Annotated in this window: 122 protein-coding genes and 2 riboswitches (1 of these 124 only partly in view); of the genes, 26 read left to right on the forward strand and 96 right to left on the reverse strand. The window is 43.9% G+C overall.

The window, feature by feature from the left end; translation table 11 throughout:
• Positions 1-3882, reverse strand: the 5' portion of a protein-coding gene (locus ACY8DX_RS15300; protein ID WP_462405557.1) for an acyl-CoA dehydratase activase-related protein. It extends 375 nt beyond the left edge of the window; 3882 of the gene's 4257 nt are visible here — the first part of the coding sequence; its start codon is at positions 3880-3882; its stop codon lies off the left edge, out of view.
• Positions 3883-4164: 282 nt separating this feature from the next.
• Here ACY8DX_RS15300 and ACY8DX_RS15305 point away from each other — a divergent pair, with 282 nt between their 5' ends.
• On the forward strand, positions 4165-4998 hold the full coding sequence (locus ACY8DX_RS15305; RefSeq protein ID WP_462405558.1) for an MBL fold metallo-hydrolase: 834 nt from the start codon (positions 4165-4167) through the stop codon (positions 4996-4998).
• Positions 4999-5017: 19 nt separating this feature from the next.
• Here the strand turns inward: ACY8DX_RS15305 and ACY8DX_RS15310 are convergent, their stop codons facing one another.
• The 5 genes from ACY8DX_RS15310 to gcvT form a co-directional block, all read right to left on the reverse strand.
• Entirely contained in the window at positions 5018-5662 is a 645-nt protein-coding gene (locus tag ACY8DX_RS15310) for a LysE family transporter (protein ID WP_462405559.1), read from the reverse strand.
• A 120-nt stretch (positions 5663-5782) separates the two neighbouring features.
• Positions 5783-6145 carry a hypothetical protein gene (locus ACY8DX_RS15315; protein WP_462405560.1) on the reverse strand — a complete coding sequence of 121 codons (363 nt, stop codon included), beginning with the start codon at positions 6143-6145 and terminating at the stop codon, positions 5783-5785.
• Positions 6146-6336: 191 nt separating this feature from the next.
• Entirely contained in the window at positions 6337-7794 is a 1458-nt protein-coding gene (gene gcvPB / locus ACY8DX_RS15320) for an aminomethyl-transferring glycine dehydrogenase subunit GcvPB (RefSeq protein ID WP_462405561.1), read from the reverse strand.
• Positions 7787-9133: an aminomethyl-transferring glycine dehydrogenase subunit GcvPA gene (gcvPA, locus tag ACY8DX_RS15325; RefSeq protein ID WP_462405562.1), complete on the reverse strand. Its 1347-nt coding sequence runs from the start codon at positions 9131-9133 to the stop codon at positions 7787-7789. Before gcvPA ends, gcvPB begins: the two co-directional genes overlap by 8 nt.
• Complete coding sequence (gene gcvT, locus ACY8DX_RS15330) at positions 9130-10248, reverse strand: glycine cleavage system aminomethyltransferase GcvT (RefSeq protein ID WP_049670162.1); 1119 nt, start codon at positions 10246-10248, stop codon at positions 9130-9132. Before gcvT ends, gcvPA begins: the two co-directional genes overlap by 4 nt.
• Positions 10249-10330: 82 nt before the next feature.
• A riboswitch (glycine riboswitch) is annotated at positions 10331-10422 on the reverse strand.
• Between the two features lie 3 nt (positions 10423-10425).
• Positions 10426-10518, reverse strand: a riboswitch (glycine riboswitch).
• Between the two features lie 179 nt (positions 10519-10697).
• Between gcvT and ACY8DX_RS15335 the strand changes: the two genes are divergently transcribed.
• Together ACY8DX_RS15335 and ACY8DX_RS15340 are read left to right on the forward strand one after the other, a co-directional pair.
• Positions 10698-12392 carry a DEAD/DEAH box helicase gene (locus ACY8DX_RS15335; RefSeq protein WP_462405563.1) on the forward strand — a complete coding sequence of 565 codons (1695 nt, stop codon included), beginning with the start codon at positions 10698-10700 and terminating at the stop codon, positions 12390-12392.
• Positions 12370-13164, forward strand: coding sequence for a YqhG family protein (locus ACY8DX_RS15340; RefSeq protein WP_049670160.1), 795 nt, complete (start codon positions 12370-12372; stop codon positions 13162-13164). The genes ACY8DX_RS15335 and ACY8DX_RS15340 overlap by 23 nt, the downstream gene beginning before the upstream one ends.
• 54 nt (positions 13165-13218) lie before the next feature.
• On the opposite strand, the gene ACY8DX_RS15345 is transcribed toward ACY8DX_RS15340, so the two are convergent.
• The 9 genes from ACY8DX_RS15345 to comGA are packed head-to-tail and all read right to left on the reverse strand — an operon-like array spanning position 13219 to position 17952.
• Positions 13219-13395, reverse strand: a complete 177-nt coding sequence (locus ACY8DX_RS15345; RefSeq protein ID WP_082197035.1) for a YqzE family protein — start codon at positions 13393-13395, stop codon at positions 13219-13221.
• 42 nt (positions 13396-13437) lie between these two features.
• On the reverse strand, positions 13438-13950 hold the full coding sequence (locus tag ACY8DX_RS15350; protein ID WP_049670159.1) for a shikimate kinase: 513 nt from the start codon (positions 13948-13950) through the stop codon (positions 13438-13440).
• A gap of 12 nt (positions 13951-13962) precedes the next feature.
• Entirely contained in the window at positions 13963-14349 is a 387-nt protein-coding gene (gene comGG, locus ACY8DX_RS15355; RefSeq protein WP_462405564.1) for a competence type IV pilus minor pilin ComGG, read from the reverse strand.
• Positions 14333-14782, reverse strand: a complete 450-nt coding sequence (gene comGF, locus ACY8DX_RS15360; RefSeq protein WP_462405565.1) for a competence type IV pilus minor pilin ComGF — start codon at positions 14780-14782, stop codon at positions 14333-14335. The genes comGG and comGF overlap by 17 nt, the downstream gene beginning before the upstream one ends.
• Positions 14760-15056: a hypothetical protein gene (locus tag ACY8DX_RS15365; protein WP_049670156.1), complete on the reverse strand. Its 297-nt coding sequence runs from the start codon at positions 15054-15056 to the stop codon at positions 14760-14762. Before ACY8DX_RS15365 ends, comGF begins: the two co-directional genes overlap by 23 nt.
• Positions 15057-15072: 16 nt before the next feature.
• Positions 15073-15513 (reverse strand): competence type IV pilus minor pilin ComGD, encoded by a 441-nt coding sequence (gene comGD / locus ACY8DX_RS15370; protein WP_462405566.1) that lies wholly within the window; start codon positions 15511-15513, stop codon positions 15073-15075.
• Between the two features lie 2 nt (positions 15514-15515).
• A complete protein-coding gene (comGC, locus tag ACY8DX_RS15375) occupies positions 15516-15836 on the reverse strand; it encodes a competence type IV pilus major pilin ComGC (RefSeq protein ID WP_049670154.1) in 321 nt (106 codons plus the stop codon).
• A gap of 12 nt (positions 15837-15848) precedes the next feature.
• Entirely contained in the window at positions 15849-16889 is a 1041-nt protein-coding gene (gene comGB / locus ACY8DX_RS15380) for a competence type IV pilus assembly protein ComGB (protein ID WP_439802236.1), read from the reverse strand.
• Positions 16879-17952, reverse strand: coding sequence for a competence type IV pilus ATPase ComGA (comGA, locus tag ACY8DX_RS15385; protein WP_269431775.1), 1074 nt, complete (start codon positions 17950-17952; stop codon positions 16879-16881). The genes comGB and comGA overlap by 11 nt, the downstream gene beginning before the upstream one ends.
• Positions 17953-18159: 207 nt before the next feature.
• Between comGA and ACY8DX_RS15390 the strand changes: the two genes are divergently transcribed.
• Complete coding sequence (locus ACY8DX_RS15390; RefSeq protein ID WP_049670151.1) at positions 18160-18861, forward strand: helix-turn-helix transcriptional regulator; 702 nt, start codon at positions 18160-18162, stop codon at positions 18859-18861.
• Positions 18862-18962: 101 nt separating this feature from the next.
• Positions 18963-19205, forward strand: coding sequence for a DUF2626 domain-containing protein (locus tag ACY8DX_RS15395; RefSeq protein ID WP_462405567.1), 243 nt, complete (start codon positions 18963-18965; stop codon positions 19203-19205).
• Between the two features lie 32 nt (positions 19206-19237).
• Here the strand turns inward: ACY8DX_RS15395 and ACY8DX_RS15400 are convergent, their stop codons facing one another.
• Together ACY8DX_RS15400 and ACY8DX_RS15405 are read right to left on the reverse strand one after the other, a co-directional pair.
• The gene (locus ACY8DX_RS15400; RefSeq protein ID WP_439803428.1) at positions 19238-20317 is read right to left on the reverse strand and encodes a class I SAM-dependent methyltransferase; all 1080 of its coding nucleotides are present in this window, start codon (positions 20315-20317) and stop codon (positions 19238-19240) included.
• A gap of 76 nt (positions 20318-20393) precedes the next feature.
• Positions 20394-21026 (reverse strand): MBL fold metallo-hydrolase, encoded by a 633-nt coding sequence (locus tag ACY8DX_RS15405; protein WP_439803427.1) that lies wholly within the window; start codon positions 21024-21026, stop codon positions 20394-20396.
• A 191-nt stretch (positions 21027-21217) separates the two neighbouring features.
• On the opposite strand from ACY8DX_RS15405, the gene ACY8DX_RS15410 reads away from it, so the two are divergent.
• Complete coding sequence (locus ACY8DX_RS15410; RefSeq protein WP_049670147.1) at positions 21218-21391, forward strand: DUF2759 domain-containing protein; 174 nt, start codon at positions 21218-21220, stop codon at positions 21389-21391.
• Between the two features lie 40 nt (positions 21392-21431).
• On the opposite strand, the gene ACY8DX_RS15415 is transcribed toward ACY8DX_RS15410, so the two are convergent.
• From ACY8DX_RS15415 to ACY8DX_RS15435, 5 genes are all read right to left on the reverse strand, one after another.
• The gene (locus tag ACY8DX_RS15415) at positions 21432-22550 is read right to left on the reverse strand and encodes a YqgU-like beta propeller domain-containing protein (RefSeq protein WP_462405568.1); all 1119 of its coding nucleotides are present in this window, start codon (positions 22548-22550) and stop codon (positions 21432-21434) included.
• A 104-nt stretch (positions 22551-22654) separates the two neighbouring features.
• On the reverse strand, positions 22655-23812 hold the full coding sequence (locus ACY8DX_RS15420; RefSeq protein ID WP_049670145.1) for a M14 family metallopeptidase: 1158 nt from the start codon (positions 23810-23812) through the stop codon (positions 22655-22657).
• 203 nt (positions 23813-24015) lie between these two features.
• Positions 24016-25866 (reverse strand): LTA synthase family protein, encoded by a 1851-nt coding sequence (locus ACY8DX_RS15425; RefSeq protein WP_439803078.1) that lies wholly within the window; start codon positions 25864-25866, stop codon positions 24016-24018.
• A 63-nt stretch (positions 25867-25929) separates the two neighbouring features.
• Positions 25930-26898, reverse strand: a complete 969-nt coding sequence (locus ACY8DX_RS15430; RefSeq protein WP_049670144.1) for an ROK family glucokinase — start codon at positions 26896-26898, stop codon at positions 25930-25932.
• Between the two features lie 5 nt (positions 26899-26903).
• Complete coding sequence (locus tag ACY8DX_RS15435) at positions 26904-27113, reverse strand: YqgQ family protein (protein ID WP_049670143.1); 210 nt, start codon at positions 27111-27113, stop codon at positions 26904-26906.
• Positions 27114-27302: 189 nt separating this feature from the next.
• Between ACY8DX_RS15435 and ACY8DX_RS15440 the strand changes: the two genes are divergently transcribed.
• Complete coding sequence (locus ACY8DX_RS15440) at positions 27303-28184, forward strand: hypothetical protein (RefSeq protein WP_049670142.1); 882 nt, start codon at positions 27303-27305, stop codon at positions 28182-28184.
• Here ACY8DX_RS15440 and ACY8DX_RS15445 read toward each other — a convergent pair.
• From ACY8DX_RS15445 to ACY8DX_RS15480, 8 genes are all read right to left on the reverse strand, one after another.
• Positions 28179-29720 (reverse strand): rhomboid family intramembrane serine protease, encoded by a 1542-nt coding sequence (locus ACY8DX_RS15445; RefSeq protein WP_462405569.1) that lies wholly within the window; start codon positions 29718-29720, stop codon positions 28179-28181. The two genes, ACY8DX_RS15440 and ACY8DX_RS15445, sit on opposite strands and share 6 nt — an antisense overlap.
• Positions 29721-29791: 71 nt before the next feature.
• The gene (locus tag ACY8DX_RS15450; RefSeq protein WP_156185561.1) at positions 29792-29962 is read right to left on the reverse strand and encodes a hypothetical protein; all 171 of its coding nucleotides are present in this window, start codon (positions 29960-29962) and stop codon (positions 29792-29794) included.
• A 64-nt stretch (positions 29963-30026) separates the two neighbouring features.
• Positions 30027-30995 (reverse strand): L-lactate dehydrogenase, encoded by a 969-nt coding sequence (locus ACY8DX_RS15455; RefSeq protein ID WP_049670140.1) that lies wholly within the window; start codon positions 30993-30995, stop codon positions 30027-30029.
• A 43-nt stretch (positions 30996-31038) separates the two neighbouring features.
• Positions 31039-31827, reverse strand: a complete 789-nt coding sequence (locus tag ACY8DX_RS15460) for a DUF92 domain-containing protein (RefSeq protein WP_462405570.1) — start codon at positions 31825-31827, stop codon at positions 31039-31041.
• Positions 31820-32383, reverse strand: coding sequence for a 5-formyltetrahydrofolate cyclo-ligase (locus tag ACY8DX_RS15465; protein ID WP_439803066.1), 564 nt, complete (start codon positions 32381-32383; stop codon positions 31820-31822). Before ACY8DX_RS15465 ends, ACY8DX_RS15460 begins: the two co-directional genes overlap by 8 nt.
• Before the next feature lie 67 nt (positions 32384-32450).
• The gene (rpmG, locus tag ACY8DX_RS15470) at positions 32451-32600 is read right to left on the reverse strand and encodes a 50S ribosomal protein L33 (RefSeq protein WP_082197029.1); all 150 of its coding nucleotides are present in this window, start codon (positions 32598-32600) and stop codon (positions 32451-32453) included.
• Positions 32601-32660: 60 nt separating this feature from the next.
• Positions 32661-33236 carry a hypothetical protein gene (locus tag ACY8DX_RS15475; RefSeq protein WP_462405571.1) on the reverse strand — a complete coding sequence of 192 codons (576 nt, stop codon included), beginning with the start codon at positions 33234-33236 and terminating at the stop codon, positions 32661-32663.
• Between the two features lie 176 nt (positions 33237-33412).
• A complete protein-coding gene (locus ACY8DX_RS15480) occupies positions 33413-33805 on the reverse strand; it encodes a hypothetical protein (protein WP_049670137.1) in 393 nt (130 codons plus the stop codon).
• A 158-nt stretch (positions 33806-33963) separates the two neighbouring features.
• On the opposite strand from ACY8DX_RS15480, the gene ACY8DX_RS15485 reads away from it, so the two are divergent.
• A complete protein-coding gene (locus ACY8DX_RS15485; RefSeq protein ID WP_049670136.1) occupies positions 33964-34380 on the forward strand; it encodes an SRPBCC family protein in 417 nt (138 codons plus the stop codon).
• Between the two features lie 67 nt (positions 34381-34447).
• Here ACY8DX_RS15485 and phoU read toward each other — a convergent pair whose 3' ends face one another.
• The 9 genes from phoU to ACY8DX_RS15530 all read right to left on the reverse strand — a co-directional run bounded on the left by phoU (position 34448) and on the right by ACY8DX_RS15530 (position 44152).
• Positions 34448-35107 carry a phosphate signaling complex protein PhoU gene (gene phoU, locus ACY8DX_RS15490; protein WP_049670135.1) on the reverse strand — a complete coding sequence of 220 codons (660 nt, stop codon included), beginning with the start codon at positions 35105-35107 and terminating at the stop codon, positions 34448-34450.
• 30 nt (positions 35108-35137) lie between these two features.
• Positions 35138-35947: a phosphate ABC transporter ATP-binding protein PstB gene (pstB, locus tag ACY8DX_RS15495; protein WP_156185693.1), complete on the reverse strand. Its 810-nt coding sequence runs from the start codon at positions 35945-35947 to the stop codon at positions 35138-35140.
• Positions 35948-36005: 58 nt separating this feature from the next.
• A complete protein-coding gene (gene pstA, locus ACY8DX_RS15500) occupies positions 36006-36926 on the reverse strand; it encodes a phosphate ABC transporter permease PstA (protein ID WP_439803080.1) in 921 nt (306 codons plus the stop codon).
• Positions 36926-37813 (reverse strand): phosphate ABC transporter permease subunit PstC, encoded by an 888-nt coding sequence (gene pstC / locus ACY8DX_RS15505; protein ID WP_049670133.1) that lies wholly within the window; start codon positions 37811-37813, stop codon positions 36926-36928. The genes pstA and pstC overlap by 1 nt, the downstream gene beginning before the upstream one ends.
• Before the next feature lie 80 nt (positions 37814-37893).
• Positions 37894-38787, reverse strand: a complete 894-nt coding sequence (locus tag ACY8DX_RS15510; protein ID WP_156185560.1) for a phosphate ABC transporter substrate-binding protein PstS family protein — start codon at positions 38785-38787, stop codon at positions 37894-37896.
• A 567-nt stretch (positions 38788-39354) separates the two neighbouring features.
• Positions 39355-41460, reverse strand: coding sequence for a peptidoglycan D,D-transpeptidase FtsI family protein (locus ACY8DX_RS15515; protein ID WP_442853800.1), 2106 nt, complete (start codon positions 41458-41460; stop codon positions 39355-39357).
• 79 nt (positions 41461-41539) lie between these two features.
• Positions 41540-42760: an MFS transporter gene (locus ACY8DX_RS15520; RefSeq protein WP_462405572.1), complete on the reverse strand. Its 1221-nt coding sequence runs from the start codon at positions 42758-42760 to the stop codon at positions 41540-41542.
• Positions 42761-42936: 176 nt separating this feature from the next.
• On the reverse strand, positions 42937-43545 hold the full coding sequence (locus tag ACY8DX_RS15525; RefSeq protein WP_049670130.1) for a superoxide dismutase: 609 nt from the start codon (positions 43543-43545) through the stop codon (positions 42937-42939).
• A gap of 127 nt (positions 43546-43672) precedes the next feature.
• Complete coding sequence (locus ACY8DX_RS15530; RefSeq protein ID WP_049670129.1) at positions 43673-44152, reverse strand: DUF456 domain-containing protein; 480 nt, start codon at positions 44150-44152, stop codon at positions 43673-43675.
• Positions 44153-44290: 138 nt separating this feature from the next.
• Here ACY8DX_RS15530 and ACY8DX_RS15535 point away from each other — a divergent pair, with 138 nt between their 5' ends.
• From ACY8DX_RS15535 to ispG, 4 genes are all read left to right on the forward strand, one after another.
• Complete coding sequence (locus ACY8DX_RS15535) at positions 44291-45070, forward strand: DUF1189 domain-containing protein (RefSeq protein WP_049670128.1); 780 nt, start codon at positions 44291-44293, stop codon at positions 45068-45070.
• Positions 45071-45223: 153 nt separating this feature from the next.
• Entirely contained in the window at positions 45224-46675 is a 1452-nt protein-coding gene (locus ACY8DX_RS15540; RefSeq protein ID WP_049669787.1) for an IS1182 family transposase, read from the forward strand.
• A 246-nt stretch (positions 46676-46921) separates the two neighbouring features.
• Positions 46922-47218, forward strand: a complete 297-nt coding sequence (locus ACY8DX_RS15545; protein WP_082197028.1) for a hypothetical protein — start codon at positions 46922-46924, stop codon at positions 47216-47218.
• Between the two features lie 103 nt (positions 47219-47321).
• Complete coding sequence (gene ispG, locus ACY8DX_RS15550) at positions 47322-48446, forward strand: flavodoxin-dependent (E)-4-hydroxy-3-methylbut-2-enyl-diphosphate synthase (RefSeq protein WP_049670127.1); 1125 nt, start codon at positions 47322-47324, stop codon at positions 48444-48446.
• Between the two features lie 55 nt (positions 48447-48501).
• On the opposite strand, the gene ACY8DX_RS15555 is transcribed toward ispG, so the two are convergent.
• Complete coding sequence (locus ACY8DX_RS15555; protein WP_053103718.1) at positions 48502-48795, reverse strand: hypothetical protein; 294 nt, start codon at positions 48793-48795, stop codon at positions 48502-48504.
• Positions 48796-48941: 146 nt separating this feature from the next.
• On the opposite strand from ACY8DX_RS15555, the gene ACY8DX_RS15560 reads away from it, so the two are divergent.
• Positions 48942-49523 carry a hypothetical protein gene (locus ACY8DX_RS15560; protein WP_462405573.1) on the forward strand — a complete coding sequence of 194 codons (582 nt, stop codon included), beginning with the start codon at positions 48942-48944 and terminating at the stop codon, positions 49521-49523.
• Positions 49524-49902: 379 nt separating this feature from the next.
• Positions 49903-50214: a hypothetical protein gene (locus ACY8DX_RS15565; protein WP_462405574.1), complete on the forward strand. Its 312-nt coding sequence runs from the start codon at positions 49903-49905 to the stop codon at positions 50212-50214.
• 300 nt (positions 50215-50514) lie between these two features.
• Here ACY8DX_RS15565 and ACY8DX_RS15570 read toward each other — a convergent pair whose 3' ends face one another.
• The 3 genes from ACY8DX_RS15570 to ACY8DX_RS15580 are packed head-to-tail and all read right to left on the reverse strand — an operon-like array spanning position 50515 to position 52560.
• Positions 50515-50940 (reverse strand): zinc uptake transcriptional repressor Zur, encoded by a 426-nt coding sequence (locus ACY8DX_RS15570; protein ID WP_049670124.1) that lies wholly within the window; start codon positions 50938-50940, stop codon positions 50515-50517.
• A gap of 12 nt (positions 50941-50952) precedes the next feature.
• Positions 50953-51789, reverse strand: a complete 837-nt coding sequence (locus ACY8DX_RS15575; RefSeq protein ID WP_049670123.1) for a metal ABC transporter permease — start codon at positions 51787-51789, stop codon at positions 50953-50955.
• Positions 51790-51804: 15 nt separating this feature from the next.
• On the reverse strand, positions 51805-52560 hold the full coding sequence (locus tag ACY8DX_RS15580; RefSeq protein WP_462405575.1) for a metal ABC transporter ATP-binding protein: 756 nt from the start codon (positions 52558-52560) through the stop codon (positions 51805-51807).
• Positions 52561-52707: 147 nt separating this feature from the next.
• Between ACY8DX_RS15580 and ACY8DX_RS15585 the strand changes: the two genes are divergently transcribed.
• Positions 52708-52965 (forward strand): DUF2624 family protein, encoded by a 258-nt coding sequence (locus ACY8DX_RS15585; protein ID WP_439803074.1) that lies wholly within the window; start codon positions 52708-52710, stop codon positions 52963-52965.
• A gap of 63 nt (positions 52966-53028) precedes the next feature.
• Here ACY8DX_RS15585 and ACY8DX_RS15590 read toward each other — a convergent pair whose 3' ends face one another.
• Entirely contained in the window at positions 53029-53904 is an 876-nt protein-coding gene (locus ACY8DX_RS15590) for a deoxyribonuclease IV (RefSeq protein ID WP_049672804.1), read from the reverse strand.
• A gap of 45 nt (positions 53905-53949) precedes the next feature.
• A complete protein-coding gene (locus ACY8DX_RS15595; protein WP_049670120.1) occupies positions 53950-55257 on the reverse strand; it encodes a DEAD/DEAH box helicase in 1308 nt (435 codons plus the stop codon).
• 209 nt (positions 55258-55466) lie between these two features.
• Here ACY8DX_RS15595 and vrrA point away from each other — a divergent pair, with 209 nt between their 5' ends.
• Together vrrA and ACY8DX_RS15605 are read left to right on the forward strand one after the other, a co-directional pair.
• Positions 55467-56081 (forward strand): VrrA/YqfQ family protein, encoded by a 615-nt coding sequence (gene vrrA, locus ACY8DX_RS15600; RefSeq protein ID WP_049670119.1) that lies wholly within the window; start codon positions 55467-55469, stop codon positions 56079-56081.
• A gap of 174 nt (positions 56082-56255) precedes the next feature.
• On the forward strand, positions 56256-57200 hold the full coding sequence (locus ACY8DX_RS15605) for a 4-hydroxy-3-methylbut-2-enyl diphosphate reductase (RefSeq protein WP_049670118.1): 945 nt from the start codon (positions 56256-56258) through the stop codon (positions 57198-57200).
• A 105-nt stretch (positions 57201-57305) separates the two neighbouring features.
• Here the strand turns inward: ACY8DX_RS15605 and ACY8DX_RS15610 are convergent, their stop codons facing one another.
• A complete protein-coding gene (locus ACY8DX_RS15610) occupies positions 57306-58427 on the reverse strand; it encodes a Nif3-like dinuclear metal center hexameric protein (protein ID WP_462405576.1) in 1122 nt (373 codons plus the stop codon).
• Positions 58424-59134 (reverse strand): tRNA (adenine(22)-N(1))-methyltransferase, encoded by a 711-nt coding sequence (locus tag ACY8DX_RS15615; RefSeq protein ID WP_462405577.1) that lies wholly within the window; start codon positions 59132-59134, stop codon positions 58424-58426. Before ACY8DX_RS15615 ends, ACY8DX_RS15610 begins: the two co-directional genes overlap by 4 nt.
• A 186-nt stretch (positions 59135-59320) precedes the next feature.
• On the opposite strand from ACY8DX_RS15615, the gene ACY8DX_RS15620 reads away from it, so the two are divergent.
• Genes ACY8DX_RS15620 through ACY8DX_RS15630 form a run of 3 tightly spaced genes read left to right on the forward strand, consistent with a single transcriptional unit; the run spans position 59321 to position 62038 of the window.
• Positions 59321-60130, forward strand: coding sequence for a GDSL-type esterase/lipase family protein (locus ACY8DX_RS15620; protein ID WP_462405578.1), 810 nt, complete (start codon positions 59321-59323; stop codon positions 60128-60130).
• A gap of 4 nt (positions 60131-60134) precedes the next feature.
• Positions 60135-61049 (forward strand): ABC transporter ATP-binding protein, encoded by a 915-nt coding sequence (locus ACY8DX_RS15625; RefSeq protein WP_462405579.1) that lies wholly within the window; start codon positions 60135-60137, stop codon positions 61047-61049.
• Positions 61046-62038, forward strand: coding sequence for an ABC transporter permease (locus tag ACY8DX_RS15630; protein ID WP_049670114.1), 993 nt, complete (start codon positions 61046-61048; stop codon positions 62036-62038). The genes ACY8DX_RS15625 and ACY8DX_RS15630 overlap by 4 nt, the downstream gene beginning before the upstream one ends.
• An 80-nt stretch (positions 62039-62118) precedes the next feature.
• Here ACY8DX_RS15630 and cccA read toward each other — a convergent pair whose 3' ends face one another.
• The 34 genes from cccA to gpr form a co-directional block, all read right to left on the reverse strand.
• Positions 62119-62475: a cytochrome c550 gene (cccA, locus tag ACY8DX_RS15635; RefSeq protein WP_049670113.1), complete on the reverse strand. Its 357-nt coding sequence runs from the start codon at positions 62473-62475 to the stop codon at positions 62119-62121.
• Between the two features lie 354 nt (positions 62476-62829).
• Positions 62830-63966, reverse strand: a complete 1137-nt coding sequence (rpoD, locus tag ACY8DX_RS15640) for an RNA polymerase sigma factor RpoD (RefSeq protein ID WP_049670111.1) — start codon at positions 63964-63966, stop codon at positions 62830-62832.
• Positions 63967-64004: 38 nt separating this feature from the next.
• On the reverse strand, positions 64005-65819 hold the full coding sequence (gene dnaG, locus ACY8DX_RS15645; protein ID WP_462405580.1) for a DNA primase: 1815 nt from the start codon (positions 65817-65819) through the stop codon (positions 64005-64007).
• 54 nt (positions 65820-65873) lie between these two features.
• Positions 65874-66353, reverse strand: coding sequence for a YaiI/YqxD family protein (locus tag ACY8DX_RS15650; RefSeq protein WP_439802154.1), 480 nt, complete (start codon positions 66351-66353; stop codon positions 65874-65876).
• Between the two features lie 243 nt (positions 66354-66596).
• Positions 66597-67403 (reverse strand): pyruvate, water dikinase regulatory protein, encoded by an 807-nt coding sequence (locus ACY8DX_RS15655; RefSeq protein ID WP_439802153.1) that lies wholly within the window; start codon positions 67401-67403, stop codon positions 66597-66599.
• 38 nt (positions 67404-67441) lie between these two features.
• The gene (locus ACY8DX_RS15660) at positions 67442-68077 is read right to left on the reverse strand and encodes a transcriptional regulator CcpN (RefSeq protein WP_462405581.1); all 636 of its coding nucleotides are present in this window, start codon (positions 68075-68077) and stop codon (positions 67442-67444) included.
• Between the two features lie 275 nt (positions 68078-68352).
• On the reverse strand, positions 68353-69735 hold the full coding sequence (locus ACY8DX_RS15665; protein WP_462405582.1) for a glycine--tRNA ligase: 1383 nt from the start codon (positions 69733-69735) through the stop codon (positions 68353-68355).
• 300 nt (positions 69736-70035) lie between these two features.
• Positions 70036-70788: a DNA repair protein RecO gene (gene recO / locus ACY8DX_RS15670; RefSeq protein WP_049670105.1), complete on the reverse strand. Its 753-nt coding sequence runs from the start codon at positions 70786-70788 to the stop codon at positions 70036-70038.
• A 34-nt stretch (positions 70789-70822) separates the two neighbouring features.
• Positions 70823-70966 (reverse strand): YqzL family protein, encoded by a 144-nt coding sequence (locus ACY8DX_RS15675; RefSeq protein ID WP_082197026.1) that lies wholly within the window; start codon positions 70964-70966, stop codon positions 70823-70825.
• A 202-nt stretch (positions 70967-71168) separates the two neighbouring features.
• Positions 71169-72086 carry a GTPase Era gene (era, locus tag ACY8DX_RS15680; protein ID WP_049670104.1) on the reverse strand — a complete coding sequence of 306 codons (918 nt, stop codon included), beginning with the start codon at positions 72084-72086 and terminating at the stop codon, positions 71169-71171.
• On the reverse strand, positions 72079-72477 hold the full coding sequence (locus ACY8DX_RS15685) for a cytidine deaminase (protein WP_049670103.1): 399 nt from the start codon (positions 72475-72477) through the stop codon (positions 72079-72081). The genes era and ACY8DX_RS15685 overlap by 8 nt, the downstream gene beginning before the upstream one ends.
• A 25-nt stretch (positions 72478-72502) precedes the next feature.
• Positions 72503-72889, reverse strand: coding sequence for a diacylglycerol kinase family protein (locus tag ACY8DX_RS15690; RefSeq protein ID WP_462405583.1), 387 nt, complete (start codon positions 72887-72889; stop codon positions 72503-72505).
• Complete coding sequence (gene ybeY, locus ACY8DX_RS15695; RefSeq protein WP_462406959.1) at positions 72873-73343, reverse strand: rRNA maturation RNase YbeY; 471 nt, start codon at positions 73341-73343, stop codon at positions 72873-72875. Before ybeY ends, ACY8DX_RS15690 begins: the two co-directional genes overlap by 17 nt.
• 14 nt (positions 73344-73357) lie before the next feature.
• Entirely contained in the window at positions 73358-75496 is a 2139-nt protein-coding gene (locus ACY8DX_RS15700; protein WP_231589482.1) for an HD family phosphohydrolase, read from the reverse strand.
• Between the two features lie 161 nt (positions 75497-75657).
• Entirely contained in the window at positions 75658-76623 is a 966-nt protein-coding gene (locus ACY8DX_RS15705; RefSeq protein ID WP_049670101.1) for a PhoH family protein, read from the reverse strand.
• A 3-nt stretch (positions 76624-76626) separates the two neighbouring features.
• Entirely contained in the window at positions 76627-77814 is a 1188-nt protein-coding gene (gene yqfD / locus ACY8DX_RS15710) for a sporulation protein YqfD (RefSeq protein ID WP_439802152.1), read from the reverse strand.
• A gap of 17 nt (positions 77815-77831) precedes the next feature.
• Positions 77832-78116 carry a sporulation protein YqfC gene (gene yqfC, locus ACY8DX_RS15715; RefSeq protein ID WP_049670099.1) on the reverse strand — a complete coding sequence of 95 codons (285 nt, stop codon included), beginning with the start codon at positions 78114-78116 and terminating at the stop codon, positions 77832-77834.
• A 220-nt stretch (positions 78117-78336) separates the two neighbouring features.
• Positions 78337-78891, reverse strand: coding sequence for a hypothetical protein (locus tag ACY8DX_RS15720; protein WP_049670098.1), 555 nt, complete (start codon positions 78889-78891; stop codon positions 78337-78339).
• Positions 78892-78931: 40 nt separating this feature from the next.
• Positions 78932-79933, reverse strand: a complete 1002-nt coding sequence (gene floA, locus ACY8DX_RS15725; RefSeq protein ID WP_049670097.1) for a flotillin-like protein FloA — start codon at positions 79931-79933, stop codon at positions 78932-78934.
• 28 nt (positions 79934-79961) lie between these two features.
• On the reverse strand, positions 79962-81290 hold the full coding sequence (locus tag ACY8DX_RS15730) for an NfeD family protein (protein ID WP_462405584.1): 1329 nt from the start codon (positions 81288-81290) through the stop codon (positions 79962-79964).
• Between the two features lie 150 nt (positions 81291-81440).
• The gene (locus tag ACY8DX_RS15735) at positions 81441-81890 is read right to left on the reverse strand and encodes a GatB/YqeY domain-containing protein (protein ID WP_049670096.1); all 450 of its coding nucleotides are present in this window, start codon (positions 81888-81890) and stop codon (positions 81441-81443) included.
• A 15-nt stretch (positions 81891-81905) separates the two neighbouring features.
• Positions 81906-82079, reverse strand: coding sequence for a 30S ribosomal protein S21 (gene rpsU / locus ACY8DX_RS15740; protein WP_049670095.1), 174 nt, complete (start codon positions 82077-82079; stop codon positions 81906-81908).
• Between the two features lie 356 nt (positions 82080-82435).
• Positions 82436-83776 (reverse strand): tRNA (N(6)-L-threonylcarbamoyladenosine(37)-C(2))-methylthiotransferase MtaB, encoded by a 1341-nt coding sequence (mtaB, locus tag ACY8DX_RS15745; RefSeq protein ID WP_049670094.1) that lies wholly within the window; start codon positions 83774-83776, stop codon positions 82436-82438.
• A gap of 5 nt (positions 83777-83781) precedes the next feature.
• Entirely contained in the window at positions 83782-84528 is a 747-nt protein-coding gene (locus ACY8DX_RS15750; protein ID WP_049670093.1) for a 16S rRNA (uracil(1498)-N(3))-methyltransferase, read from the reverse strand.
• Between the two features lie 42 nt (positions 84529-84570).
• The gene (gene prmA / locus ACY8DX_RS15755) at positions 84571-85509 is read right to left on the reverse strand and encodes a 50S ribosomal protein L11 methyltransferase (protein WP_049672798.1); all 939 of its coding nucleotides are present in this window, start codon (positions 85507-85509) and stop codon (positions 84571-84573) included.
• Positions 85510-85530: 21 nt separating this feature from the next.
• Complete coding sequence (gene dnaJ / locus ACY8DX_RS15760; protein ID WP_462405585.1) at positions 85531-86658, reverse strand: molecular chaperone DnaJ; 1128 nt, start codon at positions 86656-86658, stop codon at positions 85531-85533.
• 156 nt (positions 86659-86814) lie between these two features.
• On the reverse strand, positions 86815-88644 hold the full coding sequence (gene dnaK, locus ACY8DX_RS15765) for a molecular chaperone DnaK (RefSeq protein WP_462405586.1): 1830 nt from the start codon (positions 88642-88644) through the stop codon (positions 86815-86817).
• Between the two features lie 28 nt (positions 88645-88672).
• The gene (grpE, locus tag ACY8DX_RS15770; protein ID WP_462405587.1) at positions 88673-89269 is read right to left on the reverse strand and encodes a nucleotide exchange factor GrpE; all 597 of its coding nucleotides are present in this window, start codon (positions 89267-89269) and stop codon (positions 88673-88675) included.
• A 56-nt stretch (positions 89270-89325) separates the two neighbouring features.
• Entirely contained in the window at positions 89326-90366 is a 1041-nt protein-coding gene (gene hrcA / locus ACY8DX_RS15775) for a heat-inducible transcriptional repressor HrcA (protein WP_049670089.1), read from the reverse strand.
• A gap of 115 nt (positions 90367-90481) precedes the next feature.
• Positions 90482-91609, reverse strand: coding sequence for a radical SAM family heme chaperone HemW (gene hemW, locus ACY8DX_RS15780; RefSeq protein WP_462405588.1), 1128 nt, complete (start codon positions 91607-91609; stop codon positions 90482-90484).
• 107 nt (positions 91610-91716) lie between these two features.
• Positions 91717-93552, reverse strand: coding sequence for a translation elongation factor 4 (gene lepA / locus ACY8DX_RS15785; protein ID WP_049670087.1), 1836 nt, complete (start codon positions 93550-93552; stop codon positions 91717-91719).
• Positions 93553-93765: 213 nt separating this feature from the next.
• Entirely contained in the window at positions 93766-94098 is a 333-nt protein-coding gene (locus ACY8DX_RS15790; RefSeq protein ID WP_049670086.1) for a DUF3679 domain-containing protein, read from the reverse strand.
• A gap of 34 nt (positions 94099-94132) precedes the next feature.
• A complete protein-coding gene (gene spoIIP, locus ACY8DX_RS15795) occupies positions 94133-95290 on the reverse strand; it encodes a stage II sporulation protein P (protein ID WP_049670085.1) in 1158 nt (385 codons plus the stop codon).
• 71 nt (positions 95291-95361) lie between these two features.
• Positions 95362-96465: a GPR endopeptidase gene (gpr, locus tag ACY8DX_RS15800; protein ID WP_049670084.1), complete on the reverse strand. Its 1104-nt coding sequence runs from the start codon at positions 96463-96465 to the stop codon at positions 95362-95364.
• Positions 96466-96778: 313 nt separating this feature from the next.
• Here gpr and rpsT point away from each other — a divergent pair, with 313 nt between their 5' ends.
• Positions 96779-97045 carry a 30S ribosomal protein S20 gene (rpsT, locus tag ACY8DX_RS15805; RefSeq protein ID WP_049670083.1) on the forward strand — a complete coding sequence of 89 codons (267 nt, stop codon included), beginning with the start codon at positions 96779-96781 and terminating at the stop codon, positions 97043-97045.
• A 188-nt stretch (positions 97046-97233) separates the two neighbouring features.
• Positions 97234-98517 carry a glycoside hydrolase family 18 protein gene (locus tag ACY8DX_RS15810; RefSeq protein ID WP_049670082.1) on the forward strand — a complete coding sequence of 428 codons (1284 nt, stop codon included), beginning with the start codon at positions 97234-97236 and terminating at the stop codon, positions 98515-98517.
• 46 nt (positions 98518-98563) lie between these two features.
• Here ACY8DX_RS15810 and holA read toward each other — a convergent pair whose 3' ends face one another.
• Positions 98564-99574 (reverse strand): DNA polymerase III subunit delta, encoded by a 1011-nt coding sequence (gene holA, locus ACY8DX_RS15815; RefSeq protein WP_049670081.1) that lies wholly within the window; start codon positions 99572-99574, stop codon positions 98564-98566.
• A gap of 283 nt (positions 99575-99857) precedes the next feature.
• Between holA and ACY8DX_RS15820 the strand changes: the two genes are divergently transcribed.
• On the forward strand, positions 99858-99992 hold the full coding sequence (locus tag ACY8DX_RS15820; RefSeq protein WP_049670080.1) for a YqzM family protein: 135 nt from the start codon (positions 99858-99860) through the stop codon (positions 99990-99992).
• Positions 99993-100068: 76 nt separating this feature from the next.
• On the opposite strand, the gene ACY8DX_RS15825 is transcribed toward ACY8DX_RS15820, so the two are convergent.
• The 3 genes from ACY8DX_RS15825 to ACY8DX_RS15835 all read right to left on the reverse strand — a co-directional run bounded on the left by ACY8DX_RS15825 (position 100069) and on the right by ACY8DX_RS15835 (position 103653).
• Positions 100069-102363 carry a DNA internalization-related competence protein ComEC/Rec2 gene (locus ACY8DX_RS15825; protein ID WP_462405589.1) on the reverse strand — a complete coding sequence of 765 codons (2295 nt, stop codon included), beginning with the start codon at positions 102361-102363 and terminating at the stop codon, positions 100069-100071.
• Positions 102364-102368: 5 nt separating this feature from the next.
• On the reverse strand, positions 102369-102938 hold the full coding sequence (locus tag ACY8DX_RS15830; RefSeq protein WP_049670078.1) for a ComE operon protein 2: 570 nt from the start codon (positions 102936-102938) through the stop codon (positions 102369-102371).
• Positions 102939-103014: 76 nt separating this feature from the next.
• Positions 103015-103653 (reverse strand): helix-hairpin-helix domain-containing protein, encoded by a 639-nt coding sequence (locus ACY8DX_RS15835; RefSeq protein WP_053103715.1) that lies wholly within the window; start codon positions 103651-103653, stop codon positions 103015-103017.
• 94 nt (positions 103654-103747) lie between these two features.
• Here ACY8DX_RS15835 and comER point away from each other — a divergent pair, with 94 nt between their 5' ends.
• Positions 103748-104578: a late competence protein ComER gene (gene comER / locus ACY8DX_RS15840; RefSeq protein ID WP_049670077.1), complete on the forward strand. Its 831-nt coding sequence runs from the start codon at positions 103748-103750 to the stop codon at positions 104576-104578.
• 431 nt (positions 104579-105009) lie between these two features.
• Here comER and ACY8DX_RS15845 read toward each other — a convergent pair whose 3' ends face one another.
• From ACY8DX_RS15845 to ACY8DX_RS15880, 8 genes are read right to left on the reverse strand one after another with little or no spacing between them, the layout of a single operon-like run.
• The gene (locus ACY8DX_RS15845) at positions 105010-105753 is read right to left on the reverse strand and encodes a class I SAM-dependent DNA methyltransferase (protein ID WP_049670076.1); all 744 of its coding nucleotides are present in this window, start codon (positions 105751-105753) and stop codon (positions 105010-105012) included.
• On the reverse strand, positions 105750-106103 hold the full coding sequence (rsfS, locus tag ACY8DX_RS15850) for a ribosome silencing factor (RefSeq protein WP_049670075.1): 354 nt from the start codon (positions 106101-106103) through the stop codon (positions 105750-105752). Before rsfS ends, ACY8DX_RS15845 begins: the two co-directional genes overlap by 4 nt.
• Complete coding sequence (gene yqeK, locus ACY8DX_RS15855; protein WP_049672796.1) at positions 106100-106675, reverse strand: bis(5'-nucleosyl)-tetraphosphatase (symmetrical) YqeK; 576 nt, start codon at positions 106673-106675, stop codon at positions 106100-106102. The genes rsfS and yqeK overlap by 4 nt, the downstream gene beginning before the upstream one ends.
• A 1-nt stretch (position 106676) precedes the next feature.
• On the reverse strand, positions 106677-107240 hold the full coding sequence (locus ACY8DX_RS15860) for a nicotinate-nucleotide adenylyltransferase (RefSeq protein ID WP_049670074.1): 564 nt from the start codon (positions 107238-107240) through the stop codon (positions 106677-106679).
• A gap of 28 nt (positions 107241-107268) precedes the next feature.
• On the reverse strand, positions 107269-107562 hold the full coding sequence (gene yhbY / locus ACY8DX_RS15865; protein WP_049670073.1) for a ribosome assembly RNA-binding protein YhbY: 294 nt from the start codon (positions 107560-107562) through the stop codon (positions 107269-107271).
• A 2-nt stretch (positions 107563-107564) separates the two neighbouring features.
• Positions 107565-108395, reverse strand: coding sequence for a shikimate dehydrogenase (aroE, locus tag ACY8DX_RS15870; RefSeq protein ID WP_049670072.1), 831 nt, complete (start codon positions 108393-108395; stop codon positions 107565-107567).
• A 13-nt stretch (positions 108396-108408) separates the two neighbouring features.
• Complete coding sequence (gene yqeH, locus ACY8DX_RS15875) at positions 108409-109515, reverse strand: ribosome biogenesis GTPase YqeH (protein ID WP_049670071.1); 1107 nt, start codon at positions 109513-109515, stop codon at positions 108409-108411.
• Positions 109516-109517: 2 nt separating this feature from the next.
• Complete coding sequence (locus ACY8DX_RS15880; RefSeq protein WP_462405590.1) at positions 109518-110033, reverse strand: YqeG family HAD IIIA-type phosphatase; 516 nt, start codon at positions 110031-110033, stop codon at positions 109518-109520.
• 390 nt (positions 110034-110423) lie between these two features.
• On the opposite strand from ACY8DX_RS15880, the gene sda reads away from it, so the two are divergent.
• Positions 110424-110552 (forward strand): sporulation histidine kinase inhibitor Sda, encoded by a 129-nt coding sequence (sda, locus tag ACY8DX_RS15885; protein WP_082197022.1) that lies wholly within the window; start codon positions 110424-110426, stop codon positions 110550-110552.
• An 87-nt stretch (positions 110553-110639) separates the two neighbouring features.
• On the opposite strand, the gene ACY8DX_RS15890 is transcribed toward sda, so the two are convergent.
• The 3 genes from ACY8DX_RS15890 to sigK all read right to left on the reverse strand — a co-directional run bounded on the left by ACY8DX_RS15890 (position 110640) and on the right by sigK (position 114700).
• Positions 110640-111425, reverse strand: a complete 786-nt coding sequence (locus tag ACY8DX_RS15890; protein ID WP_462406960.1) for a phosphatidylserine decarboxylase — start codon at positions 111423-111425, stop codon at positions 110640-110642.
• Between the two features lie 246 nt (positions 111426-111671).
• Positions 111672-113882 carry an MMPL family transporter gene (locus ACY8DX_RS15895; protein ID WP_462406961.1) on the reverse strand — a complete coding sequence of 737 codons (2211 nt, stop codon included), beginning with the start codon at positions 113880-113882 and terminating at the stop codon, positions 111672-111674.
• 101 nt (positions 113883-113983) lie between these two features.
• Positions 113984-114700 carry an RNA polymerase sporulation sigma factor SigK gene (sigK, locus tag ACY8DX_RS15900; RefSeq protein ID WP_049670067.1) on the reverse strand — a complete coding sequence of 239 codons (717 nt, stop codon included), beginning with the start codon at positions 114698-114700 and terminating at the stop codon, positions 113984-113986.
• 171 nt (positions 114701-114871) lie between these two features.
• Between sigK and ACY8DX_RS15905 the strand changes: the two genes are divergently transcribed.
• The gene (locus ACY8DX_RS15905; protein WP_439803134.1) at positions 114872-115048 is read left to right on the forward strand and encodes a hypothetical protein; all 177 of its coding nucleotides are present in this window, start codon (positions 114872-114874) and stop codon (positions 115046-115048) included.
• Positions 115049-115343: the final 295 nt, after the last annotated feature.

The raw sequence follows: 115343 nt of genomic DNA on the forward strand, positions 1-115343 counted from the left end.
CTCCAGAGCTTCCTTAAGGGGCTTGCGGAGGCTCTCAATATAACGGATAGCAGCACGGTATACAGCAGCCGATGTGCGGCTTTTCCCTAATTGGGCTGGTCCATCATATGCACAATAGAGGAAGAAGTCTAGAATATCTGGCATGACTGCCTCCCCTCCCTCCTGCTCAATCAATTCGACAATTCGATTATTGGCATCAGGATGAAACTTCACAAGAATTTCTCCAACAATCCCCACCCTTGGTTTATGCGATTCAATGATAGGCAGCCTATCAAAGCTATCTACCATGGAAACGAGGTAATTCCTATAATCCTTCATGCGGAATTTCCTTAGTGACTCCCTGCAGGTCTTAATCCAATTGTCCATCAGTTCATTTGCGCTCCCCTTAACTGCCTCATATGGACGAACGCGATAGACCATCCGCATGAGCGCATCTCCATAAACGGTCGCGGCAATCAGCTTGCGAATCATGGAAGGGCTTATATCAAAGCCAGGGTGTTTCTCAAGACCGAGTGTATTCATCGAAATGACCGGAACCTGCCCCATTCCGGCATCCTTCAATGCCCTTCTCAATAAGACGATATAATTCGTAGCCCGGCAGGCACCGCCAGTTTGTGACATAATGAGCGCCGTCTTATTCACGTCATATTTGCCCGACTTCAAGGCATGAACCAATTGGCCAATCGTCAGGATAGCCGGATAACAGGCATCATTATTCACGTACCGAAGACCTTCGTCTACAGCCTCCTGCGAAACGAGTGGAAGTACTCCTCCTTTATAGCCTTCACTATTTAAGACCGCTTCATATAAAGAGAAATGAATCGGCGACATTTGAGGAATCAGGATGGTGTAATCCTTTTTCATCTCTTTCGTGAATTTCACAGGCTCCTGCGGACGCTTGATTTTCTGAACCGGCTTCACTTGAGCCAGCTCCCGTTCTTTTATAGCAGCCTTTAAGGAACGAATACGAATACGGGCAGCTCCGAGATTATTGATCTCATCAATCTTAATGAGTGTGTACATCTTGCCGCTCTCTTCCAGAATTTCCTCTACCATATCACTTGTGACTGCATCCAGCCCGCAGCCGAAGGACGTCAATTGCACAAGCTCAAGTGACTCTTCCTTTGCAGCCACACGTGCTGCTCTATAAAGTCTAGAATGATACGTCCATTGATTAACGACGCGCAGGTCTGTTTCTGGCTCAGCCAAATGTGCGACAGAATCCTCTGTAAGCACAGCCATATCATAGGTTGTGATTAGCTCAGACAGACCATGATTAATTTCCGGGTCAACATGATAAGGCCTGCCTGCCAGGATGATTCCCTTCTTGCCGGTTTCCTTCAAATAGGCAATCGTCTCTTCCCCCTTGAGGCGAATATCGCTTTTTGCATGATCAAGTTCAGCAAGACCGAGACGAATGGCTGTCTTGATTTCTTTCTTCGGCACATCAGGAAGCGCTTTGGCCATCTCATTAATCAGGGCCCGCTCATTATCAAGAGTCAGGAATGGCTGTACATACGGAATATTTGCTTCCCGAATGGAATCCACATTGACGCGGATAACTTCCGGATAAGAGGTCACAATCGGGCAATTATAATGGTTGGCTGCTTCCTCAGCCTCCTTCTTCTCATATACAACCGATGGATAGAAAATCATGTCTACTCCCTGATCAACCAGATGCTTCACATGACCATGGGACAGCTTCGCCGGGTAACAGGCTGATTCTGAAGGGATGGAATCCATTCCGGCTTCAAATAACTTCTTGCTGGATTTTGGCGATAGCATGACCCGGTAGCCCAATTTCGTAAAGAAAGTATGCCATAATGGATAGTTCTCATACATATTCAAGACTCTTGGAATGCCAACCGTTCCTCTGAATGCCTCCTCTTCCGAAAGCGGCTCATATTGAAAAATTCCTTCATATTTATAGGTATAAAGATTCGGCAGGTCCGTTTTCTTCCTCGGCTTGCCCGCACCGCGCTCACAACGGTTCCCTGTGATAAAGAAGCGCTTGTCCTTGAAGCGGTTGATTGTTAAGGCACAATTATTGCCGCACCGACCGCATCGGCTATGGCTGACAGAATAAGTGAAATCATCAAGCTCTGAAAGATGCAGGATTCCGCTTTCTCTTAATCCAGCCAATCGGCTCTGTTCCTTTGCGATGATTGCGCAGCCGTATGCCCCCATCATCCCAGCAATATCTGGCCTGATGACCTCCTTGCCAATAATGTTCTCAAAGGCACGCAGGACTGCTTCATTATAGAAGGTTCCTCCTTGAACGATGATATTCTCTCCAAGCTCCTCTGTATTTCGAAGCTTCATTACCTTCTGTATAGCATTTTTGATAACTGAATAAGAAAGACCAGCTGATAGATTAGCAAATGTGACCCCTTCTTTTTGAACCTGCTTAACCTTAGAATTCATGAACACTGTACAGCGGGAGCCTAGATCAACTGGCGAGTCCGCAAGCAAAGCCTCTTTAGCGAAGTCCTTAATATCCACTCCAAGCGAATGAGCAAAGCTCTCAAGGAATGACCCGCAGCCTGCAGAGCAGGCCTCATTCAGCATGAGATGGTCAATCGCCCCATTTTTGATTTTGATACACTTCATGTCCTGACCGCCGATATCAAGGATGAAATCAACCTCAGGCAAGAATTTTGCCGCAGCTTTATAGTGGGCCACTGTTTCGATTTCCCCGAAATCAATATTTAAGGCAGCCTTCACCAAGCCCTCCCCATAGCCGGTAACGGCCGACGATATAATGGAGACGTCCTTTGGAATGATCTTATATAAATCTTTCAGCCCATCGATAACTGATTGGAGAGGATTCCCCTTATTGCTCGCATAGAATGTGTAAAGCAGTTCCAGCTCCTCCCCAACTAGCACAATTTTTGTCGTCGTCGAGCCAGCGTCAATCCCTAAATAAGCTCCTCCGCAATAGGAAGCCAAATCTCCCCTCCTTACTTCATTGCGTCCATGACGCTCCCTGAAATCTTCAAGCTCCTGTTCATCCTGGAATAACCTTGGAAGTGCTGCGATATCACTTTCATAGATAGAAGGGTTGTAATCATTGAACTTCTTCACCAAATCAATCAGAAGATAAGAAGGTGACTGCATACTGCACATTGCTGCACCCAAAGCAACAAAATATTGACTGTCCTCCGGGAATAACACATCCTCATCTGAGAGCTTTAATGTCTCAATAAACCGTTGTCTCAATTCAGACAGATAGGTCAGCGGCCCTCCTAGAAATGCCACACTCCCACGAATCGGACGGCCGCAGGCAAGGCCTGATACCGTTTGGTTTACAACACTTTGAAACACTGATGCTGCAATATCCTCTTTCCGTACCCCTTCATTTAATAACGGCTGCACATCTGTCTTAGCAAATACACCGCAGCGGGAGGCAATCGGATAAATCTTCTCATGTCCCTTGGCCAGCTCATTCAACCCTCCCGCGTCAGTCTGCATTAGACTGGAAATTTGATCGATAAATGACCCGGTCCCTCCTGCACATGCCGCATTCATTCGCTGTTCTATACCACCCTGGAAGTAGATGACCTTTGCATCCTCTCCCCCAAGCTCAATGACAACGTCCGTTGATGGGATATGAAACTCGACAGCCTCTGTACAGGCGATGACCTCCTGAACAAACGGAATGTCCAGACGCTTTGCCATAGACATCCCGCCAGATCCGCTTATATGAATTGTTGCTTCTGCTGAAGGATAGCTGCGCAAGCCCTCCTGGAGCATTTTCACGACTGCTGCCTTCACATTAGAGAAGTGGCGCAGATAATTTTTATACAGTACTTGTTTATCTTCATCCAAGATCATTAATTTTGCAGTGGTTGAACCAATATCTAACCCAATATGCACACGCATAGAAACATAAAATCCCCTTTCTGAAACTCAAGATATCGTTGTATTGGAGAAAATGATAGGATGGCTGGGATATAAGGATAGGAGTGAGGGCTGTTCAGTTTCCATATTCATTTAGTCCTTAAAATAATTATATTAATATAATATATATAATAGTCAAAATTCTCAATCCATTCAAATAGCGAAATCTGCCTCAACGAATAATGAATACCCATTCAACCATTGATATTTTTTTCCGTTTTTATGTTATGCTGAGAATAAGATGTTTTAAAGGAGGAGTTAGAGATGTTTAAGGTGGAAACAAGCTTAAGAGAGAGCAGCCACGCCGAAGTGGATTGTGCTTATGGTATCGTCTCGCTCCCCGGGACTAAGATGAGTGTATACAGCTTTTACGTGGATGGACTTTTAATCGATACAGGTTCACCTTTCTTACTGAACGATTACATCCCTTTCTTTACGAAGAAACCAATCGACCGGGTCGTTTTAACTCATTATCACGAAGACCATGCAGGCGGGGCTAAATGGATACAAAATCATTTACATGTTCCCATCTACATACATGAATCCACCGCTGCGTCGTGCAGCAAGCCCTTTGATTATCCCGAATATCGCAAGCTTGCCTGGGGAGAGACGGAATCCTTTGAGGCTAAACCGCTTCCACCCTTATTTTCTTCTAAAAGTGAGTCATGGGAAAAGATTCATACACCCGGTCATACGAAGGATCATGTCTCCTTTTACAATCATGACCGTAAGATATTGTTCAGCGGTGATTTATATGTCCTGACTCGAACAAAGGTCATTATTGCTGAGGAGGACATCACCCAAACAATGGCTTCTATCAAAAAGGTGCTTGCTTATGACTTTGAGGAGGTTTATTGCAGTCATGCCGGCTACTTGCCAAAAGGCCGAAAACGGCTGTCTGATAAACTTCAATATCTTGAAGCTATGCAGGAAGAAGTCATCCGGCTGCATGATAAGGGTATGGATGTCTTATCCATTAAGAAGGAGCTCTTTCCGAAGCAGTACCCTATTACCATCGCATCGGGTGGGGAATGGGATTCCATTCATATCGTGACATCCATCTTAAATGAAGCTCAGAAGATAACGAGGGAACCATGATTTCATGGCTCCCTTTTCTTCATTTAAGAAATGGAGCCAATAAAGCCATCAACCCTTGATAGCCAAAATAACCGCCAAAGCCCAGGCGTGAGAGCCCCGAGACAATGGAGATTGTCTTCAAGCTCCTTTCATTAAGAAAGCGCCTAAAACTAGTCGCAAGCATAGCCACAAATACATCCCAGCAGGTTAATCCGAGGAAAATCATCGAGGAATAAATAAGCAGGTCCGTTGTCCCTGTCGTTGTGGCCGTTTTCGCCAACACGGACCCATAGATGCCAATCCAGAATAAGATGGAAAGAGGACTTGTAATGGACATTAGGAAGCCTATCCCAAAGGATTTTGCCAATGATTCCTTCTGACGATATCCGCTCAAGCTGAGCGCCCCCGCCTTAACCATTCCTTCCACACCGGAGTATATCAACACAAATCCGCCGAATAGCCACAAGAATATCTGTACAACTGGTATCTCGATGAAGTGCACAAATCCAAGGTAGACAAACAGCATAAAAAGTCCATCAGCCAGCATGGAGCCGACACCAACTGACCAAGCATGCCAAAAGCCATTTTTAATCCCCTTATCAATCCTGGCAGAATTAACGGGCCCTATCGGTGCGGCTAAGGTGATTCCCAAAATAAAATAACTGAATAGAATATGTCCGCTCAAAAAAACTTCACTCCATATCTTCTGGCTTAGCTTGTACAAATCTATGAAGGTAGGCCGGAAACTATACCGTGATTTTTGTGCATGAAAAAACCTCCCCTTTCTGGGGAGGTTACACCAATCTCAATAGGAACTAAATGAAGCTGCATTCAACATAAGCCATTTATCCACTTCACTCTTAACGAATAATTCCTTATCTCCGAATTGGATAAAAGGAAGATGCTGATCTATTTCAACGTGTTCACCTGAAGTCCGCTCCATCGATTGCTGACTAATGAGGACCTCTATCTCTTCCTCTGAAATAAATAGATACTCGGCTAATTCATTCTTTGTCATGACCATACTAGGGACGGTTGATACGCTGGATGGCTCTGCAGAAGCTGTCTGCACACTTCCATTACTTGATAAGATGATTGCTGAAGCCAAAATAGAGACGGCAAGAAGGAGAACTGCTCCAGCCATTATAAGAGTATGATTCTTTGTCATCGGACACCCGCTTTTCATTTAATGTAATAATTATCCAATATTCTATCTCCACATACAATGGGTATACGAAAAAAACTGCATTCCCAATTGTTAGACATGTCTCACAATTGGGGTACAGTTCAATTACGGTGCTTTAATCGGATACCCTTTTTTATTTCATTAAAGCATACAGCTTCAATAGAGTGAATTCATTAAGCCTGATATCTCAATACAGGTTTACGGGCAGCGAGTGCTTCATCAAGGCGGCTGATGACAGTCGTATGCGGTGCCTCCTGTACGATTTCAGGGTTCTCCTCTGCTTCCTTCGCAATTTGAATCATGGCATCAATGAAACCGTCGAGGGTCTCTTTTGATTCCGTTTCTGTCGGCTCGATCATCATACATTCCTCAACATTGAGCGGGAAGTAGATTGTTGGCGGGTGATAGCCGAAATCAAGGAGCCTTTTGGCAATATCAAGTGCACGGACCCCAAGCTTCTTCTGTCTTCTCGCGCTAAGCACGAACTCATGCTTACAATGATTATCATAAGGAAGATCATAGTATTCTGCGAGTCTTCTCATCATATAGTTGGCATTTAAAACCGCATATTCCGTTACAGCCTTCAAGCCATCCGGCCCCATCGACCGGATATATGTGTAAGCACGTACATTGATCCCAAAGTTTCCGTAGTATGGCTTCACACGACCAATTGATTGCGGACGGTCATAATCGAGCACATAGCCCTCTTCTTCCTTCACGACCATTGGCTTTGGAAGGAATGGAATCAAATCCTTCTTTACGCCGACAGGTCCAGAGCCAGGTCCGCCCCCTCCATGAGGTCCAGTAAAGGTCTTATGCAAGTTAAGGTGGACTACATCAAAGCCCATATCCCCCGGCCGTGCCTTTGACAAGACGGCATTCAGGTTCGCCCCATCATAATACAGCTTTCCGCCGACACCATGGATGATTTCCGCCATTTCCGTAATTTGCTCCTCAAACAAGCCAAGTGTATTTGGATTTGTCAGCATCAATGCCGCAGTATCCGGCCCTACAACCCTCTTTAAGTCCTCAAGGTCAACCAAGCCATCCTCACCAGATTTCACGGTAATGGTCTGCAGACCGGCCACCGTTGCAGAAGCTGGGTTTGTTCCATGTGCGGAATCTGGGACAATGACCTTCACACGGTCGAAATCACCATTTGCTTCATGGAATGCACGAATCATCATTAACCCTGTCCATTCCCCATGGGCGCCTGCCGCAGGCTGAAGAGTTACCTCATCCATACCCGTGATTTCCTTTAAGTGCTGCTGGAGGTCATACATTAATTCCAGTGCCCCTTGTGCCGCTTCAGCCTCCTGCAGGGGATGCACATGAGCGAATCCTGGGAATCGTGCGACGCTTTCATTAATCTTCGGATTATATTTCATCGTGCAGGAGCCGAGTGGATAAAATCCGGAATCCACCCCATGGTTTCTGCGGGAAAGAGCCGTATAATGACGCATGATATCAAGTTCAGACACCTCCGGCAAATTCGGCTCTTCCTCTCGAATGAATTCATTCGGCAGCAATTCTGAGAGGCTTGCCTCTGGGACATCCAATTCCGGCAGGGAATAGCCAATACGGCCTGGTTTTGTAAGTTCAAATATTAAAGGCTGATCCTGTTTATGCATGGAAATCCCCCAATTCTTTTGCAAATGTATCAATTTCTTCCCGTGTACGCAGCTCTGTTACGGCAACAAGCATACACCCTTCAAGCTCTGGATAATCACGTCCTAGATCATAACCGCCAATAATTCCTTTCTTAAGGAGCAGACGATTCACTTCTTGAACAGATCCATTTACCTTCACGACAAACTCATTAAAGGATGGTCCCTCAAAGGCTATTTTAAGTCCATTTGATTTAAGAGCCTCTTTTGCATAATGAGCCTTCTGGATATTTTGGACAGCCATCTCCTTCACGCCTTGTTTCCCGAGTGCGGTCATCGCAACAGATGCAGCAAGCGCATTTAAGGCTTGGTTGGAGCAAATATTAGAGGTAGCCTTATCCCTTCTGATATGCTGTTCCCGTGCTTGAAGGGTTAAAACGAAGCCTCGCTTGCCTTCTTCATCCACCGTTTGACCGACAAGACGGCCCGGCACCTTCCGCATTAATTTATTGGTAACGGCAAAGTATCCGCAATGCGGACCGCCAAAGGCTGCAGGGATGCCGAATGGCTGGGCATCGCCAATCACGATATCAGCGCCGAATTCCCCTGGAGGCGTTAATACACCAAGGGATAACGGGTTGCTTGAGACAATCATCATCGCCTTTTGAGCATGAACCAGCTTCTCAACCTCCGCAAGATTTTCAATGCGACCGAAGAAATTCGGATACTGAACAATAAATCCAGCTGTATCTCCGTCTATTTGTTCAGCTAATTTCTCCAAGTCTGTCACGCCATCCTTGCACGCCACAACTTGAAGGTCAATATATTGTCCCTTTGCATAGGTTGCAAGAACAGCACGAGATTCAGGATGAACTGCCTCTGAGACTAGCAGCTTCTTCCTGCGAGTAGACCCAGCGGCAAGCATGGCTGCCTCAGCAAGCGCCGTACCCCCGTCATACATGGAGGAATTGGCTACATCCATACCCGTCAATTCGCAAATCATTGTCTGGAATTCAAAGATAGCCTGCAGCTCTCCTTGCGAAATCTCCGGCTGATAAGGTGTGTAGGCTGTATAAAACTCAGAACGGGAAATGACATGATCAACAATAACCGGCATGTAATGGTCATACACTCCTGCACCAAGGAAGGAGCTATAGCTTTTAAGGTCGGCATTTTTTGCCGCCATTTCAGCTAATTCCTTCAATAGGGCTGACTCTGATTTGGCCGGCTTGATGGCATACTCCCCTTTGAAACGGACATTGGATGGAATATCAGAGAATAGGTCGTCAATTGAATCAACACCAATTGTTTGCAGCATTTCTTTCTCATCTTCGGTAGTCATCGGTAAATAACGGTGGTTCATTTCTGCACTCCTCCTGCTTGCGGACGTTTATAAAATGGGGTTTTGACCACTTTAGCCTTTAATTGCTTGCCGCGAATCTCAACCTTTACTTCTCCATCAAGTGTGGCATATTCACTTTTAATGAGCGCCAAACCAACATTCTTCTTCAAGGTAGGGGATTGGGTGCCTGTCGTGACCTCTCCAATCTGAACACCTCCGGCAATTACCGGATAGCCATGACGCGGGATTCCCCGGTCAATCATCTCGATGCCGACCAGCTTGCGCGGAGCCCCGTTTTCTTTTTGTGCTTTTAATGTTTCTCGACCAATAAAGTCTCCCTTATCAACTTTGACCGTAAAGCCTATTCCTGCTTCTATCGGGGTAATATCCTTCGAAAGCTCCTGTCCGTAAAGCGGCAGTTTAGCCTCAAAACGAAGAGTATCGCGTGCTCCCAGACCGCATGGTATAAGACCGATACGCTCGCCTGCTTTCAGCAGTTCCTTCCAAAGTCCTGCCGCATCCTCGCTTCGGCAGTACAATTCAAAGCCATCCTCCCCTGTATAACCGGTCCTAGAGATCAGCACGTTCATTCCAGCGACCTTCACATCCTCATAAAAGCTGAAGAAGCCTAAGCTTGTTAAATCTGCCTCTGGAGCAAGGGGCTGCAGAACCTCTTCTGCAAGCGGTCCCTGCAAAGCGAGCAGGGCGATTTGTTCAGAAATATTTTCAAGCTCTGCTCCTTCAGTCAAATGGGACGTCAGCCATTCAAAATCTTTGTCAATATTTGAGGCATTCACTACAAGGAGATAGTCATCCTCAGCCTTCTTATAAATAATTAAATCATCGACCGTTCCGCCATCCTCATAGCAGAGAGCTGTGTACTGTGCTTTACCTGCTATCAATTTACTCACATCATTGGTCACCATTTTTTGAAGAAACGGCAGTGAACCTGCTCCCTTGACTGTAAATTCACCCATATGGGAGACATCAAAAAGGCCCGCCTTCGTTCTAACTGCCTCATGCTCATGCTTGATTCCCGAAAATTGCACAGGCAGCTCCCAACCGCCAAAGTCAATCGTCTTTCCGCCGTATTCCCCATATACTGAAATCAGCGGAGTTTGCTTTAACTTCTCCATCCTCTACCTCCCAATGATTCGTATAATCCCTTTTCAATCACAGAAAAAAGGACAGAAACCAGCCCTAATTTTAGGAAATGGTCTCTGTCCTGATACCTGAAAGTTTACCGCATACATCCTGCGTTTCCCCTTTGGTGGCCTCATCTAGTTAAATAGTGAAAGCACTCTCCAGAGTTGCGTCCAGCAAGTGTTCTTTTGCCTGAGAGATTCACGGTCTCAGCCGTTTGCTCCTTCGGCGCCGCAGCCTGCGGTCTCTCCCCTTGCCTTCATTCGCTCATATTTTTATGTAATTGGTTCATACTAAACATCATGCAAAGGGATTAGACTATTATCAAAATAATCTAACAAGATAGTTATATCCTATCATCAAGAGGAACATTGTGGCAAACGTAAACCTCCACTTGAAGAGGAATTGCCCAAGCTTACTATAAGGAAAGACGGGGTCAGCCATGAGCAATATTCCAGATATTCATTTTGAAGATGGGTGGGAAACAGAGCTTGAAGAGAGAATCAATGAAGATGGACCTTGGTCAAGCTATTCTCTTTTTCAACTTAGCATCGAAGCTGAAAAGCAAAAGCTAATACCAGATTTCACTGGGTTAATCGGACCGAAGCATCTTTCGGGATTCACTCCTCTCCCCCACCAGCTCGAAGCAGCAACAGAAGTAATCGAGCGCATGAACGGAAAAGCCATCTTAGCCGATGAGGTCGGTCTTGGAAAGACAATAGAGGCAGGGCTTATTTTAAAAGAGTACATGATTCGAGGACTTGCACGAAAAATACTCATCTTAGTTCCTGCTTCCTTGGTCTCTCAATGGGGAACAGAGCTGAATCAAAAATTTCATATTCCAGCCTGCATTTACCGCAAGGGCTATGGGTGGGATGGAGATATTCTCATAACCTCCATTGATACAGCCAAACGGGAGCCACACCGGTCTGCCATTCTTGAACAATCCTATGATTTGGTCATCATTGATGAAGCTCATAAATTAAAAAACAATAAAACCAAAAACTATGAATTTGTTCAAAAAATCCAAAAGAAGTTCTGCCTGCTGCTGACAGCTACGCCTATCCAAAACAAGATTGAGGAAATTTTCTACCTTGTTTCCTTGCTGAAGCCAGGCCATCTTGGCAGTTATACGAGCTTCAATGAGCGATTCTCCGCCAAAAAGCGTTCCTTGAAGGATGATGCCTACCTGAAGGAATTAGTGAACCGAGTCATGATTCGTAATAAACGCCAGGAAACAGGGATTGAATGGACAAGCAGAAAGGTAGAGTCGGTCTTCATTGAATTCTCCGAGAAGGAGAGAGCCCTTTATGATGCAGTCGCCTCCTTCCGTGAGGCTTTGCCGGAGAAAATGAATACCGGCTTCTCCTCCCTGATTCTTCAGCGGGAGGCCTGCAGCAGCCGAGAAGCTGTCTACTTTACGCTTCGCAATATGCTTGAGAAATATCCAGATGCCAGTGAGACCTATAAGCAGAAGATTCATGAGCTGATTGGCAAGGTAGAAGAGGTGAATGTCAACTCGAAGGCTGAAAAAGCATTAGAGCTGATCAAGAATATTAATGATAAGGTCATTATCTTTACAGAATACCGTGCTACTCAGCTGTATTTGCAGTGGTTCCTCAAGCAAAACGGCATTACATCTGTTCCTTTCCGGGGCGGTTTTAAGCGCAGCAAAAAAGACTGGATGAGAGAGCTCTTTCAAAAGCAGGCACAGGTGCTGATTGCGACAGAAGCCGGCGGCGAGGGAATCAATCTGCAATTCTGCCATCACATCATCAATTTCGACCTGCCATGGAATCCTATGCGGCTTGAACAGCGAATCGGGAGGATACATCGCCTCGGCCAGACTGAAGATGTACGCATTTATAACTTTTCCGTCAAAGAAACGGTGGAGGAGCATATTATGAAGATTCTCTATGAGAAGATTCAATTATTTGAACGGGTCGTCGGCGAACTAGATGATATTTTAACAAGGCTCGAGGTCAAAAATCTTGAAGAGCATTTAACTGATATTCTTGCCAAGTCGAAGACTGAGGGAGAAATGAAAATCAAGATGGACAATCTCGCTTCCATGATTGAATTTGCGAAGCGGGTGAAAAAGGAGGAACCTGCAAGTGCAGCAAGTGGAAATCCATAAATTCCTGACAGAATTCTTTCAAGCAAACCATTGTGAAATCACCGAACAGGGACCAGGGCATCTCATCGTCCAATTGACAATCGAGATGGATAAAGAGCTCATGAATAGGCCATTTTACTGGCATTATCTTGAGAAGACCGGGGGAATTCCAAATCCGATGAGCTTAACGCTCATTACTGACCAGGAGCTGGCGCCGGAAGGGCTGAAGGGGGACTTCATTCACTTCGGCTCTCCTAGACTGCATCAAATCTTCACGCTATCGAGGAAGCTTTCACGTCATATCCGGCTTTTTGAGAAAATCCAGGTTTCAAACGGACAAGCCCCCTTATTTCCCTGGCTTTGCCTAAATGTTAACATCTCCTATGAATGTGACCGTAAAAAAGATCAGCTTCATTCCATTGGGCTGAACTTAATCAACGGAACAATCCTAGAGGATTTTTATGACACGGTGCAACGAGTCGACCTTACACCAAAAATACCGGATTATACTTTCACACTTTCACCAATCATCCGCTATCAAAGCGGGATTGGCCGCTTGAAAAGTCATATGCAAATGAAAGTCACTCAGGACAACCATTCCTGGGCAGCTGATGCCATGGAGCGATGGAACAAGGATTTGGCCTTATTAAATCATTTCTATGAAGACAAGCTTGAGGAAGAACGAGAATCCTATGAGGCGGAAAAGGAAGCGCTGAAACTTCAATATGAGCCGCGCATTCATGTTAGAATCATTAACGGTGGATTGTTTTATTTAACAAAGGATGCTATCTAGCTTATAGAGGAGCATGCGGCAAAAGAAAAAAGCCCCTGCGCTGCAGAGGCTTTTCTAATTCCGCTTAAAGAGCATGCCGATTGATAAAGGGATTATGCCAAACCAATGGCTTAATAATGGAGGCCTTGTTCCCTTATGGCTCTTCTTCTGCTCCTTGCGAATTTCCTTTGGCTGATCCATGTAGCTCAGCCATTCGACGGTTAAATATTTTACATAATCATTCGTTTTCATGTGTAATCACCCACCTATCAGTTTCACCAGGTGAGGAATGATTTATACATGACTTTCCGCCAATCGTGACATAATCTCCCCGATAATTTCATCCGGACGCTTGCCTGTTGTATCAATCCGAATATCCGCCGTCATTTCATACAAATCCTTGCGTGCATCATACAGCACTTGAATGCGCTCTGCCTTATTTCCTCCAGCGAGAAGGGGTCTTGTCTGGTCTGATTCCAGTCTTTTCAATATTTCATCTGTGCTGGCCTCAAGCCATACGATGATGCCGTTTCTCTTCATATGTGCCCTATTTTCGCTCCGAAGTACGACTCCGCCTCCGGTCGCGATAACATGGTTATCGGATGGAAGCTGCATAAGTGTCTGCTGTTCCATATCCCTGAAGCCCTGCTCCCCTTCTTCTTCGAAAATACGGGGTATACTTTTCCCTGCATTTTCAACAACGGCGTCATCGCAGTCAGTCACTTGCACCTTCAATTGCTCACCCAATGCTTTGCCGATTGTTGTCTTACCTGTCCCCATGAATCCAATTAAATAGATTGCCTTCATCCGTATTGCTCCTTATAAGTTCTCCGTTCCGCTCAGAACCTTTTTCTTTGACGCTGAGTACATAATCGAGCTTTCGCGCACTGTCTGATCTGTCGTAATCGTTAAAATGATTTGGTATACGCGCTCTCCCTGCGGAATAATCTGATACTTTATTTTCCCATTATAATAGAGCCATTCGCCATTTGTCTCCTTTGAAAGCCCGGAATCAGCGATTCTAATGGCTTCTTTTGTACTAACGGTAAGCAAAAAGGAATAACGAAGTCCATTCGTTTGAAGGGCATGGTAATTCACCTCATTCTTAAATGAACCCGCCGCAAGCAGACAGATAACAAATATCACGGTGAAGAATAAGAGGGAGACTGGCAAGAACATCCCTTGCTCATCATAAAGACGGCTCATAGATATAGCGTTTATAGATTTTTTTCTCAAATGTCCCGCCATTCTGCTTTTGAACTCTGATAAGCAGTTCATCGCCTTTGATTTGAAATGAATAATCTTTCACATTTTGCAGAATTACCTCATGTCCCTCTCCTCCAACTCTCCGGCGGATAATGGTCAAATAGGGCTCATATGTCATTTTTTCTGCTCCTATTTGCAGAGAAAGAATTCTAGGGTTTGGTACATTCCATGCGCTTGCCTGTTGAATTTCCCTGTCGAGCTGCCTGATAAAAATAGTCCACTCCATCCTTTCTACCGAATTTTCCTCTGCCTCGTCCCATTTATTCAGCGACAAAAGAGCCGTGGTCATAAATAAGGCTAGCAAAGAGAAAAGTCCTACAGCAAATAGAACCTCAAGCAAGGTAAAGCCCTTATCTCCCTGGTATCCTTTCACATAGTGATTTTTCCTTCTTGCCTGAAGCAGCATAATCCACACAATAGACATCCCCTTTGAGATGAAACGTGTACAAGTCACCGTTCATTCTTCTCTCTCCTGTTATAAGGGGTTCCCCCAAGTATTGAAAAGCCTGTAGGCCTTCAAATAACCGGCCAATCGCTTCTTCCTCTCGCATGAGATCAGCTTTTTGGATAATCATGCCTGTGTAAATTGGTAAAAGAAACCCTGCTGCCAAGAGAATAATGGAGAAGGATAAAAGCCCGTCCAGCATGGCAAATCCTTGATCTCTATATTTCTGTGAAATAAAATCTCCCCCTTCCGAGCTGGAAGATTAGCTTATAGACAGGGTTGTTCTCTTCATTGGTGAAATAGATTGTCGTCGGGTTTTGAATATGACCGAGGAAAGTGTACCTAATTGTGATAGGGTCATCTCCTATAAATTTCATGGTTCGGGGCTGGTAGGAAGTAAACAGCGTTCCATACCCATTGGCCACAGCACTGTATTTATTGTCATTTGTTTGAATTCGGAAGGATACATTTATGCGCTTTTCCATCGCAAACATTTGGGCATAATACAAATCTTTCTTCACTTGGCGGATATAGGCATGTCGTTCGTATACTTCAAGCATTTTCGAGCCGACGACACTCCCAACCGCCAGCATAAGAGACAGACAGCTCAGCACAAAAAGGGCTTCTATTAGCGTAAATCCACGTTCAGAACGAATCATTCTTAACTTTTGGCTTCTTCTACACTGCCATCAGCATTAATCACAATATCATTTCCTCCTGGACACGAACCTCCATCCTTTATATATCCTCCACTGATTAATTCTGCTTTTGACGGAGTCTTATTTTCTTTTAATTTATAAGACTGAATCTGTCCTTCTACCATCTTAATATAAGCTTCACAGCCCTTCTTATTGACGGCCTCCTGATTCTTGACAATGCTCGGAACCGTGATAATCAAGAGCACGGAGATCACAAGCATCACAATCATCATTTCAATCAAGGTGAAGCCTCTTTCATTTAACATTTTTTTACCCTTATTCATTGATACACCCTCCTATATGGAATTCATTAGCGAAATCATCGGCATTAAGATTGCCAAGTACAGCAGTATGACCAACAAAGCCACTAGCCCAAACATCAGCGGCTGAATCGTTTTTAATGATTTTTCCGTCATCCCTTCCATTTCCTTCAACACTAAACGACTGTAATACAGCAGTTCTTCCCCGAGAAGACCGTTTTTCTGTCCATGACTGACGATTCGCACAAAGTCTTCCTTAAACACCGGTATCTCCCGGCAAATAAACTCAAGTGCGTCTCCTGCCTTTAATTGGTCCATCATTTGCGCTGCTATCTCCCTGACAAGCTGCTTTGGATCCTCCTTCATCATGAATTCGAGTGCATCCAATACAGACAGTCCTCCTTGCAAAAGGGAGCCCAGCTGGATAGAGAAATAATAGGTAATCGATAATCGTCGGTATTGTCGAATAAAGGGGGTTTTCATAAAGAGAGTTTCCTGTTTCAATTTAGGAAGCTTCTTTAAATAATACTGATGAAGAATGGTTAGGAGAATACAAGCCAAAGCGATCAAGACAGGAGAATAACGGACGAGGCTGGATAAGAATCCAGCTGCCTCCATAAAAGGATTCGTACCTAGATCATAATCCTCATACATTTGTGAAAAGCGGGGAAAGAGATAGGTTGTAAATAGTTGAAGCAAGCCAAAGGTAAATATAAAGAGAAACACTGGATAAATCAATAAATTTTTGAGCTTAGCCCGGTCCTCGCATTTCTTCTGCCAAATACGGCCTGCCTCTTTTAAAGTTGAGGGCAGCTGTCCATTCTGCTCACCATAAGACACAAGTCCAACCAGCTCCTGTTCAAAGGAAAGCCATTCGAGGAAATCGCGAAAGGACCGCCCCTCCTTAAGCAGGTTCATGGAATCCTTTAAATCCTCCTGATTGTTCTTTTTACTATGAAGCATAGAAAATTCAATGCCCTCATAAAGACTAAAACCATTTTCAAGCAAATCTCCCAGTTCCGCCAAGAATCTTGCCTGTTCCCGCCCCTTCCATTTGCGGCTTCGCTCAAGTTTCATGAACCCACCTCTCAAATTCTTTCTCTCTCACAAATCCGTAAGCCACAGCACGTCCAATAATGGAGGGCAAATCCTTATAAGCAAAACCTATTTCCCTTCCTTCAATGGATCCCCAGACTTTCGCAAGCTCTGTACCATAAATCAATTCATGCACACTCACACGATCACGATTTCTTGTCATTAAGCAATAGGGAGAGCAGTCTCCTTCACAGTAAGGACAATCCAATTCTAAAAGACGCTGTGTTGTTACAGCCAGCAGGGTTTGTTTCACCTCTTCTTGGTCAACGCCAAATTCAAGCAAACGCCTTACAGCACCTATACCATCCTTTGCATGCATGGTACTAAGAATCAAATGCCCCGTCAAAGCTGCCCGCACAGCTATCTTTGCCGTTTCCGCATCCCTGATTTCCCCAATCATAATAATATCCGGGTCATGGCGAAGCGCGGCCTTTAACCCGATAGAATAACTGATTCCGGCCTTTTCATTAATCTGGACCTGTATGGCATCCTCTGATTGATGCTCAATCGGATCTTCAAGCGTAATAATATTTCGGTTAATGGCGGTTTTGGCATGGTGGAGCATGGAATAGAGTGTGGTGGTTTTTCCGCTTCCAGTCGGTCCGCAAATCAAGAGCAGACCATGAGAATGACGGAGCATAGAAATGAGTGTGGCTGAAGTTTTTGGAAATAAGGAGATTTCATCAATCGGGAGAGTTTGCAGATTGGGGATGATACGAATGACGAGTGATTCCGCATGAGGAGTAGGAAGAGTAGAAAGTCTGAGCCCAATCCATCTCTTTGCGATAAACATGGTCAAGGCACCTGACTGTGGCCGGCGTTTCTCACCGATGTCCATGCCAGCCATGAACTTGAAATGAGAAACCAGCCGATCCGCTCGTTCTTTTTGATAGCTTCCTCCTGGAAACAGGCGATTGTGAATACGGTAATAGAGATGCGTTTCCTTCCGGCTCGGAACGATATGAATGTCAGATGCCTTAAAGGAAACTGCCTCACTCACAACCTTATCTGCTAAATGATCAATGGACAGCAATAATTCTTTCACCTCCTTCTAATGTCGTATATAGGTAATTAGACATCCCCTTCAAGAATCCTTCTTTTTTCCTAAATCTTTTTTCTGCAACAACATTGTGAAGATGTGAACAAAATTCAACATCGCCTCCTCTGTCACATGATTGCCAAAAACACCAACCATGTCCAAACCACCTCCGTACTATAATAAAAGTAACAATAAGGCTGCGAGGTGGACAGAATGGAACAAACATTGAAAGTGACAAATGTCTTATCAGATCCAACCAGGTATTACATCTATCAATATATTACAAGAAGGCATAAGGATGTATCTGTCATAGAGGTCGCTGAGCTGTTCGATATACACCCAAATGTAGCACGCTTGCATCTGTCAAAGCTTGAGGATGTTCATATGTTAGTTTCCGATACACGAAAAACAGGAAAAGGCGGGCGTCCCCGTCGATTTTACCGGCTCTCCGATGAACTCATCCAATTAAATTTCCCTAACCGAGATTATTTAACATTAGCTAAGATGGCTCTGGAAACGATGATTGAGATGGGAGATGCAGGAAGTGAGGCACTTTATAAGACCGGCGAGAAATTCGGCAAAGACATGGCGTTCCAATATGCGAAAACGATTGATGAGGATCCTCAGAATCTATCATTCGATCATAAGCTCGCCATTTTGAAGGAAGTATCCGATAAGGCCGGCTTTTCACCCGAGTTCGTTATCCCGCCTGACCAGACGGATATTCAGTTCAAGGTATTTAACTGTCCGTTCAAAGAACTAGCTGCAGATCACCAGGAAACTGTATGCGGCGCTCATCATGCGTTCATACGGGGCATGTTCAATGCATTATTCGAATCTGTTAATCTAGATGCTGAAGACAATATGATCAGCGGCTGCTCTGCCTGCACCTATCGTGTTCATACAACCCAATAATATCGCTGTGTCATCCCCAGAATTTTATGATAGTTTACAATCTTTAACAATATCCTTATAATGTATTTGATGGACTTTATTAGGGGATGGGAGGTTAGCAAATGGACAGGATGTTCAGAGTATGTGGTTTTTGGACTGGTATTATGGCTGTGATGTTCTTCTTAGGGGATATGTATACGACATCACTACTCTTCGTCGGCCAAACCGTGTTCTTTGTGATATTGGGGTATTTGAAATTATCTGAGAGAATGTATTTATACGTATTTGGTGCTTACTTAACCGTGTTCTTTGCAGGATTCACTTATTGGACCGTGTTCATGATGACTCCTGGTGCAACACATTAATAAAGCCAGGAAAAAACCTTGATGGAGACCCATCAAGGTTTTTTTATCCCTTTCGATTGCAGAAGGACACGGAAATAATCACTAATCGACTCGCCCATTATCAGCTGACGAATTTGCCGGTTCCGCCGGCTTTCAGGAGAGAAGGGGTCAAAATCTGCCTGATGGGCAAGCTCGTTTAGAATTTCTCCTTTGATGAGAAACTCTGCCTGCCCTCCCCAAAAAGCTTCCTCTAAACCTAGTGTCTCTCCCTGACTTCGAAGGAGGTCAAATGGGACATTAAATGTAATATCGGCCTCCCCGGGGAAATCGAGAACTGAATCCAATAAGCGGTGATTCCGGTAGGCTCTGAGTGTGCCATTCTTGCGGAGGGGACTGAATTGTTCATCTCTTTCCATCCCATAGTCAATGGTCAGCATATATCCCCGTGTCAATTTATGTACGGCAGTTTCATAGCTCTCAATCATTTGCAGCGGGATTTCGACCCGGTTCATATGTAGTGGAATGGACCATTCACGGAGCATACGCTTCATTTTCTCATCACCGATCGTTCTAGCTGCTTCTGTCAGCTCACCTGCCTCATCACTAACACCTGCCTCCAGCCATTCTTGACCATCCCTGACGGCAACCTTCACGGGATGCGCATCAAAAAACTCATTAGAGAAAATTATTCCCTCACAGGAAGGAAGATCAGTGACAGAATGATAGAGCTGAACTCTCGAATCATCACCAACTGCATGCCTAATAGCTGCTTGATGATAGGCACTTCCTTCAACGATACGATAGATCAGCCTATCGCTGTAGAGAGGGTCCTCCTTCTTGAATCCTTTCAGTACATTGGCAGCCATCTGCCCGCTGCCTCCCCCAAGCTCAGCCAGAACCGGCGGTAGTCCTGCCTCCTTCAAGGTTCTGCACAGCCACTTCCCCAGAAATTCACCAAACACAGGCGCCATGGCAGGCGTTGTATAGAAATCGCCCTCACGCCCGATTTTTGACTGTTCCCTCATATAATAGCCTTTGTCTGGATGATAAAGCGCTAAGCTAATGTACTGATCATACGTCAAAAAGGCATCTGGTTTCGTTCGAATCTGATCTAAAATGATTTTCTTCATCATGTCCTCCCATCCATTAAAAGAACGTTACAAAGAAAGCCCCTTAATGAGGAAAGGGGCTTTACTCGTTGAGTTACCATTATTGCAGAAAAGGATTATGGGTCATTTCATCCTCTATAATCGTTTCAGGACCATGACCGGAAAGACAGAGGGTATCCAACGGAAGCTTCATAAGTTTTTGCTGGATGCTGTCTAGTAATTGTGCATGTGAGCCGCCAGGAAGATCGGTTCTCCCAATACTTCCGCGAAACAGGGCATCACCAGAAAAGACGAGTTTTTCTTCCTTATCATAATAGGAAACACTTCCTGGAGAATGTCCTGGTGTATGGAGCACCTCAAAGGTAAAGCCAGCAACTTCAAACATTCCTTCATTAGTAATCAGCTCATCTGCGGCATTAGCGGTAATCGGTCCCATTTGGAAATATTGCGAGCCGTTTAATGCGGGGTTCTCCAGCCAATCCTCTTCCTTCTGATGAATATAAACCGGTATATCATAATGCTCCCGAATAGGGTTCACAGCTCCAATATGGTCAAAATGCGCATGGGTCAACAGGATAGCTGCAGGCTTCCATCCTTTCTCGCGGATGATTCCAATCAGCTTCTGTGCTTCCTCACCCGGATCAAAGATGACACAGTCTCCGTTTTCCTTCGCATATAAATAACAATTCGTTTGAAGAGGGCCAAGCGGCACTCGTTTCCATGTTTTTTTCACGGTAATTTTTTCCTCCTTACACGTGCCTTTCTCATCTTTCTATTGTACACAAACCCCTCGCCTGGATAAAGGTATTCACGCATGACCAGCAACCTCTCGACAAATGCTACCAAAACCATTAAAATATGGTAGAATGCTATTTTTTGTTAATTATTTTAGGCATTTGATTATTTCCAAAGGGGGAAATAAAAATGGGACTAGTGATCATTTTTGGTTTAGCTGCGATCCTGGGTATCTTCGCCTTAATCAGCGCATTTAAAAACAAGAACTTTCTCGGCGTCTTATTTGCCCTCGGGACGGTAGCAGTATTTGGCTGGTTTTCCGTGATGACCGTACTAAATAACGGCTACCCTACCGGACATTAATCCGTAAAAGAGGAATCGGGTCAAAAGCTCGATTCCTCTTTTACATGATTTCTGCCTGTGATATCCTCTCAATCGTCCGCTTCTCCATATCAATCAAGGAATCGAGCAAATGGCCGTACAAGCAATAGGTTCCCTTTTTATTGCAGGAAATCGGCTCATTATTAACCCGGTCCACTATCCTCGGCGTCTCATTTGTGTTAAGATTCCATTCAATCAGTTCGTAAAGTGTGGAATCCATCCCAGACATCGGTGCCAGAACAAAGACTGTGTTTCCATCCTCCGGCATATCCATATATGGAATGAGATATTCTCCATCCTTTTCAAGGGTAGGTATCCTTATCTCTTGTATCGGTTTTTCAAAATCGCCTTCTAAATAGACCTTTAGCGTCATAGCTTCTTTATCTTCATCTATTGTTGCTACGATTGTTTTACCGTACTTACTGTAGACCCCTACTGCATCTTCATAAATAACCGTATCTTCCCGTGTCATCATGTCATAGCGATGAACAGGCTCGCCCGCTTCCGCCTTCTCCCCCATATAGGCAATATGGCTGTCGTCAATCCATTGAATAAATGGCTTCGGCAAGGTAAGCTCTGACTCTTCCTTTGTTTCGGCGTTTATCAGCAGGCTGTCGTAGCTCCAATCCTCCTGCAGGGCCATAACTAAGAGCTGATCCTCTGGCTCCATCGTATTATCCCACTCAAAGAGCACGTAGGAGGAGATAATTTCCCGCTTCATTACCTTCCTGCCCTCACGGGTGATGATTTGCAGCGTGGCAGAGTCAGACTTGCTGGAATGGGTAATGGCTATATACTCTCCGCTTGAACTAGCAGAGGCAGACATAATCGCATCGGATGTCCGAAAAAGCTCTATCGGCTTTTCTTCATTGAATTGATGGAGGAATACGGCTTGTCCCTCCTCATCCTGTTCAATCGTGAGAATTTCATCCTCGGAGAGCCAGCCGGCTGTTTCAATCAACTCCTTCTCAGCTACCTTCACAACCGGCTTATTCTCCCTTTCCTTCGTCTCTGCCTTATCTATATGATTCTTGTCATCCTTTGAGCAGGATACAAGCAGAACACTAAATAAAAGGAAGAGGATTATCCAACAAATGCGTACAATTCGATTAATAAACAGCCTGTTTTTTTCCTCTTTCACTCTTCCCTCTCCTCATCTAAACTTCTCATCATTTATCTGCAATCGATTCGTTCCTTCCTTTCAATCGATGTCAGAAAGGTACCCGCCGTTTGCAGCCACCAGTTTTATAAATATATTGAAGCATTCAGCAAATGCTTTGTTTCCTCATAAATCGTCTTGAACTGTGAGAGTGGAAGCGGATTGACTCCTTTACCCAGTTCCAGGGTGAAGCCAGGTCTTTTGTATTCCTGGATGAACCAATCTTTAAAGCCGGCATGGCTGTCCACATACTGAATCGAGGCATAGCTCGTTTTCATCATAAATTCTCTTGCCATAATGGCTGATAGCTGCGGCTCATGTCCATTATAGCCCCAATAGAATTCATGGCCCTGTGTATGCAAGGCTACCACCCGGTCAAAGTTTTCTCTTCTCACAAGGTCTGCAAGAGCAATGGCTTCCCTTTGCGTAAGGGGCTTCTTCCCAGGATAATCTCTTGGTCCAGGTCCCCCCTGATATCTCTCATTCATCGTATCCCAATTAGCGGGAAATTGCCTATTTAGGTCAACCCCTTCTATATCAGCTTTCCACCCATGGAAGTCTATTTTTCCGTCATTTAGTTTCACACACTCTTCGGCAATGTCTGCAGGCGGCCCGTCAATGACAAGATCCACCCCGTCTGGATTCGCCATTCCAACAATCGACAGTTCACATTCCTGAAAGAGTTCCAATGCTAAGCAATGCCCTATTCTCGTTCCGTTCGTCAGGGCAACTAAATATTCATTGAGCCATTCCATCAATACAAGACTCGTAATCCACTCATTGGCATGAAGAGATGCATTCATATGGACTTTCTTCTTCCCAATACCAACTCGTATCTCCTTAATTTCCTTCCCGAGGGATGAATGTCCAATGACCGTTACCTTCATAAAAGGGAATATTGTTTGTAAAATATCTAGATCATTCATATATTTGACTGACGAATACGGTTCGGTCGTATCGACAATTCGATGCTTTATCTTAACGGGAATCCTGCTCATTCGTTCTGCAAGAATTCCTTTCTTCTGATTAATTAAATGGATGCGCTCCCTATTGACAGGAGCCAGAAATTCCTCTTTCGGCATCCGTTCCTTCCTTGTCCAATACCCCGGGATTATAATTTCATCACCTGGGGACAGCAGATTGCCTGTTACATGCGGATTGCTCTCGGCCAGGACCGATAATGGGAGAGCAAACAGCACAGATAATCTAGTTAATAGGTCCTGCTCATATATGGTTACTTTCACATCTCCACTCCCTTTCTCCACCATGTTATGAATAACTGGTACGAAAAAGAAGATGCAGAAGAAAAGTCTCCTCTTTTATCCTAACAGGTATTTCAATGTTTGGACACCTATATCATTACATTATTTTTCCACCACCAGCTTTGTCCATTTGAACACCGAAAAAACAAAAAACCCCAGTAATTTACCAGGGCAGTTCTCATCCTTTATTCATAAAATCGGAGAAGATCTCCATAAATAATCCGGTCTGAATAATCCAGCTCCATCTTGGCCTTCTCTGCATATGGCTCACAGGCGTTCGTTTCAATTGGACTTCCTGTCATCTTGCTATAGCAGGTTTCCTTCGTATACACGTACTCATCCGTAATGAAGCTGCCATCGCGCAAAATAGCCATGTTCATCCGGTTTGGCGAAAACAAATCTGTCCCTAATTGAATATGATTAGTCGTATCGATGCCAAGCAGATGCATGACCGTTGGCCTTAGATCAATTTGCCCCGACACATTGGAGAGTGTTTTCCCCTCCTTTTGCCCTGGCAAATGAATGATCAACGGAACCCGCTGTAATTGTGTTGATTCAAAAGGGGTAATTTCCTTACCCAAATACCGAGCCATCTCCGCATTATGATTCTCAGATATGCCATAATGGTCTCCATAGAGTACGATGACAGTACGGTCATACAAACCCGATTTCTTCAAATCCTCCACAAATAACTTCAACGCTTCGTCCATATAGCGCACTGCCGGGAAATATCGGTTTAACGTCTTGCTGTCAGAATCATACAGATCGATCATCATATCCTCCTCATCAAGCGTGAAGGGGAAATGATTCGTCAGCGTGATAAATTTTGCAAAGAATGGCTCAGGCAGGCTCTTTAGCATTGGCATCGACTGGTTGAAGAAATCAATATCCTTCAATCCCCAATTCACGGAGTTATCATTATTGACCGTGTAGGAAGCCACATCAAAAAACTCATCATAGCCGAAATTTTCATAGATAATATCACGGTTCCAGAAGGTTCTGTCATTCGCATGGAAGACAGCTGAATAATAGCCCTCGTCCTTTAAAATTTCCGGTGTTGCCCGGAAGGTATTTTGTGAATTCGTGAAATACACGGCTCCCCTGCCAATTGGATACAAGGAGTTCTCCGTAATAAATTCTGCATCAGAGGTCTTCCCCTGGCCGGTCTGGTGATAAAAATGATTGAAATAATAGCTTTCTTCAATGAAGTCATTTAGAAAAGGGGTGACTTCTTGTCCATTCATCTTCGCACCAATCGGGAAAGCCTGCAGCGATTCCATTGAGACGTAGATTACATTCTTTCCCTTATAGCGGCCGAACAAGCTCTCAGCAGGCTCCGTTTGCTTTGAATGCACATAATTCTCAATATCAACAAGCTTGCTTCCATCAGCAAGCGCTCTCTGAGCGGAGGATTTGGTTTGTAGGATCAAATCGTATACATGATAGTGATACGTACCGATATTCTTAACGAGGATTTCCCTATCAAAGGTCCTTGTCAGAAGCTGAGGCCGCTCTGCTTCTGAAATCCCTAAACTAAAAAAGGTAACGGCGAATGCTGCCAAATAGTAAAAACGCCGGGTGGCCTTTGGATAAGGCTGATTCTCTTGTAAGAGGTCTGGCCGATAATGAACCATTGCCAATAACAAAAAGAAGTCAAGAAAATAAAGAAGATCCGTCCAATTAAGCAGTTCGTGTACGCTTGAACCGAGATCGCTCATATTACTTGCTTGAAAAAGGACAGGGAGGGTCAAAAAATCATTGAAGAATCGGAAAAAGACGATGTTGGCAAATAAGATAAAGGATAAGAGAAAGCTTATGGCAAGGATGAACTGATTACGGCGCCGCCCTATAAAAAGGGCAACACCAAAGATAAGCAGCAGGAAGCTAAGGGGATTAATGAACAAGATGAACTCCTGCCGCCAATTCTCAATCTTGATGTCGAAGCTTGTTTTGTATACGATGTATGTCTTCAACCAAAGCAGCCCAATGGCCGTTGTAAGAAGCGGTATTTTCTGCACCTTAAATGATTGGTCCATCTTTATTCCTCCCCTCCTGTCTACTCATTGTTTCTATCCTTAGATTAAACGACAGACGCTCCTCTACTCATTACCATATTGCTTATAAGCTAAACCAGCAGCACCAATTACTCCAGCGTCATTCCCTAAGGATGCACATTCCAGCACGGTTGATTCAGCTACACGTGGAAAGGCGAATTGCTCGTAATATCTTCTTACAGGACCTAATAAAAGCTCTCCAGCCCTTGATACACCGCCCCCGAATACAATTTTGTCCGGATTGAGGCTATTGCCGACATTTGCAGCCGTCAGCCCCAAGTATTTCGCTACCTGATCCAGTACGGCTGAACTTGCTTCATCCTCTTCCTTCACACAATCGAATACGTCCTTGGCTGTAATGATGCCTTGTTCGTGATAGCGTTTGGCAATCTGCGATTCCGGATTCTTATTAATTTCCTCCAAAGCAAGCCGAACAATACCTGTTGCCGATGCAATCGTTTCAATACAGCCTGTCTTCCCGCAATTACATGGAGCTCCTCCTTCCGGAATGACAGTGATATGCCCTAGTTCTCCCCCTGCTCCACTTACACCGTGAACCAGTTCCTGATTGGCAATAATCCCACCGCCAACACCAGTGCCAAGCGTAATGCAAACAAGATCATTTGTCCCTTCTCCGGTCCCTTTCCAAAATTCCCCGTAAGAAGCCATATTTGCATCATTATCCACCACAACAGGAATACCAAGCGCATCCTCGAGAAGAGATTTAAGCGGATAATCACGCCAGCCAATATTAACGGCTACATAAATGGAGCCGGTTTCAAAATCAACCGGACCCGGCGCTCCCATTCCCGCTGCAATCAAGACTGCATTTGGCCACGCTTTTAGCGTTTCCTTCACTGAGCTGGCAATCTCCGTTACGATATGCATCCCATTATCAAGCAGGTTGGTTGGTATCTCCCACTTATGTATCACTGTTCCCTCTTGTTCCACAAATGCTAGTTTTACGGTTGTTCCGCCTAAATCAATTCCTAAAAGCCACTCTTTTTTCTCCATCTCTTTCACCCTTTCTTTTGTTTATCTTTCTCTGAAGCGATTTCATGCTTTAAAATCAGAAGGGCTGTTTGATATTCTTTCGTTTCCATTAGCTTCGAACGATATAGCTCACGTACCTCAAACTCCATCATCTCCAAGTCAGCCAAACGGTCCCCCATATATATGTAGCTTCCAAATCTTTTTAAATATTGCTGAATATCATAAACCGTTCTCATCTTAAACTCCTACCTTCCTGGCTCTTACGCTTTAAGTATAGCTGAATTTCTTTCGTTCCCTCAACCTTCTTTTTGATTGTCCATAGACCCTGTCTCTTAGAAATAGCATATCCCATTGGACTAGCTCATATATTTCCAAGGAGAGCCCCGTATCGATATTTTGACTAATAAGCAAGGAGTGAGCTTCTGTTGACTAAAGCCATTTACCATATAGGGATCATTGTTCTGATCATACTTGCCATAGGTGTATTGTGGAAGACATATATGAAACCAAATACGGAACAGACCCTTCAGTTCTTCCCATTAAATGACGAGGCCAAATTCAGCGAGGCAAATACATCCTTAACCTTAAAGGAGCCTGACAAGAACAAAAATAAGTATGAGGTCATCCTCCATGTCAGCTCCGTGTTACATCAAACTGCCTATCTGCGCCAGGATATGTCTCTCCTCTTTCAGAATGGACGACTCAATGATTTTTTAAGAGGCTGGAAACAGGATGTTAGTTCGATGGACCAAAAACTAACTGCCCAGGGCTATGAATCCTCCTTATTTGAGGCAGTAACGATTCATTACGCTGAAATACATGATCAAGATGACATCCCGACAAGCACCTTTAAAACGACGGATGCCTCCCTTTATGTTATATCCTCTCGTTTTGGACCGATAAAGTCATTTCAGGTTCCTGAAAATGAAGAACAAAAGGATTGGGCTTTTACTCTTCGTTCCGTAACGAATTCAAGGCTCACAAAGGTGTTAGACCGCTATATTGATCAGGCTCATATCGATTTGTCAAATTATACTGTCATGCCTATTACAGAGCTGGCAGCTAAGAAGGATACCCTCCTGTCTGATTATACCGAGCAGGAACAACGGGCGATTATCGAGAAGCTATGGGAAGCTTTATACTCCATCTATATTTCAGGCATAAAAAAACAGGATGGCACCATCATTAATCCGGTTGACAGTACCATCCCGCTCATTTTAAGGGAAAAACAGAGCCGGCGGTTAATCCTGCTTATACAGGATAAGACCGGCAATCTGCATGAATTTTATCAACAGCTTCCATCATGAGGACTGACTTTGCTTTATTCGCTCAAGCACCTCTTGAAAGTCTTTATTATCTGGATCTTGCTCCAAAGCCTTCTCTATATACTCTCTTGCAAGGTCCAGGTCCTGTCTTTGCCAGTAAATCAGCCCTAGGTCATAGTATGCCTCTGGAAAATCAGGACGCTGCTCAATAGCTGTCAAGAAATGCTCCTCCGCTTTATCAAGATCTCCGTTTCGAAACTCCAGATATCCCGCAAAAAAGTACGCTTCTGGATAATTATCTCCATCGAGGTATTTTTGCACGGCCTCATAGGCCTTTTCATCATCTTCTTGGCTGATGTATTCCTGAGCCAGCCCCATATCCATTTCATATGTACCATTCGCTCCTGCTGTAAAGCCATAAAAGAGCAGCCCAGCCGTCAGAAGAGCCGTACCGAGGAAGGAGACAATCTGCCATACCGGCTTTCCTTTATTCGGGAGACCAACAATTGCCGCAGCCAGGAATCCTCCTACCAGCCCGCCAATATGTCCAGCACTGTCAATCGCAGAGGCTGAGAAGGTGATCACTAAGTTGATGAGGAGAATAATGATAACATTCCAGCCCATCGTCCGGAAAAATAAATTTGGATAGACAATCCCGAAGAATAAAAGGGCTCCTAGCAAGCCGAAAATAGCCCCGCTCGCCCCTGCTGAAATATTTGGAACAAGCAAAAAACTCAAAAGCGTTCCGGCAAACCCCGCAAAGAAATAAATCATAAAGAAACGGGCGCTGCCATAAATCCGTTCCACAATGATCCCAACAAAATATAAACTCAATGTGTTAAGGGCCAGGTGCGTAAAGCCAATATGCAAAAAGATTGGCGTAAAGAAACGCCACCACTCCCCTGTCATGATTAGCGGATTATACTTGGCGCCAAATTCAATTAAGGTTTGGGTATTGGTGCTTCCGCCTTTCATTTCCAAGATGAAGAAAACAATGACTTGAATGGCCATCAGCAAATAGGTTAAGATCGGTTTTCCCTTCTGGAATACTGCTTCATCCTTTTTGACCTTCTGATACGAGGCTGTTAAGGCACTCTGCTTCAGTTCCTCAATCTCACTCTCCTCAATCTCCTCGCTCTGTCTATTCACTCCTTCAAGCGGATAGGGCAGGAAGTGTCTGAGCTCCTCCAGCGATTCCTCTATAGCAGATGTTTGGAATACGAGTGATTCAGCGTGCACACGGCGAAACTCCGGTTCTTCATACCCTTTTACAATCTCCGAATAATCGTCCACAGGTGCATAGGTACTGATATAGACGGTCTTAACCGTAACCGCTTTCTTTCCGAGAAATCTGCGTACCTTCTCCCCATTGTGAATGGCCATATGCTGGTCCTTCTTCAGATTATTTGCCCATCCCAGGTCACCGAGCTTCAAACGGATGATATCAGAATCTGTGTTTGAATCTGATGCAAGCCAGATTTCTGTTTGATCATCAGAAGCAGACACAAACCGATAGCCGTATTGCTTAATAAGCTGGTTAATAAAAAACCAATATAAATACTCCTCTTTCAAACTCAATCACTTTCCCTACTTTCTCTCTCCCAAAAATACCTCTTTATTTTACCACTCTTTATGTCGGGTGAATATTCCTATTGGCTCTCGGCCGGCCACTCATCATCCCGACGCTTAAAAATCGGCAGCTCAAGTAAAACAGCGAGCAGCATATCCCGCATGATGGTACTTTTGAAAAAGGATTTTCTCTTTTGATAAACTATATACCCAACTGATGCCATGCTTAAGATAATCAAAAATCTTTTCATAAAAAAATCCCTCCTGTGTTTCCACATAGTATGGGCACAGGAGAGACTTTTATGCTGTTCGGAATTATTTTTCAGCTAGGATTTTGGCAAGGACAGGGTCCATTGTATCCTTCAATACTTTGACGGAATGAGAAAACTTAGCTTGCTCATCATCAGACAATTTCAACTCAAGTATATCAGCCACACCGTTACGGTTAACAACTGACGGTACACCAACATAAACATCCTTCTCATTATATTCCCCATCAAGGTACGTAGATACAGTCAGAATGCTGTTCTCATCTTGCAGGATTGCCTTCGTAATACGCACAAGGCCCATAGCGATGCCATAGAAGGTAGCTCCCTTACGGTTGATGATTTCATAGGCAGCATCACGCACATTTGTGAAGATTCCATCAAGATCTTCCATGGATTTACCAGGGGAATTCTCAATTAGTTCTGTGATGTTTTTACCGCCGACATTCGCATGGCTCCATACAGGAAGCTCTGTATCGCCGTGTTCACCGATAATATAGGCATGCACATTGCGCGGGTCCACTTCAAAATAATCACTAAGCATGAAGCGTACACGGCCAGTATCAAGAATCGTACCGGAGCCAATAACACGGTGCTTCGGAAGACCAGAGAATTTCCATGTTGCATAAGTCAAAATATCAACTGGGTTGGCCGCAACTAGGAAGATACCGTCAAATCCGCTTGCCATAATTTCTTTAATGATGCCATGGAAGATCTTCATATTCTTCTCTACAAGGTCAAGACGTGTTTCACCAGGCTTTTGGTTTGCGCCGGCAGTCAGGACAACTACATCAGCATCCTTACAATCGGAATAATCACCAAGTCTGAATTTCGTTCTGTGAGGAGCAAATGGAGTACCATGGTTAAGGTCCATTACATCTCCCTCTGCTTTGTCTCTATTCAAATCAATCATGATAAACTCTTCCGCCACACCTTGGTTCAACATAGCGAAAGCATAGCTGCTCCCTACAAATCCAGTACCAACAAGAACTACGCGATTAATATCTTTTTTTGTCATGTTTTTTACCACCTTTTCTTCAAATACAAATACTGCTTCTTTATTATGTGATATACCATGAAGTTATTATGCAAAGAAAGCTGACAATTAGAATAGAGGAGATATTGACAGCTTCATTGTTGAACCAGGAAACACCGCTCGTTTGATTAGTACCCTGTCCGCAGTGTTCCTTTCGTTCTGTCAGGACTCCGCAAGCGGGACATCGATATTCCACTTGCACAAATGCACCGAGCAGCGTATCAACTGCTGAGCCAAGGAATCCGTATACACTAATCATTAGAAAAACAGGTAAAGAAAGATCAAACAAGAGGACTGCAGCCGAGGAAATGAAAATGGCTCCAGCGGCAGATGCGGCAGTCCCAAAAATGGAGACCGCTCCAGATGTGCCAGGTGTACATCTTTTGAGGTTTGTAATCTTGACAGGGGCTCCCTTACTCAATACCCCAAGCTCTGAAGCCCATGTATCTGCGGCAGCCGCAGCAATCGAAACAACAAAGGCATACAGAAATATTTCATTGAATGTAGTGGCATATGCCAAGGAAAAGCCCGATGGGACTCCCCCATTGGCGGCAACCTGTGCCCAATTCCGTCGGCTCGTATTGGCAAGCCTTTCTTCCGCCATTTTCTTCCGATGCTTTTTGTAGCTGGAAAAAAAGCTGGACGAAGCAAAAAATAAACCTAAAATCACAAAACCTTGCCAGCCTGTTCCTATAAGCACACAAAATCCAACAAGGCAGGCGGCAAGCGCCCCTGATTGAGACAGAAGTCTCTCCTTAAAGGCAAGATAAGCCCCTGCAGAGGTGATCAGCAGATAAATGAACGCATTAATCACAATGATGCATGCCCCTTTCAGTCAGGAGCCAGTCGACCGGCACATCAAACGATTCAACCGGTAGATAATCAGTCACCTGCTCAGAAAAGGCGATGGAAACCGTTACGCCTGAATAGGCTGAGAGAAACCGGTCATAATATCCACCGCCAAACCCCAGCCTATAACCTTTTGGCGTGAATGCCAGCCCCGGTACAATCATCAATCCGATGTCTGCTGGATTGACTTTCTTTGCTTTATCAGGATTTGGCTCAAGGAGTCCATTATAGACGGTTTCAAGCTCCATTCCTTCTTCATATAGGTAGAAGTCCATCTCTCGTGTCTTCGGCCTGCATTTCGGAATGGCGATCTGCTTTCCGTCTGCCCATCCTCTTTCAATGATTGCATTTGTGTCGATCTCTGGATAACGCGCTAATGTAATAGCAATTATATCTTGTTCCTTCCATAGGGCATGATTGACCAAAGAATCCGTTATATGATATGTATTCTTGCTGCGTTTATCCTTCGGGTAATCAGCCAATAGATTCAGACATTCAGTTCGTAATCTATTTTTTGACATTCCCTTTTCCTCACAATCTTTCTATATTATCCCATAAAAAAAAGCAACAGGAGGTAGCTCCTGTTGCTTATTTTGTTTCGCGGTGCGTAGTAGTACGCTTTTCTCTTGAGCAGTATTTTTTTAGCTCAAGGCGATCAGGGTTATTACGTTTATTTTTTGTGCTGATATAATTACGCTCACCGCACTCTGTGCAAGCTAATGTAATGTTTACACGCATGTGAGTCCCTCCAGTTCATTCATAACTTCATTTGATACGACTTTTCTATAATACCACCTTTTAGTGATAAATGCTAGTCTGTTTTTTGACAAGATAATCAAGAAGCATAGCTTCCTCTTTTGTCTTCCCGCTGACAGTCCAATTTGAGAGCTTTGAAACCTCTCCAGGACGAAGGATTCGGTGGTACATAGTTGCACAAATGACATATCCGCGTGCTAGCGGAGAAGGCAGAATGGTGCCTCTTTGCATAGCCTCAAATACTGCCTTCCTGTTCCGCTGCTCCATAATGGATATAGTGGCCCGGTCATGACCGTTCAAAAGGACAATATGATCATCTTCATAAAAATAAACAAGTGCATCAGCAGGACTATAAAAGCAGGCTGACACATGACTTGTCCTCTCCGTCACGAAAAAGACCTTAAAGGATATTTCATTAGGAGAATCGTTCTTGCATATAACATCTATTCGATCAGATTGTTTATGATGTTCCATTTGAATACCAATTGAAAGGTTGCCATGATCCGTACCGGGCTCCCGCCATAAATAAGGAACAATCCCTCCTGGTGTCGCCTCTGATAACCTCTTATAGCTGCGTGCACGATCCTCTGTAATTTTTAGTCTCCCTAATTTATCCAAGCGGTACTCCCCTCCCGAATGATTACTATATTCTTCCATTAAATCCTATCATCCGGTAGGCACATTGACAATAAACGCATATTGTCGAACATTGATTTTCGTTCCCCAAAAAATTCTATGCCTAATGCATTGTGCTCAACATAAGCAAAACAATGTCAAATTCTTGGAAATGACCGTTAAATAGGGACAATCTTGGCAATTGCATCCCAGATTTTCCGATTACCATCAATGGATTCGTGTCCAGCATCAATGACATCTGTTTTTTCCAGCACCAGATTTATCGCCTGCTCAAGCTTATCTGGCATAGGAATCTTCTTTATGGCTTCTGCTGCTTGTTCAGGAAAAACATGCCCATATATCTCTGCAGCAAGAGAAACTGTGGTGATTGGGAGGGCATAATGATAATGCCGTTTATGATCCTCTAAGGTTAATTCCGCAATTTGAGTAGATGCCTTAGGCTTAAGAACAGCTCTTTTCAGCGCATCATTATTATCAATATGAATGGCTTTCTCACTTAGAAAATAACTGATTTCTTCATCATTAATCTTTATTGTTTTTCGTTCTTGCATGGTCCATCTTCCCTTCAAACAGTCGTTTTGTTTCCTTTATCCTTGGACATCCTTTTTCAAACCATCTCCATTTACGGAACATATTCCCTTTCCTTTCTCCCTTCTGATTTGAGATACTACAATCTATAAAGGATTTTTCTATTTTGGAGGATATAACAATGAAAGAAACAAATATAAAAGAAATACGGAAGCATATCCTGCTCAGCTCACCCATTGAGCAGGTCTGGAAGGCAGTCTCCACCTCTGATGGACTGGCCTCCTGGTGGATGGAAAACACGCTTGATAAGAGCGCAGGGGAGAATTTCCTTCTCCATACCGACCATTTTGGCGATTCACCCTGCCGCGTGACAGAATGGGTACCAAATGAGCTCTTCGCCTTTGATTGGGGAAAGGATTGGCATTTACGTTTTGAATTAAAGGAACTATCTCCAGCACAAACAGAGCTAATTGTTATTCATTCCGGCTGGGACCCAGAGAAAACGACAGAATTCGGACAGCCTCACCCCGTGGTTTATTCCATTATGGATGAGGGATGGGAAGCACTTATTCATCAAAAATTACCATCAGTCTTATAAAATCAAAATCCCCCATACTGCACCGCATCTGCATGTGCTGTATGGGGGATTTTTCATTTAGCTGTTATCAGTCATTTAAGTGATAGCGCCTTCCCTTAGCCATGTACAAAATCTCTTCAGCCAGATTCGTAATGTGATCGCCTGCCCGTTCATAATGACGAACAAGGAATAATAGCTGAGAGTTTTGATGATGTTTATCTGTTCCTTTTGGCGATACACTTAAGATAGACTGTATGACCTGTCCATATAGCTCATCCAGCCGGTCATCAAGCTCTGCCAGCTCCTTAGCCATTGCCAGGTTTTCCTCTTTATAGGACTCTTTAAACATCGTCATCATCCGCAAACAGATTCCATGCATTTCTGCCACGCCATCATTCTGGAATGGAAGCTCTTCCTTTGCTAAACGAATAGCCGTCTTCGCAATATTCTTCGCATAATCTCCAACACGTTCAATTTCAGATGAAATCTTAATCGCGGAGATGATGTGACGAAGATCGGAAGCAACAGGCTGCTGCTTAGCAATCATTAAGATTGCTGATTCTTCGATTTCTTCTTCAAGCTTGTCAATCCGCTTATCCTCGTCTAGTACGGATAGGGCAAGATCAATATCTTTATCCAAAAGTGCTTTATAGGCTTTATCAAGTGCTGTAACAGCCATATCGCCCATTCGTACCACATTGACCTTTAATTCCTGAAGCTCACCCTCGAATTTTTCTCTGACTACCATTCCTATCTTCTCCCTTCACCAAATAATTCCTTAGCCGAAACGTCCTGTAATATAATCCTCCGTCCGCTTATCCTTTGGCGTGGAGAATATTTTGTCGGTTTCGTCAAACTCAATGACTTCCCCGCTCAAGAAAAAGGCTGTCTTATCAGATATGCGCGCAGCCTGCTGCATATTATGAGTGACAATGATGATGCTGAATTTCTCTTTCAGCTCTTGAACAAGCTCCTCAACCTTCAAGGTGGAGATTGGATCAAGTGCTGATGTCGGCTCATCCATTAAGATGACATCCGGTGAAACTGCCAGACAGCGCGCAAGACATATACGCTGCTGCTGCCCGCCTGATAGGCCATAGGCATTTTCATGAAGACGGTCCTTCACTTCATCCCAGATAGCGGCACCGCGCAAGCTTTTTTCCACGATTTCGTCCAATTCCTTTTTATTTCTTACACCATGAATTTTTGGTCCATAGGCGACATTTTCATAAATGGACTTTGGAAAAGGGTTCGGCTTCTGGAAAACCATGCCCACTCTTTTACGCAGCTCCTCTACCTGATAATTCTTGTCGAAAATATTGTTGCCTCTATAGAGAATTTCCCCTGTTGTCTTGACACTTGGAATCAATTCAATCATGCGATTCAAAACTTTTATATAAGTGGATTTACCACAGCCGGAAGGTCCAATAATGGCCGTAACCTCATTTTCTTCAATTGGCAGATTAATATCTTTCAAGGCATGATTATCTCCATACCATAGATTTAGATTTCTCGTATCATAAACAAGCTTTTTATCCTTGCTTGATTGTTCTGTTTGCATGACCTGCACCTTTCCCTTTTCCTGCATTTTTTCTTTCAGTTCAATCATGTCATTGCCCCCTATCGATTCCATAGACTATCGAGCGTTAAGCTGCTGCTTGCGGCTTTTTCTTTTTCTTCTTCCCTTTACCGCCTTCGAAATGCTTTTGCAACAGAGCTGCGAATAAGCGTGCGAGTAAATTAAAGATCAAGACCATGATGATGAGTACGGCAGCTGATTTCGTCGCAATTGCCTGAGCATCCGGCACAATCCCCTCTGAATTTAATTTCCAGATATGAACAGCCAATGTTTCTGCCGGCCTGAAAATATTGAATGGGTTCACAGGACTGCTTAAGTCTGCGGCTGTATTTAAGATGGGGGTCGTTAAGCCTGCTGTATAAATCAAAGCTGCCGCTTCCCCAAAAATACGGCCCGCCGCTAAGATAACCCCTGTAATAATTTGCGGCATCGCTGTCGGCAGGGCAATCTTCACGATCGTCTGCCATCTTGTTGCCCCGACACCAAGACTAGCTTCCTTCACACTATCCGGTACATCCAAGAGCGCCCCTTCACTGACACGCGCCAAACTCGGCAGGTTCAGAATGGTAATGGCCAATGCACCGCCGATAATGGTATATCCCCATCCGGTTGCCGTTACGAACACAAGCAATCCGAATAATCCAACCACAATAGAAGGAAGAGACGCCATCGTATCAATGCATAAACGGATAAAGTTCAAAAACTTCCCTGGTTTTGCGTATTCCGCCAAATAAATACCTGCCCCTAGACCAAGAGGAACAGAAATAATCAATGTAATGATGAGCATGTAGAAGGAATTAAATAATTGATACCCTATTCCCCCGCCAGCTTCCAGATTGCTCGATCTTCCCGTCAGGAAGGAGGGGTCCCAAAATCCCCAGCCTCTTTTCAGTATTTCAAAAACGAGAAATCCAAGGAGAATGATAATAAAGATGGCTATGATGTAGAAAATCCCTGTCCAAATCTTATTAACTGTTCGCGAATTCATCATTTTGTCCCACCTCTATTCCCAATAAAACGAATAATCATAATAAACAAGAATGACATAACCAATAGGATCAGGGCTAAGCTCCAAAGAGCGTTATTCCATGCTGTCCCGTTTAATGTATTAGACATATCCATTGTCAAAATCCCTGTTAAAGTGGCCGTTGGGTCCGTAATGGCTTCTGGCAGCTTAATCGTGTTCCCGATAACCATTTGAACGGCAAGCGCCTCACCAAATGCACGTGCGAGCCCAAGGACAATCCCTGTTAATACCCCTTTCTTCGCAGCTGGTATCACCACACGGCTGATTGCCTGCCATCTTGTAGAGCCAAGGCCGTAAGAAGCTTCCAGCAATTGCGGCGGCACTCCTCTTAAAGCATCAGAGGCCAGGGAGGCAATTGTCGGGAGAATCATGATGCTGAGGACGATAGTCCCCGCCAGCAAACTAAAACCGACTCCGCCAAATGAGTCTCTTAGGAACGGCACAAGAATGGTCACCCCTAATAACCCATAAACAACGGAAGGAATTCCTACCAATAACTCCAATACAGGCCGTAAAACCTTTTCTCCAAACTTAGGAGATATATAATTCATAAAAATAGCTAAAGCAATGGCAATCGGGGCACTGATTAACACAGCTCCCATTGATACGAGCGTGGATCCAGCAATGAAAATCAATGCTCCATAATGCCCGTCATTCGGGCTCCAATTTGTTGAACTGATCATTTCCCATAGTGAAATGCCGCTCACAGTAAATGACTGAATTCCTTTACCAGTTATGAATACGATGATTGCCAATGTGGTTAGTACAATCACGAACCCGCATAAAGTAACAAGGATTCGGCCTATATATTCACTTTTCCAGTAGTTTATCGACTTATGGCCTTTCATCCTAATCTGCTCCTCTCCAATTAAACACGGTAACAGGACTGGCAAAAACGACCAGTCCCCTCGCATTTTTTACCTATGAGTTATTCCAATTCAGACATTGGAATATAGCCCATTTCATCAACCTTACCGGCAAAATCATCACTTATCATGAAATCGATGAATGCTTTGACAGCTCCCTCTGGTTCCCCTTTTGTGACCATGTATTCATAAGACCAGAAAGGATAGCTTCCATTTGCTACATCTTCAGTTGTCGGTTCTGCACCATCAATGGTGACTGTTTTCAATGTTGTTTCTTTGCCCTCAACTAAGTAGCTCATGGCCAAATAGCTGATGGAACCGGATGTGGAATTGATAGAATTTTCAACAGCCCCGTTAGAATCTTGGTTTGTACCGATACTGTCATCAATCTTCACATCTTGCATGATTGTTTGTTCAAATGTTGTACGTGTGCCGGAAGAAGCAGGTCTATTGACGACATTGATTTCCAAATCCGCTCCGCCGACTTCCTTCCAGTTCTTGATCTTGCCAGAGAAGATTCCTTGAATCTGTTCAATTGTCAGGTCTTTAACGGTTACATCTTTATTTACAACGATTCCAAAGGCAATGCCGGATACTTTATTGTCAACTATTTCACCGGCAAGCTTTTCATCTTCCAATTTATCTGCTGAAGGAACGTCAGAGTTACCAATGTTAACGGCTCCGCTAGCTACTTGATTAATGCCGGTACCACTGCCTCCGCCCTGCACGCTCACGGACACATTAGGATTATTGGCCATGAATTCATTTGCAGCCTCATCAGCCAAAGGCTGCAAGGCCGTTGAACCAGCTGCTGTGATCATACCGGATATTTCTTCTCCGTTTGCACCGGAGGAACCACCATTATTCGATTCACTATCGCTTCCGCATGCTGCAAGTACTCCGCTCATCAGTACTAGCACCATGAAGAAAGATGCCTTTTTCCATTTCATAAACATAACCAAAGACCTCCCGTTTGCTTGATTGTTTTCATTTACCGCTTACAGTCTCTATATTAAACAAGCAATTTAAACCAGGCATTAATCAAATGTAAAGGTTATGTAAATATTTATTATTGTTTGTAAATTGAAAATAGATGATTCAGATCCTGTTATCATCGTGCTCCGTTCATATTTAGAGGGACAAAAATGTAAAAGGAGGTTGGGACATAACTAAATTTGCAGTGTCGAAAACCGACTATTGCATTGAAATTTTTTAACCTAAAGGCTTAGCTAATCTAAAGGGTTGATTTTCGTTGCAGGCTGACGAAACCCAGCGGCGGTCTGGGAGCCTCCACGAGTGCTTAGGCACATCTGCGGAGTCACCCCTGTCCGCTAATCTAAGCAAGGAGTAACGGCGGCATTCTCCTATCCATATTCACCTTTAACAGAGCTAAACAAAAAAAGCCGAACTATTTTAAATTACACTTTAAAATAGTTCAGCTTTTAAGTTATTGGACACCTTTTGTCCTATCCTCTTCAAGAGGGGCATACATAAGTGTCCAATTTGCTTATTTATGTGTTCTTTTATTCATCATCATTTGAATCTGATTTCTTTTTAGTGCCGGCTCTCTCAGCCTTCAGGTCAAAGTATTTCTCGTAAACCGATTTCGCAATCTCCAGATTCATTTTGTGACCGGTGCTTTGATAAGCCCATGGCACAACAACACTGATGGCTATCTCTGGATTATCTGCCGGTGCATACGACACAAAGGTAATATTATACGTTTCCGGCTGCACCGTACCGATTTCCCACTTAGGCCCGTCATAGAAAGCCTCAGCCGTACCTGTTTTCCCTGCTGGTTTATATGCAGCACCACTGAAATAGGAATAAGCTGTACCGCCCGGCGTTTGTGTAACCTGCCTAAAGCCTTCTTGAACGCGTTTAATCCAAGATTGCTTCATCGGCAAAGTATTCAGCACTTCCGTTTGGACCTCTTTAACGACCTTGCCTAGTGCATCATCCTCGTCTGATGGTTCTCGAACCTCTTTTAGAAGATGGAGTTTCACCCTATTCCCACCATTAGCAATAGTGGATACATATTGGTTAAGCTGCATCGGTGTATACGTATCATATTGTCCAATGGCAAAGTCCATTAATAGACCGGCATTTTGAGTAATGCCTTTATAGCCGGCAACCTCTCCAGGAAGATCAAGTCCAGTCTTTACACCAAGACCGAATTGATTATAGTAACTTCGCATAGTAGAGAAAGCAGAATCTTTTACACTAAGGGATCCTCCCTCAACGTAATTGCCGCCGCCAAGCATAATAGCCGTTTTGAACATGTATACGTTTGAAGAAACGCGTAAGGCATCAATGTCTGTTATATTACCAAAGGTTTTCCAGGATTTCTTCACTGGCGTTCCCTTAATCTTCATCGGAGCATCAAGGATTACCTGACCCGGTGAAATGGCTCCTGTCTGGTAGCCTGTCAAGATGGTCGCACCTTTGACAGAGGAGCCCATCGCATAGGAAGAGGTGAAGGTGCCAAGCGCATGGTCCGTCATCTTCATCTTTCCTGTTTCTTCATCCCTTGAATACTTCTTGCCAGCCATTGTCAAAAGCTCGCCCGTTTTCGGGTCAGAGACAACAACATAGGCACGGTCCAAGTATTTCGTATCTCCTGTACCCGTCTTTGCCTTCAATTGCTTTTCAATAATTTCCTCTGTGGCCATTTGCAAGTCCATATCAATGGTTAGGATTAAATCATTTCCGCGCTGGCCTTCTGTAATAATCTCGGTGCTGACTATATTGCCGGATGTATCCGTCACATTGCGGATTCTTTCTTGCTGTCCGCGCAATACTTCTTCATACTGCTGTTCTAAGTATGAGGTGCCGACACGATCATTACGGCTGTATCCTCGGGCCAAATAATAGTTTGCTTTATCGGATGGCAGCCCCTCACTTGAAGTGGATACTTTTCCCAACACTGATTTAAGTGTACTTCCGTAAGCATATTTCCTTTCCCAGTCTGTTGTTGTATCAACACCAGGAAGGTTTTCGATATGTTCATTAACCCGCGCCACTTCTTCATAAGTGGTCTCATTATTCTTAACGATTTGCGGAGATAGGTAGTATCCTGAGATAAAGCGGCTGTAAATGGCCAATACTTCCAGCTCATCCTCAGAGAAGTCAATATCATCCTCTGTTATCCGATCAAGCTGCATTTGATAGATTTCATCATCCGTTAATTTGCCGTCATTCAGCTTCTTATATTCTGCTTCAGTAATTTTATTCTTGGCTTCTGTTGGATTCAAGAGGATCCAGAAGTCCTTCTTGTCCCGCTCACGAACCTTATCTGTATTCACTTCAATTAATTGAGCCAATTTCTCGGCTGTCTCTAGCATCTCTTCTGTTGATGTTTTCTGGGTACGTGTATATGTGATTGCATAAAGCGGCTGATTATCCACGATAATCTGTCCATTGCGATCAAAGATTTTTCCCCGTGGAACAGAGTTTTGAACCGTCACTTCCTCGGTCTTCTCAATTTCCCGTTTGTAATCATCCCCATAGACAATCTGTACGATTCCCAGTCTAAGAATTAGCGCAGAGAAAAGTAAAAACACAACGAATATCAATATATTCAGACGAAGAGGTAGTTGTTTTTTCTTTTTTTTCTTTCTGACTTTCACTGTCTCCATCCCTTCATAGTTGCATTTCCTTTCATTTTATTATCAATTTATACAGATTAACAGAAGTAAAAGATTCCAGTCAATCAATATTTCTTACAATCACTTTCCTCATAAATAAGTAAACAAATACATGCCCAGCGCCTGCTCCAAGAAGGAGAATTTTGATGCCTGTTTGCTCTGGAGTCAGCAAAATCAATGCCATGAATACCAAAATGGAGGTCGCTCTGCCAGCATTCAAGTACAGCTCCCGGATGACAATATACTCCACTCTATATAATGCCGCCTCCCTAGCCGTCCCTATGACATCATAGGTCAGGGACATATAGGGAACAAACAGCAGCGGGTAAGCAAGTGCAATTAAACAAGCATATAGAAGTAATTTAATGTAGGATACATGATACACAAGAAAGGCGATGGCCATGTAAAGAAGGATTGCCCCGATGAACATGGATATCTTCCGGTGTTTCACCTTTACGTATCGGCTGACAAGAAAATAGGCCAGAAATGAAATGCCTGAACTGATGAGCGTGAAGGTGCCAAGCGCCATCTCACTCCCTGTTTCAACGAACACAAAGACTGAGATAATAAACACAAACACACCCTCTCTCAGCCCCTGTGAATAATTCGCATATGTAATCCTCTTCCAATCACGATTCTGCTTCCGTTCCTCCATTACGTCCCGCAATTGATACCTGCCATCTGCCGCTCTCCTTTTCAGAAAAAAGCTGCAGACGACGGCAACGACGAACAAGGCAAGAGATAAACTAAAAATGATCAAGTAGCCTGTATTACCTGTCAGGCTGCTGATCACATACCCAGCAAAAAAGGGACCAATCATTCCCCCGAGAGACCCTGAGATTCCCTGCAGACCATTAAAGGAGTCCCTTGTTTCCGGTTCGGTGATCTCAAAGGTCAAAAGATTATAAGCAAGCCAGTAAAAGCCGTAACCAAGGCCCAGCAAGCTCCCAATCAGCACTAAATAGAGCCTGGAGTTGCTTGAGAAGAGAAGAACCACCAAATAAAATGACGCAAGAAAACAAACCCCTATGCGTAGGATAATGATTCGATCGACCTTTTTTGCAAGTCCGCCCGCAAACAGAAACGCCAGCCCTTGCAAAATAACAACGGCCAGATTATAAATACCTAAATCCATTAATGCCTCATTTTGCTTCCATAAATAAACATTCACAAACGTATTCGATAAGGCGGTGCTTAATGAATACAACGCACCAATCAATATCAGGATATACAATTCCTTATTGGACTTAATTCTGCTGATAACATCATTTTGAATTCCCATTTTGAAAACTCCCCTTTATCTCGGTTAGTTTCCCTGCAGGTAATCCGGAACATGTAAGCATCTTTCACTTGGCAGCAGTTAACAATTCGCCCATGTATTTTAGCTAGAGCAGGCAAAAGAAAAAGCGTTTTGGAGAAGAAGCAAATGCTCCTAATCCAAAACGCTTGGAAGCTTTCTTATTTTGCGCTAGCGTAACGCTTCGCAACTTCATCCCAATTCACGATGTTCCAGAATGATGCAATGTATTCTGGACGACGGTTTTGGTAGTTTAGGTAGTAAGCATGCTCCCAAACGTCAAGACCGAGGATTGGTGTTTTACCTTCCATTAATGGAGAATCTTGATTAGCTGTGCTATAAAGTTCAAGTTCGCCGTCTTTAACAGTCAACCATGCCCAGCCAGAGCCGAAACGAGTAGTTGCTGCTTTAGCAAACTCTTCCTTGAAGCTTTCGAAGCTTCCAAATTTAGCTGCGATAGCTTCTGCTAGTTCACCTGTCGGCTCACCGCCGCCGTTTGGTGAAAGCAATTCCCAGAATAGGGAGTGGTTAGCGTGTCCGCCGCCATTATTGCGTACCGCTGTGCGGATGCTTTCTGGTACAGACTCAATATTAGCAAGCAATTCTTCAAGGCTCTTGCCAGCTAGATCTTCATGGCCCTCAAGTGCCGCATTTAAGTTTGTCACATATGTGTTATGGTGTTTTGTGTGGTGAATATTCATTGTTTCCTTGTCAATATGAGGCTCAAGTGCATCATACTCGTACGGTAACTGTGGTAAAGAAAATGCCATTTTAACATTCCTCCTAATAAAATTACGTCAATAATTAACACTTTCAGACAATTATGTCAATTTGACCGAAGTGATTAATTTTAGATTAACAATCATTACGTTGATTTTCAACAAAAACGTCTTTCGTTTATATGATTACTAAGAAATAAACAATCATAATGACTTGAATGATGAATTTCGTGATGGTGCTTCCCACGAAGCCAACAACGGAACCAAATCCGATTGCCGCCGCTGTCTTGATGGGCTTCCGATGAACCAAGAGCTCGGCAATGAACGCACCCGCAAACGGCCCAATGAGAATACCGAAGCCTGGAATGATAAATGGCCCAGCCAATAATCCAATCGTACTCCCCCATACTCCCGCCTTTGAACCGCCGTATTTCTTCACTCCAAATATATTTGCCAAATAGTCCGCTCCAAATAATAATAGGACAAACATGCCTTGAACGACCCAGAACAGCCAGTTAAACTGGTCGAAGGAGAAGAACAGCCCGTAAGCAAGCATTCCCGCCAGTATGCATAATACCCCCGGGATAATGGGAAAGATCAGGCCGATAAAGCCCACAATAAACAAAGCCCAAATAATGAGCCAATAAATCCACTCCATTCCATAACCTCCTCTTTATTTCGCTCCATACTCCTAGTTTACCCCAACTCCTCTGTACTGCCGAGCGAACTGCCTTGTAATATCGACCTCAGGCAGATAGAATAAAGATTGACATTAAAAAAAGGTGTTGTAGCCAAAATGAATATTTTTACTCAATTAGTTAAAAGTCTTTACTCGCCCAAGGATATTGCTAAATATCGTTTCCAGGGCATAGGTAAAACAATTCTGTACGTGTTCTTCCTAACATTCATTATGGTCTTGCCACTTGCCATTTATTTCACGATGGCTTTCATGACGAATGTAGACGAATTTAACACGGCATTGAAATCAGACATTCCAAAGTTTGAAATTAAGGATGGCACATTAACATCAGATATGGATGCCCCGCAGCTGATTAAAAAGGAAGATTTCACGATTCAATTTGACAGCACTGGCACGTTAAACTCCACTGATTTGAACACTTCAAGCGATGTGACGGTCGGCCTGTTAAAGAATAAAGCCGTTCTATTGGTTAACGGACAAGCCCAAGAGCTCGAGTATTCCATGGTTCCAGGACTAAGTCTGACAAATGAATCCGCCAGTGAATACATAGAAAACGCGAAAGCTTCCCTATACTTAATCGTCACACTCGTTATCCTTGTCATGTTCTTAATGACAGCCGCCCTGCAATTCCTGGAAGTGACACTGCTTGCTTATTTCGGCGGCTTATTCGCCTCTATTCTCGGCCGCAGGACCAACTTCGGCCAACAATGGCGCCTAGCTGCATACAGCTTTACACTCGCTGTCGTGTTCTTCACCTTCATGGATTTCATACAAGTGCCGGTCATCGGTGACTTTTATGTAAAATGGTTCATCAGCCTGATGATGCTCTATATGGCTATTAAGGAATTACCTGCTCCTAAGAAGCCGAAGGCCTAAAACCCATTACCATTCAAGAAAATGCCCGGACAAGCGCGAGGGCACTGAAAAAGTCCTTAAATCTTACTAAAGCCCCTGTTCCTTCAATCTATGGAAGGAACAGGGGGCTTTTTTGTCGAATTCTTATCTTATCACAAAAAAGTGGGTGTAACGATGATTCAACGTCAACTGTCTATGAACTTAAGTCCTTATTCGGCTCTTTACGATTTAATAGTTCCTAACGATAATATTCTTCGAAGAATCAATGAGCTTATTGATTTTTCCTTCGTATATGATGAACTGAAAGACCATTATTGTCATGACAATGGACGGAATGCCGTTCACCCCATCCGAATGTTTAAGTATCTATTGCTAAAAGCCATTTATGACTTATCAGATGTGGACATCGTGGAACGCTCACGGTACGATATGTCGTTCAAATATTTTTTAGACCTGTCTCCTGAGGATGATGTCATAGATCCTAGTTCTTTAACGAAATTCCGTAAGCTCCGTTTAAAAGATCTTAATCTTTTGGACTTGCTTATCAATAAAACGGTCGAAATCGCCATTGAAAAGGAAATCATTAAAAGCCATTCTATCATCGTTGATTCCACCCATTCCAAGGCTAGATATAACCAAAAGACGCCTAAAGAGCTGTTGGCAGAGAAATCAAAGCTGCTTCGAAAAGCCGTTTATCAAGTGGATGAACAGATAAAAAATCAACTGCCAGCCAAGTCCAAGACAGAGGTCTTAGAGGATGAGGTGAGCTATAGCCAAAAGCTTATCGAGGTGATTGAAAAGAATGAAGTCCTACAAGAGTATCCTAAAGTCAAGGAAAAAATAAATGTACTGAAGGAAACCATTGAGGATATAAATGACCAGCTCCAATTATCCAAGGATCCAGACGCACGAGTTGGGCATAAATCAGCTGACTCTTCCTTTTTCGGTTACAAAACACATCTTGCCATGAGCGAAGAACGTATTATTACGGCCGCCGTTATTACAACTGGCGAAAAGAACGATGGAAAGCAATTGAAATCGCTTATTGAGAAGAGTCAAAAAGCCGGCATGGACATTCAAACCGTCATTGGTGATGCCGCCTATTCTGAAAAGGGAAATATCGAGTATGCGAATAAAAGTGAAATGATGCTTGTGGCTAAGTTAAATCCAGCGGTAACGCAAGGGACGCGTAAAAGCGAAGATGTTTTTGATTTTAATAAAGACGCTGGAATGTATGTCTGTAAAGCTGGTCATATGGCCATACGAAAGGCTCGGCAAGGAAAAAAAGGGGGCAGCAAAAATCAAGTTGATACCTATTATTTTGATGTGGAAAAATGTAAAGTCTGTCCTTTTAGAGACGGGTGCTATAAGGAAGGAGCCAAAACCAAGAGTTATTCCGTAAGCATCAAATCAAATGTACACACGGAACAGATACAATTCCAAGAAAGTGAGTATTTTAAAGAGAAATCGAAAGAACGGTATAAAATTGAGGCAAAGAATAGTGAATTAAAACACAGACACGGGTATGATGTAGCCAATTCCTCGGGTCTGATTGGTATGCAATTACAAGGGGCTATGGCTATTTTCGCCGTAAATGTGAAACGGATATTGACCCTATTGAACTAAAAGGGATGGAATATATCCCTTAAAAATAATAAAAGACGGCTCAAAAATTCATATTCTGAACTTGAGCCGTCTTTTTTATGTTTGTCGACTTAACTTATGAAAAAAACCGGAGTTTTTCAGTGCCCTCGACAAGCGCCGGGCATTTTCTTTTTATCCTATCATTTAGCAAAAAGATAGAGAACACTATTCTATTCACTCTCTTATCCGCATATAATCTAGTAAAAGGGAAAAGGCAGGAGAAGAGATATGATCAAAAAATTACTGATCTTCCTTGGTTGCTGCATTGTCATCTATTCCGTCTACTATGACCTGACATATGGAACCTTGCCAAAAGCAACTCCAGCCGTTGTGGATAAAACAAATGAAACCTACTATAATATAAAAGTGGAGCCCGGTGATACCGTCATCTCCTTAATAGAAGAAAAGGAAGGGACACTTCCTGTCCCTATCGAACAAATCATCAAGGATTTCAGTTCCTTAAATAACGGGTTAAAGCCTGAAGAGATTAAAATCGGACAGACATACAAACTAAAGGATTATTAAAGAGAAATCTCTTTAATTGTAATTAGATGGCAACCGTTGATACAATAAACTAGAAATGCTTTTGCGGCATAAAGGCAATACGCCTAAAAGGAGAGAATGACCAGTGAGTGAATTAATACATCGTACTAAAACCCGCCCCGTGAAAGTGGGACACTTAACAATCGGTGGCAACGATGAAGTTATTATACAAAGCATGACCACAACAAAGACACATGATGTAGAAGCAACTGTAGCTGAAATCAATCGTTTGGAAGAGGCCGGCTGCCAAATCGTACGTGTCGCCTGTCCGGATGAGCGTGCGGCTCGTGCGATTGCCGATATTAAGAAACGAATTAATATCCCGCTCGTTGTTGACATCCATTTCGATTATAAATTAGCTTTGATCGCCATTGAAGGCGGCGCCGACAAGATTCGTATCAACCCAGGGAACATCGGCCGTCGTGAAAAGGTCGAAGCTGTTGTCAAGGCAGCTAAAGCAAAAGGGATTCCAATCCGTATTGGTGTCAATGCCGGCTCCCTTGAACGCAAGATCTTAGAAAAATACGGCTACCCAACAGCTGACGGCATGGTAGAGAGCGCTCTTCACCACATTAAGATTCTTGAAGACCTCGACTTCCATGATATTATCGTATCCATGAAAGCATCAGATGTCCGCTTGGCTATTGAAGCTTATGAAAAAGCAGCTCAAACATTCGATTATCCGCTTCACCTAGGGATCACAGAATCCGGTACTTTATTCTCCGGAACCGTAAAAAGTGCGGCAGGAATAGGCGCCCTCTTAAGCAAAGGAATCGGGAATACACTCCGTATATCCTTAAGTGCAGACCCTGTAGAGGAAGTAAAGGTTGCTCGTGAGTTATTGAAGGTATTTGGTCTCTCCGCTAACTCAGCAACGTTGATTTCCTGCCCGACATGCGGACGAATCGAGATAGACCTAATTTCCATCGCCAATGAAGTCGATGAATATATTCAAAAAATCAAAGCCCCAATCAAAGTTGCCGTTCTCGGCTGCGCTGTTAACGGACCTGGTGAAGCAAGAGAGGCTGATATCGGTATTGCTGGCGCCAGAGGTGAAGGACTGCTATTCCGCAAAGGAAAAATTGTCCGGAAGGTACCAGAAGCGACAATGGTTGAAGAATTGAAGAAAGAAATTGATATCTTGGCTGAGGAATACTATGAAAAGCAGCGCCTTGAGAAAGAACAGGCGAATGCATCCGTAACCGAGTAACAGATCTATAAGAAAAGGAGCTGGATTCCCAGCTCCTTTTTTCGTTATTGGCCCCCTAAAAGAAGGGATAGACGAATAAACCCGCCAAAACCGAAAAGAGCCCGATCATGACTGCCGGAATCCCTAAGATTCGAATCCTTCTTTTAATTGCGGTAATCCCTGTCAAAAAACCGATCAAACCAAATATGACGGGATAAAGAAATAAGGATATAATGGACAGAAGAATGGCAATATAGCCAATGACCTGTTTCTTTTCTTGAACGGCTTCAGCGGCTGGTCTTTCATTCGTTGACCGCATCGAAGTGATATTGCGATGCGAGGCAGCCATTCTTCCATTCCGTTTGGACAAGGCCTTCTCCCCCTTTAAGTTAATGGAGCATTCCTTAGTGTTCTCGCATCAGCCTAAAGACATGAGAGAAGTTTTTGCAAAAAGAAACAGAATTTAGAAAACCGGCGGAAGAGATCAATCGTACAATTACTTGGAGGAATACCGTGATGAACAAACAAAAACGTTTTGGAATTGATATAGACGGCACCGTCACATGTCAGAAATCCCTGCTCCCCTTCATAAACGAGGCTTTTAAGCTTCAACTGACCCTTGATGACATCACAGAATATGAATTAACCCCTTTTGTGAATGTCCCGCCCCTTGAATTTTACCAATGGTTCAAGGAGGTTGAGCCCCGCATCTATACGGAATCGCCAATGGCTGCTTATGCAGGTCAGGTGCTGAATGAGTGGAAGGAACATTATGAGCTGTATTTCATCAGTGCCCGAAGCGAAACCCTGCTCCCGGTTACGAAGCAATGGTTCGATAAGCATGACCTTATGTACCATCATATTGAATTGATCGGCAGCCATGACAAGATTGCCTCAGCGAAAAAACATGATGTTGACCTCTTCTTTGAGGATAAGCATGATAATGCCGTCGCCATTGCCGAGGAATGCCGTATTCCAGTCATTTTATTTGACGCCCCTTACAACCGAATGGCCATTCCAGAAAATGTTATTCGTGTTCATGACTGGAACGAGGCTAAGGCCTGGGTAGACCGCTGGAGGCTGGAAACAGCTGAATAAGAAGAATGAATGCCAAGTTAAAACATCTGCTTTTAGCTTGGCATTTTCTTTTGCTGCGCATGTATAAGAGAGGTCACCTCCCTCCCTTACTGTTTAGATAACACTCTTATAGCATGAGAATTACGCATCCTTTTTCCTTTTGCTCTTAAACCATAGAATGATGAAAATTTGTACAGTCCATAAAAGATGAAATGGACAAGCTAACGGTCTTTAATGGATGAAACCCTATTTTCTTGGCAGAATTCCTATGAAAACTATCTCGCATTTCGTCGTTTGGCGGATCACGAAATCATAACCATCATCTTTTTTGCTTTTACAGTTATCGGTTGATTTGTTAAAACATTTCCATATATATAACCTTTAATGAAAGGCTGTTCCTATGAAATATGTGAAAGAAATCGCTAACCAGACCTCATTTGTGCTGACAGTCGTCTGCCTATTCCTTTTTATATCTCTAAATCTGTTTACCCCATCAACCGATCACGATTTAACGTTATACCTAATGGTTTTAGCAGTAGCAGCATTTGTTATCGGCGTTGTTGGACTCCCCTTTGAACAAAAGAATGAAAAAAAGCAGGTTTTTAGAAGCACATTCAGCCTAATCATCTCTCTTTTGCTAGCCCTCGTGTTAGGCATTCTTTTGGTGCTTCCAATCCTTTTTCCATTCGGAATACCGAATTTATACCCTTAACAAAGGCTGTTTTAAGAAAAATATTGAACGGCCTTTTTTTATCACCACTTCACCGCACTTACTCAATCCATTTGAATTTATGGATAGCCGTAAACATCCAATTGGCCAGAAACAAAGTGCTCATTCATACACCTTCGTTTCCTTTGATATACCAAGATGCTTTTACTTAATCTTGATTACAATTGGATCCTCCTCCGCTTTATAAATGAGTTCCATTCTGCTCGATGTATCAAACACTTTTAGCTCCTTTTCCAATAAAAAACGTCAGGTGTGCATAACACACCTGACGGCATTGTAATCTTAATTCATATGATGAGGCTGACAATCTGGACAGGTTCCATAAATTTCAAATTTATGTCCTGAGATTTCGTAGCCGCCTAAATCATCTTTAAGCTGTTCCATCGGGCAGGCATCGATATGACGCGTCTTACCGCACTCCATGCAAATGAAATGGTGATGATGATGGTTCCCCTCACATGCAAAACGGAAGCATTTTTCCCCAGAAAGCTCAGTAGCTTCAAGAATGCCAAGCTTTACATACAAGGATAGATTCCGGTAGATTGTGTCATAGCTCATACCCGGATAAGAACTTTTTAATTGTTCAAGGACATCCTTAGCCGTTAAATACCGATTGCTCTTTGAGAAAAGGGTTAACATATCCTCGCGCTTCTCCGTATATTTATATCCCTCGTCCTTTAACAGTTGAAGTGCTCTTTTAACATCCATAAGAATTCCTCCTTATCGGTTCACTTGCCATTTCTTGAACAGAATCGTCACAAGCAGGACTAGAATAGCCAAGACAACAATGGTCCCGCCAGGAGCCAGGTTCAAATAATAAGCGGTAAACAGTCCGCCTACTACGGCAATTTCCCCAAACAGAATCGACATGAAAATGGTTTGTTTAAAGCTCTTTGCCACCTTCAAAGCAGCCGCCACCGGCAATGTCATTAAGGCTGAGACAAGCAAAACGCCGACAATCCTCATTGAAATGGCAATTACAAGAGCCACAAGGACGATAAAGATAAAATGAATCGCCTTGGCAGGAATGCCGGAGGTTTTCGCATGCTCCTCATCAAATGATAAGAGAAACAGTTCTTTATATAAGAAAATCACCGTAAAGACAACAATTACACTAATGATACTAATGACCCAAAGGTCCGTTCGGCCGACTGCACTCACGCTGCCGAATAAATAGCTGAATAAATCCACATTAAAACCATTCGCCATGGAAATGAATATCGCACCTAACCCCACACCACCTGAAAGAATGATGGGGATAGCAAGTTCTTGGTAGTGCTTATACACATTCCGTAAACGTTCGATGAACAGCGAGCCCCCAACTGAAAAGCCCATTCCTAAATAGAGCGGGTTCAGATTGGCAAACGTCCCCGGGAATTCCTTGCTTAGCAAGAGGCTTGCCGCAATCCCGGTCAAGGTCACGTGGCTCAAAGCATCCGCAATTAAAGAAAGCTTACGAACTACAATAAAGACCCCAAGTAAAGGAGCGATTACTCCGATAATTAAGCCTGACAAAAAGGCATTTTGTAAAAATTCATATTGAAACATCGCTAGCATACTATTTCCTCCACATTAATGATCATGCTTCAATGTGTATACATCATGACCATAGAAAGCTGACATATCCTGATTATTCAGTTCCTCATATTCATGGGAATGACCATGGAAATGGAGACGCTTATTTAAGCAGGCAATATGAGTCGCCTTTTCTGTAATAGTGCCTGTATCATGGGTAACCAAAATTAAGGTTAGGCCGAGGTTCCGATTCAGCTCATACAAGAGATCATAGAAGTTAGATACATTTTGTACGTCTACCCCTACAGTCGGTTCATCAAGGATCAATAACTCAGGATCACTTACTAAGGCGCGCGCAATAAAAACACGCTGCTGCTGACCGCCTGATAAATCGCCGACAGTACGGTGCAGGAAATCCTGCATTCCAACTTCCTTTAAGGCTTGAATGACCTTTTCCCGATGCTTCTTCGTATAGAAGCGGAAAAGGCCGATTTTCTTCGTTAAGCCGCTGGCGACAACTTCTTCGACCGTTGCCGGAAATCCACTATTAAAGGAATTGGCCTTTTGAGAGACATAGCCAATTCGTTCCCAGCTCTTAAAGCGGTTAATTCTCTCGCCGAATAAGTAGATCTCCCCTTTTTGTACTTTGTTAATGCCTAGTATCAGCTTTAATAAAGTAGACTTGCCAGAACCATTTGGTCCGACAATAGCAAGGAAATCTCCCTCCCTGACCATCAGGTTGATATCCTCAAGGACATTTTCTTGTTCGTATTTATATGCTATATGGTCTAATTTGATTATTTCTTCTTTCATAATCTCCCGCCCGTTAATAAGAATGATTACGATTTACTAAAGTAGTATACAGGAGCTGCCTGTGATTGTAAACCTATTTACTTAACATTTGTCGATTTGGTTCATTTTAGCCATCCCTCTTCATAATGTAACTATGGGGTGAGAAGAATGAAGCTATTCGAAACGATCATTAACATGAAATTAAATCGCATCACAACAAGTGAATTGCTTAGTTTTTCCCGTCAGCAAGGAATAACATTGTCCAATACTGAGGCCGATCATATCGTTGCTTTATTAAAAGGAAAATCCGTTAATATTTTTGAACAAACAGAGCGGGCAAAATTACTCGTACAAATTGAGAAAATTGTCGGCTCTGAGCGGGCAAAGCATATTGAACAATTATTCTATAGTCTGACCGGTAATTAAACAAAAAGAGAGGCCAAATCACCATTCTGATGATTTGGCCTCTAATTACACAGGGACTGTTTTTTAGCTTTCGACCATTTGACCAAGGATTTTCTCTTGGAAGTCTGTCCAGTTCCCGTCCTTTAACATGTCAATCTCATACTTGTATGGAGCCTTCTTATTATTCTTGTCAGTGCCGACATACGGTGTCTCCAGAATCTTTGGAATGTCTGCAAGCTGCGGATGGTGGACAATGTAATGAAGCGGCTTAAAGCCAATCTTGCCGTAGCCGATATTTTCATGCCTGTCCTTTCTCATTCCGCATTCATTCTTGCTGTCATTGATATGAAGCACTTTGATATTCTGTACGCCAATCAATTTATCAAACTCATTTAAAACGCCGTCAAAATCCTCTACGATATTATATCCGGCATCATGTGTATGACAAGTATCAAAGCAAACGCTTAGCCGGTCATTATGGGTAACCCCGTCAAAAATCATCGCCAGCTCCTCAAAGCTTCTGCCGCACTCGGATCCTTTACCAGCCATTGTTTCAAGAGCAATCTGTACATCCTGACCAGGAATGATGACTTCATTCAGACCTTCTATGATTTTCTTAATGCCAAGCTCTGAGCCCTCACCAACATGAGCCCCTGGATGAAGGACAATTTGCTTTGCTCCAATTGCTTCTGTACGTTCAATTTCCGAGCGAAGGAAGTCAACGCCAAGCTGATAGGTCGCTGGATTCACCGTATTGCCGATATTGATGATATACGGCGCATGTACAACGATATCACTGATGCCGTTCGCTTCCATATGCTTTCTGCCTTCTTCAATGTTCAGCTCTTCAATTTTCTTTCTGCGCGTATTCTGAGGTGCACCTGTATAGATCATGAATGTGTTTGCCCCATAGGATGCCGCTTCTGTACTTGCTGCCAGCAGCATTTTCTTTCCGCTCATTGATACATGCGAACCTATTTTCAATGCTGTCAATGACTGTACCCCCTATTTTTTCTTTAAGCGTCTCTCTCTTTTCTTCATTTTTTCTACTTCGGCTTTTACTTTCTTCTTATAGCCAGGTTTCACTTTGCGCATATGCTTGGAGAATTGTCCGTATTTCTTAACATCCTTCGCTTTAGAAGTATCTTTTCTTTTTCTCCGTTTATTACGGTCATCGATTTCAATCCATTCACCTTTAACGATATCTCGGTTTAGGAAGTTAATACCCATGGACTCTAATTTCCGAAGGGCTTGTTCATCCGTCTCCTCGAATAAGGTGATCGCAACACCGGACATACCTGCACGCGCGGTCCGTCCTGCGCGGTGAATATAGAAATCCAAGTCCTGAGGAATCTCAAAGTTAATGACATGACTGACTCCTTCAATATCAATGCCCCGTGCCGCTAAATCAGTCGCGACCACATACTGATATTTCAAGGAGTTAATTTCCTTCATAACACGCTTTCTTTCACGTGCCGGCAAATTGCCATGCAGGCGGCCGACTTGAAGGCCTTTTTGAAGCAAGGCATCTGCCAGTTCATCAGCATTCTGCTTCGTATTGGCAAACACAAGTGCCAGGAACGGGTTTTGAAGCTCTAAGATTTCTTTGACCAATTTCGCTTTATCGCGATGTCTCACCGGCACGAGAACATGGTCGAGCTTATCCACTGATGCCTTCTTAGGATCAACCTGAATATGCTTCGGGTTATTCATGTACTTCTTAAGGAACGGCTGCAGTTTCTCTGGAATGGTCGCAGAGAAGACAAGCATCTGCAATTCCGGCGCCATTCTTGCTGCCACCTTATCCACGTCCTCCATGAAGCCAAGATCAATCATAAGATCTGCTTCATCAACAACCAGTATATTGGCTGAATAAACGACCAAAGCATTTTCCTCAATTAAATCCTTAATACGTCCAGGTGTACCAATAACCAATTGCGGCTGTACAGTCAGCTTATCAATGGAACGCTGCTTATCAGTACCTCCCACATAGCTTTTTATATGAATTTGTTTGTCTTCCGGAAATTTTTCGTTCAGCTCTGTCGCAGCCTTGTAAATCTGTGAGGCAAGCTCCCGAGTCGGAGCTGTAATGACTGCCTGTACGGCTGATTCCTCCACATCAATGCGTGCAATGATGGGCAGCAAGAAAGAATGCGTCTTTCCAGTCCCTGTTTGTGACTGGCCGATGATGCTCTTTCCGCTTAGTACGGAAGGAATGACCCGCTCTTGAATGACTGTCGGTTCCTTAAAACCAACCTTCTCAACAGCCTCCATTAGATGGTCCGGCAATTTAAATAATGTAAATGAACTCATTTTTAACCAACTTTCTCAACATGCTTAACACATATCCTATTATCCTTTTCATATTACCTTATGTTAACCAGTATTCACAAGTTTTTCACGGTTTAAAAGCCTATTCTTCTTTGCTGAGGCACTTATCCACACTTGTCCGACATACCATATAAGGAACCGCGCAAGACTACACTTCGCGATTGATATACAGAGAGAAAGGAGGCGAACAAATGCCGCCAATGAGACCACCCATGTTCCTTCCTCCACGCGGGGGAGGCATGATTCGGCCTGGTATGGGTATGGGTCCAAGGGGAATGATGGGAGCCGCAAATAATGCTGGAGCAACTGGTGCTAGAGGATTATTTGCCCGTCAAGCTCAAGGGGCTGCCGCCGGGGCCCAGCGTTCAGGTGGAATTCTATCATCCTTATTCGGCCGAGGCGGAGGGGCTGCCGCTGGAAATGCAGCAACAGCCGCCCGGTCCGTTACGGGCGCTGCAAGTGCAGCTGCTCAAGGAGGATCCTCCTTGACGAACATCATGAATGGAACACAAAAGGTACTGGCCGCAGGTGAGCGTATCGTTCCGATGGTCCGCCAAGTCCAGCAGTATGGGCCGCTGATCAAAAACCTGCCATCCATGTGGAAAATGTATAGAGGGTTAAGCGCTTCTTCCACAGAAGCCGAGGATACCTCAGCTGCCGTGGAATCTGCAGCTGTAGAAGAAACAGCTGCTGAATCAACGGAAACCGTTGCAGCAGAAACTTCTTTGCCAAAAGAAGATGAAGTCAAAACTAACTCGTCTAAAAGGACAGAATCTAAGCCATCTGTTCCGAAGCTATTCATTTAACAAAAAATGCCCTGCATGCAGGGCATTTTTTTGCATGGACGAGACGTACTGACAGCACTTATCTTAATAACCCCTGCAATTTCTTTTTTTGTAAGTTTACGTGCACTCGATTATAATAAGGAGAATACGCTCCCATTTACAGGGTGCGATGAGTAAGGAGGCTGTATATTCTACATGAAAGTAATTAAGATTTCCCCTCGTGGATATTGCTACGGCGTGGTTGATGCGATGGTCATCGCCCGAAATGCCGCTTTAGATAAAACATTACCAAGACCAATCTACATTTTAGGCATGATTGTTCATAACCAGCATGTGACTGAAGCATTTGAACAAGAGGGCATCATTACGCTTGATGGAAAGGACCGTAAAGAAATCATCGAGAAGGTGAATTCAGGCACTGTTATCTTCACTGCCCATGGTATTTCTCCAGAGGTACGCGAGATTGCCAAACAAAAAGGGCTCGTAACGATTGATGCTACATGCCCGGATGTCACAGCAACCCATGACCTGATTGAGGCGAAAGAAAAAGAAGGCTATGACATTATTTACATCGGGAAGAAGGGTCATCCAGAGCCTGAAGGTGCTGTCGGCGTCGCTCCGAATATCGTTCATTTAATTGAAAGCAAAGCGGATATCGATGAGCTTTCCCTTGATAATGATAAGATTATCGTGACGAATCAAACGACGATGAGCCAATGGGATGTAGCTGATTTAATCGAAGAAGTGAAGAAAAAGTATCCATGCGCTGAGATTCATAAAGAAATCTGCATGGCGACTCAAGTTCGCCAGGAGGCTGTCGCTGAGCAGGCTAAAGGACTTGATGTCGTGATTGTTGTCGGGGATCCGAAGAGTAATAACTCGAACCGTCTTGCGCAGGTTTCCGAAGAAATCGCGGGAACAACTGCCTACCGAATCGCTGACGTCAGTGAGCTGAACATCGATTGGATTAAGGATGCCGAGAAAGTCGGCGTGACAGCCGGTGCGTCCACACCAACCCCAATTACGAAGGAAGTCATCACATTCCTTGAGCAATTTGATGCAAATGATCCTTCTACATGGAAGCATGAAAAACAAGTTCCATTATCTAAGATTTTGCCAAAAGTAAAGGTTAAAGGATAAATAGTAAAGGCCATGAATGATGTGCACCCAAAAAGTTAGAGTCTATAATCTAACTTTCGGTCACTGCAACCTCATTCATGGCCTCTTTTATTCCTGCTTTTTATCTCACACTACCTGAAAAGGATCTGTATCAATAACAGATGGAATCCATTCCACCTCAAATCCCGCTTGTTCACAAAGCTCGGTCATTTTGGAGGCGACCCCTTTTTTCATGATTTTCTCGACATTATGACCTGGGTCGATGATATTCATGCCCTCTTGCTTGAAATCAACGGCCGTATGGTAATAAATATCCCCTGTAACAAACACGTCTGCTCCTTTAAATTGAGCTGTCCGCACGAATTTATCCCCTGTTCCGCCAAGGACAGCGACTTTCTTAACCGCAGCCGTCAGGTCGCCAGTCACTCTCACCGCGCTTACCTCAAATGCCTTCTTCACCTGTTCAGCAAATTCACCCAATGTGACCGTTTCAGGCAGCACACCCACGCGTCCTAATCCAAGTTCCTTTACTCCTTGGTTATCGAGCGTATATAAATCATAGGCCACCTCTTCATACGGGTGTGCAGTCAGCATCGCTCGTACCGCTTTAGAAGCAAGCGGGCCCGGCACAACGACTTCGACCTTTACTTCCTCCACCATCTCAAGCTCACCTTCTGTACCGATATGCGGATTGGCCTGTTCATCAGGCTTAAAGCGGCCGATTCCCTCAGCTGAGAAGCTGCAATGGCTGTAATGTCCAAGGTTGCCAGCTCCAGCGCGGGCGAGTGCTTCCCGAACCTTTTCCTCCGCTTCTTTTGGGACATAGACAGCTAATTTCTTCAAGCCCTCCCTATAGGTTGGGGAAAGAAGTGTCAGCTCTTGAAGCCCCAGGGCAGCCGCCAGCATATCATTCACGCCCCCTTCCGCTACATCTAAGTTTGTATGAGCGGCATACAGGGTTATATCATGCTTAATCAGCTTCTCAATCACCCTTCCGTGCGGATGGCTGAAATCAATCTTCTTTAAGGGACGGAAGATAAGTGGATGATGGGCCAAAATCATATCAGCCCCATTTGTAATGGCCTCATCAACGACTTCTTCTGTCACATCCAAAGCGACATGCACCTTGCTGATTTTCTTAGAGAGAGTCCCGACCTGAAGACCGATTGGGTCCCCCTCCTCTGCCAAATACTTCGGTGAAAAGCTCTCAAATAATTGAATGACCTCATGTCCGTTTGGAATCTTCATCGTTCAAGTGCCTCCTCCACGATTTCAACCAAGCGGGAAAGCTCTTCTTTCTTCTCCATGGAGCGCTCATTCCCACTTGCTTCGACCTGTTTGATAATTCTGCGCCAGTGCGTCAATTCCTGGTTCCATTTCTTCTTAAATACATCATTCTGCCCTTTAAGCAAATATGGTCCCATGAGAAGTGCTGCCTCTGTATTCTGATTATCATACGGCTTTTTGGGTTCTCCTTTTTCAGCGACCAAAATCTCATAAATCTTGCCGTCTTCCTCAAGAATCTCTTCGGCAATCAATTCCCAGCCCTCATGCATCAACCATTCACGAATAAATTGTGACCCAATATTCGGCTGTAGGATAAGACGTTCCTTACCTGAGAACTTTTCCTTTCCTTCATCCAAAATACGGGTAATCAAGGAGCCGCCCATTCCGCAGATGGTAATGGCACTTGCTTCGCCTGCGGTCAGCACTTCAAGGCCATTCCCCTTACGGACGGCAATTTGCTTCTCTAAACCTGATTCCTTTACCTGAGCGACCGCTGATTGAAAAGGCCCTTCTACTACCTCTCCTGCAATGGCCTGAGAAGCAATGCCCTCTTTAATCGCGTAACAAGGCAAATAAGCATGATCAGACCCGATGTCTGCCAAGATCGCACCGCCAGGAATATATGTTGATACTCGTTCAAGTCTTTTTGATAATTTATCTACATTCATCTTTTATGCTCCACTCTATGTATCATTGATTTCTTTAGTATAAGAAAAGTCTCCTATGAATGCAAAGGTCTTTCCTTCCCAGTTCATCCGTTTCACTCATACGGAAAATTTTGGTTTAATAATAGTAGACACGTTTAAACTAAGAGTAGAATGAAGCATCATCAAATCTTAAAGAAGGTGTTATAGATGAAGAAATGGTGGATGTCTGTTTTCCTGCTGACCACAGGGCTCATTGTCTCTGTTCTCCTCCTTATTGGTTTTCTTCAGGCGGCCTCAGCCGTTTTAAAGCCAAATGGACTGGACAATGCAAATTACGAGAAAGAAGAGGAAGCCCATGAAAAGCCAGAAGACGACGGCAAGCTCTCCATCGTGGCCCTTGGCGATTCGCTTACCCGCGGAATTGGGGATGATTCTGGTGAAGGATATGTAAAACGACTAACCCATACATTGAAAGATGAATATGGCCAAGATATTTCACTTGCCAATTTGTCGGTAACCGGAGCAAAAACAGCCGACTTGGCTTCTCTCCTAAAAACATCTGGAGCCAAGCATGCTGTGTCGAAAGCTGATGTTATCGTCATGACGATTGGAGGCAATGACTTATTCCCCGGGGTAGAAGGATTGACGGCTGAGAATTTAGCCGCCTATGAACCAGATACAGAAACATTCGAAGCCAACAGCCGCCAAATCTTGGAGGAGCTGCGGAAGGAGAATGCAGACGCTCCTATCTATTGGATCAGCCTATATAACCCATTTGAGGATTTAACGATCCTCGGTGATACCTCTCAATTCGTCATTGATTGGAATTACCAGCTGCAAAGGCTCGCCTCCGAATATAAGAACTTCGTCATTATTCCTGTCTTTGATTTATTTCAAGGTCAAGTGAAGGAATTCCTTTATACTGATCACTTCCACCCGAACGCAAAAGGCTATGAAGCCATTGCAGAACGGCTGACGCAAGCCATCGTGAGCCAACAGCAATTGAGAGAGGAGTAAAGACATGGAGCCCGTATTGAATGTAGAACACCTGACAAAGGAGATAAAGGGAAAGAAATTAGTAGATGATGTGAGTTTTTCCGTCAAGCCAGGTGAGATATTCGGCTTTCTTGGACCAAATGGAGCTGGAAAAACAACGACCATTCGGATGCTTGTTGGTCTCATTCAGCCAAGCAGCGGAACAATTAGCATCGGCGGACATAATGTACGCACTTCCTTCAAAAAGGCCATGCGCCAAGTCGGCTCCATCGTAGAGAACCCTGAGCTGTATGGGTATTTAACCGGTTGGGAAAACCTGAAGCAATTTGCGCGGATGCTTGGGGATATTACAGATGAACGGATTCATGAAATCGTCAAGCAAGTCCAATTAGAAAAGCGAATCCATGAAAAAGTGAAAACATATTCTCTCGGAATGAAGCAAAGGCTCGGAATTGCTCAGGCACTTCTTGGCAATCCCAGACTGTTGATTCTTGATGAACCAACAAATGGTCTTGACCCATCCGGCATTAGGGAGCTGCGCACCTTCGTTAGAAATCTCGTTATTGAGCAGCGCATCAGCGTATTCATCTCCAGCCATCTATTAAGTGAGATTCAGCTCATGTGTGACCGGGTAGCCATCATCAATAAAGGAAGAATGATCACCGTGGCAGAGGTAAGGGAACTCCTCGGCACATCAAGCGACCGCATTGAATGGAAGGTTTCCCCGGTTGAGGAGGCACTATCCCTCTTGAAACAAATGAATGTGGTTCAGGATGCCGTCAGAAAAGAGGACCGTATACTCTGTACAATCCCCTCTATGAATGTCAGCCAGTGCACACGCCGATTGGTCGAAGGCGGGATAGACGTTCATACTGTTCAGGAAAAGCCGCTTACACTTGAAGAATTATTCATGGATTTGACGAAGGAGGAACAAGCATGATTGAATTTGCAAAGCTTCTTCTCAATGAAATGGAAAAGCTATACAGAAAAAAGCGGCTGGCAGCCATCATTCTCATACTGCTTGTCCTTATTCCAATCTTCATCTATGCACAAGATGCACAAATGAAACAGCGAGAGAAGAGGCTGGGCACGGATGATTGGCGGGTTGTCCTTCAGCAGAGTATTGTTGACAGCCAAAATCGGCTTCAAAGCAGCGGAATCCCGGAAGAGTGGAAGAATCAGCTTACGGTCATGATTGATCAGCAGCAATATTATCTTGACCATGACATCAATCCCAACTCACCTGGAGCACCGACATTTGTACGCGAATTCTTAAATGAAGGCATTGCGATGTTTATCCCCCTTCTGGTTATGATCATTGCGATTGACCTTGTCAGCGGTGAACGGAGTGACGGAACAATCAAGATTCTTCTCACCCGTCCCATTAAGAGGTGGAAAATTCTCTTGAGCAAGTATGTGACCCTTTTACTCTCCGTCTCTCTTATCATCCTGCTCGTAATCGGGCTCTCCTACTTATTAGCAGGATTGTTCTTTCATTTCGATGGATTAAAGGTTCCTGTTGCGACCGGCTTTGCCATTGAAAATGGCACATTAGTAACAGAATCCATCAAGCTGGTGCCTCAATGGCAGTATATCCTCATGTCTGCCGGGCTTTCTTGGTTCGTCGGCGTAGTTACAGGCACCATCAGCTTTATGGTATCCGTTCTTGTCCGAAACACCTCAATCGGGATGGGTATCATGTTTGCTGCTCTTATTGCCGGTGCTATTCTGAAGGGATTTGCGAGTGCATGGGCCGGTGCAAAATATATCTTCAGTGTCAATCTCGACTTAACAGACTATCTATCCGGGAACCTGCCAATGGTCGAGGGGCTTACACTCGACTTTTCCCTTATGATCCTTGCCATTTGGGGACTAGCCTCCCTCTTAATTGCCTTTCTTGTGTTCACTCGGCAGGATATGTTCAGCTGAATTCGATGGAGCTGAAAAAGAAAGAGACATCCATCAGGATGTCTCTTCTTTTCTTGGTTCCTTTATACCGTCAGACTGTCCTATTCCAGCCCGGCAATAAATTCAACCATTTCATCGACCTTATCCTCTGGTACGAGTCCTCCAGGCATCATGCCCTTACCATTAACAATACGGTCTTTAATCAATTCCTTGTCCTTCACTCCGATTAAAGCAGGACCGGCGCCGCCTTCATAATTACCACCGTGGCAGCTCAAACATTGATTCTTATAAATATCTTCTGGCTTATCATTGTTTGCTGTCTCTTCCGTTTTCTCATTTCCTTCTTTTTCCTTTGCCATCTTATCTGCATCCCCAATGCCTTTGATTGAAAGGAAAAAGACGAGTGATAGACCAAGAACCATAATAATGATATATGGCATTACCGCATTGTTTTTCATATATTAGCTCCCCTCCCCTATGCAGCCGCATATGACAATAGTTTACAATACCACTCCCTATTTTACTTTAAAAACCAATTTTGGAAAAGTTATATCCCTGAATTTACGAAAATTTTTAACATTTAGGAGAGACGCAATTCTAACAATAGATTCCATACAGCGCACTCGTCGTCTAAGGCGTTTCATACCTTCTCTGACGGCGGCAAATACTCTTGGAGGGTCTTTGCCTGTCCCAATCAATAAACGCCTGAGAATCAATGCAAAGAGCCCTGGTTCGACAGGCCATCAAAAGAAAAAAGCCTGCCGGAAAAATTTCCAGCGGACTTTCATCCTGTTGTCAATATATGTTATATTCTATTCTAAGAAATCCTTTAGACGTTTGCTGCGGCTTGGGTGGCGCAGCTTGCGCAATGCCTTCGCCTCAATCTGTCTGATGCGCTCACGCGTTACACCGAATACCTTGCCCACTTCTTCAAGAGTACGGGTTCTGCCGTCATCAAGCCCGAAGCGTAAGCGAAGCACATTTTCTTCACGGTCGGTAAGCGTGTCCAGTACATCCTCTAATTGCTCCTTCAAGAGCTCATATGCTGCATGGTCAGATGGAGATGTAGCATCCTGGTCCTCAATGAAATCGCCAAGATGTGAATCATCTTCTTCCCCAATTGGCGTTTCCAAGGAAACAGGCTCTTGTGCAATTTTTAAGATTTCACGCACTTTCTCCGGTGTTAGGTCCATTTCTTCTGCGATTTCCTCTGGAGAAGGCTCACGGCCTAAATCCTGTAAAAGCTGACGTTGAACACGAATTAGTTTATTGATGGTTTCCACCATATGAACCGGGATACGGATCGTTCTTGCTTGGTCCGCAATAGCACGTGTGATTGCCTGACGAATCCACCAAGTAGCATACGTACTGAATTTAAAGCCTTTGCGGTAGTCGAATTTCTCAACCGCTTTGATAAGGCCCATATTCCCTTCTTGTATAAGATCCAGGAACAGCATCCCGCGTCCGACATAACGTTTTGCGATACTGACAACGAGACGGAGGTTTGCTTCTGCCAGTCGCCGCTTAGCTTCTTCATCGCCTTCTTCAATACGTTCAGCCAGGAGGATTTCTTCCTCAGCGGAAAGGAGGTCTACACGCCCGATTTCTTTAAGATACATACGCACCGGATCATTGATTTTGACACCAGGAGGCACGCTTAAGTCATTCAGGTCAAACTCTTCTTCTTTTTCAAGCTCCTGTGTATCAGGATTTTCCTCATCGTCGTCGGCTTCACTCACTATATCGACACCTTGCTCTCCAAGGTATTCATAGAATTCATCCATTTGTTCAGAATCAAGCACGAAACTGGAGAGGCGCTCTGCGATATCTTCGTATGTTAACTGGCCTCTTTTCTTACCAAGCTCCGTAACGTATTCTTTCGCCTGGTCCAATGTCATATCTGTGATGTCTACTGCTTTTTCTTTGGAACGTGCTGACTTTTCAGCCATTTGTTCCCCTCCTTCTCAATCCACTTCTTTTACTTCCGTCATAAAGAATTTCTTAGCGATATCAACTCTTTTCCTAGTTCAGCAGCACGAATGAAATCCTGCCGCTTTTCAGCCTCAAGTTGCTCCGCTTTCTTTTCTTTAATAACCATTAACTGTTTATATTTAGTAATTTGGTTAACGTAATCCAATAATTCCTGCTCGCTGGGCTCATGATGAAAATCCATCATTTCAATCTCAGTGACAATCTTTCTTAAATTCACATCAGGGAGGAAATGGAGGAACAGACTTGCATCCGCCTCGTGCCCTTCCTCATAGAAGGCGAATAAATACGTAATGATTGCTTGATGATCATCATGGTTCATTTCCATTCCATCCAGCAGCTTTTGTATGCGATAGGCCAATTCCCGGTCATGGAGCATGAGAGCCAGCAAAGTCTCCTCAGCCTTCATATGTGCCGGCTTCATCCCTTTTCTTCTCGGTGCTGGCATCGCTTGAAATGAGGCGGCCTGTGTCGCTTGTTTAGGCGCCCTCTTATTATATTTACCCACTTTACCCTGCTGATTAAGCAAGGATTCCAGTGAAAGTGTGAATTCTGTAGCAATTTGTCTTAAGTAGAATTCCCTTTCGACTTCACTGTCTAACTTTGCTGTTTCTTGAAGGACGCTTTCAATATAATCCATCTTATCGCCTTCATTTGCAAAGTTTTTGCCTCTCTTATGATAAATCATCTTGAAAGAGATATACGTATGTGCAGCCCCTATTATATCGTTTTGGAACTTTTCTTCTCCAAATTCCTTGATATAGTCATCGGGATCGTACCCATTCGGCATAAGGGCAATCTTGACATGAAGACCGTTGTCACGAATCATATCAGCCGTTTTATTCGCCGCTTCAATTCCGGGTGCATCAGAATCATAACAGATGATGATTGTATCCGTGCTCCGCTTTAACAGCTGAATATGCTGTTCAGTCAGAGCCGTACCCATCGTGGCAATTCCATTATGCACCTCTGCCCTGTCTGCAGAAATGCAATCAGCAAAACCTTCAAACAAGATCGCTGCCCCTTTCTTCCGAATAAAGGGGCGCGCCAGGTGGTAATTATAGACGACTTTACTTTTATTAAAAAGTGGAGTTTCAGGACTATTTAAATATTTCGGCTCATCACCTGCAGCAAGTGCACGTCCGGAGAAGGCGATTGTATTCCCTTGCCTATCAAAGATTGGGAACATAATTCGATTCCTAAAGCGGTCGAAATAATTCTCTCCATTCTCTCTTCTGACGAGCAGGCCGGCCTTTTCCATTCGTTCAATGGAGAAATCCCTTTTCTTTAGGAAATTATGCACATAATCCCAGGAGTCTAATGAATAGCCCAGTTGAAACTTCTCAATGGATTCCATGGTGAAACCTCGTTCGAGCAAATATTCAAGAGCATCCTGACCTTGCTTTGTATTTACAAGCAAATGATGGTAAAATTTCCTTAAAAGCTCATGAGCTTCATACATATCATCGAGAGCATGCTTTTGCTTTTGGCCCTCAGAGGCTTCATTTACGTTTATCTCTAACGGTATGTTTACCCTTTCTGCCAGGCTTCTTGCAGCTTCAGCAAAGGAATATCCTTCTATATCCATTAGAAAGGTGAAAACATTTCCGCCAGCCCCGCAGCCGAAGCAATGAAAGATCTGCTTATCCGGTGCAACGGAGAAGGAAGGACTGTTTTCATTGTGAAAAGGGCATAAGCCAAAGTAGTTTCGGCCTTGCTTTTTCAGCTGGACATATTCGCCAACCACATCCACAATGTCATTCTTGCTGCGAATTTCATTCACGGTTTCTTCGGGGATTAATTGATTTTTCAATTGTTTAACACCTGTTTCATAATGGGTCTGAATATTGTAATTCTATATCAGTTGCTAAAATCCTTCAATTTTCGACAATATTTTTTTCATTGTTTCTGTGAAAGCTGATTTATCGATCATTTTGATTTTCTTTGGACCTTTTTCATATTTGCCTGACCGTCTTGCCTTTGCATGCAAATGCCTTGTCTCAAGAAATAGGTCAATTTCACTGTCCTTGATCTCTTTTCCCCTTGATGTTACGACATAAGCTGCCTTTGCAAGACATCCCGCTGCGAGTCCTAAATCCTCGGTGACGACAATATCACCGCTCTTCACATGATTCAATATATAAAAGTCAGCAGAATCTCTTCCTGGTTCAACCCATACCCAGGACACATCAGGATAACGATTAGTTGTATTTGTATAAGCTGCCACAAATTTGATGTTCACATCATAAGGCTCACATACTTGTTGAACCTCGGTCTTCACTGGGCAGGCATCCGCATCAACATAAACCGTTAAATGACTCTTCTTTTGTATTTCTACATCTCTCATCTTAATCCTTCTTTTTTAAGGACAGTTTGTCCGATTGTCGAATATTTTTACTAAGGATTCCTTGACTTTTTAATATACGATGCTTATTCTAGTTTATTCCTTTATAAATAACTCTAAACCTAAAGCAGGGTATTTTATCACAATTTTTTATTATAGAATAAATTAAATCAAATTTCCACTCTTTTGTCCTCTGGTAATTCAGACCATCCAAACAACCAAAAAAACATGCTTTCGCATGCTCTTTTAGTTTCGTTTGTTAATGATATCGCTAATCATATTGGCTGTCTCTTCTACCGCTTTATTCGTGACGTCAATGACCGGACAGTTAAGCCGGTTAACGATTCTCTCGAAATATGCGAGTTCTTCATGGATTCGGTCCATGTTCGCATACACAGCGCTGTCATTCAGCCCTAATGATTTCAGGCGTTCTTTCCTAATATGATTGAGCTTATCAGGACTGATTTTTAACCCGATACATTTTTGGGGATCTACCTTAAATAATTCTTCAGGCGGTTCCACCTCAGGAACTAACGGCACATTCGCCACCTTCAACCGTTTATGAGCTAGAAATTGTGATAATGGCGTCTTCGATGTACGAGAGACTCCGACCAAGACAACATCCGCCTTCATGATGCCCTTCGGATCTCTTCCATCATCATATTTCACGGCAAACTCGATGGCTTCTACCCTTTTGAAATAATTTTCGTCCAACTTTCGGACAAGACCCGGCTTATTGAGTGCAGGTGTTCCATATTTCTGTTCAAGAATATCAATTAGAGGACCGATGATGTCATATGCAGTGACATTCATTTCATCTGCCTTCTCTTTCATATACGTGCGGATCTCCGGCTTCACTAATGTGTAGGCAACCACACCGTTATTCATTTGTGCCACACTCAGCACCTCATCAACGGTTGAGACATCTTCCACAAACGGTATTCGCTTCAAGACGATGTTCTCACCGCTGAACTGACTGACGGCTGCTTTTGTTACGAGGTCAGCCGTTTCCCCAACTGAATCTGAAACCACGTAGATTATAGACTGTTCCATAAGCGTCCTCCAGGTATCACTGGCCCACTGCCGCTTTTTTACCCATTATCGCTGGCTAAAGAAACGAAGGCCTTGGTTATATTCGTTTTTGTAATTCTGCCAACCACTTCATATCCATGATCATTCTGTTTCACGACCGGCAAGGCATCAATTTGCTTCTCAATCAACTTCTCCGCAACATCAATTAAGTAGTCTTCCTTCGTGCATACTGTAATGTTTGGCATACGTGTCATAATGATGTGCACAGGAATGGTTGTTAAATCCTGCTTGCCAAGACTTGCACGCAAAAGGTCCTTCCTAGACAAAACACCAACGAGCAAGGATTCCTTATCCACAACGAATAATGTTCCAACGTCTTCTAGGAACATCGTGCAAATAGCATCATAAACAGTCACACCCTCGCTGACGACAACAGGGATTGACTGATAATCTCCAACAAGAAGCTTCTTCAAGTTATCTGTAAGTAGCTGTGTCTCTGTTTTGCCTGTATAGAAATAGCCCACTCGGGGTCTAGCGTCCAAATAACCAGCCATCGTCAGGATGGCTAGATCCGGGCGCAAGGTCGCACGGGTTAGATTTAATTGATCGGCAATATGTTCGCCTGTAATAGGTCCATTATCCTTCACGATTTGGAGGATATGTTCTTGTCTTTTTGTTAATTCTATTGTACTCACCACCCTAAAGTGCCATAACACTTCGCTCTTCTATAGCATTTATTATATACTATTTATTCGCGAAGTGTAATTAATCATCCTAAACTTAAAATAAGCCTACCCAAAAGGGAATGAATTCATTCCCTTTTGAGCGGGCTTTTTCAGCTTTAGGCTTCGCTAAACAGATATGTTGATTTAACTTGGATGTCGTACTGCTTATCTGCCGACATTGCCCTCTTATTGCGGGCCGGACACCTTAGTTGGTATTCCATTTATCAACATCATGTGAATCTAGCTTAAAACTTCATTTTACTGCTCAAGAATGCAGGTAATTCCTCGATGCTTACTCTCGTCTGCTCCATTGTGTCTCGGTCACGGACGGTAACCATCTTATCTTCAACAGAATCGAAATCATACGTGATACAATATGGTGTTCCGATTTCATCATGACGGCGGTAACGTTTACCGATGGAGCCAGCTTCATCATAGTCCACCATAAAGTCTTGTGCCAATTTAGCAAATACTTCTTTCGCACCCTCAGATAGCTTTTTAGACAACGGAAGGATAGCTGCTTTATATGGAGCAAGCGCTGGGTGCAAATGCATCACAGTGCGGCTTGTGCCGTCTTCAAGCTGTTCTTCTTCATAGGCATCAATCAAATAAGCCAATGTTACACGGTCCGCACCTAAAGAAGGCTCGATGCAGTATGGTACGTATTTTTCATTCGTTTCTTGATCAAGATAGTGGAAATCCTCACCTGAATATTCCATATGGCGTTTAAGATCGAAATCAGTACGAGAAGCAATACCCCAAAGCTCGCCCCAGCCAAATGGGAATTTATATTCAAAGTCAGTTGTAGCGTTACTGTAATGAGAAAGCTCTTCTTCTTCGTGGTCACGAAGTCTGAAGTTTTCTGCTTTCATGCCCAAGGAAAGAAGCCATTTCTCTGCAAAATCCTTCCAATAACCAAACCACTCAAGTTCAGTCCCCGGCTTGCAGAAGAATTCAAGCTCCATTTGTTCGAATTCACGTGTACGGAACGTAAAGTTACCCGGTGTGATTTCATTACGGAAGCTTTTCCCGACTTGTGCGATACCGAATGGAAGCTTTTTGCGCATTGTACGCTGAACGTTCTTGAAGTTAACAAAGATCCCTTGTGCTGTTTCCGGACGAAGGAAGATTTCATTCGTGCTTGACTCTGTCACACCTTGGAATGTTTTGAACATAAGGTTGAATTGACGAATTTCTGTGAATTCTTTGCTTCCGCAATCAGGACAAACGATATCATTCTCTACAATCAATTCCTGCATCTTCTCGAATGGAAGTCCATCTACGATAATTTCCTGCCCTTTTTCCTGCATAGCTTCCTCAATGAGCTTATCAGCACGATGACGCGCTTTACATTTCTTACAATCAATCATTGGATCATTGAAATTTCCGATGTGGCCGGATGCTTCCCATGTACGAGGGTTCATGAGAATAGCAGAATCAAGACCGACATTGTATGGGGATTCCTGGATGAATTTCTTCCACCATGCCTTCTTAATATTATTCTTCAGTTCAACGCCTAGCGGGCCGTAATCCCATGTGTTAGCCAGACCGCCGTATATCTCAGACCCAGGGAAGATAAACCCCCTATGTTTTGCATGTGATACAATTTGATCCATTGTAATGGTCATAATCGTTCTCTCCTTTAATTCAATATAAAAAAACTCCCGCCACTATGCATAATGCATAGGGACGAGAGTTTACCCGCGGTTCCACCCTATTTGCCAAGAATCTTGGCCGCTTTAAAATGCGTTACTCCAGACTGCCTTCTTTGGCAAGATATCATTCGGCTCCCACCATCTCCGAACTCGCTAGGCATACCCTTATCCAAATACTACTTTCCTTCACAGTAACTACATATGAATGTATCTCACATTCTATCCAATTCACCCCTGTATTGTCAATACACAGATTAAAAGAAGTTTATTCTTTTAAAGCTGGTCCTTCATCTTACCCATCTGTCTTAGAAAGCGTTTTGTCTTCAATTCGACACCTAAGTATTCATCATAATAGGCATCCAGCACTTGACGGATTTCCTTCTTAGTCGCATCCTTGATGGAAATCGTTCCAAGCCTGTCCAAGTCCATATAATAAAGGACACGAAGAAGTCTCGCCACCGCAGGGGAAATTTTCATGCGGTATGGGTCTATTTCCTCGCAGCGATGGCACAGGAGTCCGCCTTCACGGATAGAGAAAGAGAAGGACCCATCCTGTGCCCCGCAGTTGACACAGCGATTCAGCTCTGGAGCAAATCCGAATAGACTGAGCATCTTCATCTCGAAAATATTGACGATAATCTCAGGGTCATATTCCTCATCAAGATAACGAAGCGATTGGTAAAATAGATTAAATAAAGCTTCATGTGGCTTTCTTTCTTCCGTTCCCTTATCTAGAAGCTCCGCTATGTAGGAGGCATAGGCTGTCAAAAAAATGTCCTCGCGGATTGAACGAAAGGACTCTATCGTCTCTCCCTGCTGCAGCTGGCCAAGGCCCCTGCCAGAGAGAAATAAATAATGACCGAAATGAAACAACTGAGTGACAGCAGAAAAGCGGCTGTTAGGCTTTTTCGCTCCTCTCGCCATCACTCCGACTTTGCCAAATTCTCTTGTATATAATGTAATGATTTTGTTCGTTTCACCATAATCGGTTGTGCGAATTACAATGCCTTCACATTTAGCCAGCACGCCACTCACTCCAATATGACGGCAAGATGATCCCTTATACGATTGGGATGTTCAGCTCTTCATTTTCTTCATTCATGATTGGCTGGTTAGCGTCTGTTTGTCTTTCAAGTTCCTTTAAAAGAAGATAAGTATCCACGCTTCCGGTTTGTCTAAACACATTCCAGGTAAATTCAATCATACTTATTCCACCTTTCATTGATAGAAACTAGTTGTTCTTACCTGACTTTAGCTTCACCAACCAGACCGAAAATCATGTGGTTAAAAATTGGCTGATTTCCCATTCGCCTCACTGCCGAATAATATAAGCCCCGTAGTAAGAGGGCTCATCCAACTACTTGGAACAAATTCCCTTTAAGCGAAATTCATTCCCGCTTCGTTTTTTAATACTCATCTTCCCTGAAGCCGATATCTCTTAAATGAGAAGCTTTGTTTCTCCAGTCCTTTTGCACCTTCACCCATAGTTCCAAGAACACTTTGGAACCGAGAAGGTTCTCAATATCCACACGTGCACGCTGTCCGATTTCTTTAAGCATGGCACCTCTCTTACCGATGATGATGCCTTTTTGTGAATCCCGTTCGACAATGATGGTTGCCATAATATGAACGGTTTCCGCCTTTTCCCTGCGTTCAATTTTATCAATTACCACCGCAATGGAGTGAGGTACCTCCTCACGCGTCAAATGGAGAGCCTTTTCCCTGATCATTTCTGAGATGATAAATCTCTCTGGGTGGTCCGTAATCTGATCAGCTGGATAATACTGAGGTCCTTCCGGCAGATAGGCATTGATTTGCTTTAGCAATGTGTCCACATTATTCCCCTCAAGAGCCGAGATAGGCACAATTTCAGCAAAATCATATTTCTCCTTATACGTATCGATAATACGGAACAGCTCATCCGGATGAATTTGGTCAATCTTATTGATAACCAAAAAGACCGGTGTCTTATAGGATTTCAATTTCTCAATGATGAACTCTTCGCCGCGTCCAAATCCTTCTTCCGCATTGACCATGAAGAGAATAGCATCCACTTCCTGAAGCGCATTGGAAGCGACCTTCATCATGAAGTCGCCGAGCTTATGCTTCGGTTTATGAATGCCTGGTGTATCAATAAAGATAATCTGGCTATCATTCGTTGTCAGCACACCTTGAACCTTATTTCTAGTTGTTTGAGGCTTATCGCTCATGATCGCAATTTTCTGCCCAATGACACGGTTGATAAAGGTTGATTTCCCCACATTCGGTCTTCCAATGATAGATACGAAGCCCGATTTAAACTTGGTGTTGGTTTGATTACTCATGTAAATCCTCCGGTGAAAACGCTCCAGGCAATAGTTCTTTGACCGTCAGTTCAAGAACATCACCCTTTAAGTTTGTTAAAATGACCGGCATGTCTTCGTCACATAGCTCGGAGATTACCTGGCGGCATGCACCGCATGGTGATACTGGACGGTCTGTATCAGCCACGACCGCCAATGCTTTGAACTCTGTCACACCTTGTGCCATTGCGGAGAAAAGAGCTGTTCTCTCTGCACAGTTACACATAGAGTAAGCGGCATTCTCAATATTACAGCCATGATAAATCGTTCCGTCAGCTCCGAGCAAGGCTGCTCCAACACCAAAACGGGAGTATGGAATATACGCCTTTTCCCTCGCTTTTTTTGCTTCTTCAATTAATTGTTTTTTTTGCATGTAAGTACCTCCTAAGATTTCTGTTTCACATTAATAAATTCATTATTCTCGGCAAGAAAATAATTAGTCCGACAACCGCCGAAAAGATGGCATACACGAGGACAGCTCCTGCTGCGGTATCCTTTGCGGCCTTTGCCAAAGGATGCGTTTCATTCGTGACTAAATCAACAGCTTTCTCAATAGCTGTATTCATCAGCTCTAGGGCAAGCATCCCCCCAATGGCCGTAAGTACGAATAGCCATTCTACCTTTGTGATGTCAAAATACACACCGCATACCGTCACAATAAGCGCCGTACAGGCATGAAACCTCATATTGCACTCATGGGCTAACCCATAGCGGATACCTGACCAGGCATAGGCAAAGCCCTTAAAAAACCGCTTAAGACCGGTTGGTTTATCGTGTAAGACCATAGCTGTCTAACAGCTCCCTTTGTCTTGAAAACATGACCTTTTCATCTGCTTCATTCATATGATCATATCCAAGCAAATGAAGGAAACCGTGAACCGCCAGGAATCCAAGCTCACGTTCATTTGTATGACCGTATTCAGCAGCTTGCTCCTCCATCCGGTCAATCGAAATAATGATATCTCCTAAAAGGGCTGGTTCATCCGAGCCGATGATCTCAACCTCTCCCTCACCCATCTCTTCCATCGCAAAGGAAATAACGTCTGTCGCTGCATCCTTATGGCGATATTCCTTATTGATCTCCTGAATTCGGCTGTTATCTACGAATGTAACTGACACTTCGCTGCCTGTCTTCACTTGCTCATGCCTTGCTGTATGTTCCAGCAGATTTTCCACAAGCTTCATTTGTTCGTCGGTCACTTTATTCGTTTCATCCATGATGTCAATCGTTAAAATCAATTCCTTCACCTTCTCTATTCTTTATCATCCATTTGCGGATATTCAATTCGATTATGGAAAATACCTGTCAATGTTTCACATAATGAAACTGTTACCTTTTCTAATTCCTTGAGTGTAATATCACATTCATTAAATTGACCGTCATTTAATTTGTCAGCAATGATCGACCTAACCAGCTTTCCAATCGAATCCTGTGTCGGCTTTTTCAAGGAGCGGACTGCCGCTTCCACGCTATCCGCAATGGCAATAATGGCCGCTTCCTTTGATCTCGGTTTAGGCCCTTTATACCGATAATCCTTCTCCTCAGGAGCAAGCCCCTCTTCCTTGGCTTTATGATAGAAATACTTCAAAAGGGTCGTCCCATGATGCTGTTCAATGATATCAACAATTGCTTCAGGCATCCTATGCTTTCGAGCCATCTCTGCCCCATCTGTTGCATGGGCTAGAATAATCTTAGCACTTTTCTCTGGAGACAGACGGTCATGCGGATTATCAATGTTCGTCTGGTTCTCAATGAAATAAGCAGGGCGCTTTGTTTTACCGATATCATGATAATAGCATCCCACACGAGCGAGCAAGCCATTAGCCCCAACCGCCTCACATGCCCCCTCAGCAAGATTGGCCACCATCACACTGTGGTGATATGTACCCGGCGCTTCCATTAATATCTTGCGAAGCAATGGATGATTAGGATTGGAGAGCTCAATCATCTTCATGGAAGAAAAAATGCCAAAGCTGCTTTCAAAGAAAGGAAGCAGTCCAATGGTGCTGATTGCTGAAATAATCCCAGAGGAAATGGCGACAATTGCCACCCAAATATAAGGAATCTCCGCGCCGTCAATCCAATATAATCCTGTGATAAGCACCAAATTGATAAGAGCATTGAAAAGACCCGCCCTTAAGATGCTCGAACGTTCATGATGCTGCCTTAAAAAGACGATTGCCACCAGCCCGCTGATCAGCATATACATCCCAAGACTCGACTGAACACTGCCGGATAAACCATCCTTAAACATAATACTCCCAACGATAGAAAGAAGGATGCCGATCGTAACTGCATACCTGTCCTTCATAAGGATGGTAATCAGCATGACAGCCATCGCCGATGGAAAGAGAAAGGCCAGGGTTTCATCGCTGAGCCGTGCCGTAATATGGATGATTTTCATCAGTGTAATGCCTATTACATATACAAGGGAGAAAATAAAGATATTATCCCGGACTTGATCTGGTATCTCTACTTTACGAAAAACCAGATAGACCCCGAAGAATACTAAAATCAGTATCGCACCCAGTCCAACATACGGTAGAAATGACTCCTCACTCTTCAGAAGACCAACCAATTTTAGCTGGCGGTAAACCTCCGCATCAATTAAGTATCCTTCCTCAACGATAATCTGTCCTTGCAGAATCCGGACAGGCTCCACATTTTCTTCAGCCTTCTCCCTTGCTGTTTCCGTTGCAGAAGAATCAAAGAACACATTCTGGATAATCGCATAGCGGCCAATATCAATGGAGGCAGAGCGCAGATTCGCAGTTGGCATACTATTATACTTAATCTGTTCTTCCACTTTCTTCTTGGCATTCTCAACCTCATTGGCCCGTATGCCCACCTTCATCATGTCATTAACGCTTGTTTTCGTCATATCCTTAGCCAAGGCTAAGTCAGACTGTGAGGAACCAAGTAAACGAAGAAGAGTTTCATCAGAAATGTCCTTATTGATTGTGTCAGAGAGCCGGGAACGAAGATTCTTTAAATGCTTCTTTGGCTCATTTAGAATCTCTGCCTTTTTCCCTTCCTCTACTTCCTCATTCTTCAATCCAGCAGCCACGACATCCTCTGCACTCGTGAAGATATCCTCCACCATCTTTACCCTTTTTTTAACATATTCCTCGTTAGGTGTATAGATATCTTCCACACTGTTGACAGCTTTTTGTTTCTTCTCTGCCGTCTCAACTGGGTCTTCGACCGTTTTTGGTGAGCGAATGGTCGTATCTGCTACACTGAACTGCTTAACATCAAGCTTCTCCGGCTGTACGCTGCTAAATAACAGTACATAAGAAAGCACTGCTAATAAGAATAGCAGGGTTGCTTGGAGAATCGGATTTTGTTTCCAGCTTTTTATGGAACGAATGATTGTATTCAGCCAATTCACGTGCTTTCCTCCTTCAGACGGAAGAGTCTCTATGTATAAAATCGAACACTTGATGTTATAATATCAGTTTTTGGCAAGCGTTTCACCTTGTTTTCCATTTCAGACACAAAAAAGAAAAGGGCCACAGTATACCTGCGGCTCTCTTTCCTAGAGGATTATGATTATTTTGTTTCATATTTCTCATAGGCATGAATAATCTTGGCCACGAGCGGGTGCCTTACAACATCGGTTTGATCCAGATGGATAAATCCGATTCCTGTGACATTCTTAAGGATATTTTCTGCTGCTTTTAGCCCGGATTGAATGCCTCTTGGCAAATCAATTTGCGATGTATCTCCCGTAATCACCAGCTTTGAGCCAAAGCCAAGTCGAGTTAAAAACATCTTCATTTGAGCCTGTGTTGTATTCTGCGCTTCATCCAGAATGACAAAAGCATCATCCAGTGTCCTTCCGCGCATATAAGCCAACGGGGCAATCTCAATCGTACCGCGTTCAATCAACCTTGCCGTCTGCTCTGTGCCCAATATATCATGCAGGGCATCATATAGCGGTCTCAAGTATGGATCGACCTTCTCCTTTAAATCTCCCGGCAAGAAGCCTAGACTCTCGCCCGCTTCGACTGCAGGACGAGTCAAAATAATACGCTTAACATCCCCGCTCTTCAGGGCGAGAACCGCCATAACGACAGCCAAATATGTTTTTCCTGTACCAGCCGGACCAATACCAAACACAAGATCCTTACTCCTGATAGCAGAAAGGTATTCCTTCTGTCCTAAAGTCTTTACACGGATGGACTTTCCTTTTGCATTCTTGGTGATCTCTTCGTTATATAAATCCGCAAAATATTCAAGCGTTCCATTCTTGGACAGATTGATAGCATAGGCCACTTCACGGGGTCCAATTTTGATTCCCTTGCGGACAATGGTCAATAAAGCTTGTAAAATCTCATCCGCACTCTCGAGATTCTCTTCTTTTCCCGAAATACTGATGGTCTCGCCGCGGGAGATGATATTGACAGAGAGCTCACTTTCCAACAGCTTGAGATTGCTATCATTGACACCAAACAACTCTGCCGCTTCATTTGGTGATTCTAATTGTAAGTTCATAAGTTTTGCTTGATCTGACATTCCTTAGTCTCCTTGAATCATCGGTTGTCCGATTGCAATATTTTCTAAAACTTGATAATGTATAGTCATTTTAACTTTACCATTGTGGCTCCGCTTGTGCAAAATTTTTTCGTCAATAATGGATGCATCATCCGGTGCGAGTTTCAGCACATCCTGCCTGGCCATCTTTTCTGCTTGGACTGCCGCTTCTTCCTCCGTATACACGCGCACTGCTTTTTCCTTACTTAAATATGTCTTCTTATGAAAGGTTATTGGGATTTCCCAGCCAAAAAAGCGAAAGACCTTCCGATCCTCCTCAACCTCGTATTCCGGGAATCCGTGTTCCCCAAAGCCCCATACAGGCATCTCGAAATCACCGAACTTAATGGTATTCTTGGTTTTAGAATCACCATTAAAGACAAATAAATTCGTTTTCAGCGGAACAGTCACCGTGGTCTTATACCATGTTTCCGCCATCACCTTTCCTTTCGCCCCTACAAATTTCTTATTATCTTCCCTTCCAATAAAGCCGCTCACCAATATATCCCCTTTCTGAACATATTGGTTTTTCTCAACTATTCCTTGTCCTTTTTCAACCATCGGCTGGACAATTGTCCCACTCTTCGCCGCAATCAAGTTCATATAGGTCTCATTTGCCTCTTTTTTAGGCTGCTTCTTCTCTACAACCTGAAATTCAAAGGTTGTCCCCTTCAACTGCACGCCAATCCATGTAATAGCAGGCACACGCTCACTTAATTCCTTCTGGATATCCTCCATCTGATCCAATCCGAATTGTAATTTACCGACCTTTATATCCATTTCCTCAAGCGCCTTGCGAACTTCATGCTCAGTAGCCGGACTTGCTCCCTTTATTTCGATTCCCCAGACAACATTAGAAAGAATGAAGATTAATGTGCAAAATAAAAATAGTCCAACAAGCAGGCCGCTGTACTTCAGCAATTTCTTTCCAAAGAAATAGGCCCCCTTTCTTTCCAGAAAGGTCACCTTACACTCGCTTTTTCTTGCTGCAACCCTCAGTGTCGGCACTTCCTCAAGCTTCATATAAAATACAACCGTTTCCGTCCCCATGTTTTTAACATCCCATACGAGCACCTTTTGCTCAAGAAGACGATTAATGAATCTTGTTGCGCCCCTGCCGTTCACTTGAACCTTCACATATCCGCTCAAATGATTTGTCCAATCGTTTTTCATTCGAGTACCTCCCCTTGCTACTCTTCAAGAAATAAGACTTGATCAATCTTTCCCTCAAGCAGGATTTCCTCTGGAAGAATCGTCTTTAACACAAAGCCTTCACCCTTGACCAGAAGTTGTCCGCTCTTTAGCATTAAGCGCAATTCCTTATCTGAAAAAGCCAGCAGCCCCTTGTGATTTTCTATGTATATATGAATTTGGCCAACCATCGTGATTCTCGGCAGGTCCATCATAATATCTTCCGGCAGGTCCATGGCGGCCGTAACCCACCTCTTCAACCGATTCCCCCATGCTCGGGCCATAAAGAGCCCCCTTTCTCCCTGATCTGGATATACATAAATGCGCCTCGTTTCGGCTGTATATAACGACAAGCGTATCTATTACTCAGGAGTCCTCTCCTTATAACCTATTCGCAGCGAGCTGCTTACATGACAACTAATCCTTAGGGGGAACAGAGAATATCAGAGCCGTCATTACACACAAAAATAGACCCTCCGAATCACTCGGAGGGTCTATCTGAAATTATCTAATATGCCTTCTTTTCGACCTAGGCGGACCAAGAATTTCGGACATAATAACAGCCTGTCTTAAGTCAGCCTCCCGTAAATTCACACGTGGTCTTGAACTTTCGGATGCCTGGTTACTGCTCTTTGGCCGTAATTCTTCTGGGATTGCCTTTCTGGCCATTTGTACGGGCACAGAGACTGCCGCTGGTTCAGGTGTTCTCTCCTTCGGCTGAGAATCCGCCAGTTTCGCCTTTTGCCGCTCATATTGCTCCTTAATCGATTGAGCCAAAGTCTCTGCTTTTCTCTCCAATTCCGGTGACTGGCTCAGCTTCTTCTTCAGCTGGCGCTCCCTTTCCTGGATCTTACGGCGAATCTCATCATCTGCTCCGGCCATTTGCATGACAGGCTTCTCGCTCCCCCTGCCCTCAGGACGATTTGTTTTCTCATCCGGCATTGGATCAGGCGGGTTGTTGCTCTGCTCTGCTTCCTTATTTCTTCCGAAGAACCAGCTGATCAGACTGATGATGATGAAAATTAAAATGGGATTATCCCATATTGCCCCTAATACCATGGATAGAACCTCCTTTTCCAGGATACCCGGTTAAGGGATCTTATTTCTCGTCGTCCTGATTCGTCTGGTCTTGATTCATGTTGCCGATGGACTCTCTCATCTTCGTATCGGAGGCAAGGTTTTGATAATTCATGTAATCCATGATTCCCATATTACCAGCTTTGAAAGCATGAGCCATCGCAAGCGGTACTTCAGCTTCAGATTCTACAACCTTCGCCTTCATTTCTTCTACTTTTGCCTTCATCTCTTGCTCTTGTGCAATCGCCATCGCACGGCGTTCCTCTGCTTTCGCTTGGGCAATCTTCTTGTCTGCTTCCGCTTGTTCTGTTTGAAGCTCAGCACCGATGTTTTTGCCGATATCCACATCTGCAATATCGATGGAAAGAATTTCAAAGGCTGTCCCAGCATCCAGCCCTTTGCTTAAGACGGTCTGGGAGATCCTTTCCGGATTCTCAAGAACAGTCGTATGGCTTTCACTTGAACCAATTGTCGAGATAACACCCTCACCAACCCGGGCAATAACCGTATCTTCTCCAGCACCCCCGACAAGGCGTTCAATATTAGCCCGTACGGTAATTCTCGCTTTGGCCTTCACTTCAATCCCGTTCAATGCCACACCCGCAATGAATGGTGTTTCAATGACCTTTGGATTTACGCTCATTTGGACAGCCTCAAGCACGTCACGTCCTGCAAGGTCAATTGCAGCACAGCGCTCAAAGGTAAGGTCGATATTGGCACGATGAGCCGCGATTAGCGCATTAACAACCCGGTCTACATTTCCTCCAGCCAAGTAATGGCTCTCAAGCTGATTCGTTGTCACATTCAATCCTGCTTTTGATGCTTTAATAAGCGGATTGATGACACGGCTCGGCGCTACACGGCGGAGCCTCATACCAATTAACGTGAAAATACTAACACGGACACCTGCAGCGATCGCAGAAATCCAGAGCATAACCGGCACGAATGTAAATAAGACGGCCAGAACAATGATAATGAGCGCAACACCCAGCAGGGCTGCAATCGTTCCACTTGTTAATACCATATTTTATTGTTCTCCCTTCATTTCTAAATTACTGATTATCTTCATCTAATTGTCGCACAACTACACGGGAACCTTCCACTTTAACTACTTTAACAGCAGTTCCCTTGTTAATAAAGCTTCCCTCACTGACCACATCAATTCTCTCTCCATCAACCAAAACCGTTCCAGCAGGTCTCAAGTCAGTCAGCAGAATCCCTTCCTTGCCGATGAGCTCAGTTCTGTTTGTATTGGAGATATAACCTTTCTCGGTGCTTGTTGAATCAAACAGTACAAGTCGATCAAAGGCCGTGAATTTCTTCCCGAAGAATTTAATCAGAATGACGGCTACCAAAAAGGCTGCCAGCAAGGCAATGAAAATCGATTTCGCCATAAGTTCCACATCCCCCGAAGCAAGAAATAAACTTGCTATTATTGCAATAAAGCCTACTATACCGATGATTCCTCCCGGTATGAAAAATTCCAGCAGAATCAGGCCAATTCCGACAATAAACAGAATCAAGGTTTCATATCCGGCAAGCCCCGATACGAGATGACCATAGAAGAACAGCAGCAAGGCAGAAATACCAGCGATTCCCGGCAGTCCGAAGCCCGGAGAATAGAGTTCAACGATGAGTCCAATCGTACCGATGGATAACAGAATCGGAATGATATAAGGATTCGTTAGAAAACGTGCCGCCTTATCGGCAAAGGTTTCCTCAAACATCACTTTCTCTGCTTCCTCAAGCCCTAGTTCCTGAAGAAGTGCCTCTTCATTTTTGACAGTGCCTTCACTGTAGCCGATTTCACTTGCCTGAGAAGCCGTCAAAGTAAGAAGCTTTCCTTCCCATGAATCATAAGCTGATGGCAGGTCAACATCCTTTTCCGCCATTGCTTTCGCAAAGGACGGGTTCCGGCCGCTTGATTCTGCCGCCTTCTCCATATTAGCCAGCCAATAAGATTGTGCCTTCTCATCGGCAGCATTTCCATCTGAGGTGATGACTGCCGCTGCTCCCATCGTGGCGCCCGGCACCATGTAGATTTCATCCGCATTCAATGATATGAAGGCACCAGCTGATAAGGCGCGATTATCGATAAAGGCTACGGTCTTAATATCCGTTTCAGCAAATGCCTGCCCAATCTCATCCGCCGCATCAACAGCTCCGCCTGGTGTATTAATATCAAATATGATTGCTTCTGCCCCATCTTCCTCAGCAGTCTCGATGGCACGGGTCAAGAAATTGGCTAACCCTTTCTCCACATCATTATGTATAGGAACAATATAGACTTTCTCTCCATTACCTAAGCTTGTATTTGGCCCGCCGATGAAGCTCAAGCAAAAGGCGGCAATAAAAAAGAGCGACCACCAATGTTTCTTCACTCTCTCTCTTCCCTCCTTCCCATTTTCCCTTATAGTCCATTATACGTACAAAGACCTTATTAGTTTCAATATTCTTGTGCATTTATCTGTTTTTTCCTGAAAACATAATAAAAAACCCGCGAATCGATTGATTCACGGATTTTATATGTCTTATTTTGAAAGATGTTGCAGTACCAGTTTATTAACTAAAGATCCATCAGCTTTGCCCTTCACCTTCGGCATGATAGCGGACATTACTTTCCCCATATCAGCCTTAGAAGTGGCATTTGTTTGGGCGATCGCTTCAGTAACAAGCGCATCCAGATCTTCTTCGCTTAATTGTTTCGGCATATAGCTTTCCACAACAGCAATTTCAGCGTGAAGCTTTTCGGTTAAGTCCTGGCGCCCTGCTTTATCAAATTCTTGAAGGGAGTCTTTACGTTGCTTTAACTCACGTGATAGCACGGTCAACTCTTCATCCTCGGATAACTCTTGTTTGCCAAGCTTAATTCCTTCATTCTGAAGAGAAGCCTTCATCATTCGGATGACAGAGAGCTTGTCTTTATCTTTGTCTTTCATAGCTTGTTTCATATCGCTGTTTAAACGCTCAACAAGACTCATTAAAGGCACCTCTTTTTAGTACTTGCGTTTTCTCGCAGCTTCAGACTTTTTCTTACGTTTAACACTAGGTTTTTCATAGAATTCGCGCTTTCTTACTTCCTGCATAGTACCTTGCTTGGAAACTGTGCGTTTGAAGCGTCGAAGAGCATCTTCAAGCGATTCGTTTTTCTTAACGACTGTTTTAGACATCTCTTTCCCTCCCTCCGAGCACAACAACTCTAATTTCCTCATGTTGAAGGAAACCATGTACCTTAAAATTATAATATATCAGGTATCTTAGGTCAACTGTTATTCCAATTTTAACGCTTGGTTTTATCGCATTCTTTTGACACGATTTTATTTTATTTCAAGCAGGGAATTCCCGTACAAGCAACTGATTCATCAATGGCCGTGCAAGGCCTTCTGATCTGGACATAAACCGTTCCATTGATCAACCGCTTTGCATAACGAGCAGCATGGGCTATTCACGATCCTAAACACTTTAACCGCTTTACCTTTCAGCAAAAAAAGTCCAAGGTTCACTTAAGAAACCTTGGACTCCTATATTATTGGGCTACTGCTTCGATTTGATCGTCTAACACGCGGACGAATTGCCCTTCGTTATACGGATAGCCAGCCTTTGTGATTTTCACTTTGACGATTTGGCCGATCATGTCTTCTGTCGCCGGGAAGACAACCTTCAAATAATTATCAGAATACCCTTGATATAAGCCTTCTCCTTCTTCAAAACGGTCTTCTGGAATGACTTCAAGAACCTCATCCTCGAATTGAGAAGCGAACTCCTTCGCCAATTGCTCGGAAAGGGCAATCAAGCGGTGTACACGGTCGTTTTTCACATCTTCATCAACTTGGTCTTCCATACGTGCAGCTGGTGTGCCTGTCCGTTTTGAATAAGGGAAGACGTGAAGCTCAGAAAAACGTTGCTCCTTAATGAAATTATACGTCTCCATGAATTCTTCCTCTGTTTCACCCGGGAAACCTACGATAACATCCGAAGTGATTGCTAGATTTGGCAATGCTTCACGCAGGCGTGCTACACGCTCGGCATAAAACTCTGTTGAATACTTGCGGCGCATTCTCTTAAGCACAGTGTTTGAAGCCGATTGAATCGGTATATGCAAATGCGGAACAACCTTGTCAGATTTCCGCAATACCTCGATGACCTCATCAGAGATTTGTGAGGCTTCGATGGAGGAAATACGGATGCGTTTCAATCCCGCTACCTTCTCATCCAAATCCATCAGAAGCATGGCAAGATTATAATCCTTTAAGTCTTCTCCATATCCGCCTGTATGAATACCTGTAAGGACGATTTCCTTATAGCCTGCGTCAACCAGCTGCTGAGCTTGATGAACGACTTCCTGTGGATCTCTTGAGCGCAGAAGTCCGCGTGCCCATGGGATGATGCAGAAAGTACAGAAGTTATTGCAGCCCTCCTGAATCTTCAATGACGCGCGCGTACGGTCAGTGAAGGCAGGTACGTCCATTTCTTCATATACTCTTGTTTTCATGATATTGCGAACGCCGTTGATTGGCTGGCGTTCTTCTCTAAATGTATCAATAAATCCTAACAGTTTACCGCGGTCCTGTGTTCCGACCACGATATCCACTCCTGGAATGGCCATAATTTCCGCAGGGGAGGTTTGAGCATAGCAGCCTGTTACGCAAATGACCGCATCTGGATTCTTACGGACAGCTCTGCGAATGATTTGACGGCTTTTCTTGTCGCCTGTATTTGTCACGGTACATGTATTAATAACGTAGACATCTGCTACTTGCTCAAAATCTACTCGATCATATCCTGAAGCCTGAAACAGCTGCCATATCGCTTCTGTTTCATAATGGTTCACTTTACATCCTAATGTATGGAACGCTACGGTTGCCATTTCCTTCACCTCGCTAATTCTAATTGATAAGATATTGCTGACAATGCATATAATGGCGCTGTCTCTGTGCGGAGAATGCGGGGTCCAAGGCTGCATGTCATAAAGCCTTGAGCGAGCAAACGCTCTACCTCTTTTTCGTCCAGGCCTCCCTCAGGCCCAAAGACAATGAGAAGTTTTTCTCCAGGTTTGACGGCTTGCAATGTTTCAGCCAGCCGCATACTTTCTCCTTGCTTGGCCTCTTCCTCATAAGCTACGAGCTTATGGTCAAAGCCATCTAATTGCTTCAGTAATCCCTCAAATGAAACTGGGTCGTCAATTCGCGGGATGACCGTACGATGCGATTGCTCTGCCGCCTCTTTTGCAATCTTGCGCAGCCGTTCCGTTTTCTTGGCGGCTTTCTTTGCATCCCATTTAACAATGGAACGAGTTGCCACAAAAGGGATAAATGCATGAGCCCCAAGCTCCGTCCCTTTTTGAATGACCCACTCTAATTTATCCCCTTTAGGCAAGCCGTTCGCGATACTCACTTGAACGGGCATTTCCACTGATTCATCCACCCATTCAATAATGCGGCCACGAAGAGACTCATCAAGGATGGTATCAATTTGAATGAGCGCTGTCTTGGCATTGATGACTCCCATAAACTGGTCGCCAGTCTCCATCCGCATCACCCGAGTCATATGATGAAAATCATCTCCCGAGACGATGACGTTCTCCTCATCGTTCATCTCATGAATAAAATATCTCTGCATGGCCTCGCATCCTTCTTCCTTCTAAAATCGTACTATAACGCCTTATTGCTTAACTGCTGTAATGGACACCCAGTCCTCCATCGTCATGACTTCCTCAATGATTAAGCCGCTATTCTTAATGGCCTCTTCCACCTCAGCTCTTTTCTGCTTGATAATGCCAGAGGAGATAAAGCGTCCGCCAGGCTTAAGAAGTCTCTCCACATCATCTGTAAAGCGAACAATGACTTCAGCCAAAATATTTGCGACAATGATGTCAGCCTCGAAATCTACTTCCTTCAACAAGTCATTCTGCTTAATGGTTACCTTATCATGAACCTTGTTGAGCTTACAATTGATTTTCGCGCTATTCACGGCCACTTCATCTAAGTCAAGCGCAAGAATTTCTTCTGCGCCGTATTTCGCTGCCGCAATCGTCAATACGCCTGAACCTGTTCCCACATCAATGATATGCATCCCCGGTTTAACCTGTTTTTCAAGCGCCTGAATACAGAGGATTGTCGTTGGATGTGTACCTGTTCCAAATGCCATCCCCGGATCTAGTTCAATAATCTTCTCATCACTGCTGACAGGAGTGTATTCCTCCCATGTCGGAACAATCGTGATTTGTTCAGAAATCTTCACTGGATGATAATATTTCTTCCAGGCAGTTGCCCATTCTTCCTCATTTACTTCACTGATTGTTACTTTATTAGCACCCAGATCAATATCATATTCAACAAGGTTATTAATCAAGTCCTTGATTCCATCGACTGTTTCGCCAAGAAAGCTATTAACCGGCAGGTATGCCTTTACAATGACACCCTCATCTGGAAAATCATTAGGGTCGAGCTGATAGATTTCGCCGAATACATTCTCCCTTTCACGGACAAGCTCAAGCGGATCTTCAATCACCACACCGCTTGCTCCTGCCTCATGCAATATATTCGATATTGGTTCGACTGCTTCATTTGTTGTATGAATACATAATTCGGACCATTTCATCATCTACCAACTCCTACCTGTTTATTCACCTTTAAATGCTCTTTTTACTTTTGAGAAGAAACCTTCTTCATGTTCGTCCAATTGACCTTGACCGCTGATTTCCGCAAACTCTCTGATTAGTTCTTTCTGCTTATCAGATAGCTTTGTCGGTGTTACGACTAAAATACGGATATGCTGGTCGCCCTGGCCATAGCCTCTTACATTTTGCACGCCCTTGCCCTTCAAGCGGAAACGAGTGCCTGTTTGCGTGCCGGCCGGCACCTTCAGCTTCACCTTCCCATGGATGGTCGGTACTTCGATTTCATCCCCTAAGGCTGCCTGTGCAAAGGTAATTGGCATTTCACAATAAATATCATCCCCATCACGCTCAAAGAATTCATGAGGTTTAATTTGGAAGACGACGAATAAATCTCCAGCCGACCCGCCATTTACGCCTGGCTCACCCTTGCCTGGTACACGCAATTGCTGGCCATCGTCCACACCTGCTGGTACCTTAATTTGAATTTTGTTACGTTTTCTGACCGTACCTTTTCCGTGACAGGTTGCGCATTTATGCTTAATAATCTTCCCTGTACCGCTGCAATGCTGACATACACGGCGGTTTACAATCCGGCCGAATGGTGTATTTTGTTCCACATTCAGCTGACCTGTACCATTACAATGAGAGCAAGTTTCAGGAGAAGTTCCCGGCTTAGCACCGCTTCCCTTACATGTCTCACATTCTTCATCCCTTGGTATTTCAATGGTTGTTTCAGTTCCAAAGCACGCCTCTTCAAAGGAAAGTGTCATTGTGTATTGTAAATCATCCCCTTGACGAGGAGCATTTGGATCACGGCGGCGGCCGCCTCCGCCAAAGAATGTGTTGAATATATCCTCAAATCCGCCGAAGCCTTCAAACCCAGCACCGCCGGCTCCCCCGAAGCCTTGAGTTGGATCCTCATGACCGAATTGGTCATAGCGCGCTCTCTTTTGATCATCGCTTAAAACTTCATACGCTTCTTTGACCTCTTTAAACTTCTCTGTTGCATCTGCTTCTTTATTAATGTCAGGGTGATATTGTTTGGAAAGGCGACGATACGCTTTCTTCAATTCATCCTTCGAGGCATTTTTGCCAACCCCAAGCACCTCATAATAATCCCGTTTGCTCATTCCTCACACTCCTGATTCTTGTAATATCCGTCGTTTCACATAAAAAATATTGTACCACTTGATAAACATGAGTTGCAATATAAACAACAAATGGATAAGACGTTAAAAAAAGCCAAAGTCAAGCATGCCTTGACTTTGACTCTTTTCGTTCAGAAATTATTTCTTGTCGTCATCCACTTCTGTGAATTCAGCATCTACGACATCATCTGCTTTGCCTGCGCCGTCTTGGCCATCTTGGGCTTGAGCTTGCGCTTGCGCTGCTTGCTCATAAAGCTTCACACTAAGTGCCTGAACAATCTCTTGCAAGGCATCTTTCTTTTCTTTCATAGCAGCAAGATCATTCTTTTCGATAGCTTCTTTCAATGCATCTTTTGCTTCCGTTGCTTTTTGAACTTCTGCTGCATCTACTTTGCCTTCAAGCTCTTTTAATGTTTTTTCGGTTTGGAATACGAGGCTGTCAGATTCGTTGCGAAGCTCTGCTTCTTCTTTGCGTTTCTTATCAGCTTCCGCATTCTCTTCCGCTTCCTTCACCATACGGTCAATTTCTTCATCACTCAAGGATGTAGCAGATTGAATCGTGATGGCTTGTTCTTTGTTTGTGCCAAGGTCTTTCGCACGAACGTTAACAATCCCGTTATTGTCGATATCAAATGTTACTTCAATTTGAGGAATACCGCGTGGTGCCGGCGGAATGTCCGTTAATTGGAAACGGCCAAGTGTTTTGTTGTCCGCTGCCATTTGACGCTCCCCTTGAAGAACATGAATATCAACGGCTGTTTGGTTATCTGCTGCTGTTGAGAAAATTTGAGACTTGCTTGTCGGAATCGTTGTATTACGGTCGATTAAGCGAGTAAATACACCGCCCATTGTTTCAATACCAAGAGATAGAGACGTTACGTCAAGCAACACAACATCTTTAACGTCACCAGTGATAACGCCGCCTTGGATAGCTGCTCCCATTGCTACGACTTCATCTGGGTTTACGCCTTTATGAGGCTCTTTGCCTGTTTCTTTCTTAATTGCTTCTTGTACAGCAGGGATACGAGTAGATCCGCCGACAAGGATTACTTTATCGATTTCAGCTGGGGACAAGCCTGCATCACGAAGAGCTTGGCGAGTAGGTCCCATTGTTCTTTCAACAAGGCCAGCTGTGATTTCATTGAATTTCGCGCGAGTAAGCGTCACATCCAAGTGCAATGGTCCAGCTTCTCCAGCCGTGATGAATGGAAGAGAGATTTGAGTGGATGTAACACCAGATAAATCCTTCTTCGCTTTTTCAGCTGCATCTTTTAAGCGTTGAAGCGCCATTTTATCTTTAGATAGGTCAATTCCGTTTTCTTTACGGAATTCTTCGATTAAGTATTCCATAACGGCATTATCAAAGTCATCTCCGCCAAGACGGTTGTCACCAGCAGTAGAGCGCACTTCGAATACGCCATCACCTAATTCAAGGATGGAAACGTCAAATGTACCGCCGCCAAGGTCGAATACAAGGATTTTTTGATCTTCGTCTGCTTTATCAAGACCATAAGCAAGAGCCGCAGCTGTTGGTTCGTTGATAATACGTTCAACTTCAAGACCAGCGATGCGTCCAGCATCTTTTGTTGCTTGACGTTCTGCATCATTGAAGTAAGCCGGAACCGTGATAACAGCTTTTGTCACTTTTTCGCCAAGGTATTCTTCTGCGTAAGATTTCAAGTATTGAAGGATGATCGCAGATACTTCTTGTGGAGAGTAGTCTTTGCCTTCAATGTTGACAGTGTAATCTGTACCCATATGACGTTTAATGGAGCTTACTGTATTCAAGTTTGTGATTGCTTGGCGTTTTGCCACCTCACCAACTTGACGTTCGCCGTTTTTGAAAGCAACGACAGATGGAGTTGTTCTATTTCCTTCTGGATTTGGAATAACCTTTGGTTCCCCGCCCTCTAGCACAGATACGCAAGAGTTAGTGGTTCCTAAGTCAATACCGATAATTTTACTCATGAATGATTACCTCCCGTAATATGTAACCTTATTGATTCACTTTTACCATAGATGGTCGAATCACACGGTCCTTAAGTTTATAGCCTTTTTGAAGCTCTTCCACAACAATGTTTGAACCAAAGTCTGGATTATTATCCTGCATGACAGCCTGATGCTGATGCGGGTCAAATTCCTCTCCGACAGCTTTGATTTCTTCAACGCCTTCTTCCTTAAGGGCTGCTTGAATACCGCTTAAGACCATATTCATTCCTTGTAGAAGTGCCTTTGTTTCTTCATTATCTGTCGAAATCATAAGTGCTCGTTCAAAGTTATCCAACGCCGGCAGTAAATTTGTTACCAAGGATTGCGCTCTGTACTTCTGCGCTGCCTCTGCATCAAGCTTCACACGGCGGCGATAATTATCGAAATCGGCATAAAGACGCAAATATTTCGCCTCTGCTTCCTTCAGCTTTTGTTCAAGCTCAGCTTCCTTGCCTCCAGTGCTTTCCTCTGCTACCTCATCAGAAGCCGCATCAGCTGCACCAGATTCAGTTGAATCTGTATCTTGTGTTTCATTCACATCTGTTTCATCGAATATTTCTTCAATTGTTTCATCAACAGCTTGATCCTGTTTATTTTCAGCCACTGCTTCTCACCTCCCTATAAGCTTTGCCAATATATTCAAGAACGACATTACTACTATTACCGTTCCTTTTTATTTTGATACTGCTCCGTTAGCATCGCGCTCAAATTGTCAGAGAAAAAGGACAGTAAACCAATGACACGCGCATAATCCATTCTGGTTGGTCCAAGAATTGCGATGGAACCAAGGCTTTCATCACCTATGGAATACGTGGCGCTTATGATGCTGCAATTGCTTAACGCAAGATTATTATTCTCATGACCAATCCGGACATTGATGCCAACAGGTGTTTGACTCACTAAATCATACAGATCCTTTTCCTGTTCAATAACATTGAGAATCGCCTTCACTTTCTCAATATCATGGAATTCAGGCTGGCTGAGCATATTTGCTTTACCGCCAAAGAACAGCTTCTCGTTTGCCGGAATCTGCAATGTGGCCGCAATCATATTCAGCACCATATCATAGTTCGTGATATGCTGCTTTAATAGTACAGCAACCTCCTTATAGATCTTTTCCTTCAACTGGGTTAAAGGAACGCCTATCAGCCGTTCATTCAAAATATTAACGACTCTCTCCATTTCATCCATGTCAATGCCTGGAGGGAGATAAATCATCTTATTTTCAACATGCCCGGTATCCGTGACGATGATAGCTGTGGCAGTATTATTGCCAAGCGGAACGATTTGGATTCTGCGTAAATAATTATCCGACACAGCAGGCCCCAGCATGATGGTCGTATAATTAGTGATTTCAGAGAGAATGCCGGCAGAGCGCTGGACAATCTTCTCGAGCTCGAAAAGCTTATCTTTAAAAATCGATTTTAACTTATGGATGTCTTCCTTTTGAAGCTGCTGCGGTGATACAAGATGATCCACATAGTATCGATACCCTTTTTCCGACGGAATACGCCCGGAGGATGTATGAGTTTTCTCTAAGTATCCCATTTCCTCAAGGTCAGCCATTTCATTTCTGATTGTAGCCGAGCTCAGTGAAATGCCATCCTTCTTCGAAATATTGCGTGAACCGACAGGCTGAGCGGTCGATATAAAATCATCGATGATCACTTGTAATATAAGCAGTTGTCTGTTTGTTAACATCGATAATCACCCCTGTTAGCACTCTTTGCCTCCGAGTGCTAAGTCTATAAATAAAGTATCAAAACGGCCGTAACGTGTCAACGGTTATGATTATGTTTTCAGCGTCATTTTTTAACTATAATAAAAAATCCTGAAATACTTCATTGCCAATTAATTTTCCTTGATGGGTAAGCTTAATATTTCCGCCCTCTATGACAAGCAGTTCTTTTTGAAGGAAATTAGCGATGGCCTCACCGAATACATCGTTCATTTCAATACCAAAACGCTGCTTAAATCCTTGGATAGAGACACCCTCTGTCTTTCTCAGACCAAGGAACATCTCTTCCTCCATTCTTTCCTTCTTCGTGACATTTGCCTGATCAATGATAGGTTTCTCCCCATTTGCGATGTCATTCATGTATTTTTTGAGCGGACCATGATTATGGTAGCGCACCCCATTCAGATAGCCGTGTGCACCTGCTCCTAATCCATAATACTCCTCATTATTCCAATAGACGAGATTATGCTTGCTCTCAAAGCCCGGCTTGCCGAAGTTTGAGATTTCATATTGATGGTAGCCTGCCTTCTCCATCCGCTCCATTACATATTCATACATGGAAGCTTCCGTATCCTCTGAAGGGAGGGAGAGCTTGCCTTTATTCAGCATGATGTAAAAGACTGTCTTCGGCTCAATAATAAGCGAATAGGCTGAGAAATGAGGCAGCTCGAGTTCAAGCGCCCGGTTAATCGTGTCTTGCAAGTCCTCTATCGTCTGGCCAGGCAGGGAGTAAATCAAGTCAATACTGATATTCTCAAATCCCGCCTCCCGCGCCAGTTCAATATTCCGGTACACATCCTCGGAGGTATGTCCGCGGCCGATTTTCTTCAAGAGCTCTTCATTGAAGGTCTGTACCCCCAAGCTCAAGCGATTGACGCCTGCCGCCTTCATGACTGCGAGCTTTTCCTTTGTCAAATCCCCCGGATTGGCCTCCATTGTGAACTCATACTCATCCCCTAAGCGGATGTTCTCATGAATGGATGCTAGAAGCTTCTCCATTTGGCCAGCATCCAGCGCCGTCGGTGTTCCTCCGCCGATGAAGACCGTCTTCATCTCCCTCTTGCCCATTTGATAGAGTGACATTTCACCCGCAAGACTTCGAAGATATTCTTCAACAGGCTGGTTTTGAATAAAGAATTTATTGAAATCGCAGTAATGACAAATCTGCGTACAAAAAGGTATGTGAACATACATGCTTTGCGCCAAGGCAGAAGCACCTCTTTTCTTAAAGAACTATAGATGATCTATTATCACCATCATAATAAAAGAGAGGCCAGAACAAAAATGTCCGGCCTCTTTAGAACGTATTCTTGTTATTTTTTCGAATTGGAGTCATCCATTTTCAGGACAGCCATGAAAGCCTCCTGCGGCACTTCAACAGAGCCGACCTGCTTCATCCGCTTCTTCCCTTCCTTTTGCTTCTCAAGAAGCTTACGCTTTCGGGAAATGTCACCGCCGTAGCATTTAGCAAGGACGTTCTTTCTCATCGCTTTAATGGATGAGCGGGCAACAATCTTATTGCCGATTGCGGCCTGAACAGGCACTTCAAATTGCTGGCGTGGAATAAGCTCTTTTAATTTTTCTACGATAACCTTTCCGCGCTCATAAGCAAAGTCTTTGTGAACGATGAAGCTCAAGGCATCGACTGTTTCACCGTTTAGAAGGATGTCCATCTTCACAAGCTTCGATTCCTTATAGCCAATTAGTTCATAATCGAAGGATGCATATCCCTTCGTGCTTGACTTCAATTGATCGAAGAAATCGTAAACAATTTCAGAGAGCGGGATTTCGTAGATGATGCTGACACGATTCTCATCAATATACTGCATATCGATGAAATTACCGCGCTTTGTTTGGCACAATTCCATGATAGCTCCAACAAAGTCATTCGGTGCCATCAATGTCGCCTTCACATAAGGCTCCTCAATCTGGTCAATCTTCTGCGGGTCAGGCATATTGGACGGGTTATCAATATCGATTTCCGTTCCGTCTGTCATCTTCACTTTGTAAATAACACTCGGTGCGGTTGTAATCAAATCAATATTGAATTCACGTTCAATCCGCTCCTGGATGATTTCCATATGGAGCAGTCCAAGGAATCCGCAGCGGAAGCCAAATCCTAAGGCTTGAGATGTTTCCGGCTCGTATTGCAAGGCAGAGTCATTTAATTGGAGTTTCTCTAATGCCTCGCGCAAATCATTGAATTTCGCTGTGTCGATTGGATATAGACCGCAATACACCATCGGGTTTAGGCGGCGGTAGCCTGGAAGCGGCTCAGTTGCGCCGTTCTTCGCATTCGTAATCGTATCACCGACCTGGGTATCACCAACATTCTTGATTGCTGCTGTCAGGAACCCTACATCACCGACTGTTAATTCATCACAAACCGTCGCTTTTGGTGTATGCACACCAACCTCGATAACCTCAAATTCCTTGCCTGTTGCCATCATCTTGATCTTATCGCCAGGCTTCACTGTTCCTTCTACGACACGGATGTAAGCAATAACACCTCGGTAGGCATCATATAAAGAGTCAAAGATTAACGCTTTGAGCGGTGCTTCAGGGTCACCGCTTGGTGCCGGAACCTTCTCAGCAATCTGCTCAAGGATTTCCTCAATGCCGATACCGGCCTTAGCGGAAGCAAGAACCGCCTCAGAGGCATCCAGTCCAATCACATCCTCGATTTCCTGGCGCACACGCTCTGGGTCCGCGCTTGGCAGGTCAATTTTGTTGATGATTGGCAGGATTTCCAAGTCATTATCAAGTGCAAGATAAACATTTGCAAGCGTTTGAGCTTCAATACCTTGTGCAGCGTCAACGACGAGGACAGCCCCCTCACAAGCTGCAAGGGACCGGGATACTTCATACGTGAAGTCAACATGTCCGGGGGTATCGATTAAATGGTAGATGTATTCTTCTCCATCTTTTGCTTTATATTTCAATTGAACGGCATTTAATTTAATCGTAATGCCGCGCTCTCTTTCCAAATCCATGGAATCAAGAAGCTGATCCTTCATTTCTCTGGATGTGAGGGCATTGGTCTTCTCTAATATTCTATCCGCTAACGTCGATTTCCCATGGTCAATATGGGCGATAATCGAGAAGTTACGGATTTTCTTCTGTCTTTCTAGCCGTTCTTGATTATTCATTGTCGTTTTCACTCCTGTTACTTTCAAAACACAGATACTGTAGATTATAGCAGAAAGAAATTCAAACCGTAAACGGTTTATGCCCAAGCACAAAAATTAATTTCTCACACTCTCTCCCAATATCAAGAACAGACACGTCCCAAGAGGACTGAGCGCATATCCTGCTCAGATAAAATCCCGAAAAACAGACGTCCTTCGGGAATGTCATCATTCTTATTCATCTGAGATAAGCTTCGCCAAGCCTTGAAAGATATCTGTGCATGCACTCGAAATTCCTTTACCCGCACTTGACAGCGCATTATAGGCTTTCCATTCTTCCATCTCTTCCTTCTTCTTCTCTATATCACCAGTCGAGACTTCCTTTCCGAGCACAGTCGCATTGATCTCGCCCTCGCCCTCTTTCTTAACCGTAAAAGCTTCATACATCCTCGGGTCCTCATAGCCTTGCATCTTCTTCATATTTTGGTTGGCAAATTGCATACCCAAAATCACTCCGAAGAAAAGAAGCAGAACAAGCAAACTTGTTTTCCATATGAATTTACCCATTTAGCATTCTCCTTTATCGTCATTCATTCGGATGTCAGCTGCCATCACCCATGACTGCCTCTGCATCAAGTATATGCTCTGATAGCGCTCCTGCCAGCACTTCCATGGAACGATCCAATTCCTCCATCGTATTATCCACACCGCCCGCTTCCACTAGCATCGCATTCTCTGACAAGTCCTGATTAAATTTCCCGTTCGTGGATGCCCCCCTTTTCTCGAAGACACCACGGCTTAAGCCTGGGTATTTATCCGAGATACGTTTATGAATCTCCTTTGCCAGCTTCAAATTCTTTTCATAATTCGGGTTCTCTCCCCCAATAATGAAACAGATTTTTGCATAATCCTTCCCGTCTATCTTAATCGTCGTCACTTTTTTCCTTTGGGAATCCCGATGGACATCAACATAGTATTGGGCATCTTTCTTCTGGGCTATCGCTTCCTCGACTATCTTCCTTGATTCCGTGTATGAACTTGCATAATTCAAGTTCTTTTTTTGAAGAAGGGCATAGACATCTGTTTTATCCACCTCTGCCCCGACCCCTTTTTCTTCTAATGCCTCTTTTAGCTTATCGCCGACAAGGGTGACATTCACCTTCGAATGGGACGCAGCGTTAGGGTCTGTCACCCCTTTTAATAGAGGAAGATAGGACTCCCGGGTATGCGAGAAATAAATGAACACTCTTTTCTCCTTTGGTGCCGTTTGCTTCTTATCCTCCACATCATCTTTCTCCTCAATCTTCTCTGTATCGGAATCCTTCTCGAGGGACTCTGGCAGCGGAGCAGATTCAATCGGCATATTTGTATAGTTCGTCCCTTCCCCTGCAATCAGGATATCCCCATCAAAGAGGGAATAGCCGGGGAGCTCTCTCCCAAGCAGGCTTCTAGGGTCATCCATCGTTATATTGGTTACATATTGAAACAGCTGCTCACCGATTGTTGGCACATCCCCATCAGGAAGTGATTGCTGAAGATACATATTCCCTTTCATGAGATGCTTGTATAGTGTCTTGCCAGCCATTTGTTTCGTTGCTTCATTTAATGAATTAGATGAAACCCGGTATTCAGGCTTCAAAGCAGTCAACAGCCCAATGAATAAAAACAGGACGATCATGGCACCGGCAAAATAGAAAAGAAACCGAATAATGGTGGCTGCTTGCAATGCAATTATCAGATTAGACTTTGTCCGTTTCATGGTTCCACCCTTTCAGGAGCATTCTAGTAAATTGTATGCTCTGATAGAGTTGCTAGAACCACTGTTTCTATTTAGTGTGTGTAATATCCAGCGTTATCCTGATCAACCGCTTGATGCAGGGCCGCATTCAGACCATTCGCTACTAGATTGGCCATATCCTCAATAAAGACATCCACTTCCTTCGGCGTTACCATCAAATTATGGCCAAGCGGGGAAAGCACTTCATGAATGAGTCTTCTCTTCTCCTCCTCCGGCAACGTTCCGATGATGCCGAGGAAGGTTTTGCGATGCTCCTCTTCTGGAAGATCATCTTCATTGAGTTTTTTCTTCTCGCCAAAGGTCATACCCGCCGGAGCGAGTGCTCTTGACGGCCTGTCCCCTTCCTTCAATTCACGGCCAAAATGCTTCAATATATAATCAATCGTATCAGCTGTGATCGTTACCGCATCCACCACGGTAGGAATACCGACTGAAATGACAGGTATGCCAAGTGTTTCTTTGCTTAATTCCTTCCGCTTATTGCCAACACCAGATCCTGGGTGGATGCCTGTATCCGTTATTTGGATGGTTGTATTGACCCGGTCGATGGAGCGGGCCGCAAGTGCGTCAATCGCAATAATGAAAGCCGGATTCGTTTTTTCGACTATTCCCTTGATAATATCGCTCGTCTCAATTCCTGTCAGTCCCATTACCCCAGGAGAGATGGCACTTACAGGCCTGAAACCTTTCGAAACGGCAGTCGGCTGATATTCAAATAAATGACGGGTAACGATAAGGTTCTCAATAACTGACGGTCCAAGTGCATCCGGCGTAACATGCCAATTCCCAAGCCCAACAACAAGACAGGAATCATCAGCTGAAAGTCCGATCCTCTTCAGGATATATCCCAGCTGCTTCGCAAAAACTGCCTCTACCCGCCTTTGCAGCTTGGAATCCTGCTCCCGAATCCCTTGCATTTCCATTGTGATATAAAAGCCCGGCTTCTTCCCGACCTCTTTCTCCCCTTCCTCTGTGATCTCCACATAAGAAAGCTCGATTCCGTCAATTTCTTTTTCCTTTAGAATGACGCCGGCAATCTTTGAGGTATCCTCCACCTCTTCAACCAGCAATTCTCTTGCCTCAACAGCCAGATCCGTTCGGACAGCGTACTGGGATAAGTCCAGTTCCTTATTCAAACAAATTACCCCCTTCGACATTCTTTTCCTAATAGGATTGCCTGATTAAGAGGGTCTCATTCTTTCGCCAAGTCAGAATTGCATTTTCACCCCAAAAAAAGATACCCAGCTTGCAAACATCAGCCAACCCGCATAAACTCAATGTAAAGATGGGAAACTTAACAGTAAAATCCGCTATTCCGTAAGCAATTTTTATTTTGCTCCATCTTGAGTATTGCATTAAGAAATACATTTTGATAGAATATCATATGTTGCGAATGTTAATTGATAAGAATATCGAGTTGACATAATTCGGATTCTGGAGGTGAAACAAATGGCAAATATTAAATCCGCTATCAAACGTGTTAAAACTAGCGAAGCTGCTAGAGCTCATAATATCGCTCAAAAATCAGCTGTACGTACAAACGTTAAGAAAGTAGAAGCTGCTATCGCTTTGAACGATGCAACTGCTGCTAACGAATCAATCGTAGCTGCTGTTAAAGGACTAGATAAGGCTGCAACTAAAGGCTTAATCAGCAAAAACGCTGCTGCCCGCAAAAAATCTCGTCTTATGAAAAAAGTGAACAAACTTAACGCTTAATGAAACGCACCCTTTTTAGGGTCGTTTTTTTTATCGCAGGCCATGGTTTATCGGATGTTTGCCCAACCTCCCTTAAACCATGGCTTTTTCTTTCTCCCTCATCCTCCATATGCATACTTTCTATTCTGAACCTCTCCTTTAAATCATACATTGATGAAAAAGGATTGTGCAGGAAAGGAAGAGACGCTATGCAAATCCATGTAGTCAGACAAGGAGAAAGCATTTATTCCATAGCTCAGGCCTATAATATAAGCGCCAATCAAATCATTTCCTCAAATGTTCTGCAAGCACCAAATGAGCTCGTCATCGGTCAGGCACTCGTTATCCCCATCACCGGCAGGTATCATTGGGTGCAGCCCGGGGAAACTCTCTCAAGCATCGGAAGGATGTTTGGTGTAGCTCCTCAGGAAATCGCAGATGCGAATAATCTCTCAATAGATGAACCCCTTAAAGAGGGATTACGGCTATATATCCCCCCAAGTCCAAAACGATATGCTCAATTCAATGCCTATGTTGAACCTAGGGGGACAACAGTCTCTGAGAATCTCGAGCAGGAATCCCGGATAGCCGCTCCCTACTTAACCTACTTATCTCCATTTAGCTACAGGGTATTGCGAGACGGCAACCTGAAAGCCCCCTTGCTGGATGATTTTCCGGCAATCGCGAGTAATTCAGGCGCCGTCCTTGTCATGGTCGTAACCAATCTTGAGAACGACGGCTTCAGCGGCGACCTAGCTAGTCAGATTCTTAATAACGAGGATCTTCAGAATGTGTTATTCGACCAAATTACCGAAACAGCGAGAAAAATTGGTTTTCGAGATATTCACTTTGACTTCGAAAACCTAAAGGCAAGTGACCGAAATGCCTATACTTCCTTTCTTAGAAGGGCAAAAGCCCGATTTTCCAAGGAAGGCTGGCAAGTATCCATTGCTCTTGCCCCGAAGACAAGTGCCGGGCAGAAGGGTTCCTGGTATGAGGGCCATGACTACAAAGCACAGGGGGCGGCGGTCGATTGGGTACTGATTATGACATATGAATGGGGCTACAGCGGAGGGCCGGCACAGGCAGTCTCCCCGATTGGGCCTGTTCGTCGCGTTCTCACCTATGCTATATCAGAGATCCCCTCAAGAAAAGTGATGATGGGGCAGAATTTATATGGCTATGATTGGACTCTTCCCTTTGTAAAAGGATCTGTCGCCAAAGCCGTCTCCCCGCAGCAGGCGATTGCGATTGCCAGGCAGTACAAGGTGGATATTAAGTATGATTACACAGCCCAGGCACCGTTTTTCAGGTACACTGATGAGGATGGTCAGCAGCATGAGGTCTGGTTTGAGGACGCCCGTTCTATCCAGGCAAAGTTTAATCTCGTCAAGGAGCTTGATTTACGCGGGGTCAGTTATTGGAAGCTAGGGCTCTCCTTTCCGCAAAACTGGCTCCTTCTGCAGGATAATTTCAATGTTACCAAGCTTTAAAAAAGAAGGAATCCCTCCAGCAAAATGCAGAGGGATTCCTTCTTTTTCATGATTGTAATATGAATAATTCCAGTTGTATTTCTTTATCTCCTAATCCAGTCTTCATCCGGTAATCAAGCTCTGCCAGCTGACCAAGTGCCCGGAGAAGGCTCTTTTCCGAGAAATCATTGATTCGTTTCATCGCCAGCTTTACCGGATACGGGCTCATCTTCAATTTCGACGCAATTTGCATTTGTCCATATCCTTGCGAACTGAGCTTCTTGACCTGTAAAATGATACGATACTGCCGGGCAATCGCAGCAAGTATACGAATTGGCTCTTCCTTTAGGATCAACAGCTCCTTATAAAGCTCAACCGCCTTTTGCTTTTGGCCATTCAAAATGTAATCAACGAGATCGAATACATTCTGATCGAAGTTCTTCGGCACAAGCTTATCGACCATCGCCCCATCAATTACTTGCTCATTAGCCGCATAAAGCGCAAGCTTCTCAAGCTCTGTCACAGCCATCATTAAATGATTGCCGGTAAGAGCGAGAAGTGTCTCAATGCCATCCTGGGTAATCGTGACCCCTAGCGCTTTCGAGTGATTGGCAATCCACTTGGCCAAATCTCTCTCATATAACGGTTTTGATTCTAGCACTGCCGCATTCCGTTTCAATTCTTTCGTAATCTTCTTACGCTCGTCCAATTTAGGATAGGGCGCAACAAAGACCGCAACCGTCGTTGGTGAAGGATTCGACAAATAGGCTTCAAGCCGTTTCAAGTCATGCTCCACCTTGTCCTTTTTGCGCTCAGCTGTCAAGAAGGATGGGCTATTTAAAATTACAACACGACGCTCACCCATGAATGGCAAGGTTTCCATCTCCTCAATCGCTACTTCCACCGGTGTTTCCTCTAGATCAATGGAAGCAAGATTGAATTCCGCATCCTCATCTGCCAATGCATGCTCACATATGAGCCTCTTCGTCTCTTTAATGAAGTATTCTTCCTCTCCATATAACAAATAAACCGGGCTGAATCGTCCGCTTTTAATTGAATTCCACAAATCAGTGACCAAAATTATCGCCTCTAACTATAATATGCTTCTTTCATCCTAATCGATAGCGACCATATTTGACAAGTGGTTGCAGGAGAACCGGAACACTCCGGCCTCCTGAAATATATATTAACGCCTTCTTGCCGGACCCGGGATACCTAACAAGAAAGCGAAAAAGCGCTTAGTTTGCAGAGATTCTACCGCCTCATTCCGAAATTCTGTAAAAATTTGATAAAAATATGGTGATTGTGGATTTTTTTGACTATTTGTTCTATACTTGTATAGAGGTCAGGGGGGTGGATTGATGAACGAGTTTGAAAAGAATGTCCAATCAAAAACGAATGATGTCTCAGATTCCATCGTGGGGTTCGTCGTTTCATTTGGATTTTTCGCAACCATGTTTATTATCGCCGTAGTCATCCAGCTAATCGGCGGCTAACAATTTTTCATATGCAGTTATCACGGCGGCCCATTAGGCCGTTTTTTTATTTAGCGGGTCATTCGCATGCTTCATACTATGGAGGATAGGTCAAAAGCGTGCCAGTTTCTTTCCCAAAAAATCGATAGCTGATGCTCCCTTGCCGATCGGTTCGGTACACTTTGATTCCTTCAGCTTGAAGAGTATCGATCACTTCCTGATGCGGATGCCCAAATCGATTATTCCTTCCAGCTGATAGGATGGCCGATACCGGACTTACCGCTCGAATGAATTCTTCAGAACTCGAATTCTTGCTCCCGTGATGCCCAACTTTTAAAATATCCGCCTTAAGGAATAGTCTATGATTCATCAACGTATTCTCTCCGCTGTGCCCCAAATCCCCGACGAATAGCCAGTCAAGCCCGCCAATAAAGGCTTTAATAACAATAGAGGATTCATTTTTCTCCTCTTCCTTACCCGAAGGATGCAGGATGTTGAATTCAGCATCATCCCTTCTCCAGCCCATCCCTCTGTGTACCTCTATAATAGGTATCTGCTGCCTAACGGCCAGCATGGTGGCACGCAATCCTTTGAAATTCTCCCTTTGCTCAAAGGGAATGACCATCTCCTGTACATGAAACGACTGGAGGATAGCAGCCCCTCCGCCAATATGATCCTGATCCGCATGAGTGACGATGAATTTATCGATATGCTTGATTCCCTTGCTCTTTAAAAAGGGAACAAGAATAGCCTCTCCCGGGTCATATTCCTCCTCACGCTGTGCCCACTTCTCTTTTTGAAAAGTCATGGTACCGCCAGCATCAATTAAATAGACTCCTCTGCCATACGGCAATTGAATCAAGGTGGCATCCCCTTGCCCGATATCAACAAATGTCACCTCCCCTTCATCTGAAAAGAATGCATAATGATACTGATAGAAAAGAACAGCAGCAAGGCACAGACCGCTCATCCAGACTCGACGTAATCTGCGTTCCCAATGGGAAAGGAAGATTAAAATGGCCAGGACAGCTGCGGCCATAATCATCACTGACGGCTTTCCAAATAAAAGTACAGCAAAAGGAAGATCCGCCATTATAGACGCAGTCTTCTCAAGCAATTGATACAATCCATTGAGGAATCCCATAGCCGGTTCCTTAAGAAATCCCAGCAAAACAACCCCATATACAATCATCGTTGCAGGAAATAACAAAAAAGAAAACAAAGGAACAAAGAGAAGATTGGAAAGAAAACCAATGAGGGACACCTCATAGAAATGAAAAACAACTATAGGCAAAGAAGCTGCCTGACAAATTGCTGTCATTAGAAACAAAAGGGAAAGAGAGCCTTTATTTCGGTAGAGGTTTGAGGAGAGAACAAGGGCATAGGTCAGCACGAACGACAATTGAAATCCAGCTTGAAAGAGCTGATACGGATCGATAATCAAATAAAGAATAAAACAAATCGTCAATGCCTTTTCAGCCGAAAGGCGAACACCAATGGCTTGTCCGGAAAAGAAGAGAACGGCCATAGCGGCTGCCCTAATAATAGAAGGAGAGAGCCCGGTCATAACGGCATAAAGGGGGAGAACGGCTGCCACAAGCAATGCAGCTCTGGAACGGGAGAAGCCAAGGCGAATGCACATATAAAAGAAAAATGCCGCAACAAGACCAACCTGCGCGCCCGATAACGCTAGAATATGGACGATGCCAAGCTGTTGAAACTGATCATACAGATCCTTCGGCAGCTGCTCCTGTTCACCGAATAGTAAGGCTTCGGTGAAACTGCCAGCAGGTTCCGGATAAACCGCCCGGATTCGCTTGATTTCCCTCTCTCTCAGCTGTGAAAGCTTAGTCACAAACCCCTCCCTTCCCGTATCCAACACATCCATCTTATTTATCTCCAGAATAAAAAAGGCTTGCTTATAACGTAGATAGGTGCTGAAATCAAACCCGTTCTCAATCGTCGGGGCAGATGGCAAGGTTAATTCCCCTGATGCCTTAAAGCTTCTTCCCGAAAGAATACTCTCATCAAGGAAACGTGCCTCCTCAAAGCTTTTGATCGTATAGGTGACCCATAATCTTTCTCCCGATTCCAACCGGGCAAAACCGTTGAGACGGTCCCCATCCCGCTTAGGCATCCCGAGAAATTGCAGACTGAAGGTTGTTTCCTTCCCGCTTAATTCACTGACATTCAATCGGTCCACACAATAAACATACCCCGTTGATAAGGTGAAAAAGAAAATAAGAATCATCAAATAGATAAAGGGAAAACAAATGGATAGGAATAGAAAATACAAGAGGATAAAAGAGAATAAATAACGATAAGGATAAAGAGGGGCTGTAACGCCAAGTGCAGCCGTTACAGCCATATGATAGATGAACCGGCTGTTCATATGTGTTAATCCAGTGCCGGGAACAAATCATTTGCCTTTTGCCAATACTCCGCAATCTCCTGCTCAGAGGCACCTGAAATACGGAGCTTATCAATCAATTCTGTCACAAGCTCTGCTTTCTTCGTGTCATGAAAATCTACCCATTTCGGGTCGACATTTACTTGAATGACCTTCACTCCTGCCTGCTCAAACAATTCCTCCGCATAGGGGTGGTTCTTATAAGCCTCTGCATAGTAAATCGTCTTAATACCTGCTTGAATTAATGCCTTACAGCACTGAAGGCAAGGAAAATGCGTCACATAGATTTCTGCTCCATCAACGGGTACGCCGAATTTAGCGCATTGCAGCAAGGCATTCATTTCTGCATGGATGGTGCGTACGCAATGATTGTCTATCACATAGCATCCCTCATCCACACAATGGACACCTCCGGCGATTGAGCCATTATATCCCCCGGCAATGATTCGGTTATCACGTACGATGGTCGCTCCAACCATCAGACGCGTGCAAGTACTACGTAAAGCAAGCAAATGGCTTTGAGCCATAAAATATTGATCCCAGGAAATACGCTCCATGTATGTCCCTCACTTTCTTCTGTCTTGCTTACAATTTAACAAGAAAACTTTGCTTGAGACAACCCTTTTTGCTGGTTTAGCTCGCAATTAAATCTTTTAACTTTTCGAACGTTTTATCCCCAATGCCTGTAACAAGCTTCAAATCGTCAATCGATCCAAAGGATCCTAATTCCTCTCTTTTCGCTATGATGGCGGCCGCCTTGCTCGGCCCAATTCCCGGCAGCTCCTGTAATTCTTCAAGGGAGGCCTTATTAATATTTATGAGGCTGCCGGCCGCTCCCGCTCCCCCTGTCCCGCCGGAGGAGATTTGACTTGCTTGGACATCCTCACCAGCTTTAGGGATATAAACGACCATTTCATCTTCCACAAGCTGTGCCATGTTAACCTGTGTGCTGTCAGCAGCTTTTGTCAGACCTCCCGCCATCCCAATGACATCAGTTACCCGGTCACCTTGAGCAAACTCATACACACCTGGCTTTTTGACCGCCCCTTTAATATCCACTTTAAGTACTAGCGGCTCTTCCTTTTCCAGCTTCTTTTCCGCCGCATCCAGTTGAATGGTCTCCACATTCTCTGACCATTCAACCTTATCATTCTTAACCGCTGCCTCCTCATCCGTCCGAATAAAGAAGATGAATGTGAAGCCAAGCAATACAGCCGCCATGACAAGCGGCTTTTTCTGCCTTTGCCAAAATTCATTGATTTGTCTATTCATAACTTTCACCTGCCGATTCATATAATGTCTGTATTTGCATATATTTTGATAAGAAATAATGGATATGGCCTATTCATTTAGGAGGAGATGAAACATGATTACCGGCATCATTGGGACAGGGAATATGGGAACCATACTGGTCGAAAGCCTAATTACTTCAGGCTTCTTGAATCAGGAGCAAGTAATGATCAACAACCGGACTCCCTTTAAAGCAGCCGTTTTAAAGGAAAAGTATCCTGGCATTTCAATTGCCAGCTCAAGTGTCGAAACAGCCAAAAGCGCAGATTTAATCTTCCTTTGCGTCAAACCTCACGAAATGCATCCATTACTGGAAATCATGGAACCGCATTTAACCCGAGAGCAATGCCTGGTCACAATCACAAGCCCTCTCTCACCAAGACAGCTAGAGAAAACCGTACGCTGCTCTTGTGCACGACTCATTCCGTCTATTACAAATCGAGCGCTGTCAGGTGCCTCTATTCTAACCTTTGGGGAATCATGCACAGAGAAATGGCAGCAGCTATTGCACGATTTAGCCTCAAGTTTCTCAAGGCCGCTTCAAATCGAGACCCGGTATACAAGAGTAACATCTGATATCGTCAGCTGCGGACCCGCTTTCTTCAGCTATCTTGCCAGAAGCTTCATTGATGCAGCCGTTCTACATACGGGAATCAATAAGGAGCAGGCCACAGAGCTGACTCAATCCATGTTAATTGGTCTTGGCGAACTATTGAATCAGCAGCATTTTACGCTGCCCGCACTTCAGGAGAAGGTATGTGTTAAAGGAGGAATCACTGGAGAGGGCATCAAGGTACTCGATGAGGAATTAGAGGGTGTGTTTAAGCGATTGTTTGAAGCAACAGAGAAGAAATTCGAGGAGGATGTCGGGGAAGTTGAGGAGCAGTTTGGGGTGCCTTACTATTAATGTAATTCCATGAAAAAAAGAGATATCCTTCTTCTGTTTTAAAATTTTTTCTGAGCGGCTCTTTTAGCCGTTTTTTATGTTCGACACTTCATAATAAACGGCCTCCATGAGGATTCCTTTTGAGAAAATAATTAAAATAGCCTGGGACATGACTAAATTAGCTGTATCCAAAACCGAATGATGCATTGAATTTTTATTAAACTAAGCAAGAAGTCAACCGCCTGCAACGAAAATCACCGGTATTCTAATAACAATATTCATCTTCAACAGAACTAAACTAAATAGAAAAAGCCGAACTATTTTAAAGTGCAGTTTAAAATAGTGACATTTATTTCTAACTCTAGACAGGAGGATAGGACACCAATTGAAAAAGGCTGTCCTTTATATCTTGAATTACCTGACATAAAGGACAGCCGCTTGTATTTATTTTATTATTTCATTCGGCACACAAAGAATATTCTTTCTGCTTCATCAACTGATGCCTGATGGAAATCACCGGCAATCTCCAAGCATTCAAAGCCGCTCTCATCCAGCCATTTCACATAGTCTTCCACTGGGTATGTACGCTGATCATGATCCTCATCAAATCGGACATATGCATCCATTTGTTCGTCATACATGAAGAAGGTCAGCTCATGATGAACACTGTGGGGTTCATCCCCTTTCCAAGCATTCCAGATAAAGCTGACATCATCGCCATTATCCGCATATACCTGATCATTGAAAAGGGTGGCCATCTTGTGAATAGAATGGACATCAAATAAGAATAGTCCGTCCTCCTTTAGATGGGTACCAACCCTGGCGAATGTCTTCTTGATATCTTCCTCTCCATCAAGATAATTTAGAGAATCACAGAAGATTAAGACCAAATCATACTGGCCAAGACCGGAAAGCTCCCTCATATCTTGATGGAAATAATGAATGGAAACGCCCTCATCAAAAGCCTTCGCCATAGCGACTTCAAGCATTTCCTCTGATAGGTCGACTCCTGTCAGTTCAAAGCCCTCTTTACTAAGGCGGGTCGCTAATTCACCGGTTCCGCAGCCTACATCAAGAATGTTCCGCCCGCTTAAAGGGTACTTTTCTGCAATTTCTTTGACAAAGTCCACCCAGTCATCGTATGGGGCCTCCTTCATCAAATTATCGTAGAAATAGGCGAAATTCTGATAGCTCATAGATTCAATTCCTGTGCGGATACAGATGGAGCATCTCCCCATAGGCGCTCCAGCTTGTAGTAAGAACGATCATCTTTATGGAAGATATGTGCCACGACATCCCCCATATCCACCAATACCCAGCGAGCTTCATCGAAGCCTTCCATCTTGCGTACCTCAAAGCCTGCTTCTTCCACTTTTTCTTTCATTTCACGGGCAATGGCCTGAACTTGCTTGTCAGAATTACCGTGACAAATAATAAAATAATCAGATACGAGAGAGATACCCTTCATGTCTAGCACGATCATATCCTCTGCTCGTTTATCATCAGCAGCTTTTGCTGCAATATGCAATAACTCTTTTTCACTCACTTGTTGTTTCCTCCCTTGTGCATAGCAAAATCATTATAGGCATGGAAGGTATCCGGATAGATCATCTGCTGCTTTGAAATCAGAAAGGCAATCGTATTGCCTATCGCCTTCATCACGGCATCATCCAAACTCTGTTCGGCAATAGCCCTCACTTCATCTACACCCGGGAAACTCCTCCCTGGCTCTATATAATCTGCTAAATAAATTATTTTCTCCAATTCCGTCATTCCCGTGCGTCCTGAAGTGTGGTAGCGGATCGCTGATAGAATTTCTTCATCCTCTACTCCCGCTTCCTCGTGGACAAGCACTGCTCCAACAGGGGCATGCCATAGCTCGGTGTTGGCTGTAAGCAGTTCTGCCGGCAGATGATAATCCTTAATGATTTGTTCCATTTCATCCAGCGGACGATACTTAGCATAATCATGATAAATAGCGGCCAGCTCTGCTTTATCAGCATCCACTCCATAGCGCTGTGCAAGCTCTTTAGCGCTTTTAACAACTCCTAAAGTATGGATATAGCGTTTCTCAGGCAATTGCTGTCTGACTAATTCAAGTGCTTTTGTTTTATCCATTTTATCCATATAAACGATTCTCCTCAATATATAGCTTGACCTCTTCAGGGACTAAATATTTGATGGATTTCCCCTCTTTAATTCTCGAACGAATAAGAGAGGAGGAAATAGAGATCTCTGGTATATCTGCCATCGTGACAGGATAATCCGTTTTTTCTTGGTAGCCTGGTCTCTTAACGCCCGTAAAGTGAACTAACTGTGCCAGCTCATCGACCTGCTTCCATTTCGGCAAGTATTCAATCATATCTGCCCCAATAATGAAATACCATTCTGAATCCGGCTCCCTCACCTTCAACAGCTTAATGGTATCAATCGTATAGGAGGGACCCTCCCGTTCCCATTCAATCGTATCAATACGAAAGAACGGATTCCCCTTGGTGGACAACTGGAGCATATCCAGCCTTTCTTGATTCGTCGTCGATGTCTTCGTCTTATGGGGAGGGATGTGATTGGGCAAAAAGCGTATTTCATCTAGTTCAAGCGCCTCTCGAATCCCTTCTGCCACAATTAAATGACCGATGTGAGGCGGGTCAAACGTCCCGCCTAAAATACCAACTTTCTTCATGGATATCCACCCTTCTTTACAGCGTAAATTATGAAGGAAGAATGATTTGTTTATTTTCCCTTGATTCTTTGTACAACACAATTGTGTTTCCGATGATTTGTACAAGTTCAGCTCTTGCTCCTTTTGAAAGCTCTTCCGCCACCGTATCGCGGTCTTCCTCACAGTTTTGCAGGATGCTGATTTTGATGAGCTCTCTCACTTCAAGCGCTTCTCCGATTTGTTTGATCATATTGTCATTTACCCCGCCTTTTCCTACTTGGAAAATCGGCTGGAGTGTATGCGCCTTTGAACGCAAGAATCTTTTTTGTTTACCTGTTAACATGGTTATCCTCCTAATTTCACTAACACTAATTCTTTCATCCGCTCTACATCCGGCTTGATGCCTGTCCACAGTTCAAAGGCAAGTGCTCCCTGCTGCACAAACATCTCTACCCCTGTTTGGATAATAGCGCCATTTTCTTCCGCTTCACGCAAGAATGCCGTTTTGAGCGGGTTGTATATAATATCACAGACAACTGTCTTTTCTTTTATTCCCAATAAAGAGATGGGAGATTCATGTAATGAAGAAAGCCCAACCGAAGTCGTTTGAATGATGAGGTCATAATTAGCAAGAGCCTTTTCCGCATCCACCAGGCTTAACACAGCAGAACTGATGCCGTTATGGCAATCCGCCACGATTCTTTCGGCTGAGGATAGCGTTCTGTTTGCGATATCCATTTGAGCAATGCCCGTTTTCGCCATCGCGCAGTAAATGCCCCGTGCAGCACCTCCGCCTCCTATAATGAGGACGTTTCTCCCGGCAAATTGATTGGCAAGAAGCGGGGCAATGGCTTTGACAAAGCCAGGACCATCGGTGTTGTAACCCTTGATGATGCCATCTTTAATAACGGCCGTATTGACGGCTCCCACTTCCTTAGCAAACGGATCAAGTTCATCTAAATACGGTATGACATTCTCCTTGAACGGAACCGTAATATTGAAACCGCCTGCTCCAATTGCCTTTAACCCGTTGACCGCTTCTTTAAGGGCCTCCTCTTCAACCAGAAACGGCAAATATTCTCCTTCTATGCCGTTCTGCTTAAATGCATCATTGTGAATCAATGGTGACATTGAATGTTCAATCGGATTGCCCAGCACCCCATACAGCTTCTTCATTTGAATCTTCCCCTTAGATTAATGATTTGCGAATGCTCACCTGTACTCCCTTCGGTACGTATGCTTTAACGATGGCTCCCGGCTGATTGACTGTTACCCAGCCAAGTCCTGAGAACACGATATCTGTTTTCCCCTCTTTAATGGAGAATTCCTGACCGACAAGCGGCGGGAATTCCTTTATCTCTTTAGGTCCCGGAGGCACAAGCAGCTCTCCAGCATGCTTTTCATATAAATCATCCGCTTTCTCGAGCTTTGTGCGGTGGATATCAAGCTCATTGGATAAATAACATGTAAATGAATTCCGCTCTCCACGAACGAAATCAAAACGAGCTAAGCCCCCAAAGAAAAGGGTCTGGCCGGCATTCAATTGGAATACTCTCGGCTTGATTTCCTTCTTCGGCGTAATAGTTTTTAAATCTTGCTTCCCGACAAAATGAGCCATTTGATGATGATTAATGATTCCCGGGGTATCAATTAATGCCCTCTCATCATCAAGCGGAATTTCAATGATATCCAATGTTGTCCCTGGGAAATGAGAGGTTGTGATAACATTGTCTTCTCCGCTTCCCTGCTTAATGATCCGATTAATAAAGGTGGATTTACCGACATTGGTACAGCCAACGACATATACATCACGACCCTCACGCAGTTCATCAATACGCTGCATTGCGTCCTCAATTCCATAGCCCTTGGCACCGCTCACAAGCATCACGTCAACTGGATGTAAGCCCCATTCCTTTGCCATTCCCTTCATCCAGTCAATCAGCTTTTTCTGTTTGACGGATTTAGGAAGCAGATCACTTTTGTTTCCAATCAACACGACCGGATTATTGCCGACAAAGCGCTGCAAGCCCGGCAGCCAGCTTCCATTAAAGTCGAATATATCAACTAGCTTAACGATCAAGGCATCCTTCTGCCCGATTCCATTCAAGATTTTCAGGAAATCGTCATCTGTCAAGGAGACATCCTGCACTTCATTATAATGCTTTAATCGGAAACAGCGCTGGCAGATTACTTGGTCTTTTTCCAAGGATGATGCCGGTGCATAACCGATTTTATTCTTGTCCTCCGTCTGTATGGTCACTCCACAGCCGATACAGCTGATTTCTTCTTTAGTCAATTCTAGTCCTCCCACGTTAATTGTCCATTTTTTCGGAACCACGCCAAAATTCTGCGTTCAATTCTCCGATTCAATTTCGTTGCCCATCCGTCTGTCTGTGCAACTGGCACAACCAAGATAGTATGGAACCCGCTCCGGTTGCCGCCGAACACATCAGTCAAAAGCTGGTCGCCAATAACGACTGCTTGTTCCTTTTGAATACCCATCAGCTCAACCGCATGCTTAAATGCCTTTGTCATCGGTTTTCTCGCGCGAAAGATAAATGGGATGTTGAGCGGATCAGCAAAGGCTTTCACTCGCACCTCTTTATTATTTGACACGATGGTCACTTTAATATCATTGCGCTTCATTTCCTCAAACCATGTGATTAGCTCCGGGGTCGCAAGCGGCCTGTCCCACTCCACAAGGGTATTATCTAAATCAGTTATAATCCCTTTGATCCCTTTATTCTTTAAATCCTGGGGATTGATTTCATATATGCTCTTCACATGCTGAGCAGGCAAAAATGATTTCAACACAATAAACACCTCTATCATTCATTAATCGCTGTTATTCATCATAACGGATAAAACCGCTTCTGTCATAGGCTTCTTGACTTTTCATGTCAAATATATTGTCGAAATAAGAAATGTTTCGACACCCCTCCGCGTTTTTTCAGCCTGTGGATAAGTTTATTCACATGATGCACACTTACACAAGCGCCCGCTTTTATGGGCTGGCCGGCTAAATTATATGAATACTCACATTTTACCCACAAGTTATTCACGTTAACTTGTGGATAAGAGAACGGTTGTTCCATCGTTTTGAATTTGTTAAATTAAGGATACAATCACTTAACATACTACTATATGATAGCCGAACCCCTGTTAGAACACTATATCGGAGGTGAAGCCGCCTAAGGCGCCAATATGCAGAAACTATCAGACGCCCTATTAATTGAATCCTATTACAAAGCAAGAGACTTAGGCCTTAGCAAAGATTTCATCCGCCTTATCGAACGTGAAATTGACCGAAGATCCTTACGAGCCAGATTATAGAAAAGAGACCTCATCCATAAAAAAGCCCTGGTTACCAGGGCTCCATGTTTCCTAGCTTTCGTTATAAGCCTCTTTCAGGCAGATGATTCAATGCCTTAACTGGCAGGTTCCAAGCGTTTCTCCTGCACGAACTGCAGCAGGTGTCTCAAACGGCGCAGCTTTGAACGTCCCTTTTTCAAAAAGAAGCACAACGGTGGAGCCAAAGGAAAAATACCCGATTTCTTCTCCTTTAAGAAGAGTATCCCCCGTATGTGTCCTTTCTATTGTGTTCACGAACATGGCACCGACCTTGATGAGAGCAAGTCTTCCGCCTTTATACTCTATTTCCGTAATTTCACGGTAATTCTTAGATAGCGGAGATTTGCCAAGCGTCATTCCATAACGATTGACCGGATAGGATTTACTGCCAAGCGTCTGCTTACGGATAACAGTACCATCAACAGGCGAGTGTATACGATGGTAATGACTCGGGCTTAAATACAGCACCATATATTGCCCATCTAAGTATCTCTCTACTTCGCTTTTCCCGCCGAGCATCTCTTCTATCGAGTAGAGTTTACCTTTCACACGAAAGGTGGCATCGTTCGCAATAGAGCCCATATCCTCTAATACAGCATCAACGGGGCTTGCAATGGAGGCTTGTCCCTGATCAATTGGACGGGCTCCCTCCATCAGCTTTCGCGTGAAGAAATCATGGAGGCTTTCGTACTCCTCGAGCGGCCTGTCCATTTCCTCTACATTTATTTTATACTGCTTCGCAAACGAGGGTATGATTCTTTTGCTCGCAGGTGACAAGGCAAATCTTCTTAATAAAGAAGAAGTCCATCTTCCATTCGTCAATTCAATTAATGATTGATAAAGCTTTTCCTTCACTTTTTCCACCCATATTTCTTTTTATGACATCACAAGCTTCCACTATACCATCTACTAGTGAATAGCTGTTCAACTAATTACCTTCCGCTTCCCTAGCTTTTATACTCTGCTGAAAGTTAAATATACTATATTTTTATCAACAATACACATAAAAACAAAAAACAAAAACACCCAACTAAGTCCCTGGGTGCTTTTCTTCTTACAGTGTACTATTCCTTTGAGCTGAAGGAAAGTAAAATTTCCATCTCAGCTTTCTCGCCTTTTCGGAATCCACCAATTCCATTTTCCCATCAACTTCAGCATAATTGGCACAAGAATCAGCCGGATGATGGTTGCATCGAGCAGGACAGCAACAAAAAGCATGAAGCCGAGCTGCTTAACTTCAAGCATATGAGTGAACAAAAAGGCAAGGAACACAACCATCATGATCAACGCTGCCTGCGTGATGAATGGACCAGTATATTCAATCCCTTTCGCAATTGCTTCTTCTTCCAGCATGCCCCGCTCTCTTTCCTCCCGAATCCTGCTCACCAAAAAGACCTCGTAGTCCATTGAAAGGCCAAATAGGATTGCAAAGGATAAGACAGGCAAATAGGACTGCACATAGCCAGTAGCTTCAAATGAAAACAGCTGCTCTCCCCATCCATATTGAAAGACGAGAACAGCCGCTCCAATAGATGCGAGGATACAAACCAAATTCAGTGCAATAGCTTTCAATGGGATGAGCAGACTCCGGAAAGCCCGTGTCAGCAGCAAAAAGGATATCGCTAATATTAAGCACGCGGCAGCTGGCGTCTTGTTCATCGTTTCGCGATGAATATCGGCAATCATGGAGGCCATACCGCCGATATAAACCTTGTTATGCATCATTTCTTCCCCGTATCTCTCCCGTAAGGTTTTGATAAACTGAACGGAAGCTGGGTCATCTGGAGCATTCTTTAACGTAATCATAATTGGAGACATGCTCAAGTCCTTATTCACCAGCATAGAAAACATCCCTTGATCATCCGCCATAGCTGCCAGCTCCTGCAGTCCTTCCGCACTCACAACTCCCATTAGGTCCATCAGGATATCAGTGACCGAAATGACATTTGCCACACTTGATTCACCCTTTAATTCAGCTGTCATCTGCGCCATCCTATCAAGGTCCACATCTGTCAATTGACCTTCCTCCGATTGATAGATGAAATAAACAGGTGCATAAATTCCGGATGAAATGTTCTTTTCTAGCAAGGCATTTCCTTTCCCAGATGAATACTCTTCCAACGCCTTATCACTAATATCTGTCTTCAAATGCAAACTGAAGGCTGGCAGCATCATGATAAAAAGGAGGAACAGGCTTCCCCCTAAATAAAGGCCCGGCTTTGCCATAATATGCTTTGTCCACCTGTACAGCCTATGCCTTTGCTCATATCTCTTTTTTCTTCGAATTGGCAGATAATCAATGCGGCCACCAAGTATATGCAAAAGGGCAGGCAAAAAGGTCACGGATAAGGCAAGCAGAACACCAATTGTCATAAAGGTGCCTATCGCGATATTAAAGAAAAGACTGGCTTTGATTAACAGGAGACCGGCAAGAGAGGACATGACCGTCAGCCCCGACATAATGACCGATTTACCGCTTGTGGCCATTGATCTCACGAGTGCTTCTGCCCGGGAAGCGGTCCGGCACTCCTCCTTATATCTCATCAGTATGAATAAGGAATAATCAATACCGAGCCCAAGGCCAATCATACTGACGACACTCGGGACAAACATATCTATATTTTCGATTCCAAGGAGAGCTAGTATTCCAAATGAAATAAATACACCAGCAATACCGAGCAGGATAGGAATAAGGGCTGCTGTAACTGAGCCAAAGACAAAAAGCAGGATAATGAGCACAACCGGCAGCGCGGTTCTCTCCGCCTGTGTTAAATCCTTTTTGACCATAGCAGATAAGTCCTGAACGGCAGCCGTCTTCCCTGTTAAATACATCTCCAAGCCCTTATTCTCAGCAAGGATTTTCTTTATTTCACCGCTGATTTTCAATGCAGCTTTTCCATCTGCCTCCAGTAAGAGGACCGCATAGCTTGTATGTCCGTCGGTCGAATAAGGAACGGCTGTCAATGACAGCTCATCATATGGAGAGACAATCTGGTAAACCCCATGGAGTACCCCGACCTTCCGCAATACCTTATCGACTGTTTGTTTATAGATCGGTGACTCCATCACATAGCGATCTGAATGAAATACAAGTATTGCCTGTTCCTCTATTTGACCAGCAAATTCCTTCTCCCACAGTTTCTCAGCCATATATGAAGGGGACCCTTCCACAACAAGCTGCGGCGGAGTTAATCGGCTGAAAAAGACAGGGGTAAGCAGCAGGCTTCCGATAAAAATCAATCCCCATAGAACGAGAATCGCCTTCGAATGGTTAATGACCTTCCTTGAGAAACGTCCATATAAGGACTCCATCTTGTTCAAACTAAACCACCTCAATCGTCTTCCTTGCGACGTACTCGTATTATTTCCTTGAACGCAAGAAAAACGGACAGGTAGTTTTGTCCGTTTGTGTGCTATTTTTGCTTTCTTCTTTCTTTCTCAGCCCGGTAGAATTCATGAAACATTTTCATTAAAGCACGTTTTTCTATTCTGGAAACATAGCTTCTCGAAATGCCTAATTCCTTCGCAATCTCCCGCTGGGTCTTCTCCTTCTTTAAATCAAGTCCAAAGCGCCCGACGATGACTTCCTTTTCCCGATCATCCAGGACATCAATGTACTTCTTCACCTTCTCGAGCTCCATATTAAGCTGTATGGTGTCAATGACATCCTCAGATTCAGATTTCAGGATATCGAGCAAGGAAATCTCATTTCCCTCCTTATCCTGTCCGATAGGATCATGAAGCGATACATCCTTTTTCGTCTTCTTGATGACTCTCAGATGCATCAATATTTCATTCTCTATGCAGCGAGCCGCATATGTAGCTAATTTTGTTCCTTTTCCAGATGAATAGGACTCAATGGCCTTAATTAAGCCAATTGTGCCAATGGAGATTAAATCCTCCGTGTCCTCCCCTGTATTCTCGAATTTCTTCACAATATGGGCGACAAGCCGCAAATTATGCTCAATCAGGAGATTTCTTGCTTCAGCATCTCCCTGAGCCATCTTTTCAAGGCATGCTTTCTCCTCACTAGCCGACAATGGCTGTGGGAAGGCGTTATTCTTGACATATGAAACGAGAAAAATCAATTCCTTGACGAAGTATCCGAAAGCTGCCAATAACCCTGTCAAACGAATCATCTCCTTCCTGTATTCAACCAGGTCGCCTACTAAGATATGTATGACAGAAGGAACCCTGCCTTGCATGTACTGATGAAAATAACTAAAACTCGGGCATCAGCCCAATCTTTTCTTCCGCACAAGACATATATTGCCAATAATCAAATATAAGGAGGGGATATTATGTACCCTTATGGATTCGGCGGTCCCGGATTTGGGCCAGGCTACTGTCCACCGCCTCCTTGCGGCGGAGGATTCGGAGCAGGATATGCTATCTGGGTTATCTTATTCATTCTGCTGATCATCTTTGGCTTCTGGGTCTTCTGGGGAGGAGGCTATTATGGTCCGCCGCCTAAGTAAATAAAAAACTTATGCTCAGATTGGGCATAAGTTTTTTATTTTTATGGCTCGCTTAAAGGTGAACATTGGATGTAGAAATACCGCGTTAATATTTCAAGCTGTTAACTCCCGGATGATTAGCTCCGACCGCCTTATGTTTTTAAACCTGCAGCGAAAATCCACACTTAAGAGTAACAGAGCTTTTTTTATAGATAAGACGGAACTGGTCCGCCTTATTCTCTCTCTCATGTTTAAAGGTTCAAAAGACGTCTCCTCATTGCCATGATTAACCGAGTACAGCCTTTACGCACTATCC

Source organism: Gracilibacillus sp. Marseille-QA3620, assembly GCF_054950035.1.

Coding starts and splice junctions, on each gene's coding strand:
- ACY8DX_RS15305 (WP_462405558.1), top strand. CDS start 4,165: ATGTTTAAGGTGGAAACAAGCTTAAGAGAGAGCAGCCACGCCGAAGTG.
- ACY8DX_RS15315 (WP_462405560.1), bottom strand. CDS start 6,145: ATGACAAAGAATCATACTCTTATAATGGCTGGAGCAGTTCTCCTTCTT.
- gcvPB (WP_462405561.1), bottom strand. CDS start 7,794: ATGCATAAACAGGATCAGCCTTTAATATTTGAACTTACAAAACCAGGC.
- gcvPA (WP_462405562.1), bottom strand. CDS start 9,133: ATGAACCACCGTTATTTACCGATGACTACCGAAGATGAGAAAGAAATG.
- gcvT (WP_049670162.1), bottom strand. CDS start 10,248: ATGGAGAAGTTAAAGCAAACTCCGCTGATTTCAGTATATGGGGAATAC.
- ACY8DX_RS15335 (WP_462405563.1), top strand. CDS start 10,698: ATGAGCAATATTCCAGATATTCATTTTGAAGATGGGTGGGAAACAGAG.
- ACY8DX_RS15345 (WP_082197035.1), bottom strand. CDS start 13,395: ATGAAAACGAATGATTATGTAAAATATTTAACCGTCGAATGGCTGAGC.
- ACY8DX_RS15350 (WP_049670159.1), bottom strand. CDS start 13,950: ATGAAGGCAATCTATTTAATTGGATTCATGGGGACAGGTAAGACAACA.
- comGG (WP_462405564.1), bottom strand. CDS start 14,349: ATGAGCCGTCTTTATGATGAGCAAGGGATGTTCTTGCCAGTCTCCCTC.
- ACY8DX_RS15365 (WP_049670156.1), bottom strand. CDS start 15,056: ATGCTGGACGGGCTTTTATCCTTCTCCATTATTCTCTTGGCAGCAGGG.
- comGD (WP_462405566.1), bottom strand. CDS start 15,513: ATGATTCGTTCTGAACGTGGATTTACGCTAATAGAAGCCCTTTTTGTG.
- comGC (WP_049670154.1), bottom strand. CDS start 15,836: ATGAATAAGGGTAAAAAAATGTTAAATGAAAGAGGCTTCACCTTGATT.
- comGB (WP_439802236.1), bottom strand. CDS start 16,889: ATGAAACTTGAGCGAAGCCGCAAATGGAAGGGGCGGGAACAGGCAAGA.
- ACY8DX_RS15390 (WP_049670151.1), top strand. CDS start 18,160: ATGGAACAAACATTGAAAGTGACAAATGTCTTATCAGATCCAACCAGG.
- ACY8DX_RS15395 (WP_462405567.1), top strand. CDS start 18,963: ATGGACAGGATGTTCAGAGTATGTGGTTTTTGGACTGGTATTATGGCT.
- ACY8DX_RS15400 (WP_439803428.1), bottom strand. CDS start 20,317: ATGATGAAGAAAATCATTTTAGATCAGATTCGAACGAAACCAGATGCC.
- ACY8DX_RS15410 (WP_049670147.1), top strand. CDS start 21,218: ATGGGACTAGTGATCATTTTTGGTTTAGCTGCGATCCTGGGTATCTTC.
- ACY8DX_RS15425 (WP_439803078.1), bottom strand. CDS start 25,866: ATGGACCAATCATTTAAGGTGCAGAAAATACCGCTTCTTACAACGGCC.
- ACY8DX_RS15430 (WP_049670144.1), bottom strand. CDS start 26,898: ATGGAGAAAAAAGAGTGGCTTTTAGGAATTGATTTAGGCGGAACAACC.
- ACY8DX_RS15435 (WP_049670143.1), bottom strand. CDS start 27,113: ATGAGAACGGTTTATGATATTCAGCAATATTTAAAAAGATTTGGAAGC.
- ACY8DX_RS15450 (WP_156185561.1), bottom strand. CDS start 29,962: ATGAAAAGATTTTTGATTATCTTAAGCATGGCATCAGTTGGGTATATA.
- ACY8DX_RS15455 (WP_049670140.1), bottom strand. CDS start 30,995: ATGACAAAAAAAGATATTAATCGCGTAGTTCTTGTTGGTACTGGATTT.
- ACY8DX_RS15465 (WP_439803066.1), bottom strand. CDS start 32,383: ATGTCAAAAAATAGATTACGAACTGAATGTCTGAATCTATTGGCTGAT.
- rpmG (WP_082197029.1), bottom strand. CDS start 32,600: ATGCGTGTAAACATTACATTAGCTTGCACAGAGTGCGGTGAGCGTAAT.
- ACY8DX_RS15480 (WP_049670137.1), bottom strand. CDS start 33,805: ATGCAAGAACGAAAAACAATAAAGATTAATGATGAAGAAATCAGTTAT.
- ACY8DX_RS15485 (WP_049670136.1), top strand. CDS start 33,964: ATGAAAGAAACAAATATAAAAGAAATACGGAAGCATATCCTGCTCAGC.
- phoU (WP_049670135.1), bottom strand. CDS start 35,107: ATGGTAGTCAGAGAAAAATTCGAGGGTGAGCTTCAGGAATTAAAGGTC.
- pstB (WP_156185693.1), bottom strand. CDS start 35,947: ATGCAGGAAAAGGGAAAGGTGCAGGTCATGCAAACAGAACAATCAAGC.
- pstA (WP_439803080.1), bottom strand. CDS start 36,926: ATGAATTCGCGAACAGTTAATAAGATTTGGACAGGGATTTTCTACATC.
- pstC (WP_049670133.1), bottom strand. CDS start 37,813: ATGAAAGGCCATAAGTCGATAAACTACTGGAAAAGTGAATATATAGGC.
- ACY8DX_RS15510 (WP_156185560.1), bottom strand. CDS start 38,787: ATGTTTATGAAATGGAAAAAGGCATCTTTCTTCATGGTGCTAGTACTG.
- ACY8DX_RS15520 (WP_462405572.1), bottom strand. CDS start 42,760: ATGGGAATTCAAAATGATGTTATCAGCAGAATTAAGTCCAATAAGGAA.
- ACY8DX_RS15525 (WP_049670130.1), bottom strand. CDS start 43,545: ATGGCATTTTCTTTACCACAGTTACCGTACGAGTATGATGCACTTGAG.
- ACY8DX_RS15530 (WP_049670129.1), bottom strand. CDS start 44,152: ATGGAGTGGATTTATTGGCTCATTATTTGGGCTTTGTTTATTGTGGGC.
- ACY8DX_RS15535 (WP_049670128.1), top strand. CDS start 44,291: ATGAATATTTTTACTCAATTAGTTAAAAGTCTTTACTCGCCCAAGGAT.
- ACY8DX_RS15540 (WP_049669787.1), top strand. CDS start 45,224: ATGATTCAACGTCAACTGTCTATGAACTTAAGTCCTTATTCGGCTCTT.
- ACY8DX_RS15545 (WP_082197028.1), top strand. CDS start 46,922: ATGATCAAAAAATTACTGATCTTCCTTGGTTGCTGCATTGTCATCTAT.
- ACY8DX_RS15560 (WP_462405573.1), top strand. CDS start 48,942: ATGAACAAACAAAAACGTTTTGGAATTGATATAGACGGCACCGTCACA.
- ACY8DX_RS15565 (WP_462405574.1), top strand. CDS start 49,903: ATGAAATATGTGAAAGAAATCGCTAACCAGACCTCATTTGTGCTGACA.
- ACY8DX_RS15570 (WP_049670124.1), bottom strand. CDS start 50,940: ATGGATGTTAAAAGAGCACTTCAACTGTTAAAGGACGAGGGATATAAA.
- ACY8DX_RS15575 (WP_049670123.1), bottom strand. CDS start 51,789: ATGCTAGCGATGTTTCAATATGAATTTTTACAAAATGCCTTTTTGTCA.
- ACY8DX_RS15580 (WP_462405575.1), bottom strand. CDS start 52,560: ATGAAAGAAGAAATAATCAAATTAGACCATATAGCATATAAATACGAA.
- ACY8DX_RS15585 (WP_439803074.1), top strand. CDS start 52,708: ATGAAGCTATTCGAAACGATCATTAACATGAAATTAAATCGCATCACA.
- ACY8DX_RS15590 (WP_049672804.1), bottom strand. CDS start 53,904: ATGAGCGGAAAGAAAATGCTGCTGGCAGCAAGTACAGAAGCGGCATCC.
- ACY8DX_RS15595 (WP_049670120.1), bottom strand. CDS start 55,257: ATGAGTTCATTTACATTATTTAAATTGCCGGACCATCTAATGGAGGCT.
- vrrA (WP_049670119.1), top strand. CDS start 55,467: ATGCCGCCAATGAGACCACCCATGTTCCTTCCTCCACGCGGGGGAGGC.
- ACY8DX_RS15605 (WP_049670118.1), top strand. CDS start 56,256: ATGAAAGTAATTAAGATTTCCCCTCGTGGATATTGCTACGGCGTGGTT.
- ACY8DX_RS15610 (WP_462405576.1), bottom strand. CDS start 58,427: ATGAAGATTCCAAACGGACATGAGGTCATTCAATTATTTGAGAGCTTT.
- ACY8DX_RS15615 (WP_462405577.1), bottom strand. CDS start 59,134: ATGAATGTAGATAAATTATCAAAAAGACTTGAACGAGTATCAACATAT.
- ACY8DX_RS15620 (WP_462405578.1), top strand. CDS start 59,321: ATGAAGAAATGGTGGATGTCTGTTTTCCTGCTGACCACAGGGCTCATT.
- ACY8DX_RS15625 (WP_462405579.1), top strand. CDS start 60,135: ATGGAGCCCGTATTGAATGTAGAACACCTGACAAAGGAGATAAAGGGA.
- ACY8DX_RS15630 (WP_049670114.1), top strand. CDS start 61,046: ATGATTGAATTTGCAAAGCTTCTTCTCAATGAAATGGAAAAGCTATAC.
- cccA (WP_049670113.1), bottom strand. CDS start 62,475: ATGAAAAACAATGCGGTAATGCCATATATCATTATTATGGTTCTTGGT.
- rpoD (WP_049670111.1), bottom strand. CDS start 63,966: ATGGCTGAAAAGTCAGCACGTTCCAAAGAAAAAGCAGTAGACATCACA.
- ACY8DX_RS15650 (WP_439802154.1), bottom strand. CDS start 66,353: ATGAGAGATGTAGAAATACAAAAGAAGAGTCATTTAACGGTTTATGTT.
- ACY8DX_RS15655 (WP_439802153.1), bottom strand. CDS start 67,403: ATGGAACAGTCTATAATCTACGTGGTTTCAGATTCAGTTGGGGAAACG.
- ACY8DX_RS15665 (WP_462405582.1), bottom strand. CDS start 69,735: ATGACCATTACAATGGATCAAATTGTATCACATGCAAAACATAGGGGG.
- ACY8DX_RS15675 (WP_082197026.1), bottom strand. CDS start 70,966: ATGATTGAATTTACCTGGAATGTGTTTAGACAAACCGGAAGCGTGGAT.
- era (WP_049670104.1), bottom strand. CDS start 72,086: ATGAGTAATCAAACCAACACCAAGTTTAAATCGGGCTTCGTATCTATC.
- ACY8DX_RS15685 (WP_049670103.1), bottom strand. CDS start 72,477: ATGCAAAAAAAACAATTAATTGAAGAAGCAAAAAAAGCGAGGGAAAAG.
- ACY8DX_RS15690 (WP_462405583.1), bottom strand. CDS start 72,889: ATGGTCTTACACGATAAACCAACCGGTCTTAAGCGGTTTTTTAAGGGC.
- ACY8DX_RS15705 (WP_049670101.1), bottom strand. CDS start 76,623: ATGTCAGATCAAGCAAAACTTATGAACTTACAATTAGAATCACCAAAT.
- yqfD (WP_439802152.1), bottom strand. CDS start 77,814: ATGAAAAACGATTGGACAAATCATTTGAGCGGATATGTGAAGGTTCAA.
- yqfC (WP_049670099.1), bottom strand. CDS start 78,116: ATGGCCCGAGCATGGGGGAATCGGTTGAAGAGGTGGGTTACGGCCGCC.
- ACY8DX_RS15720 (WP_049670098.1), bottom strand. CDS start 78,891: ATGGTATTAGGGGCAATATGGGATAATCCCATTTTAATTTTCATCATC.
- floA (WP_049670097.1), bottom strand. CDS start 79,933: ATGGTATTAACAAGTGGAACGATTGCAGCCCTGCTGGGTGTTGCGCTC.
- ACY8DX_RS15735 (WP_049670096.1), bottom strand. CDS start 81,890: ATGAGTCTTGTTGAGCGTTTAAACAGCGATATGAAACAAGCTATGAAA.
- rpsU (WP_049670095.1), bottom strand. CDS start 82,079: ATGTCTAAAACAGTCGTTAAGAAAAACGAATCGCTTGAAGATGCTCTT.
- mtaB (WP_049670094.1), bottom strand. CDS start 83,776: ATGGCAACCGTAGCGTTCCATACATTAGGATGTAAAGTGAACCATTAT.
- ACY8DX_RS15750 (WP_049670093.1), bottom strand. CDS start 84,528: ATGCAGAGATATTTTATTCATGAGATGAACGATGAGGAGAACGTCATC.
- prmA (WP_049672798.1), bottom strand. CDS start 85,509: ATGAAATGGTCCGAATTATGTATTCATACAACAAATGAAGCAGTCGAA.
- dnaJ (WP_462405585.1), bottom strand. CDS start 86,658: ATGAGCAAACGGGATTATTATGAGGTGCTTGGGGTTGGCAAAAATGCC.
- dnaK (WP_462405586.1), bottom strand. CDS start 88,644: ATGAGTAAAATTATCGGTATTGACTTAGGAACCACTAACTCTTGCGTA.
- hrcA (WP_049670089.1), bottom strand. CDS start 90,366: ATGTTAACAAACAGACAACTGCTTATATTACAAGTGATCATCGATGAT.
- lepA (WP_049670087.1), bottom strand. CDS start 93,552: ATGAATAATCAAGAACGGCTAGAAAGACAGAAGAAAATCCGTAACTTC.
- ACY8DX_RS15790 (WP_049670086.1), bottom strand. CDS start 94,098: ATGGGTAAATTCATATGGAAAACAAGTTTGCTTGTTCTGCTTCTTTTC.
- spoIIP (WP_049670085.1), bottom strand. CDS start 95,290: ATGAAACGGACAAAGTCTAATCTGATAATTGCATTGCAAGCAGCCACC.
- rpsT (WP_049670083.1), top strand. CDS start 96,779: ATGGCAAATATTAAATCCGCTATCAAACGTGTTAAAACTAGCGAAGCT.
- ACY8DX_RS15810 (WP_049670082.1), top strand. CDS start 97,234: ATGCAAATCCATGTAGTCAGACAAGGAGAAAGCATTTATTCCATAGCT.
- ACY8DX_RS15820 (WP_049670080.1), top strand. CDS start 99,858: ATGAACGAGTTTGAAAAGAATGTCCAATCAAAAACGAATGATGTCTCA.
- ACY8DX_RS15825 (WP_462405589.1), bottom strand. CDS start 102,363: ATGAACAGCCGGTTCATCTATCATATGGCTGTAACGGCTGCACTTGGC.
- ACY8DX_RS15830 (WP_049670078.1), bottom strand. CDS start 102,938: ATGGAGCGTATTTCCTGGGATCAATATTTTATGGCTCAAAGCCATTTG.
- ACY8DX_RS15835 (WP_053103715.1), bottom strand. CDS start 103,653: ATGAATAGACAAATCAATGAATTTTGGCAAAGGCAGAAAAAGCCGCTT.
- comER (WP_049670077.1), top strand. CDS start 103,748: ATGATTACCGGCATCATTGGGACAGGGAATATGGGAACCATACTGGTC.
- ACY8DX_RS15845 (WP_049670076.1), bottom strand. CDS start 105,753: ATGAGCTATCAGAATTTCGCCTATTTCTACGATAATTTGATGAAGGAG.
- yqeK (WP_049672796.1), bottom strand. CDS start 106,675: ATGGATAAAACAAAAGCACTTGAATTAGTCAGACAGCAATTGCCTGAG.
- ACY8DX_RS15860 (WP_049670074.1), bottom strand. CDS start 107,240: ATGAAGAAAGTTGGTATTTTAGGCGGGACGTTTGACCCGCCTCACATC.
- yhbY (WP_049670073.1), bottom strand. CDS start 107,562: ATGTTAACAGGTAAACAAAAAAGATTCTTGCGTTCAAAGGCGCATACA.
- aroE (WP_049670072.1), bottom strand. CDS start 108,395: ATGAAGAAGCTGTATGGGGTGCTGGGCAATCCGATTGAACATTCAATG.
- sda (WP_082197022.1), top strand. CDS start 110,424: ATGCAGAAACTATCAGACGCCCTATTAATTGAATCCTATTACAAAGCA.
- ACY8DX_RS15895 (WP_462406961.1), bottom strand. CDS start 113,882: ATGGAGTCCTTATATGGACGTTTCTCAAGGAAGGTCATTAACCATTCG.
- ACY8DX_RS15905 (WP_439803134.1), top strand. CDS start 114,872: ATGTACCCTTATGGATTCGGCGGTCCCGGATTTGGGCCAGGCTACTGT.